Source organism: Photobacterium carnosum, from assembly GCF_002849605.1.
Taxonomy (GTDB): domain Bacteria; phylum Pseudomonadota; class Gammaproteobacteria; order Enterobacterales; family Vibrionaceae; genus Photobacterium; species Photobacterium carnosum.
Genome location: NZ_NPIB01000014.1, coordinates 1 through 115,343 on the forward strand (window position 1 = coordinate 1; position 115,343 = coordinate 115,343).

Genomic DNA, 115,343 nt, shown 5'->3' on the forward strand with positions numbered 1-115,343 from the left:
CTAAATTAGCAGCATCGTGTTTGAATGCGACTGAATAAGTTGTTCGAGCTTTTTTCATTATGTACACCATTTTGATATTAAGAGTATTTTATCCTATTTAGGTGTACAAGTTCATTAAGCCACAACATAATGAAGGATGTTAGATAATGACTAAGGTACTCTCTACAGTTGCTTTATGTACCATTGCGGCGTTAAGTTCATTTCATGTTTCAGCAGCTATTGAAGAAGGGCAACTGACAATTTGGGTGAATGGTGATAAAGGTTATAATGGTCTTGCTGAAGTTGGTAAGAAGTTTGAAGAAGATACCGGCGTTAAAGTAACGGTCGCATTTCCTGATAATCTTGCCGATAAATTCCCTCAAGTTGCTGCATCTGGTGATGGTCCTGATATTGTTATGTGGGCTCATGACCGTTTTGGTGGTTATGCTCAATCTGGTTTGTTACAAGAAATTAAGCCATCAGCTGAATTTAAACAGCAGTTTTCTGATTTTACGTGGGACGCTGTAAAGTCTAACGGTAAATATTATGGTTACCCAATTGCGGTTGAATCTCTTTCTTTAATTTATAATAAAAAGCTTGTGCCAAACCCACCTAAAAATTGGGAAGAAATGGCAGCTATAGATAAAAAATTAGCCAAAGAAGGTAAAAAAGCGATCATGTGGAATTTACGTGAACCGTATTTTACATGGCCTCTTTTATCTGCTGATGGCGGTTACGCTTTTAAGAAAACAGCTGATGGTTATGATGCAAAAGATGTTGGTATTAATAATGCTGGCGCGAAACGTAGTATGGCTTTTATTAAGTCATTAGTTGATCAAAAAGTAATATCACCAGATATGGATTACAGCATTTCAGAAGCTGAATTTAATAAGGGTAATGTTGCTATGACAATCAATGGCCCATGGTCATGGACGAATATTGATAAATCAGGTATTGATTATGGTGTAGCAATATTACCCATGTTTAATGGTCATCCTTCAAAATCTTTTGTTGGTGTATTAACCGCTGGTATTAGTACCGCGTCACCAAATAAAGATTTAGCGATTGAATTCCTTGAAAATTACCTATTAACCGATGAAGGTTTAGCCAAAGTTGATCATGATAAACCACTTGGTGCTGTTGCTCTAAAATCGTACCAAGCAAAAATTAGTAAAGATAGTCGTATTGCCGCTACCATGAAGAATGCAGAGCAAGGCGACATTATGCCTAATATTCCTCAAATGACTGCTTTCTGGTATGCAGAAGGTAATGCGATTCAAAATGTTGTTGATGGTCGTCAAAGTATTAAAGAAGCTTTAGACGCAGGCGAAAAACAGATACTTAAGTAATTTATTTTTTAGGGGAAGTGATTCCCCTTTATTTTATCTGAATGCAGGATATTGATATGGAATCGGTTCAAGATCTTGAGCTATTTGAATCAAAAAATAAAACATTTAAATATAAGAAAGAAATTAAGTGGTTTATTTTAGGTTTGATTGCCTTGGTAAATGGCTACGCAACAATTTTAATGTATGCGCAAGGTGAAATCGCTTTTGCATTATTAACCGTAGTACTTACCGGATTAGCGATTTATATTTTTGGTAGTAGTAAAACATATGCCCAGCGTTATATCTATCCAGGTATTGCAGGGATGATTGTATTTATTATCTTTCCATTGTTATATACCGTAAGTTTAGCGTTTACTAATTATAGTGCAACCAACCAATTAACATTGGAACGAACGCAGTCAATATTAGAGCAGCGTACATTTCAATCAGGGAAAAACTATAAGTTCAATTTATATAAAGCAGATAATGGTTATCAAATTATTATTAATGATGATGGTAAATTATTAGCTACAGGATTAATTGATTTCAATAACAAATCGGTAAAATTAAAACCAGTAGCTGAAGCTTTTGGTAATACAACCCCGATAAAAAATTATGATGAATCTTATCCTGTTGCTATTAAATTAGATGCAATTGCTCAAGCTTTTGGTAAAAAATTACCTATTAAAGATATTGTTAAAAATCGAAACCAAATATCAAAATTAAGGTTAGAGTTACCTAATGGTAAAGATATTCGAATGAGCGGGTTACGAAAATTCGCTTCTGATTATCCATTATTTACCAAGCAACCTGATAACGTTACATTACTGAATAATCAAACCGATCAGTTTTATAAACCAAATATGGAAACGGGTTTTTATCAACCAGTTGATAGTAAAGGAAACTTCATTGGTGAGTCCATTTCTCCAGGATTTGTCGTTGATGTTGGTATCGATAACTTTAAACGTGTAATCCAAGATGATGGTATTAAAGAACCATTCATTGGAATCTTTATTTGGACGATTGTATTTGCATTCTTAGCTGTTTCTTTAACGCTTATTTTAGGAATGGTCTTAGCATGTATCGTACAATGGGAACCATTAAAAGGAAGTGGTTTTTACCGTATATTATTGATATTACCTTATGCTGTGCCTTCGTTTATTTCTATATTAATATTTAAAGGTTTATTTAATCAAAGTTTTGGTGAGATAAATATGCTGTTAAGTTCTATTTTTGGAATTAAACCAGCATGGTTTTCTGACCCAGTATTAGCACGGATGATGATTGTTATTGTTAATACCTGGTTAGGTTTCCCTTATATGATGATTTTGTGTATGGGTTTATTAAAATCAATACCTGATGATTTATATGAAGCTTCAGCTATCGATGGGGCCGGTCCTATTCAGAACTTTATGAAGATCACTGTACCATCAATGATTAAGCCGTTAACACCATTATTAATTGCAGCATTTGCTTTTAACTTTAATAACTTTGTGATGATTCAGTTATTAACTGGTGGTGGTCCAAATATGATTAATACTTCAGAACCCGCAGGTTCTACTGATTTATTAGTAAGTTATACTTATCGTATTGCTTTTGAAGGTGGTGGTGGTCAAGACTTTGGTTTGGCTAGTGCAATTGCAACAATTATTTTCGTAATGGTAGCGGGTATGGCATTACTGAATTTGAAATTCACTAAGTTATCACAGGACTAAGGAGTCGGTCATGGCAATAGTTCAACCTAAATCATTAAAATATCGGTTATGGGCAACCCATGCAGTGTTATGGTTTTTTTTAGCAATTACTATTTTTCCGTTATTAATGATTATTGCAATCTCGTTTCGTGAAGGTAATTTTTCCGGGGGAGAATTAATTCCCAGTAATCCAACATTAGATCATTGGAAATTAGCATTAGGCTTTGCGGTTGAGAATGCTGATGGTTCGGTAACGCCACCTCCATTTCCAGTATTATTATGGTTATGGAACACGATTAAGGTTGCAACGATAACATCAGTGTTAATTGTTGCAATGTCGACAACCAGTGCTTATGCCTTTGCTCGATTACGCTTTAAAGGTAAAGAAAACATTTTAAAGGGAATGATGGTCTTCCAAATGTTCCCTGCAGTATTGGCATTGGTGGCGTTGTATGCATTGTTTGATCGATTAGGACAATACATTCCATTCCTTGGTTTAAATACACATGGTGGATTAATATTTGCTTATTTAGGCGGTATTGCTTTACATGTTTGGACGATTAAAGGTTACTTTGAAACTATCGATCGCTCATTGGAAGAAGCGGCAGCATTAGATGGTGCAACACCATGGCAAGCATTTAGATTAGTATTATTACCATTATCAGTACCAATTCTCGCGGTTGTCTTTATTCTTTCGTTTATTGGTGTTGTAACAGAAGTACCTGTCGCATCAACGTTATTATCGGATGTGAATAATTACACCTTGGCAGTTGGCATGCAGCAATACTTATATCCTCAAAACTACTTATGGGGTGATTTCGCGGCAGCTGCAGTACTTTCTGCATTACCTATTACGATTGTATTTTTACTTTCACAAAAGTTCCTTGTCGGTGGATTAACTTCTGGTGGTGTAAAAGGTTAATTCTAGAGTCATTAAACAAGAGTATTAGGATTAAGTTGTTTTAATTAGTCTATATCTAAAAATCCGAGAATATTTATATTCTCGGATTTTTTATAGGATATTTAAATGATAGTTGCGTTAATAGATTTAAAACATTTTGTTATCGTGTGAGCTTAAAAATCAGCATCGACTTCAAAGATCATTGGCTCGCCAGTAACGGGGTGGGTTAGGCCAAGATATTGCGCGTGTAGATGTAAGCGGTTTGCTTTTTGACCGTATAAATCATCACCGAAAATCGGCATATTCATGCCATTTTTATGAGCCGAATGAATACGTAACTGGTGAGTACGGCCTGTTTTAGGGTAATAATAAACCTTGGTTTTACCGTCTTTACGTTCGAGAACCTGCCATTTTGTGAGTGCGGGTTTACCGTATTCATAGCAGACTAATTGGCGTGGACGATCGTCTAAATCAACCCGCATCGGTAAGTTAATCTCACCGCAATCTTGTTCTACGATACCATCGAGCAGAGCCACATAACGCTTTTCTGCGGTACGGTTAATAAACTGTTGTTGTAGTGCTTTATGGGTGTCTTTAGTTAATGCAATTACAATTAGGCCTGATGTCGCCATATCTAAACGGTGGACAATTAAAGGGCTATTACTGTTAGGGAACATCGTTTGCATGCGGCTATAAACTGAATCGGTGATGGTTTTTCCAGGAACTGAAAGAAACTCTGCCGGTTTATTGATAACTACCATTGCATCGTCTTGATACACAATCTCTAGCTCTTTGCCTTCGGCTGGGTTTTGTAAGAGCGGATTAGCATCAATATCTAGTCCTGCCAGCATATGTTGAAGAATCGGTTCGCATTTGTTTTTGCAGGCTTCATAAAAGTATTTATGTTTGCGAATTTGTGCAGCCGGAGAGGCTCCCCACCAAAATTTAGCCATCGCTAACGGTGTTAAATGTTGCTTAAAAGCATACTGTAGCAATTTGACTGCTGCACAATCGCCAGCACCTTGTGGTGGCGTTTGATCTCTAAACAACGCATTGAGATCTTTTGTTTTACCATCTTGATTTAAGAATTGATATTGTGCGTAACGGTGTTGTTGTAATAATGCCGTTAAGGTTTCATATTCTGCTTTTAGAAGGGTAAGCGTAGCGGTATCAGCTTGTAATTTATCGCTAATCTCACTGAGTGTTTGTGTCCACTGCTGACGAATGGCTTTTTGTTGATGCTTATCAAACGCACTTTCACGGGCTAAACGATGGAATTCTTGGGTCATAAATTCGCTATCGTTACTTTTCTCAGCCGTTACTCGTTGTAATTTACGTTGTTTGCGCTGTTCGATCATCTGCAAGCGAAATGATTCAGAGGCTAATTCAGCGTGATCTTGAGCGACCTGATATTGTTGCTGCAACTGAATGTAACTTGGCTTGGATTCAATTGCGGTTATTTTAGTCGTCACTTCATCAATCAAAACTTGTTGAGCCTTGATCGCAGGATCGATGTTTCGATCATCAAATACCGGAGGAACAAAATGGGGTAGGTGTGTTTGATTGGCTATTTTTTCTGAAAATGCAGATAAATAACCTATTTCGCCTTGCTGGTTTTGAACTAATAAAACCCCAAACATATGACCAATCGCATCATCATTGCCTAACCCAAAATTATGTTGCCAGTGATGTTGAGTAGCGATATGTTGTTGTAATTCTTGAGCCGCTAACACACATAATGGATGGGGTGTGTAGCAAAATGGAAACGTAAAACGCTCAGGTAGCGGTAGCGTATCAATAGCGGCAATGAAGCGAGTAAAATGATGATCAGATGCGTGCATGATGGTATCTATTACGAACAAGGGCGGCGATTCTAGCATTTCTAACGTAAAAATTCGAGTTAGCGCTAGTAAACTATTTGATAACAATAAAAATAAAAAACATGATATAAGATCAATTATTGATCACTTGACGTGTCGTAACTAAACAAATATCAGGTAATTGATCAGTTAAAAAAGCCTGTTTGCCTTTAATACGTTTACTATTGAGAACATAAGTTCTGTCATTGAGTTTGCCTTGAAAATCCCATTTACTGAATGCTTCGTGGCGTGCGTCTGAGCAAGATGTTTGTAATACATAACTTTCAGTGACCGATGTATCACAACCTCCCGCTATATTTTTTACACCGTGAAAGGTGACATGGCTATCACGATCTCGATAGCTGGTTACTGCTAGCGCATTAAAGAGGTGAACATCAGTAGGCTTATCATTATAAGATAAAATGCGATGTGGATTTGTCTTTAATGTTACTTCTGCTAATTGTATTAATTCACTCGAACAAGGGCCTTGTAGATGTTTTACCACACTGTCCATTGATGTTTTGGCATTAACTGGCGCGATTAATACATTTGGTAATAAGTAGAGACTGGCAATTAAAACCTGTACACCTTTCATACACTACCCCCGCATTAATACTTTTTAATTGGCACGACTAAAAGCGGTACATCGAACTGTTTACCATTGCCTTGTTGCATGGTTACGGTGATCACTTGATTTGGTTTAAGATCTTGTTTGACACCCATAAACATCAGATGATAACCCTTACTAGCGAGTATGATGCTGCCATTAGCAGGGATCTCAAGTGCATCCACTTTACGCATTGCCATTGTATTATCTCGCATAAACATTCGATGAAATTCTGTGTGTTTAGCAATGGCAGTGCTTGCGCTAACGAGAGTGATTGCTGTATCTCCATTATTGATGATCTTCATGTAGCCAGCGCTAACACTCGCGCCTGGGATCGTGGCTTTTGCGGTTGCATTTTCAATCGTTAGTACGGCGTTTATTTTTTGAACCTCAGTGTAGTTTTGCTGAGATTGAACATGGTTGTCGGCATGAGTTACATCCGCTGCAAAAGCCGTAGCATGAAAACAACTCATTAATAATGCAAGGTACAAGGCACTTCTTTTCATTGTTATCTCCTATTTTTTAGCAATGGTTTTTTTATAAATACGTTCAATGCCCGCCGCTAATTCGACTGGGGTCGTGTTGTGGCTCATCGCTCCTACTAACTTGCCTGTGTCATCAATAATGTAGAAGCGTGAAGAGTGATCGACGGTATAGCTTAATTCAGATGATTCCATATCAACAATGTCAAAATAAACACCATATTGTTTCGTTAAAGCTTCTATTTGTTGGTTGGTACCGGTTAAGCCAATAACACGATCATCGAAGTATTTAGCGAATTTATTTAATGACACTAAATCATCGCGTTCAGGATCGACACTGACGAATAATCCTTGTACATGTTGATAGGTTGCAGGTGATAAGCGTGAAAAAGCGGCTGATAATGTTCCCATGGAAGAGGGGCAGACTTCAGCGCAGTTTAAAAAACCAAAATAGAGCACTACAATATTGCCTTTAAATTGATCAAGGCTGACATTGCCGTTAATACTGTTTAGTTCAAATGGACCGCCAAGATCTTTTAGCGGTTTTACATTCTCACCAACAGGGGTTGTGGTGTTATAAATATAGCTTCCCATTAAGGTAGCGAGAAACAGAGCGCCAAAAAGAAGCACTATTTTAGTTGGGTTTTTCGTCATGAATGAGGCTCCATTACTACGGTAGGTAATGCATTAACTTGATAGTCATCAGCAATGGTCTCAGATGAAAAATCAAGTGAAATTAACGTACAAAACACCATGATATTGAAAATGGAACATAACAGCATTTTTTTACCCCACTGAGCATTAGGGACTTTTTGATAACCCACTTTGGCAATATACAGCCAATGTAAGCTCACTAATCCCATTCCTAATGCATACCAGCTACCCGCATAACCAAGATAAGTCAGTGTTAATGCTGCCATCGCAAAGGCAATGATATAACCAATAATATGGTAACGCGCACGAGCAATACCGATTTCAACGGGTAAAACTGGAATTGAGGCTGATTTATAATCGTCGAAACGGTAAATCGCAATCGCGTATGAGTGCGGTATTTGCCATAAGCAGAATGTAATAAACAGTATTGCCGCGCCGCTATCAAATTGCCCTGTTACAGCGCAATAACCGATAACGGGAGGACAAGCTCCTGATAAGCCGCCAATTAAGGTGCCGTAAACTGATTTGCGTTTAAAATAGAGACTATATAAGCCAACGTAAACCACAAAACCAAGCACACCAAACTGAAAGGCGACGGTGGAAGTATAGTGATAAAGTGTAAAAAAACCGCCAACGCATAATACTGTTGCCCAAATTAATGCATAAGAGATGGGAACAATTTTTTTGACTAATTCACGCTCACAAGTACGTTTCATTAATTTGTCGATATCTATATCGATGACATTATTGAACACGCAGCCTGATGCAACAATCAAGGTGATACCAATACCGACAGCTAAGAGTAATACGCCATCAATATTGCCTTGAGATGCCAGTAATACACCACCGATGGCTGCAATGAGATTGCCACCGATGATGCCCGGTTTAGTCAGTTTCAGATAAGGTTTAATCATAGAACCTCCTTGATCAATGACCCATTAGCATGTTGTGGTTTAAGTGATCCATGATCCACAACGAACCTATAAGAATAATAGCCACAATAACGACCACGAATACAGCTGACGACGTATTCCACATTTGTTCCGACGAGGTGTTCATATGCAGGAAGAACACCAGTTGGACTAAGATTTGTGCAACAGCGAACACCATGATCACACCAATAATGAACTGGGTTGAACCGACGCCAGCCATGACCATAGTAAAAGGTACAATGGTTAAAATAATAGAGAACACTAGCCCTCGAACATATTCTTTTACGTTGCCGTGAGCTTGGCCACCTTGACCATGCGCCGTTGAATATTCGTTAGTCGAGTGTTGGTTAGTTGAATTGCCCATTACAATACTCCCATTAAGTAAACCACACTGAACACACAGATCCAGATAATATCAAGGAAGTGCCAGAACAAACTTAAACAGGCTAAACGTGTTTTATTCTCTGTAGAAAATCCGTCCCGTTTAAAATGGAACACCAATACAATCATCCACATTAAGCCTGCAAAAACGTGGAGTCCGTGAGTGGCGACTAAACCGTAAAATGCTGACCAGTAGGCACTACTATGAAACGTCGCGCCTTCACTACTAAAATGATAGAACTCATACAGTTCCATGATTAAAAAAGAAAAACCAAGCCCAAACGTAATGGCTAACCATTTGAACATACCTTTAATATCTTCATGGTTGGCTTTGAGCATTGCCATGCCGAATGTAAAACTACTAAACAGTAACAGTGCCGTTTCCGTTAATACAAAACCAAGATTGAACAGTTCCTTAGGTTCAATTAAGCCTGCGAAGCTATTTGAATAAACAGCGTAAACTGCAAATAAAGTACCGAATAATAAGCAGTCACTGAGGATGTAAATCCAAAAGCCAAAAATAGTATCGCCAGCATAGTCGTGATGGTCATGATCATCGAGATCATGATTGTCGGTAGACTGAGCAGGGACATTGAGATTGAAGGTGTCTTTTACTTCTGTAGTCATCATTGCTCTCGCCCCTTATGCCATGGAATCGGCTGGTTTTAGATCGGATGGATCGAAATTATCATCTTCACCATCTTTGTGTTCAGCGGTCTTCTCACCACGTGCTTTAGCAAGATGTTTACGTTCAATCGCTTCAATTTCAGAGACTTCAACATAATAATCTTTACTGCGTTGGAAGCTGTAACCAATCCAAGAAGCAATCATGCCAACAGCGCCTGCAATGACCATCCACCAGATATGCCAGATGAAAGCAAAACCAAACATTAATGAGAACATACTGATAACCACTCCTGCCCAGGTGTTCTTCGGCATGTGAATACGCTTATAAGGTTCAGGCTCTTGATAAGCTAAACCATGTTCTTTTGCGTAATGATGTTCGTCACGATCATGAATCTTAGGCAGTAATGCAAAGTTATAAAACGGTGGTGGGGATGATGTTGCCCATTCCAATGTACGGCCGTTCCATGGATCACCAGTAAGATCTAGATTCTGTTTACGATCACGAATACTGACGAATATTTGGTAGAACTGAACCGCAATACCCGCTGCAACAATACAGACACCAAAGGCTGCGACCCATAAGTAAGGTGCCCATTCTGGATTCTCCGCAACATTTAGACGTCGAGTCATACCGTTAAAACCAAGAACATACACTGGCATAAAGGCGACGAAGAAACCGACAGTCCAAAGCGCACATGAGAGCTTACCTAGACGTTCATCAAGGGTGAATCCTGTGGCTTTCGGGAACCAGTAAGTAAGTCCGGCAAAGTAACCAAAGAGCGCGCCACCGATAATCACGTTATGGAAGTGGGCAATAACGAATAAGCTGTTGTGTAGTACAAAGTTAGCCGCAGGGATTGCAAGCATTACTCCCGTCATACCACCAATGGTAAAGGTGATCAGAAAGGCAATTGTCCACCACATGCTGGCACTGAACTCGACTCGTCCTTTATACATGGTAAACAACCAGTTAAAGATTTTAACTCCGGTTGGAATTGAGATAATCATGGTTGCAATGCCAAAGAAGGCGTTAACACTTGCGCCTGCGCCCATGGTAAAGAAGTGATGCAGCCAAACGATAAATGACAACACCATAATTACCATTGTTGCCCACACTAATGATGTGTAACCAAATAGACGTTTACGTGAGAACGTGGCTGTAATTTCAGAGAAAATACCGAAAGCAGGCAGCACCAGAATATAAACTTCAGGGTGACCCCATGCCCAGATTAGGTTGACGTACATCATTTGGTTACCACCCATATCAGTAGTAAAGAAATGAGTACCAACATAACGATCGAGTGTTAGCAGAGTTAAGGTAACCGTTAAAATAGGGAAGGCAAGTACAATCAGTGCGTTGGCACACAGTGATGTCCATGTAAACACGGGCATTTGCATCATTTTCATGCCAGGTGCACGCATGCGAAGGATGGTAACAACAAAGTTAATCCCCGTTAGCAGTGTACCTATACCTGATATTTGCAGTGACCATAACCAATAATCAACCCCGACCCAAGGATTAGCATCCATACCTGAAAGTGGCGGGTAGGCTAACCAGCCTGTTGCTGCAAACTCACCAACAAAAAGGGACATGTTAATTAGAATAACGCCAACAACGAAGAGCCAAAAACTCAAGGAATTTAAAAAGGGAAAGGCAACATCGCGAGCACCTATCTGCAATGGCACGATAATATTCATTAGACCCACTACAAATGGCATCGCAACGAAGAAAATCATGATCACGCCATGAGCGGTAAAGACTTGGTCATAGTGTTCTGGTGGCAGATAACTGGCATCAATGGTAGAAGCTGCTTGTTGGGATCGCATTAATATCGCATCAGAAAAACCACGTACGAGCATCACCATTGATACGATGATATACATAATACCTATCTTTTTATGATCGACAGAGGTAAACCATTCACTCCATAAGTAGTGCCATTTTCTTTGATATGTAATTAAGCCTAATAGCCCTAATCCACCAAGCACTACGGCCATCATGACAGGAAAAACGACTGGATCGGTAAAGGGAATAACATCCCAATTTAATTTGCCGAAAACCGGATCCACTTCAGCGTATACATTCCCTTTATAAGCCATTTTGGACTCCTGCGTGTTTCTCAATAATGTCTTTAAATTTCAGCGGAGCAACAGAAGCAAAGTATGTCACTGGATGTGGCGCAGTAATTTGCTCGTTAGCATTGGCCGTGAGTTGATCGTAGCTATTATTATTTAAAATTTTCTCAGAGGTTTTGACTTTTTTTACCCATTGTTCAAAATCAACAGCTTTAACAGCATGGGCTTTAAATCGCATGTTAGAAAAGCCATAACCACTGTAATTGGCTGATATACCGCGATAACTGCCTTCTTCTTTAGCCATAAGATTTAAACGGTTTTCCATCCCCGCCATTGCGTAAACTTGGCTGCCGAGCTGTGGAATAAAAAAGGAGTTCATGGCGGTATCTGAAGTGACTAAAAATTTAACGGGGCGGTTAACGGGTAGTGCTATTTCATTGATTGTGGCAATTTGTTGTTCTGGATAAATAAACAGCCATTTCCAATTCATAGCAACTACTTGAATGGTTAATGGTTCTTGATCGGAAACAATCTCTTTTCTTGGGTCAAGTGAGTAAGAGGTTTGATAGGTGATCCACCCTAATGCTAAAACGATTAAGCAGGGGACAGTCCATACAACCACTTCTATTTTGGTTGAATGCTCCCATTCTGGTGTGTATTCAGCCTCTTTGTTGCTCTGACGGTATTTATAAGGAAAATAAATCGCCATAAATAAAACAGGCACGATAATGATTGCCATCAGAAGAACGGATGTAATGATTAATGATGATTGGGCTTCACCAATGCTGCCTTTTGAGTCAAAGAGCACCATGTTACTGCTGGCAAAGAGTACCACTAAAAATAATGTTGAGAGTAATGTAAGTAGGATGATCATCTTCTTACTTTGAATTATTTTCATTTTTCCTCCGTGAACTTGATTACTCATAACAAACAAAAGTAATAATCGTTACTGGATAACAATTATTTTGTTAGCTAATGTTTACTTATTTGTAATTATCCTATCATTCCAAATGATGAAAAATAACGCTCTGATATATAATATTTTATTGTATTTAAGTAACAAAAAAGTATCAAAAAGCTATTTTATTGTCATGTTTAGTATGTTAAATGAATAAATGTTGCTGCGTTGTAAATTTAATTACTCTATTCTTGATCAAATCAAGCAAGTAATAAAACGCTTATTTCATTAGAATGTATTAAAAATGTTAAAAGTTGAACATGAGTTATACTTTTTAGAATAAATTGTATGATTGTGAAGTAAGTTATTTTTTGTGTGGTCAAAAAAAAGCAAAAATTAAATCTAAAATGAACTGTTTAGTTTAAAAGTGTTGACAAATTATTACCTATAGATTAAATTAAACTGAAAGGTTTAGTTCAATTTGTGGGTTTATAGATTTGTCTGTTTTGTATTCGTAAATGCAGTAATAAACACGTTCTACTCGATTGTTTAATCGTTAATGAGATTAGGCGTTATATAAATATTATTAATATATAGTGTTATTTTATATTAGTGATGTTTTTTAATGTAATCCATCTTGAAAAAAGTTGTACGTTTAAATCGTAGGGTATGAATGAAATATATTATGATTATTAGTTGAATATGAGAAGAGATAATGATGTTTAATATTAGCTAACTAAGATTCATCTGTTTATTTTTTGAGAGTATCTTTTTATAATCAATTCTCAAAAGTATATTTATGAAATCTTAGCAATCACTTTAGTATTATTTTTATGCTTAATTTAATAGAGATTCAAATTGAATAAGTCACTATACTTATCAAGTTCTACGACAATTAAGCATAATAATGGAGGCTGTATGTCGAATAGTATTTTTAATGCAAGTAATGTAGTTAAAGCTTTAATTGGTGGTTTTCTTGGTACACTAGCTTTTACCTTAATGGGTAAGTTTGTTGCACCGCACCTTATCGGACATTCTATGGATGTGGCTGCTATTATTGCCCACATGCTAGGAACGTCTGATAGTGTCGGTCTAATGATGCACTTTATGGTTGGTACAATTGTATTTCCTATTGCTTACTTACTAATTGGGTATAAATATTTACCAGGTCCTGGTTGGTTACGTGGTATTGTATTTTTAATTCCAGTTTATCTTGTTGCGATGACCGTTGTTATGCCAATGGCTGGTAAAGGAATGTTTTTTAATAGCGTTCCTATGTCAATGGTTGCTTTAATGGGACATATGGTTTTCGGTCTTATTCTAGGACTAGTTGTTGGTACGCCTAAAAAATAAGTAATAAACAGTAATAGTTGTTATTAATACTATATCTATTATTAATAATAACTTGTCTGCTTATTCCTTTTTTACATAAATATTAAATCATTATCTTTGTTATTAGCGTTCATGTTTAATAATATCCATTTTCATTTGAATATATAAACATGCTTGTTACAAAGAAATGGCACATATATTAATGATCTCTAACGAGGATTCAATATGACGACTTCAATAAAACTTAATGCGGGTGATTTATTCCCAGAAATGCAAGTGACATTACTGGATGGTTCATCTGTTACTTTAGGTAAGCCACAAGGTAATGCAACATGGCAAGCGGTATTTGTTTATCGAGGTAAACATTGTCCGTTGTGTACAAAATATCTTAATGAATTAGAAAGCTATAAACAAAAGTTGTTAGATTCAGGCGTTGAAATTATTGCTGTTTCTGCTGACTCAAAACAACAGTTAGAAGAGCATATTGAAAAATTAACGATCAGTTTCCCTATTGCTTACGGTTTAACTGAGCAACAAATGCAAACATTGGGATTATATATTTCGATTCCACGCTCAGAGGAGGAAACCGATCATAATTTCTCTGAGCCTGCATTATTTGTTATTAATGAAAATGGTGGATTGCAGATTGTTGATCTATCGAATAATCCATTTGTTCGACCAGAATTAGAATCATTAGTAAATGGTATTGGATGGATCCGTAATCCAGACAATAACTATCCTATTCGTGGTACGTTTAAGTACTAAGAATAAAAAACACCAGCCCAACAAAGGCTGGTGTTTTTCTATTGGTAACAAAAAGAGGGGAATATATTGCTAAATCTTTACAATTTTACTGTTGTTATTGAATGGAACTCACCATAGTTTTATTACTTTTCAATAGATTAACGTTAGTGCTGTATTCTTTGTCAATATATTGGGTACTATAGTAATAATATTGATTATTGTAGTGAAAGTGTTATGGCGCAAAAAATGACGATGGCTGATATTTCAAAGCAGCTTGGAATATCTAAAATGACAGTGTCACGTTATTTTAATAGTGGTTATGTATCAGAAGAAAATCGCATTAAAATTGATGCGATCGTAAAAGAAAATCATTATACCCCGAATAAATTTGCACGCTCTATTCGTAGTCAATCTAATATTATTGGTTTTATTGCACCGCGTATTGAATCTTACACGACTAGCTTAGTGATTAAAGGGGCGTTAGCGGCGGCAAATGAATCTAATGCTCGAATGTTATTTCATGCGACAGGGTTTAGTCATGAATCTGAGCGCCAAGCTGTAAGCGAGTTCAATGGCCTTAATGCATTGGGGACGATTGTTATTGCTTCAAAGCACAGTATCGAAGAACCTTTTTATAAAGGGCTAGAAAATTTAATCTTTATTGGAAAGCAAATTTCTGATCATTGTTGCTTATATTATCCCGAACAAGCAGCGATAACGGCACTCGTTTCTCATACCATTCATCAGTTACAACAACAGCAAGCTCCCTTTACGGCCATCCATTATATTTATGATGCGCGTATGCTTTCATTACGTACCCAACTGATGCAAACCACGATTAATCATATTGCTCCAGCTTTACCTCTTTCTTTACAAGCATTAGCTGATTCTGAACAAAAAGAAGCTTATCAAACGGTTACACTACAACCTAATCAAGTTTATTTTTGCGCTACTGACAATATTGCTATTCGTTTGTATCGTCTTGCAAAAGAACAACACCTAAAAATAGGCCATGATATTTGGATTGTAGGCATTGGTGATTATGACTATAGCGACTTATTAGTGCCAAGTTTAACAACGGTAGCATTTAATTATTATCAAATGGGCTATCAGGCAGTGAAGAAGCTAATCAAGCGTGATTCAAGTTCTTGTGAAGGTCAATTTGAGTTAAAAATTAGAGAAAGCTCTCAATTCATTTAAAAACCTTTTGCATATCACTACATTCGATCTTACCGTATGTGTTATCGGTAACACATACAAATATGCAGTATATGTTTAGTAAGGTTAAATGGATGAATCACCTCAATAATACGTCAGCAACATCACTTGCGTGGTGGAAAGCAGCGACTGCTTATCAAATATACCCTCGTAGTTTTTTTGACAGCAACCAAGATGGTATTGGTGATATTGCTGGCATTATTACCAAACTGGATTACTTAGCTGAACTTGGTATTGATTTAGTATGGATTTGTCCATTTTATCAATCACCTAATGATGACAATGGTTACGATATTAGTGACTACCAAGCTATTCACCCAGATTTCGGTAGCCTTGCCGATGTTGATCGTTTAATCAGTGCTGCACATGAGCGCGGTATTCGTATCATCATGGATTTAGTGATTAACCATACCAGTGACGAGCATCCATGGTTTATTGAATCACGCCAAAGCAAAACTAATCCTAAGCGTGATTGGTATATTTGGCGCGATGGTAGTGCTCCAACCCCGACAAGTCCTACCAATGATCCTAATAATTGGGAAAGTATATTTCATGGCAGTGCGTGGCAATATGATGCTGCTACTGCGCAATATTACCTACATCTATTCTCTAAAAAACAGCCCGATCTTAATTGGCAAAATCCTGAAGTAAAACAAGCACTATTTAGCATGATCCATTGGTGGCTAGCGCGTGGTATTGATGGATTTCGAGTAGATGCCATTAGTCATATTCAAAAGCAACCTAATCTACCATCATTACCTAACCCTAATGGTGATGATTATGTGTCTTCGTTTGATTACCACATGAATGTTGATGGTATTGAGCAGCACTTATATGAACTGCGAGACCAAGCTTTTGCTCCCTTTGATATTGTCACTGTCGGTGAAGCTAATGGGGTAGCGGCACAAGATGCGTTAACGTGGGTTGCTGAACCCACTGAAAACGATAAAGGTGGCGTCTTTAATATGATTTTTCAATTTGAACACATGAAGTTGTGGTCGGAAGAGCAAAATGGTAAGCAGTTTGATGTGGTGGAATTTAAGCAAATTTTAACCCGCTGGCAAAATGCGTTAGAAGGTAAAGGCTGGAATGCTTTATATCTCGAAAATCACGATCAAGCCCGTAGTATTAATACGTTTGCTAATCCTAATTATTGGTATGGCAGTGCCACCGCATTAGCCGCCTGTTATTTTCTAATGAAAGGCACGCCATTTATTTACCAAGGCCAAGAAATTGGCATCGTTAATCATACGTTTACTGCGTTAGATGATTTTAATGATGTGTCGGCTAAAAATTTAATCATTAAATTACAACAGCAAGGAAAAACAGATCAACAAATATTAGATCTGCTAAATCAAGTCTCGCGTGATCATAGCCGTTTACCTATGCAGTGGAATAGTAGTGTTTTTGGTGGGTTTTCAGAGGTGACACCATGGCTGGTTGTTAACCCTAATTACACCGATATTAATGTTGAACAACAACAGCGCGACCCGCACTCGATTTTACAGTTTTATAAACAGTTAATCGCCCTTCGAAAAAATAACCCAAGTTTGATTACAGGTCGTTATCAATTATTACTAGAAAACGATATCAATATTTATGCTTATCAACGTATTGAATCAGATCGAACGTGGACGATTATTACGAATTTAAGTGATCACGATACCAACGTTGATCTTGATGTTACTCAGCTAGGGGAACTCATTCTCGATAATCAAACGCCAAATAATGACACCACCTGTAGTGACTTTATGACCACACAATTAGCACCAGCTTATGCCGCTTATGTGTTTGTGAAAAAACAATAGTTATATTTATGGCAGGTCAGTGATGACGTTAACCTGCCTTCTCAATCAAGGACATCGTTATGAGTAAATTGCTTTCGTTTGATTTTTGGCAACGATTTGGTAAATCACTGATCGTTGTGATCGCAGTAATGCCAGCCGCCGGTATTATGATTTCGCTGGGTAAAGTGGTTGCTATGTATGCTGGTGGCATTGGTGCTATCGAAACTATTGGCCATATCATGGAAAATATTGGCTGGGGCGTAATTGTTAACTTACACCTGTTATTTGCCGTTGCGATTGGTGGTTCATGGGCCAAAGAGCGGGCGGGTGGTGCATTTGCAGCCGTGATTGCTTTTATACTGATTAACCGCACCACGGGGGTTATTTTCGGTGTAAGTAGCGGCATGATGAATGATCCTCATGCTACTGTCATGAGTCTATTTGGTTCTGAGTTGCCTGTATCTCAATTTTTCACAACAATTTTAGGCGCGCCAACACTCAATATGGGCGTATTTATTGGCATTATATCAGGATATCTTGGGGCTAATTTATATAACCGTTACTATGATTACTCGCGTTTACCAGAAGCGTTAGCGTTCTTTAACGGCAAACGTTTTGTTCCTTTTATGGTGATTATTTATTCAGTGATTATCGCGTTTGTTCTCGCGGTTATCTGGCCATTAGTACAAGGTGCATTAAATGAATTTGGACAGTGGATCGCAAATTCAAAAGATAGCGCACCGATTGTTGCTCCGTTTGTTTATGGCACCTTAGAGCGTTTATTGCTGCCTTTTGGTTTACACCATACGTTAACAATTCCTATGAATTATACCGAACTGGGTGGAACATATCAGTTATTAACCGGACCAAGTGCGGGTTCAAGTGTTTATGGTCAAGATCCATTATGGCTTGCATGGGTGAGTGATTTAAATAACCTTAAATTAACCGATCCAGCGGCTTATCAACATCTATTGGCGACGGTTCATCCTGCGCGCTTTAAAGCGGGTCAAGTGATCATTGCAGCGTCTTCTTTAATTGGTATTGGTCTTGCGATGTACCATTGTGTTGATAGTGATAAGCGTCTGCAATATAAGCCAATGTTCTTCTCAGCGTGTTTAGCTGTATTGCTAACGGGTGTCACTGAGCCGATTGAATTTATGTTCATGTTTGTTGCACCGGTATTGTATGTAGCACATGCAATATTAACCGGATTGGCTTTTGCGCTGGTGGATTTGATTGATTTACGTGTGCATGCTTTTGGTCTGATTGAACTGATTACACGTGTTCCGATGATGATTTCTGCGGGCATTGGTGGCGACTTGATTAGCTTTGTGATGGTGTGTATTGCCTTCTTTTCGATCAACTATGCGTTATTCCGTTTGCTTATTATTAAATTTAATCTACCAACCCCTGGACGTGCTGGTAATTATATTGATGAAAAAGCAGAAGGGATGTCACAAGACGACAAGCTTGAAATCATTATTCAAAATTTAGGGGGTCGTGAAAATATCGCAGAGATTGATGCTTGTATGACACGTCTACGGATTACAGTTAAAGATCCAGCATTAGTGGCTGACTATACATTATGGAAGTCAACCGGTGCGTTAGGATTGGTCATTAAAGATCAAGGGGTTCAAGCTATTTATGGCCCAGGTGTTGATGTGATTAAATCTGCATTAATTGATAAGTTTGCGATGGCTTAACGAGTTGTTGTAACAAATGACATTATTGATAAGCGTAGTGGAAATGCTACGCTTTTTTATCTCAATACATCATTAGTAAGTGAATGATTTATGAAGTTATTGACATTAAATACTCACAGTTGGCAAGAACAATATCAATTACAAAAATTAGCCATCGTCGCTCAAGCTATTATTGATCAAGATTGTGATGTTATTGCATTACAAGAGGTTAACCAACACCATCTTAGCGCTGTTGTAAATGAACAGATATGCGGTAATCATCCCGTACACAGCGATAATTATGGCTATTTATTACAGCAAAAATTAGCCGAATTGGGGCATGATTATCAGCTAACATGGGATTTTGTTCATCAAAGTTATGACGTTTATCAAGAAGGATTGGCTTTTTTAACCCGCTTACCCATTATTGAGCATCAAGTGATCGATTTAAGTGATCATTATGATGTCAGTAATTGGAAACATCGTCGCGCTGTACGTATTAAAGTGGCTTACAAACAACAAGAGTTGGATTTTTATAATTGCCATTGCGGCTGGTGGAATGATGAACAAGGTTCGTTTGCTGATCATTTAAATCGAATTACAGCGACGTTATCATCGCGATTGAGCTTCTTATTAGGTGATTTTAATAACCCTAGTCATCTTCGCGATCAAGGTTATGATTATGCGTTACAACGTCACTTATTTGATTGTTATACCATGGCAAAAACGAAAGATACAGGTATAACCGTTGTTAAAAATATTGATGGCTGGCAGCAAAATAACCAATTATTACGGTTAGATTATATCTTTAGTAATCAACAAGTTTCAGTAAAGCAGCATCAAACGATCTTTAATGGTGATTTTTATGATGTGGTGTCAGATCACTTTGGCATTATTACTGAAATTAGCATTAGCAGTGAATAGATTGTCAGATATATCATAATTAGTGACTAAAAAGCTCAAATTTAAACCATGATTTGAGCTTTTTATTGTAATTTTATGGTTATCTCATATCAACATCAGTGATTTCAGCATCAATAAAGTAACGTTCAGCTTTAGGTACATCAAAGGTGATCGGTTTGCCTTGATGTTGTGTCTTCGGACGGAAATAGGTATCTGGCATACGGTTAATTGAGCGCCATACTATGAACTCGTCTGTGGCTATTGTTTGGCCGTCACTATTACTTAAACGCACTTTCATGGTGACATTAACCACTGATTTTGAACTTTGGTTTGTCATCATGGTTGGAATAATCAGTGTGCCATCTTCGTAATGTGCTGCCGTTAACAGTACATCCATACCACTGTCACTGAGTTGTTGAATGGCTTTTGTGGTTCCTAATTCAACGTCAACACCTTTGGGGGCGCTAATAATGGGAATCGCTACCGCTGATGTTGCGATAACGGGAATCGCTGTTGCTGTTGCTGTTGTTGTTTTGAGAGTAGGGTTGGTGGCTGAGTTATTAGTTTGTGCTTTATATTGCCAAGTAAAGTTATCATGCAGAATAACTTGGCGTCCATCTTTAAGCGTGATGGTTTGATCCGCAGCCCATACTGAACTGGAAGCGATTAAAGCAATAACAATACCGCACAGTTGCGTTTTTTTTAGCATTATTCTGTCCTTAACTTCTGATGCTATTAAGGGCGCAATTCTAACAGCTTATCGTTAAATAACGCTATTAAACCAGCACTATGGCTGGTTTAATAGCGAAATAACGTACTGTTATTATGAATAATGACGCCACAATTATTATTGTGCTTGATGGTCGATGGCATTAAGAAATAAGGCAATTTCTTTTGCTAGTAATGCGATTAACTGATTGTTATCAAGCCGATATATTTCATCTTCAATGTAAGTAAATGATTGATAAATAAGTTGTTCTTGTTTAGAAATATGTTTGAATAACTCAGTATGATTTAATGTTTGTTGTAATAGTTGTTGAAGTTGTATTAATGAATGTGTTGCACTTTTTATTTCAGATTCTATTTGATCGTTGAGTGTTATTTGTTCTTTATTTTCATTGATTTGCGTTAATATTCGTAAAATAATATTAGAACTACGGCTACAAAGAAGAATGTGTTCACTGGTTTGTGAATTACGTTGTGGTTCGCCTAAATATCCCATCCAGTGATCAAATAAGTTGGTATCGTAGACAACACAATCTTGGAAATGATGTTGTAATTTCTCGCTGTGCTGTGGATCTTTATTTGATAAGTAAAGATGAAAGCTAATCAAGTAATCAGTATAACCCTTGATAGTGGCTGAGAGTTGAGTCGGAAATGATTTCTTTTGCCAGCCAGGAGTGAGAATAAACACAAAGATGAGAGGAATAAATACCCCTAATACGGTGTTATCTAACCGTGGCAGCATGATGTTATCTCCCTGCCCATTAAGCGAGAAACCCGCAAATACAAACAAGGTAACGAAGAAGACCGCAAACCCATAATGACGCGCGGAAGTATGAAAAAATAGGACAGCGGCAATACAGAAGACAAAGGGTAAAATATCCATTGATACTTGAAAGTGCAGTAAACCGCCGACCATGATTAATCCACAAATGGTTCCGGTAAGACGCTGTAACAATCGCGTCCATGTCATGGATAAATTTGGACGTAATATTAATAAGCTGGTCATTAATGTCCAAAAGCCAAAATCAAGATTCAACGAACGAACAACAATAATACCAGTGGTAAGGCTCAATGTTCCACGCAGTGCGTGACGGAAGTAACTTGATTTCAGTGTCATTTGGCTGATGAGTTTTGAAACAATATCATTCCATTTCCACGTTAAAACAATGGGTTTAGAGATGATTTGATTTGTTATCGTTACTGATGTTGATTCGTTTTTAAGTTCTTGTAATAAAAGATAAATAATATCTAATTTATTAATAAATGAATGTGCTGTAATGGCTTCACTTTGTGCTTCTGCTGCTACCTGATATTGGCGTAATGTTTTAAAGTCAATTTCTGGCAGGTGTAAATGGTGTACATTATTGACAGTAACTTGCGCTAAATACTGACTAATTTGTTGATCTGCATGGTGAATACTGTCTAACCATTGTTGACTATGTTGTTTTAACAATGGTGTTGAAGTGAAATACATTAAACGTGTTTGTTCATTAATACGCTCTGCTATTTTTAAAAACCGGTAAATATCTTGTAGCTTGGCGCTGTCTTCACCACAACAAAATTGCTGATGAATACGGTATTCAAGAGTATGAGATAAAGTCGCTATTTGTGAGCGAAACTGGGCTGATTTAATAAATAACTGGTTTTTATCTGTAGCAAAGATGAATGCTTGATCGTGAAGCATCAGCTTTTTCGCTAACTTTTGATAAAGGTCCGATAAAATATCTTTTGATTCTTGATTTGGAAGAAAATAGATTGCTAATGCCTGCCAGAAAATATACCACACCGCACCTCCTGTTAGCCAAAGGGGTACTAGCCATACTGGACGTCCTTCTAAGTGTAATAACATCGCGTAAATAGCCAATAGAATCGCAGAGAACCCAATAGCCCCTAACCGAGGTGTTAATACTGCGAGCATAAACAGTGCAAAGCTGACTATTGCCAATGAAGTTACAAATAATAACGAATGTGGAAAGACAACTTCGATGCCTAAACTGATAAAGAAAAAGAGGGGCAAGGCGATCATAAAATCAAAAATGCGGTATTTTGTCACGCTAGAAGTATCAGCAAAGCCACAGCTAATACTACCAAGTGAGAAAGCAATCCCCATGGTGACATGGCCCATTAAAAATAATGGAATAGAGCAGCTTACAAAGCTAAGCGCTGCAATATTGGTTCTTAAATTGAAAAAAGTTCGTAATGATGGATAACGAAGTAAAACATTTGATTGAATCATTGTCTGCACGATAGTTAAGAAGAAACACGTATTGCTCTAATTTATCGTTTGTTGGTATGTTTTTCCAGTGTGATGAACGATTTTTTAGTTATGGTGCTTAATGTTGTTGAAAAGTAATAATCAAAATAGAAACAATACATAAAAAAATGTTCATTTTGCAATTCGAAAAAATAAAACAAGATCGGTTTGTTTTTTTTATTTTAAAATCAGTTAATTGGCATTTTCTCATTTTTGATTATTGTTGGTTTAATATATGCATGTTATCTCATCATTCTAAATTAGTCAGATGGTGAGATATGATCTTCAAAAGAGATAATGATTGTCGACAAATAACGTTTAGTATACTCACTATACTAATGACTTTTTGTATTATATTTTCTACAGCAATTCACGCGGCACACTGGCGTGGTGGTGGTATAACATGGTCACCAGTAGCTTTAGATGCCGATGGTATTAAAAATGATGTAATTATCACATTAAAAACCGCATGTCATGTTAATCGATCAGATTGTAATGGTAATCGTGTCTCTGTTTCGGGGGGGAGTAAAACGTATCTAGGTATAATTACAAATCAGATTATCAATGGCGAATATAAATTAGAAGTATCAGAAACCCAAATTAAAAATATTGATGTCAATACAACCTATTTTGCTAATTATGGTAGTTGTTGTCGCATCAATTTAAATAATAACTCTGGTGGTTATTGGAATATACAGTCAACAATATTAGTCCAAGGCGGTAATCGTGCACCGCTCATTGATTTTCCGATATTGTTTCAAGTTCCTCAACAAGAGACTGATGGTTCGGTTTTAACAAACTTTACGATTAAAATTCCAGCATTAGATCCTGATGGCGATAATATTAAATTCCGTGTCGGTAATACGAGTGAAATGGGTAATGGTGTCAACCCTCCAGGTTTAACAATTGATGAAAGTACGGGTGTTTTAACATGGAGTAATTCTGGTACATTAGCCCAAGGTTTATATAGTGCCGGCATTGTTGTCGAAGATGTTGATGATAATGGGGTTATCAAATCAAAAACACATTTCGATGTATTATTTAATTTAGTTGATAAACCTGTCGTTAGTTATATAGCGTTAACTGACAGTGAAGTCATTGTTAAAAAAGGAGATAGCTATACTTTTAATGTTACAGGGACGAATATTGATGTCATGAGTTTAGGTGATTTCTCTGGTGCTTTGGTTGAAACTGGGGTTGATGAATTTACATTTACACCAGGTGAAGTGGGTACAGGATTAGATCCTGGTATTTATCCAATGACATTTCAAGTTATAGATACGACCAATAATTATGTTCATGGGTATTTTACCGTAACCTATATTGTGCCTGATCCTCATGCACCTGAAATTTTAAACATTAATGGCGATAAATCTTTATATATTATGGGGCTTGTTGCTTCTTTAGATGTTAACGCTGATGCAGTAGCGACAGATATTGATAGTGTGACGTTAAATGGTGGTCAGCTTAAAATTAATGTGGCGTATAAAGATGCTGCAAATGAAATTACCTTTATTGAATCGGTTGGTGATGGTGCGGGTGAAATTCGAGTTGATGCTCAAAATAAAGTCTATTATGAAGGGGTTTTATTTGGTGAAATTGATATAATTAACAATGGTGTCGGAAAGCCATTACAGATTAATTTTATTGATGATGCGGCAACAACCACAACAGCTTCTGGATTAATGCAAGCTATTCGTTATCAGAATAACAGTGGCATTATTGGAAACCGTGATATCAGTGTTTATATTGAAGATGATACTGGGTTAAGTAATATTTATGCAATGTCGACGGATGTGCTACAAGGTGATAGGGGTGATGCATTATTAGCAAATAACGATGCTTTTCATGGCGAAGCGGATAGTGACGGTAATTATATTATGGATCTTCGTTTAGGTACGTTGTGGGATCCTAATATCAATGAACAAGATAAATTGGCGTTAGCTGATGATAACGATAATTTAGCTGATGATGATGGTGTGACATTTTCTTCATCTTTTATCAATATCAATAATAATCTTGATTTAACCATTGAAATTCAAGAAGAGATTGATAATGGACGTCAACTTCATGCTTGGGTTGATTTTAATCAAAATGGTGTATGGGAGGCTTCTGAAAAAGTAATTAATGATAATACTGCAATAGTTGGCAGTAAGTTATATTCAATTACAATGCCTAATAATGTTGTACTAGGTTATAGTTTTTTACGTGTTCGTCTTTGTAGTCTGAATACAACATGTGATACGCCAAATAGTATTTCTTATGATGGTGAAGTTGAAGATTATCGGTTATTTTTTACTGATTTAATTATTAATACAACCTGTGATGTAGTGCTTCAAACGGACGTGACTGCTGGTAATAACTATGCATTATCGCAATTAGATCCAACCTCAGATCCAATGGCATTTACAGCATTGTCGTCACCTATTTCTATTTCTGGTCATCCTACCGTTTCTGATATTAATAGCCTTGGCTTCAATCGAATACAAGGGCTCTTTTATGGTACTTTTTACAGTGCGGGTAATGCCTACTTATTTAGTACTGATCGCAGTGGTAATTCATTTATTGGTTTAGATTCAATAACCGCTAATGGCGCACAATCAATAACACATTCTAACCATGGTGTGATCACCTTTGCTGATGGTGATGCACTAGCGTTAACAGTTGGCGGCAATGCCATTGGTAGTGTGACGATGGGAGATATTTCAAGTGATGGATTATATCTTTATGTATCTTCAGCGACTCTAAAAGGGCTGATAAAAATATCATTAGTATCGGGTAAATTTGACGTTATTCCATTATCTCAATATATACATGATGGTGATATTGCCGTTAACACTGAAATCGATATGATTTATGCTACAAAGATGACTACAGGAAAGTTGTCGGTTATTACAACGCAAGGTATTGTTACTGAATATAATATGACTTATAACGGCGGTTTATTTCCACGAGATAGTAGTGGGGAAGCAATCTCGGGCGGTTTGATTGCGGATAAAAGTTATAATATTTATGCTTTTGTTAATAATGGTGATCATGATACCAATCAAGATGGTAGCTATGATTTAATTAATAAGTCGGCAGTATATAAAATAAATGTATTAACTAAAAAAATGACTTTTTTTGCCGCAGGACAAGATATTAATATTGTTGACCAAGATATAGCAGGTTGTTATTACTCACGTGATTATGGTGATGCTCTTCTATCTTATGGTATTGCAGGACATGATTATCTCGATATCACCCTTAATGGTAGTCAAGATCTTACTTTAGGTAGTTTATGGGATAGTGAATTAAGCACCAAAGGAAGTAGTGCCGCTGATACCGATCTTGAAGATGACGGCGTTAATGTTCCTGTATCGATTACCGTGGGTATTCCTGCTCAGATTACAGTGACAGTGCCCGCTACAACTGGTTTCTTAAATGTTTTTGTTGATCTTAATGGTGATGGTGATTTTAATGATAATGATGAACAAATTGAGAACGATAAAGTCATTAGTCAGCTGACAACAAATATTGAAATAACCATCGATCCTGCACAAACAGATGCCTATAACGGTGATAGCATTATGCGTTTCCGTCTTTGTAGTGCGGCTGGTGTTTGTAATACCGCGGCCAGTATTGCCCCTGATGGCGAAGTTGAAGATTACCAATTTAGGTTGATTAATCATATTGTTTTAAATGGTACCGTATTTGAAGATAATGCACTTGGAGCCGCTCTTGCTGCGCATGATGGCATAATGGATGGCAATGAAACAGGTCTTGCAGGCTTTACTGTCAGGGTGCTGTTTAATGAGCCTGTCGCTGCTGTTGGTTTTAATCCAGGTGATGTTATTACGACTGATATTAGTAGCGGTTCAGGGCAATATAGTTTAATTATTCCTGTTGTTCTTGCGGGTAAAAATCTTATGCTTGATGTGGTATCTCAGGCGGAATGGATTGATATTAGTGAAAATGACGGTGGCCATTCACAAGTTATAAGCGGTACAGTAACAGATAGCCAGATGATCGTGACTGTATCAGCTGGTGATAGTCTTAAAAACATCAACTTTGGTAAAGTGCAACAACCGGTTATGAATCCCGATAATTATTCTGAAGTTGAACCAGGTAAAACGATTGTTTTTCATCATAATTTTAGCGTTAATACAAGTGGTAGTGTTACATTTTCTATTGTAGATAAGGTCCTTACTCCAGTGAATAATGATTGGAGCACAGTACTGAAGCATAATATAGATTGTGATGATCAATTAAATAATAATCAGACTATTATTAATAGTATTAACGTTGATGCTGATACGAATAAAAATGTTTGTTTAGTTGTTCAAGTCTTTATTCCCGCTGATGCACCATTGAATAGCTTATTTAATTACACGATTAAAGCAGTAATGGTATTTGATGACACGACTTCCACCGGACATGGTGTTGTGAAAACGGTGGCTGATTCAGATACAGTACGTGCCGTTTTCTCGGGGGCAGGAACACTGAAACTAGAGAAAAAAGTTGCGAATATAACTAATGCTAATGGTAATGGCATTAGTAACAGTGGTAAACCTGGTGACATCGTAGAATATACTATTATTTTTTCCAATACAGGTAGTGGTGACATTACCGAAGTCATGATTTTTGATGCAGTGCCAGCATATACATCTCTTAATAGTGCGATTAATTGTAGTCGTGGCACTATTCCATCAGGGTTAACGTGTAGCTTTCTACCCATTGCGCCGTTGAATACTAGTGGTTATCAAGGTGGTGTGAAGTGGTTCTTAACAGGAGCATTAAAACCCGGTGAAAGTGGCAGTGTAGTGTATAGAGTCAATATTGATTAAGTAGTAAGCATTTTTAAAGTAGGAGGCGTATTTTGTCTCCTACTTTTTATTCGGTTTTTATTTAACTCATACTTTTATATATTGCAATAGCGGCACCAAAAAGCATAACTTGAACGTACCATCGCCGAATGGTGGCAATAATCTGATTTTAATGTCATTTGGATCTTGTTTGTATTATGGTAAAAAATATCCATAATATTTGGTTGTATAGACTATTTATTAAAACGCTGTTTATCTTTATTATTGCGGCATCAATGAGTTAATAGAGATATTATTATGCAACATCAAATTATTACCGATCTTAATAGCCGCTATACTGCAAAGCAATACGATAAAACTAAAAAAATTAGCGCTGAAAATATGGATGTCATTAAAGAAGCAATTCGTTTATCTGCTTCATCTATTAATTCTCAACCATGGAAGTTTATTGTTCTTGAAAGTGATGAGGCAAAACAGCGCTTTTATCAAACATTCGAAAATAAATTCCAATTTAATCAACACCATGCAACAGAAGCATCACATATTGTTTTGTTTGCATATAACCCTTCTTATACTAAAGATGACTACCGCCATGTGGTTGATGTTGAGGTGTCATCAGGACATTTACCAGCAGAAAAATATAATGATATGTTAGATGGCGCTTATGGTTTTGCTGAATTAAATACCGATGAAAATGGATTTAATGGTCATTGGACAAAAGCGCAAAGCTATATCGCATTAGGAAACGTATTGCATGTTCTTGCTCGATTGGGTATTGCGTCAACAACAATGGAAGGGGTTGATTCAGAATTGATTGGTTCAGCTTTTAAAGATGAACTTGGTGGTTATGTTTGTGATGTTGCTCTTGCTATGGGATATCCTTTAGAAGGACAAGATTATAACTTCGGTTTACCAAAAGCGCGTTTAGCTGAAGCTGATGTTATTACCGTTATTTAATATTGCTAACATAACGCGATGATAACGTTTGAATAGACTCTAAATTCAAACGTTATCATTTTTATAAGCCTACTTATTGAGGTAAATAAGCTTCCCATCTTGGTGGGGTGCCAATGTGTTCTTGAACTGCATGAATAAATTCTTTCACCAACATCGTCTGTTTTCTGTGAGGGTATACAGCATAAATTGCTGTGTTTGAACGTGATATTGTCATTTCTGGTAATAGCTGTACTAAGTCTAGGTTCTCAAGTGAATCTTCTAAGTTAGACAAATCTATTAACGCATATCCCAAGCTATCTTTGGCTGCATTTATCATCGTTTTTACATCACTGACTTTATATTTAGCTTGCATCTTGTAAGTAATAAAATCGGTATCTGTTATATTGTCTTTGATCTGTAATTGATCAAGCGTCACATCAATATTATTGTAAACAATAGCTGGTAATTGGGTTAGTTGTTGTGCTGATTGGGGAAAACCATAACGATGAACAAAAGCAGAAGAAGCAATTAAAATAAAATGGGTGTCTGCTATTTTTTTTGCAATTAAATTAGATTCAGTTAGTTTTCCAAGTCGAAATGCAATATCAAATTGTTCTGAAATAATATCTGCTTTTCTATCATCAAGTGAATGGATGATTTGGATATCAGGGTATTTGTTTATGAAACACGAAATGACAGGTTGTAAGTAGTTTTGTCCAAAGTAAATTGGAGATGTAATACGTAAAATACCTTTGGGCTGTGATTGGTATGACTTCGCAATAAGTTGGATATCATCTAAGATATCGTTAAGTTTAATCGTTTGTTCGAGAATATTCTCACCAGCAGACGTCAATGAAAATGATCGTGTAGATCTATTTAAAAGTTGAACGCCTAATTCTATTTCTAATTTTTTAATTTTTTTTGATAATGATGAATTATCCATGTTATGTAAAGCCGCTGCTTTTGAAAATGAACCTTGATGAACAACGTCAGCAAACAATAATAATTGAGTAGTTAATGACATTATTTATTCCTTCAATGTCCAATGAAAAAAGTGCGCTAATAGATTAACTATATTAAACTTTTGTATATTGCAATAAAACCACAAATTAAGCATAGCGTTAATGCACCGTAACGAATCGTTTGTTTAGGTAACGATTGGGTTGTTTTTAATGCTAACCAATATCCAGCCCATGCTGCGGGCAGTAAAGGTAATGTTAGCCATAATTTGTCGATATTTAAAAAACCAACGGGAATTAAGGTTATTAAAGAGATAATCGAACTAAATACAAAAAAAGCCGACAAATTCCCCCGTAATTGATTCGCTTCCTGGTGCTGTAACAGTATAGCCATCGGTGGGCCACCAATCGCTGAACTAGTGCCAAATAATCCTGAGAAAAATCCTGCAATAACCATTCTTTTTGGGGTTGGCTCAATTCTAAATGGCATTATACTAATAAAAACGGCAAGTAATACTAATAAACCTACCCATAATGATAAGCTTTGTGTTGAAACAAAAACGAGTAGCGTTGCACCTGCAATAGATCCTGGAATACGTCCTAAGATGGCCATTTTTAATCCGCCTAATTCAATACTATTGCGATGTTTTAAGCTATTAAGTAATGAGATAAAGAGGGCAACTAGACAAATAGGGGCGGGGACATACTGGGGTGCAATAATAATAAGAATCGGGGCTGAAACGATAGCAAGTCCAAAACCAATAGCTGTTTGTACAAAAGATCCTAAAAAGATCATTATCATTGCCAGTAATGCTGTTGGATCAATAGTCATAATTAGATTCTTACATTGAGAATTGTATACTGTTCGCTATTGTTATCTACCATGGCTTTTTATGCAATCAAGAAACGAATCTGTATGGCATAAACAGCATAATGTTAATTATACTAAGACACAGTTATTTTGATAATTTATCTAAAAAAGTAAACCTTGTTTTAGTCTATTAGCATGTTCTTTTTTGCTGGTACAATTATATTGTGGTACAAAGTTAGTGGTTTATGATCGGTGAAATCGTGAATAATGTTCACTTTTTTTTAAGGGGCATTTAATGTATTCAAACTATGATCTTGTAAATCACCGTAATAGACTATTGTAATTTACAAGATGCATTGATGATGAATATCACTTACAGTGAAAATCGACATTTACGTAAATTTTTTCATTTACACGAGCAATATCAAACTATTATTTATCAAGATGTCAGAGAGCGTTTACCACTATTAATTGCGAGTCAGTCTATAAAAATAAAGACAGCAAGACAATTTCGGTGTGGTGGTTTGAAAATATATGAATATAAGATTGTTGCCGCTAAAGATGCCGTATTTCGGTTAGCTTATACCTATCTTAATGACACAATCAATGTGATTTATATTAGCCAGACAATTATTAAACATCAGTTTTGTAAGTTATTAGAAAAAACAGAGCTTGTTGATTAATGAAATATATCATTTTTAATATAGAAATAAGCCGTTAAGAAATATTAACGGCTTTATCTATTTACGTTGTTATTAGATTTTGTAATATCAAGCTTTATTTTATTAGCTTATCTATTGGTTCAACCCATAAAACACCAACTTCTTTTTTTACTACTTTAACGGTTACACCTTTTTCTATTACGGTGTTTGATTTAAGTAACCATTGAATACCTGAGTAATTAAAGGTATAGCGTTCTGATGGTAATAAATCTTTTTCTAGTTCAAATGTTATAACAGCAAAATCACTCTTTATATCGGTTTTACTGGGTTTGTTTTGTAATTTTTTTAATGGCTTCCAAAGTACAATGGCTAATACTAAGGTTATAATGGCTAAGGTTAAAATCGTCGTTATCCAATTCGCCTCTAGCATACCCATGTAAATTAAGCCACTGGTGATCAACATGGCAATGCCGAAAAATAGCAGTACAAAGGTACTACAACCCAGAATTAACACTTCAATGATAAGAGTGAGTAATCCCAATATCACTAATGTTTGTGGGATATTGCTAAACATATCGCCCCTTAGCTCTAAGAATTATTTTTTTGAGCTTTATTAATCAAATTGATAATTGATAAACCTTGCGCAACCATTGAGCTTGCACTAGTTGAGTCTTCTGGCAATAAAACAACTGAAGATTCTTTAGCAATGGCTTTTTTTGCCTCAATGGCTTTCGTTGCTAATTCAAGTTGAATTGCTTTTTGACCTTGTTCAGTATCAGCCGCTTCACCTATTGTGCGTAATGCCTGTGCTTGTGCATCGGCAACCGCTAAAATTGCTGAAGCTTCACCTTCTGCTCTAAGAATTTGTTCTTGCTTATCTGCTTCTGCCGCTAATACTTGAGCTTGTTTTTTACCTTCCGCGATATTGATAGCAGATTGACGATCACCCTCAGATTCAAGAATTTGCGCTCTTTTTTCACGTTCTGCTTTCATTTGAGCTTCCATTGCTTCCATTACAGAGCTTGGTGGCACAATGTCTTTTATTTCATAGCGTAGTACTTGAACGCCCCAAGGGTCAGATGCGGTATTTATAGCTGCAACAATATTAGCATTTAAAAGATCACGTTCTTCAAATGTTTTATCTAATTCCATTTTACCTAATTCAGAACGCATGGTGGTTTGCGCCAGTTGAGTAACGGCAAATCTATAATCATCAACACCATATGTTGCTTTGTAAGGATCTAGAACTCGAAAATAAAGTACACCATCAACAACAAGGCTAATATTGTCTTTTGTGATAGCTGATTGTGACGGTACATCGACAGCCGTTTCTTTTAGGCTTCGTTTGGCGCCAATACTGTCAATAAAAGGAATAAGAAAATTCAAACCCGCTTCTTTGGTGGAGCGGTATTTTCCGAAACGTTCAACAAGCCATGCTTCATTTTGAGGTACAAAAATAATACTTAATTTAAGCGTAATAACAATAAATATTAGTAGGTATAATTGTGGGCTTGAGAGTAAATTAATAATGAAATCGAGTGGCATTATACATTCCTTATGTTTGATTAAGTGTCAATATTATACATGAACCAGCATATCACATATTTTTATTACATTTATAATAGGCAATTCAATTCGTGAGATGCAACTATAGAATATGTAATAATTATTTTAATAAAGACACTATGTTGTCGGAATAATAAATATAAAAATGGTAGTATAAATACGCTAATGATAATAATTTTTAGCGTATTTATATAGATAAATTCATTCAGTTTTAATTAGTTACTTAAGTAATGTAATAGTCTATTTTAACGTTGCTGTAAAGGATACGAGCGATAGCGCCATAAACCATACACTTGAAGCCCATCACGGTATTTGCCGACTAATTCTTTATTTTTTGGAATAACTAAAGTTGATAATGGTCTGTCTGCAACACTTACACTATCAAAAATGACACCACCAAGTCCTGTTTGCCAACTCGCAATATCAAACACTGCCTGATCTCGCCGAACATGGCTAGCTGAGCTGATAATTGTTGCATGATCTATTTAGTGTTGAGCACAATATTTTTAGTTGCTAACCTTTAGTTAAACAAAGGTAAATAATTGACCATAAATATGTATTATCTAATAAATATTAATTATAAAAAAAAGAAAGAGTGGATCACTCTTTCTTTTCATATTAATGATCGTAGTAATAATAATTACTTTTGAAAAATTTCAGTAAACTCGCGTTTCATTGGTGGATTGCGACGCGCTTTTTTTAATTGCTTACACATGTCTTTTACACAGTTAACTAAAACTTTATCAAGCATAGATGCTTTGTATTCAGCTTGTTCATCTGCACTCATGTCTTCTGGGAATTTGGTATCTTGCATTTCACCAAGGAAGTCAACGCCAGAGTAGCTTTGGCTTAGTGCAACTAAAGAGTGAAATTGCTCAAAATTATCCAAAACATTTTGGGCGCTTGCTGGTAATGCGTTCCATGCTTCACGTGAAGTCGGCTCTGATACCTTATAAACGTTTACAAGCATATCAATCAACTCTGCTGGTACTTCTTCAACTGTGGCTACTTGGCGAAGTTCTGGAGAACAGTCATCTAATGTAAATACTGTTTCTTCGATGATTTGTTCTTCGTTGTTATTAATTTCAGACATAGTTTTTCCTAACGCATTGTGTTTTGAGAGGAGGAATCCTATATTCCTACTGATAAATGTCAATATATGATTATAAAAGTAATAATAAAATTTATTTTAGTGAATAGTCATGGTGTAATCACGCTGTTAAGTTTTTTTTTCATAATATGAATATATGGCATGAGTGATGCAATATGTTTTATATTGTAAATTGGCTATTGTAAAGGATTTAATATGGGAGTGATGCGGATTTTAATTGCCGATGATGTTGCCAGTGAGCGATTATATGTAGCGGCATGTCTAACAAACCTTGGCCATCATGTTAAGTCAGTATCATCAGGTGCGGAGTTATTGAAGTGTTATTCGGAATTTCAGCCTGATTTGTTATTAATTGATATTGAAATGCCAGAACAAAATGGCATTGAATTAGTGTCTATGATTCGACATAAGTATCCAGAATGGGTACCGATTATCTTTTTAAGTGGTCTTGATGATCCTCATATTATAGCTAAAGCTATTGATATTGGCGGGGATGATTATTTAGTTAAACCAGTAAATCCAATTATTTTAGCGGCTAAAATGCAAGCAATGGGTCGTATTGCTGTGATGCGACAACGATTAGAACATACCACGGTACAGTTGCAAAAAGTAAACAAACTGTTATTAGAACAAGCAAATAAAGATCCATTGACTAAACTTGCCAATCGTCGTTATCTTGACCAAAAGTTAACAGAATTTATTGCATTACATGGGCGAAATAATTTACCACTGACAATTATTTTACTTGATGTTGATTTTTTTAAATTATTTAATGATTATCAAGGACATATAGAAGGTGATCATTGTCTTAAACTATTGTCATCTACATTGAAAAAAACATTTAATAGAGCGGGTGAAGTTTGTGGCCGTTATGGCGGTGAAGAATTTATTATCTTAATTTGTAATTGTAATCAAAAACAAGCAATTAAAGAGTGCCAACGTTTAAAGGATGCTATTCAACAGTTAGCGATACCACATGATAATTCATTAATAAGTGATCAATTAACGGTGAGTCAAGGTGCTATCTCATGGGTACCTACAGGGTTAGAATTAGTTGAGAATTTATATCAAGCGGTTGATACATTGTTATATCAAGCAAAAGATAATGGGCGTGATCAATTTGTAACAGCAGAGTATCCACATTCTTTAGTGAGTCATAATGAAAACTAATTTTTACTTGTCTATGACTAAAATTTACAGGATTTATAACCTAACTACTTGCTGGCAAAGATAAACGTGCTAGTCTTCCTAGAGTATTTTGACACTGTATTATCGTAATGGCTTTTTGAGTGACAAGTGTCGAGATCTTACGGTTACTAGAAAGCCATATTAAGTAAGATAAAGAGGATGATCATGGATATGCAGTTAACAGAACAACAGGCTCGAGTAATTGGTTGTTTACTTGAGAAAGAAATTACTACTCCAGATCAATATCCTTTAACGCTTAATCTATTGACGACAGCATGTAATCAAAAATCAAGTCGTGAGCCCGTAATGGCGCTTGATGAAGCAATGATACTTGATACCCTTGAAGAGCTTAAAGAAAAACGAATGGTGAGCGATGTATCCAGTTTTGGTAGTCGTGTTTCTAAGTTTCAGCATCGTTTCTGTAATACTGAGTTTGGTTCATTGCAATTTACTAAACAAGAACTCGGAGCAATGATTGTATTATTATTACGAGGGCCACAAAGTGCAGGTGAAATTCGTACTCGTACTAATCGTTTATGTGATTTTGTGGATACACAAGAAGCGGAAGCTGTACTCGAACAATTAGCATCAATTGATAATGGGCCTTATGTTATTAGGTTACCTAAAGAATCAGGTAAACGTGATTGTCGTTATATGCATCTACTTAGTGGTGATATTGATGTTGACAATTATACGCCCGCTAAAGCAATGACTGCGAATAGTACTATTAATGAAGAACGAATTATTGCATTAGAACAAGATGTTGAACAATTAAAACAGCAAGTTATTGAATTACAATTAATGTTAGAATCATTAACGGAATAGTTTCTATTATTCACGAATACTGGTAGATTGTTCTGCCAGTATTGCCGTCGCTTTCATCATTTTATATAGGCTCAACATCTTATGTTGGGCCTGTTTATTTTACGGCTTGTTATTATGTCAACCACGCCTTGGTTTGTTTATCTTATTCGTACTCATAAAGGAATGCTTTATTGTGGCGTTACTATTGATGTTGCTCGTCGTTTTGAAGAACATCAACACAGTAAAAAAGGGGCAAAATACCTTAAAGGTAAGGGGCCTTTAACATTAACATGGTCGCAACAAGTAAAATCTAAACGCGATGCAATGCAATTTGAGTATCGAATTAAAAAACGGTTAACAAAAGCACAAAAAGAAGATCTTATTCAGCAAAATATATCGTTATATACATTATTTTCTGATTAAGGTGACACCAATATTTTTTGTGTAGGTAAGTTGTCTATATGCCTACGCGGTTATTTAGTAATAAATTAAAGGGTTACCGATGGCGATTAGTGCCACTATATATAAAGTAAACATGAACGTAGCAGACATGGATCGCCATGTTTATCTTGATGGTCAGCATACTGTTGCTTGCCACCCATCAGAAACATTACAACGCTTTATGCTGCGAGTGCTTGCTTGGGGATTAAATGCAGACACTGATTTACAATTTACGAAGGGTGTAAGTTCTGCAGAAGAACCTGATTTATGGACTAAAAATCTGGTTGATGAAATTGAATTATGGGTTGAGTTGGGTCTGCCTGATGAAAAACGTATTCGTAAGGCATCGCATCGTGCTAAAAAAGTGATTGTATATGCTTATGGCGATCATGCTGCACCTGTATGGTGGCAAGCAAATAAAACTAAAATTAGTGCTTTAAAGAATGTCTCTGTGGTCTTTATTCGCGATGAAGAACTGAAATGCTTAGAAACATTGGTTGAGCGTTCAATGCAGTTACAGTTGACGATTGAGAGTGAGCAAGCGTGGTTAAGCGATCAACATGGTACTAGCATTGCGATTTTACCTGAATGGTGGCAGCGTTAATTGCTAGCGACAAATAGCGATAATTGAATGGGTGGAGTAAGTGTAAACTTGCTCCACTTTTTTTATTTTTAAAATGGCTTTTTGTTTTTTATGGTGTTCTGAAAAACTATCATTGTTGATATGTAATATATTGGTGTATGTTGTTTAAGGTATATTAAAATACGATTTATTATGAGATTAATATTTATCATATTAGCAATTTACAAATTATTGTTTTAATTTTTTGTTATTGAAAGACAGTATTTAACGTTATATTTTATAGGTCAGTTATTTTAATAGTATATGTTTTTTAAGTAATATGTTGATACAAAGGGATTGTTTATGTCGTCAGGAATTTATCGTTCAGCTAAAATTGTTTGGGATTATCATTTATTACATCAACCATTAGTAAAAAGTGATTGTTTGTTTGTACTGTGTAGTAATGATATTCGAGTCGCAGAATATGCCGCTCAGCTTTTTTTGCAAGGTTATGCTCCTTATATTGTATTTTCTGGCAATGTCGGTGAAATTACACAAGGATTATTCCCATGCTCTGAAGCGGAACATTTTGCCAATATTGCCTGTGAAATGGGTGTTCCGAGTGAATGTATTCATGTTGAACCTTTCGCCACAAATACTGGCGACAACATAATCAAAACCCGTGAATTACTCATGGAAAAAAATCTTGATCCTCAACGGTTTATCTTAGTGCAAAAGCCATTTATGGAACGTCGCACTCTTGCCACATTTGAAAAATTATGGCCAAGTAAAACGGCACAAGTAACATCTCCGCCATTAACCTTTGATGAGTTTGCGAATGATGTGATTAGCTACGGTGATATGGTCAATGTGATGGTGGGGGATTTGCAGCGCATTCGTTACTATCCAGCATTAGGTTTTTCAACTGAGCAAGTCGTTCCAACGGCGGTATGGCAAGCTTATGAGTACTTAGTTGCCGCAGGATTTGATGATCATTTAGTCGCAGATATTTCTCGATAATGAATTATAAGTAAATAAAAAGGCGTGTTTCTTTGATTAGGAAACACGCCTTTTTATTGAGTACCGATTTTATTGGGTAATAACCCTTATGCGGTATGGATCAACCTGTCGACACGTTATCTTCAGGATAACGCAGTAATGTTGGTTTTGGACGCGCTAACATATAAGCCAGTGTTAGTGGACCAAGACGGCCAATAATCATTACTACGATGATAATATACTTACCCGGCTCAGATAACGTTGCCGTTAAACCCGCAGTAACACCAACAGTTGCAAAGGCTGAAATGGTTTCAAACATCACCTCATAGAACGGTGCTTTCTCTGTTAGCATTAATGCAAACATTGCGATTAATAAAACAATGCCACTGACCACAATAATAGCTAATGATTTTGTTACCGTTTGATTTGAGATTGTACGCTTAAAAAGTACAACCCGATCACGTTGTTTTAAAAATGACCACGTAGCTAAAATAGCCACAACAAAGGTAGACACTTTAATACCACCACCTGTTGATGTTGGACCTGCACCAATGAGCATTAATAGCATCAGTACTAATAAACCAGGTTCTGTAAAAGCACCAATGTTGACACTATTAAATCCCGCAGTACGCACGGTTGCTGATTGGAAGAATGCCGCAAGCCATTGACCTGATGTATTTAAGCTGCCAAGCGTTTGCATATTATCGTGTTCAAGTAGCCAGATCATTATTGTGCCGGCGAATAATAATATAGGTGTGGCTATAATCATTATTTTTGAATGCAATGATAAAAAATGAAATCCACGATGTAAATTACGGTGTAAATCTGAAATAACTGTAAAACCTAAACCACCGAAGATAAACAGCATCGCGACAGTAATAATCACTAAGGGATCATCAACATACTGGGTCAAATTATCAGAAAATAATGAAAAACCGGCATTATTAAAGGCGGATATTGAGTGGAAAACGGCGGTAAAAAGCCCTTTATCCCATCCCATCATTGGCACCCAACGTAACGATAGGAAAAAGGTACCAATTAACTCACAGGTAATCACAAAGATAATTATGTGTTTGACGAGTAAACGAATATTAATGAATTTTTCTTGCCCGAGTTGCTCTTTTGTTAGCGATTGTTGGCGTAGGCTAACACGGAGGCCAAACATATATAACAAAACAGCAGATAAGGTCATCTGCCCAAGGCCACCGATCTGCATTAGGATCATTAATAACACTTTACCACTAGTGGAAAAGTGAGTACCCGTATCAACAACACCAAGTCCTGTTACACTGATTGCTGATGTCGCCGTAAAAAGTGCATCGACAAAATTTAACCCTGAAACAGAAAAAACGGGTAACGTTAATAAAATAGCGCCAGGGATCAATATAGCTAAAAAGCTAAAGATGATAATTTTTGGCTCAGACCACCGTTTATCGCGCTTATTTGTTTTTATTGGGACATACATTGTCCGATTAGGGATAAAACTCATAACTTTCTTAACGTTTCTGATAGTACATCTTCAGGACCTGTAATAATAAGGATATCACCAACTTGCATTTCCATATCCATATCAGGTGCCTTACGTACTTCAGGACCACGTTTAAGTGCTAATACTTGTGTTTGATCGCTATTTGCACACGGGTGTTTAGCGATAGGTTTACCCATATTACGAGCTGTAACAACAACTTCAGCTAATGAGATACCACTGCCTAGCTCTGAAAATTCAAATACACGTTTGTCTAGCATGTTACGTGCAATACGAATACCCATATCAAGCTCTGGTCTTATGATTTTATCTGCGCCAATTTTCGAAAGGATTTTACAATGTGGGTTATCTTTGGCTTTGACCCAGACAGTTTTTACACCGGCATCTTTTAATAATAGGGTTGTTAATATGTTGGCATTGATATCATCACCAATCGCGACCATGACTAAATCATAATCGTCAAGTTTAAGCTCTGCTATTGTCGCTTCATTTGAACAGTCAGCAACGACAGCTTGAGTGGCAATATCTGCGGCTTGACGGACACAGGTTTCATTTATATCAATAGCTAATACTTGTGCTCCACGCTCGCTTAACTCTGCACACAGAGACATACCAAAGCGACCGAGGCCAATAACAGCAAACTGTTTATCTTCAGGATTCATTTTTTTCCCCCACATTACTTTAGTGTAATGCTTTATTTGTTTTGTTGTTGATTGTAAAAACATTAAGTTAACAAATTAGCTATTACTATGCTATCTGAGTATCCGTCTCGTTATGTCATTTTGTATTATGACGATATACATAGAAACATCATATTCCAGTTAGATATAATTTTTGGATATTGCTCGTATTTTTTAAGTAATACAAGTTAATGAATCATAAGCATTACTTTTGACTTTTTTTTAAAAAGTATGTGGTACTATATAACTATTTGATTGAAAATGTTTTTTTTTGTAATTTTGTGAGTAATAATAAATTAGAGTGTTGAAAATAGTAATCTTATATTTAATTCTAATGCTATTCTTTACTTGAAAATGATGAATTATCAGCCTATATGATACTGTTTTTATTGTTTAAGATAGTTTAAAAACCATTATTGGAGCTATATAGTTATATATAGCCAACATAAGCGTAAATAACCATTATCATTGTTAATAAGTAGGCAGAGAATAATAAACGCTTTTATTCAGCATCAACAGTTAACTGGTTTTCTTGCAAATATACGCCATTATTCTAGCAAGAATAAAACCACTGATTAACCCTCCTGTATTGGCTGCAAGATCAAGCCATTCACCATAGCGATTAACATAAGGTTGAATTAATTCAATCGCACCACTCCAACAAAAGAAAAAGACAGCGATCCATTGCCATTGTTTCGGTTTAACAAAAGCAACGGCAAACATTAATGTGGCATAAGCAATAAAGTGGTGGGTTTTATCTGATCCTGACACGACAGGTAATTCAGTTTGAGGGGTTAAAGATAAGACAGTAATTAAGGCAAGGATCAAGACACTAATGAGCGTCCAATGGTCATAAAAAAATCGGCTAATGCGTGACATGGTTGATGAGTCTCGTGAGAAAATAAGTTGTAAATTATATCGTTGCTGATTAATGATAACAACTGTGATGATGGCGGATAATTACTTATATATAAATGGAATAATTATAATGTCAGTCTTATTTATATTTACGTTAACTGTAATTGAATGGAGTGTCGTAGTCATAACGTTCTATGATATGTCATTAAGATTATAAGTGAAGATAGGTTAGTGGTGGCTAAAGTTCATATATCTCAATTGTTTCAGACTTTTCAATGTGCGTTATCTACTCTGGGGGCTGGAGAAGCAATAGAGGCCAGAACCTTTAAAAAAGATCGCGGTATAGTGGTATTAAAACAAGATGCAGAATATTTTGTGTTTAAGCAATTTGGTTTTAATTCTCAAACATTGACCCTTAATAGAGCAAGCTTACTGAAACAACTTAAGAAGTCGATTGCAAAAGAGTTTCCACGTAGCAACATGGCATGGATTGTCCATTGTGAAGGGATTAGTTCTATTGATCTGTTGGTTTCAACACAAAATTTTCAGCCAAGTTTATTTTAAATAAAAAGACGCTTAACCCTAAAGATTAAGCGCCTGAGTGACTTTATTGCATAGAGAATGATAGATTTATAACGTTGCTTTTATCCATACCATACGGTGATCAGAAGAAACGTCTTTTCCTTTGCCTTTTTTACCAATTCGCTCGTCGTTTACCAGTAAGCGACCTAGCTCACCATTAGCTGGCCAATATACGCCAGAGTCAATGATACGTAGGTTATGAGACGGAATAGCATGATCGACTTGTAAACCAAAGTTACTGGTTAAACGATTTGGGTAGGGGTTATCTTGGCGACATTCTTTATCAGCATAGCAAGTTTCAGCCCCTAAACTGGTTGGCGTTAATGCGCCATCACTTGCCTGTTGGTTAACACGATGATGCATTAATAAGCTTTCAATGGTTTGACGATAGCCGTCACCAGCATATGGGTCTGCATTTAAATCGCCAACAATCACAAATTGCTCATCTTCCGCGAGACCGCCAGTTGTGCCTTTATCATCATAAATGAAGTCACCATTGGTGATGTAATTATTCCAAAATTGGATTTCATCACGGTTCTTCATTTTATTATTTTGAGACACAGTATCAAACACGGGCGGTGTTGGGTGTGACATCAGAATATGAATGGTTTGATCACCATTAGCGGTTGGAATAATGATAGGAGCATCTACGTGATTTTTTGATGATAAGCGCAGTTGTTCCCATTCATTAGCGGTGTACCATTTATCACCACATACCATACCGTCTGGAATTTGGTTCTTGGCATCATTACAATTTGTGATAACAGGATTTTCAGCTGACGGAAGATCTTTCCACTTAAATGTTTGGAATGTACGCGTTTTTGCAGTATCAATTTTATATTGAGACATCAATGAGAAGCCATATTGGCCATGATATATTCCAAAGCCCCATGCATCATTAGGACCTGAATTTACTTTGCCATCATTATTGAGGTCTAATCCACTCATTAAGCCAGTGTTAGTGGCATAACTTTCAAAGAAGGGGTACTTAATGGGTTCTAATGTATCGCCACCAGTAATGCTGTTAGGACTTTGTCCAATAGATAAATAATTATCTTGGAAGCCAGTAAGTGCTGCTGTATTTTCACCCGTTCCATCATTATTGAATTCAGCTAATAAAATAATATTAGGACGTTTTGTTTGAATGATGGCAGCGACATTACGAATTTGAATGATTTTAAGTGCTTTTTCTGTTTGAGCACTATTCAGTGTCTTGGTGTTAAAACCATCCACTAATGTTTGTTGCTCTGCTGGTGATGTTTGCATTTCATCAACCAGTTGTTCAAAACTGTTACGATCAAACGAAAGATTAAATGTTGCGATAGTGACGTCGTTGGCAATGGGTGTAATGTCATTAGAATTTTGACTATTACACCCACCTAATAATGCTGAAGTAATGGCAATCGCAGCAAGACGTTTAATTAATTTCATAAATAAGCTCAGTAATTTAGCAACAAACTGTTCATTGAATGGCCTGAAGTATACTGATAGATTCATTAATAATAGTGATCGCTATAGCACTTTCCTGCAATTAATACGTATGTAATATAAGATAATTAATAACTCTGGAACTAAGATCAAAATAAGATGAAGTGCTATTTATTATTGGTTAAGTTATTAACGACATTTATTAATGCGGTGTTGATGTCACTATTGGTTATTTTTCCAATACCAAGATCAAAATTATCATAAAAACTTGGAATAGAGAGTGATGCCTTTACATCGCCATTGAAATAAGGCGCTGAATTAACCGCCGTTGCTAAAACACTACTCGCACCACCAGGGCCTGGTGATGTGGCAAGTAATAGCATTGGTTTGTTTTGGTAAACTTTAGGTTCGATGCGTGACGCCCAATCAAACAGGTTTTTATATGCGGCGGTGTATGAGCCATTATGTTCTGCAAAAGAGATAATGACAGCATCGGCTTGAGCAATACGATTTAAGAAGTCTTGTGCTAGCGTGGGAATACCTGTTTCTGTTTCACGATCAATACTATAAAGCGGCATTTCAAAATCGTTAATATCTAAAACATCAATATCAGCCCCTGCTGCTAATGATGCAGCGTACGTAGCAATGTGTTTATTAATTGATTGACGGCTATTGCTTGCTGCAAAAGTAAGTAATTTCATTTGGGATCCTTTATAACGTACGCTACGTTTTTATGGGTAATTAAGAAAAAGTAATAAATGCCTTGATTGCGTGAATTAAGTGTATATTAATAACTAAATATAATTAATGCCTTAAAAGTGTTTTAACTATTTCCATATGACTAATAATAAACTATTTGATGGTATCGTCGTTTTTGTTCAAGTTATCAAAAGCGGTGGTTTTGGTGCCGCCGCTGAGGTTTTAGGACATTCGAATTCTTATATAAGCAAAGAGATTAATAAGCTTGAATCTCGACTTGGTGTACGGTTGTTGAATCGTACAACACGATCAGTTGCGCTAACCCCAGAAGGAGACGTGTATTACCAAGAGTGTTTGCAGTTGGTTATGGATGCAGAACAAGCGCTTGGATTGATGTCGCAAAATAGCTTGAATCCGAAAGGTTTACTTAAAATAAGTTGTCCGGTGTGGTTGGGTTCTCAATATTTACAACAGGTATTTAGTGAATATTTAACGCTATACCCAGACATGCAGTTAGATATTGATTTAAGTGATAAGACGGTCGATGTTGTTGCTGATGGATATGATCTTGTTATTCGTGCTTCAGCGACGTTAGCGGAATCAAGTTTAATTTGTAAGCGGTTATTTAGTTGTAATATTCATACCGTGGCATCGCCTGAATATTTACGACAACATGGTTTTCCAAAGCATCCTTCTGAATTACAACACCATTATTGTCTTTGCTACAGTAATTTAAAACATGCCGATCGTTGGCAATATACAGATGCAGAAAATAAAGTTTTTAATGTTGATGTTCAACAAAAGTTACGATGTAACAATACGCCGATGACGGTCGCGATGGCCGTTGATGGCATGGGGATCTGCCATGTACCAACGTTTTATATTGAATCACAGTTACAACGTGGTGAGTTAACGATATTGTTTCCTGAGTTTGATAAGACATTAGTGAATGTGTATGTGGTTTATCCTAGCCGTAAGCATTTATCAGCAAAGGTGAGACGATTCATTGACTTATTAGAACGTAGAATGAGCAAGTAGCTTTGTTTTCAATATTTTGACGTAAAATTTTACATTTTTCGTCTTTTATTTTTATGGTTTAGTGATATTTTCTAGTTATTAATAAGTTCAGCTGTATATTATTTTAGAATAGTAAATTTTAGGGAATGGATAACCATAATGAATAATGAAATTCGTCTTCGTGCTTTAGAACAAACTGATTTACGTTTTATTCATCAACTAAACAATAACCGCGCCATTATGTCATATTGGTTTGAAGAGCCGTATGAATCATTTTATGAGCTAGAAGAGTTGTACCGTAAGCATATTCACGACAGCACTGAGCGACGTTTTATTGCTGAAAATAATGATAAAGAGTCAATTGGTCTGGTTGAATTAGTTGAAATTAACAGTATTCACCGCAGTGCAGAATTTCAGATTATTATTGCGCCTGATTTTCAAGGTAATGGTTATGCGCGCGCACTAATTAATCGTGCGTTGAATTACGCCTTTACTATTTTGAATCTACATAAAGTCTATTTGCATGTAGCAACAGCAAATGAAAAAGCCATTTATTTATATGAAGAATGTGGTTTTATTGAAGAAGGTCATTTAGTTAAAGAGATCTTTATTGACGGACAATATACTGACGTTAAACGTATGTATATGCTTCAGGATGAATACCTTTCTAGTCGTAATAAGTAATTTTCATCCCCCAGAGAGCGCAATGTTGTCTGGGGGATTTATATTAATAGTTGCATGTGAGTAAGGTTATACTGTTTCGTAATAAGATGATGGCGTTGAAGCCCCTGATTGCCATAATGTTTTCTTTTTCATGACTTGTGAAAAGATAGGATCTTGGTAATGCTGCTCTAGCCAAGCTTTTAATTTAGGGTAGGGTGCGTGGCGAAACCACTGCCGTTCAACATGAGAAAATTGACGAATAAAGGGTAAAATAGCGTAGTCGGCTAAACTGGGATGATCACACATAAAAAAGCGGTGTTTATTTAATCTTAGTTCAAGATCATCAAGAAACGACTGACATAAATTACGGTAGATCATACTATCTGAATTATGATATCGAATATCGGCTTTGTAATGTTCTAATGCTGCAATGTATTTACAATCATTACGTGCAATAAGATTGATCATATCTGTGAACAAATGCGTACTATCGGCTAATAATAAATTGTGCGGATCATGCTGATTTAACGCCCACACCATAATAGATAAACTTTCATCAATATAATCACCATTACTTAATACTAATAGCGGAACGGTACCTTTAGGGGTAATGGCAAGCATCTCCGCGGGCTTGTCTGTGAGTGAAATGTCACGTATGTCTATCTCTTGTTCGGCTAGGCGTAGACCTAACCGCGCTCTAATGGCATAGGGGCATTGACGTAATGTGTAAAGTATTGGTAGCGTCATTTTATCCCTCCGAAAAATTCCGTCCTTAATGTGATTAAGTTTAGTGCAAATTCGACTAAATGATAAATTAAGTGTATTCAACTGTATTGTTATTAGAGATAGTGAGACTACTATTTGCACATGCTTATTTTTATTGTTCACTATTGTGGTATTTCATGTGGTTAACAGTATAGAGGAATATTATGAGTGATTTATTGATAGCAAGCGTACTTGAACAATATCGTCAGCGTCAATATGATGCTTTCATGCAGCAGCCGATGCCGATGGTTGAAGATCGTATCGCTGCCCTAAAAAAAGTAAAACAATTAATCATTCAGCATCAAGCTCAGATTTGCGAAGCGATTGCGGCTGATTTTGGTTGTCGCTCTGCAAGTGAAACCGCATTATTAGAAATATTTACGTCTTTAGAATCGATAAATGATGCGATTAAACATGTTAAGGCATGGATGAAGCCTCAACGTCGACATACTTCTTTATGGTTCAAACCCGCAAAAAATAGTGTTATTCCTCAGCCGTTAGGGGTTGTGGGCATTATTGTACCGTGGAACTATCCACTTTTTTTGACTATTGCTCCAATGGTAGCGGCACTTGCTGCTGGTAATCGAGTCATGGTTAAAATGTCAGAAAATTCTCAACATCTATGTCAGCTATTACAACAATTATTTGCGGCTGATTTTAGTAATGAGCAGATTTGTATTATTGCTGAAGAAGGACAAACAGGGATTGCTTTCTCACAATTAAAATTCGATCACCTTATTTTTACGGGTTCAACGACTACGGGTAAGGCTGTTATGGCTGCTGCTGCAACCCATTTAGTGCCTGTGATATTAGAACTTGGCGGTAAATCTCCGGTTATCTTGGCGGATGATTATGATATAAAGACGGCATTATCACGTATCTTAGGTGGTAAGGTTTATAACAGCGGTCAAACCTGTGTCGCTCCTGATTATTTGTTGATCCCACAAGCATTAGAAGATGAGGTTATTCGCCAAGCTCAAGCGATTATGGCAAAGCGATTTAGTGATATTCAGCATCCTGATTATACCTCGATTATTGATGATGCATCTTTTTCTCGTTTATGCGATACCGTCAAAGATGCCATCGAACAGGGTGCAAAGGTTATTAATTTGATCCCTCAGTCAAAGCTTGATCCGCAACAACGTAAATTCCCCTTACAACTTGTTTGTCAGCCTACCGATGCGATGATAGTGATGCAGCGGGAAATATTTGGACCATTACTGCCAATTGTCACCTATAAAACCTTACAGCAAGCATTAGATTATATTAATGCCAGAGAACGACCATTAGCGCTGTATTTATTCAGTAATAATAAAGCGGTGCAGCAGCAGGTATTAGACCAAACACGTTCAGGTGGGGTTGCAATCAATGATGTTATGTTACATGTCGCGCAGGATGATTTACCGTTTGGCGGTGTAGGGCATAGTGGAATGGGGCATTATCATGGTCGAGAGGGATTTGAGCGCTTATCTAAAATGCGTCCGGTAATGCATCAAGCAGCGTTAAGTTCAACTAAATATCTGTATGCACCTTATGGGAAAATAGGTAAACGATTAATTAATTTTATTATAAATAGGAAATTTTCTCGATATGAATAAAGAAATGATGCCTATATATGTGGGTTTTTGGCAGCGAGTGTTAGCCAGTTTAATTGATACTGCTATTGTAGCGTTGATTAGTGCACCATTAATGTATCTTGTTTATGGTGAAATGCATCCACAAACTGACGTGTTCATTATTGGACCGATGGATGTCATTATTAACTATTTATTGCCTTTTATCGGCGTGATTTTATTTTGGGTTTATAAATCAGCAACGCCAGGGAAAATGGTGATTAAAGCACAGATTGTTGATGCTAAAACGGGTAATAAACCCAGTGTTAAACAATTGGTAATACGTTATTTAGGCTATTTTGTTTCAACGATACCGTTCGGACTTGGTTTAATGTGGGTTGGTTGGGATAAAAGAAAGCAAGGTTGGCATGATAAATTAGCCAATACCGTTGTCGTTAAATATTTGAAATAAAAGAACACTAGGAAGACAAGAAAGCCCCTGCTGAGAATATCAACAGGGGCTTTCTTTATTCTCAAATACAGTAAGAATTACTTCTTAGTGAACGCTGAGATGATCACCATTTGCACACCGTCAGCACGACCTTGGATGTGAAGTGGGTTGTCAGATAAGCTGATGTTACGTACTGGTGTACCACGCTTGATAACCATGCTTGAACCTTTAACTGGTAGATCTTTAATGATAGTTACGCTATCACCAGCTTGAAGGATTGCACCATTTGCATCGCGAGTAGGGATTGAAGCTTGTTCTTCTTCAACAAGACCTTTTTCAGCCCACTCTTTAACGTTATCTTCTAAATACATCATGTCAACGAGATCCATTGCCCAATCAGTTTTAGTTGAAAGACGCTTAAGCTGGCGATATACCATAACTTGAACAGCAGGAACTTGACTCCACATGGTGTCGTTTAGGGCACGCCAATGGTTTTCGTCAGTTGTTTCTGGGTTTTCAAGCTGACCACGGCAAGTATCACAAAGAAGTACACAACAACCTGCACTCTTGTCTTCAGAAGCAGGAACAGCGTATACCGCTAGATTGTTTTCAGAAGAACATAGCTCACATTTTGATTCACTACGCGTTTTTAATGCTTGTTCGATAGTCATGGGAATTGTCCATTGATTTATTGTGCCAATATTATGCCGTTCTATTGTACAGAAGAAAAGCAAACATGTCCCTGATCACGAAATTTATAGTACAACAGACTGTTTAATATCCAGCTAGCTTTGTTTTATTAACCTAACCACACGGTTGTTGTTTCATATTTAACAATATAGATACAGTGTTCACTAATATAAGAGAGTGTCAGAGACTTATATAAAACATGAGGTAATGTTCTTTACAGTTACATGAAAAAATGAAGCTTATCGCAGTGTGCTTGTTTCGATCTGTGCCTACAACATGTTAAGAGTAAACTATCGCGATTACTATTAAGTTTAAGGGAAAAGGATGTTCCAGTATAAATACAGTGTTTTGATGTTAGCCATTATCGCCAGTATAAGTACGCCAGTATGTGCATCATCAGATACAATAGTTTCACCTTACGTCGTTGGTGGTAGTGATGTTGATACTAATACTCCAGTTAGTGAAAATTTTATGGCATCACTCCGCAATAATAAAGATGGAGAAACCCCTTTTTGTGGCGCGACGATTATCAATGATCAGTGGGTATTAACGGCAGCCCATTGCGTGGTAACAGGAAGTGATAAAAACGCAGAAGTATTAGCACCGTCTAATATTACGATTACTGCTGGGTTACTTAATAATAGCTATCCACAAAAAAAACATATATTTTCAGCTACGCATGTGGTGATACACCCCGCTTATAGTCCAGTAGCTGTGATAAAAGAGACAACAGTTAATGATCAAGTGATTACTGAGATTGTTAGTTCGGCATTGGATAACGATGTTGCTCTAATTCGGGTAAATCGTAAGTTTGTTGGTTTAGGTAAAGTTGCATTATCAACCTTATCGCAAACACAGTTGATTGAGGAACAGCTAAAACAAGAATGGGAACAAGCCAATAATCCTATTCCTACAGACCATCGTCCGGAAAATATTACCGTTTTAGGGTGGGGAGCAACGACAATTGAGGGAAGTAAACCATCAAAAACACTTAAACAGGCTAAGTTGAGTTTCTTCCCTATTAATCTTTGTTATGAGCGTATTGAGTCTAATGATAATCCGGGCTTAATTATTGATAGTCCAGCAAATATTACTAAATTATGTACATTGCCTCCTGTGGTTATTGCCGATCTTACTGGTGCAGATGCTTGTAATGGTGACAGCGGAGGTCCTATTTTTGTTATTGATAGTGAGGGCAATCAGTTACAAGTAGGTATTGTCAGTGGTGGTACGACAGGTAACCCTGTTTGCGGTTCAATGACTAGACCAGGTTTCTATGCTCGTGTAGGAAACTATACTGATTGGATTGTTGAAAATAGTAGTAAAGTGCCGACATATCCTATAACACCTCCTGATTTTCTTAATGATAAATACGGCGATCAAGATGGCGATGACACAGGTGGCGGTGACACAGGTGGCGGTGACACAGGTGGCGGTGACACAGGTGGCGGTGACACAGGTGGTGGTGACACTGGTGGCGGTGATACAGGTGGTGGTGATACCGGTGGTGGTGATACAGGTGGCGGTGACACAGGTGGTGGTGACACAGGTGATGATGGATGCAATGACAGCATTTCAGCGAACAATTGTAATATAGGTAAAGATCGCGATAGTGGCGGTAGTTTGGGCTTTATAGGCTTATTATTACTTTGTTCCGCTGCATTTTATAGACGTTTAAGGGACTAAATAAGAAAAAATCAGTGATTCAGCCATAAGTTAACGTTGTACTAATCATTGATGGTTACATTATTAATGTGGAAGTTAGTTTTTTAGCTAGTTTCCATTTTTTTTGCATATTAAACAATAGATTGATTTTTTAAAAATTAAATTATTACGATTAATGATTTATTTTTATTGTGAGATAAAAAGATATTTATATACCTATTGTTTCTTTGAACAGAAGACAGAAAATAAATGTATAACTTACATATATTTAACAATATATGTATTTTAAATGATAAATAAAATAAGAATAGGACTGGATTATTTAATATTAAAAGTCATTGATACTATTGTTATTTGTCTTTTATCTTTAATATCAAGTTATTACCTATTATTTATTTTGTATTTAATATATTTAAAACTAATAATTTAATGTTTTATTATTTTATCCCCTAAAATCTATTTATCCACAGAAGCTGTGCATAACTCTGTGGGAAATTCGCTAAAGCCAGATTCGGTGCAGCCTCTGGCAAAGTCAATATATAGTTAATTGAAATGTACTAATAACTTTAAATTTATTGATTTAGTTCAATGATTAAACAGAAAGCTTGTTTTATGTATTCATCATTCAAATAAAGTTTAATATTTAAAATATAAAGTTAACGCTAAAAATATATATTGAGATGAATGTTGAAAATTTGTTTCTAACATAAACGTTAAATCATGCATTAATAGGATTAAATATTATAACAATAGAATGGATATTCCATATGCGAATTTATGCGTAAAATAGTGTGATCTATATTTTAAAATGATGGATATTCTTTTATTTTAGAAGATGAAATAATTAGCTTGGACCGCTATCTATTATTGAGGTTGTTATTGATAATGGTTTTATTTCTTAATCATAGCGTGCGGTATGTTATTTTCAATTGTTCAACGTACCATTGATTGATATCGCAGAGGATATTAAAGCGCGTTTATGAGCTCACGTTAGGAGCCAATAGCATGTTGGCTGTGATTGAAACAACACCGCTTAGCAACCCAATTAGCCGTGCTAAATGAAAGATTAAACCAATAGGTCAATAGTGTGGGTAATGACGTGATTGTTGATACATGGTTGATATATACAAGTTAAGCATATTATTATGCCGATGGTTTTCTTTTGGATGATTTATTGTGTCAAAAATATTAGTTGTTGATGATGATGTACAGTTGTGTGAATTACTAACCGAAGTGCTTGAAGATGAAGGCCATGATGTCAGTTGTGTTCATTGTGGAGAGTCAGCGATTGAATATTTACAAAATAAAGGGGTCGATTTAGTCTTATTGGATGTGATGCTGCCTAACCTTGATGGTATGCAAGTTGCACGTCGTATTTGCCAGCGATTTGCAACCCCTATTTTAATGTTAACCGCATTGGGCGACGAAGCGACTATGCTTGATGGTTTGCAAGCGGGTGCAGACCATTTCATTACTAAACCGTTTAAAGTACCTGAATTATTGATACGTATTAGTGCTATTTTGCGCCGTGTTGGGCTTGAGCGTCAGCGTCATATGATTCGTTCTGGTGAAGAAAAGATGGCGGCAGAAATGTCACGTTTACCATTAACCAGTACTGAAGCGGAATTATTAGAATATTTAATCAAGAATGATGGCATTGTAGTATCGAAGGCTGAATTACAAAAACAAGTGCTTAAAAAAGAATTAAGTCCATTTGATCGTAATCTTGATATGCATATCAGTAATATACGTCGTAAAATTGTATTGGCTGGTATGTCTAAATTACACATTAAAACAGTACGAGGAAGAGGCTATAGCTATTCTGAATGCGTCAATCATTAATTAAAGGATCTGTTGTGGAAAGTCTTTCCCAGCGTAAAGTGTGGTACAAGCAGTATCAACAACATGGCTTGGTGGTACGACTTTTTTCGTATTTTACCGTGAGTTTGTTATTAATATTATTACTGCAAAATTTAGCTGAAATTGCATTAGTTAAAACGATGCTACATGTGCCAAAGAACGTTCAACACAAGATGCTCGTGATGGCAGAGCAAGCCCAACAGTTAATTGATTCAGGTAGTAAACAACAACTTGGCCAATGGGAGACGCAACAGCCTTATTATTTGTTTGTCCTAGATAAAAATCAACATGAAATGGGGGATCGAAAAATGCATCCTCATTTCGCTTTCAAACTGAGTTATGCTCGCGGAATTAATTCCATTTTAGATTCACGTGTTAACCAACCTATTTTTGTTATCCCTTTAAAAGATGGAAATCAATTGATGGTGCAATTACCATATCAATTACATCCTGCCAAATATTTCTCATTTTATTTTGGATTAATTCAAGTCGTGATTGCCGCATTAATTCTATTAATGTTTTCATTTCTTATTGCGCGTTATTTACAACGACCACTAAATACCTTACGAGAGGCCAGCCGTAGTCTTGCTAGTGGTGATTTTTCAGTAAGAGTGGCAAATACTGTAAGTGATAGTAGCCTTGAATTTAAATCGCTTGCGACTGACTTTGATGACATGGCAGAAAAAATTCAAATGTTATCTGAACGTCAACGACGCTTAATTCGTGATGTATCACATGAGCTGCGTACCCCATTAGCTCGGCATAATTTATCATTACATTTAATAAGAAAACGGGTTGCGTCTGAGCACCACCATCTTGTTGATCGATTAGAACGTGAAGCTGAAGAAATGAATCAATTGGTTAGTGAAATTTTAGAATTTAATCAGCTTCAAAATATAACTGATAACGCTAATTTAATTCCCATTGATGTTGAGAGTTTGTGCTTAACGACTATTCCTAATATTGAGGCATTATTGGGCACACAACAAACCTTTACTACCGATATTGATAATAATCTGCCATTCGTCATGGGGGATACTCGTTTAATTTTGCGAGCGGTGAATAACTTACTTACCAATGCGATTAAATATGCAGGAGAAAATGCACATATTCACTTGATTTCATCGCTGGTGGTTGTCGACGGGCAACAATTTGTACAATTAAGCGTAGAAGATGATGGTTTTGGTATTGCTGAACAACATTTAAAACGAATATTTGATCCCTTTACTCGTATTGAAGGTGCACGCGATAAACAATCTGGTGGTTATGGTCTTGGTTTAGCCATTGTTAAAGAAGCAATGACGGTGATGAATGGCGCTGTTAACGCTAAAAGTCGTCAACCGCATGGATTATGTATTCATTTATTGTTACCAGTAATGAAAAAATAAATGGACAGCCATAACCTTGCACATTAACCATGAGCTACTACACTTAATCTTCAAGTTGCTTATGGTGAAACGAATGACAATTTCAAGACGCAAATTGATAGAGCCTCAAATTACGCCTTTTTATCATGTAATTAATCGCTGTGTACGTCGTGCCTATTTGTGTGGCGATGATCCGCATAATGGTAAAAACTATCAGCATCGTCGCGGTTGGATAGTAAATAAAATCAAACAATTAGCCGCTGTGTTTTGTATTGATGTGTGTGCTTATGCGGTAATGAGTAACCATTATCATTTAGTGCTAAAAATAGATATCGAGCAGCAGAAAAAGCTAACCCCTGAAGCTGTGATATCACGTTGGTTACAGTTATTTAGTGGTCATCCTATCGCTGTCTATTTTTTAAAAGAGGGTCAAATAGCCGCAGATAAACAACAAGCACTATCAACATTAGTGGCTGAATGGCAGCAACGATTAGGCAGTATTAGCTGGTTTATGCGCTGTCTTAATGAAGAAATAGCACGAAAATCTAATAAAGAAGATCAATGTAAAGGGGCGTTTTGGGAAGGGCGGTTTAAGTCTCAAGCATTACTTGATGAGCAAGCGTTATTATCATGCATGATGTATGTTGATTTAAATCCGATTAGGGCGGGAGTTACACCATCACTAGAACAATCAGATTTTACCTCTATTCAGCAACGTATTCGTGAATATCAACAAGTAAAAACCTCATCTAAACAATCATCATCAAGTAACTCTTATTTTCAGTTATTACCTTTTGTCGGTGCTGAACATCAAGCTAAAAAAGCAGGTATAAACTTTGCTTTTGCCGATTATCTTGAACTAATTGACTGGACTGGTCGCTGTATTCGAAATGATAAAAAAGGTTTTATTGCACCTAATCAGCCCAAGATTTTACAGAAAATGGGAATAACACCAGATGCTTGGCTTGAGCACAGTGAACAATTTATGGAACATTATGCCAATGTAAGTGGTAGATGGTCCCGAATGTGTGCATTCAAACAACATATTGGTGGACATTGGTGCAAAGGAAAGTCGGCGAGTCACCAGTTACATCCTAATTAAACATAGTTTCTTATAATTAGATGAAAACACTGCAATAATCGTCAGGATTGTAGGTTTTGTTGATCCTGAAATATGAGAATAGAACTGATTTAACGAAGAATTATAAATAATGAGCTGTAAATTTTAGATTTGAGAGATTATTGCTGGTGGGATAGTTGTTTTTTGGGGATTCTATTTAAGAGTTAAAACATTTGGCTGTCCATGATTATATATAATATATGGTTGTCCATAATTAAGTGTTTTAGTGTTAGCGGTCTACGAAATACCATAGCCCGCTAATTGGTATTTATTTTTCAGATAGTCCAAGACCCCTAATTGCGATATTCAAAGTGTTGTTAAAATCTGCATTATTTTCAAGTATCCCTGAGCTTGCTGGGCCAAGGGCATTTGAGTATAAGCTTAGTTGCTTGTCTAATGGCAGATCTAACTGGTTATATAGGTTTTGGCAAATTTCTGAATGTTGTTCTGGTGCATTCTTCGATAGGTCTATTAGAGTGTCATAAATAAGACTGGCAACGTTATTCATAGTCGTTCCTTAATTATTGAATGGGTTGTGTATGGGTTATATCTACCAAAAGGGTAAACGTCTGAGATATTAATCACATAATGATAAGAATGAGTGTAAATAATTGCTTTTTGACTGTTATTTTCTCCCTTATTCTTCAGATAATATGTACTTTATTTTAGAATGACGATGCTTATTACTTTATTATATTAGTTCATTTTTTGAATGTAAGTAGTTAACGTCGCCAGGATTGATCACTAGGTTGATTACATGAGTTGGCATCAGATATTTACCTTGTAAGGTTTAATCGGTAATGTGTTCTTTAATGAAATTAAGGAGATGATGTGAATGATTAAATTCGATTGTTTTATTTTTGATGTAGATGCGACGTTGGTTGATACAGAAACCGTGATTGATAACATTTGGAAAACATGGGCGAAGAGTGTTGGTATCGATTTTTCTTTAGTACAACAGCATATTCATGGTCGAAAAATTGAAGAAACATTAAGATGTGTGAATAGTGTATTGGCTAGTGACGAGCAGATATTAGCTGTTAAATCGATTGCTGTTAATGAAATGAAGAAAGCGACTGCAATCCCTGGTGCACTGGAGTTCGTTTCTAAATTAGATCAAGGTTCATGGGCAATTGCAACTAGTGGCCCTAGAAATATAGCATCTACCAGTTTACATGCGGCTGGTTTTGAACTGCCCCGAGTGATGGTGTGTGCCGAGGAAGTGAGTAAAGGTAAACCCGAGCCTGAACCATTTTTGGTCGCGGCGAAGATGTTAAACGTGTCTCCTGAACAATGTGTCGCTTTTGAAGATTCTCCTGTAGGAATAAAATCCGCCAAGACGGCTGGTTGCTATACCATAGCTCTTCTTACCAGTCATGATGCAGTTGATTTAGCCGAGGCCGATTTGATTGTTGATGGCTTTGATAGTTTAATTCTATCTAAAGTAGAGGATAAATATTGCTTAGCTATTCGATCAAATATATAACCTATTAAATAGGCTGTTTTAATAATAATTAAAGGTATTTCCTTTTCAAAGAGATTGGTTATGTTGTGGTTTTTGATGATAACGTTGCCGCTAGTATTAGCCGGCATTCATAAATTATTTTTGGTCTTTGACCTATATCCACGTAATAACAGCATGTATATTATTCCGGCGATTATTATCAGTTACTGCTTATTTGCCGTTCATTCTGCATTTGATCGTGATGCGCTACCTGCGGTATTAATTGCTATTTATTATATTGGTCTAACTGCGATTACAGTGCGAGCAACCATACGTCGGTAATATTCCTCTTAAATAATATATCGACGCGTATTTTTCATTACTAATAAAGACTAATAATATGAAGAAACCGTATCCTGCAAAAACCATCCAAAATGTGATTAACAGTGCGATTTATCATTTAAATTTACGGGATCATACTGAGTATGAATTGCGAAAAAAATTAGAAGCTAAAACAGAGCAACAAGATTGGATAGAGACTGTATTGCAACAAATGAAAGATTTCGGTTATGTAAAAGAAGATCTTCAATTTGCACTGCACTTTAGTGAGATGGCTTTTTCTAATGAACATGGACAACAGTACATTAAACAGAAATTAAAAGGTAAAGGTATTCCTGCAACAATCATTGAAGAAGCATTAATTGATATTATGGAGAAAAAACAAGTGTCTGAACTTGATATGATCAAAAGTCGTTTAGATAGTTATGATGATTTTAGTCAAACCACCAAAGAGAAAATAACCAACGATCTCACTAAGCGAGGGTACAGCTTTCAAGATATTTCAAGAGCAATTTCTGAGCATGATGCCGCCGATACGCTATTGAGCAAAGCTAAAATTAAAGGCATGAATGCTGATCTTGAAACCGAAGTATTGAAATTGGTGAGAAAGCTCAAAGGCAAAACAGTCATCAAGCAAGAGCTTAAAATGAAGCATGTTGATATTACTAATCTTGAGCAAGTCTTCTATGATTTAGAGGAAGCGGGTGAGGTCGATTTTTATGAAAATTGCCAATTAGTATTAGCTAAAAAGCGGTTTGATTTGTCGAATTTTAAAGATAAAAGTAAAGCCTATGCCTATCTGTCATCAAAAGGTTATAGCTCTGATGAAATCAAAGAAGCGATGGCAGCAGTAAGTAATTAAAACTGCCTGTGCGGCAGTGAACGCGACGAACTTCATGTGTTTAACTTTGCCATCTTTCTAAGCTGCCTGTGCGGCAGTGAACGCCATACCGAGGCTCCTAGATGAGTTGAAAATTTTCTAAGCTGCCTGTGCGGCAGTGAACGTGCTTTGGAGGCAGGGCTTGCATTGGCGGGTTTTCTAAGCTGCCTGTGCGGCAGTGAACACACTGGGTCTTTTAGCTCAGTCCACTCATAATTTCTAAGCTGCCTGTGCGGCAGTGAACGATTGTTCCGGTATATGGAGCACGATGTTCTAGTTTCTAAGCTGCCTGTGCGGCAGTGAACGCTATAAAGAGGTATTAGTTAAGTGCCGTAGCTTTTCTAAGCTGCCTGTGCGGCAGTGAACAAGTTCAGCAATATTTTCCTCAACGTCCTGCGTTTCTAAGCTGCCTGTGCGGCAGTGAACGCGAAAAATAAACTAAAAACGTACTAGTCGTATTTCTAAGCTGCCTGTGCGGCAGTGAACTTCTGGTGGTATTCACCAGTTAGGTATAAAGATTTCTAAGCTGCCTGTGCGGCAGTGAACGTCTATGATTGATAGTGTTTGCGAGCTGCGTATTTCTAAGCTGCCTGTGCGGCAGTGAACACATTGCTTATGCTGATAATGCACAAGGGGGTTTTCTAAGCTGCCTGTGCGGCAGTGAACACCTATAAATATTTCGGTCGATGCAGTTATCTTTTCTAAGCTGCCTGTGCGGCAGTGAACACGTTATCGATGGGCAGTCTTATATTGGAGTTTTTCTAAGCTGCCTGTGCGGCAGTGAACTACATTCGGTGGACCAGTTGGGAATTTTTCCTTTTCTAAGCTGCCTGTGCGGCAGTGAACTTTTTAACAATAAACAAAACAGAACCAATACTTTTCTAAGCTGCCTGTGCGGCAGTGAACTTGGAGATACTTCGACTTCAACATAATCAACATTTCTAAGCTGCCTGTGCGGCAGTGAACTTACTTTTGATTTAGTGTTTAAAATTGTTGCTTTTCTAAGCTGCCTGTGCGGCAGTGAACATATCGCTTTTTTAATTTTAATTATTTCAATTTTTCTAAGCTGCCTGTGCGGCAGTGAACCACCAGTACCACCACCAGTATCACCACTACAATTTCTAAGCTGCCTGTGCGGCAGTGAACAGTATTTAAGAAAACTCGGAATGAATGATGAGTTTCTAAGCTGCCTGTGCGGCAGTGAACTCATGCAGATGTTACAGAACGAAACCAGACAGTTTCTAAGCTGCCTGTGCGGCAGTGAACAGCGTGAGTGATTTCTGGATTGCCCGACAGAATTTCTAAGCTGCCTGTGCGGCAGTGAACACGCATTATAGGAATGACCGCCACGCCTTTCATTTCTAAGCTGCCTGTGCGGCAGTGAACATATTATTCACGTAACTCATTGATTTATATAGTTTCTAAGCTGCCTGTGCGGCAGTGAACAAAAAGACACTTTAAACGCTCGGAATTTTTTATTTCTAAGCTGCCTGTGCGGCAGTGAACTGAAGCGTAATTAGTATAAGTGATTGCTTATAAAAGCTAAACAGTAAATTTCAATGAAAAACCCTTTTTTAAACTGATATTTTAAGTTGTTGTTTTATATGGTTTGAATAAGTGCCAAATAAAAAGGGTTTTTGTGATTACACTCTAAACGCATTATGCGTATCTATGTATATAATGCGTTTTTTACTGTTGGTGACCGTTATGTGCGCTAAGTCTTTCACACCGAGTGAGCTAAAAACCATTATTCATTCAAAACGTGCCAATCTTTATTATTTACAACATTGTCGCGTGTTAGTGAATGGTGGGCGGGTTGAATATGTCACTGACGAAGGTAAGCAATCATTATATTGGAATATCCCCATAGCAAACACGACAGCCATAATGCTCGGAACTGGCACATCGATCACTCAAGCTGCAATGCGCGAATTAGCTAAAGCTGGGGTGCTGGTGGGTTTTTGTGGTGGTGGCGGGACACCCTTATTTTCAGCTAATGAAGTAGAGCCTGATGTTAGTTGGTTAACACCACAATCAGAATATCGACCAACAGAATATCTTCAATGGTGGGTCAGTTTTTGGTTTGATGACGCTAAACGCTTAGAAGCCGCGATACTTTTTCAACGGGTACGATTACAGCAAATAAAGAAAGTGTGGTTATCAGCAACCATGCAGCGTGATAATCATTTCATTATTGAAGAAGACAAACTGAACCATATTTTATCGGCGTTTGAAAATAAACTCAGTCATTGCCAGAACAGCACTGATTTATTGTTATTAGAAGCTGTCATGACCAAAGCTTTATATAAACTTGCGGTTAATACTGTTAAATATGGTGAATTTACCCGTTCGTCACGGGGTAATAGTACCGATATTGCCAATCGCTTTTTAGATCATGGTAATTATTTAGCGTATGGCTTAGGGGCAACGGCGTGTTGGGTTATCGGATTACCACATGGATTAGCTGTTCTACACGGTAAAACCCGTCGTGGCGGATTGGTGTTTGATGTTGCCGATTTAATTAAAGATGCGATAGTGCTACCGAATGCTTTTATTGCTGCAATGGCAGGGGATGACGAACAAGAATTTCGTCAACGATGCTTGAATGGATTTAGAAAAGCCAATGCATTAGATGTGATGATCGATGCCATTAAAGACACAGCACAAGCGGTTGCAAAATTATAAATGAATATTCTTCTTATCTCTCAATGTAATAAAAAAGCCCTTGATGAAACCCGTAAAGTACTGGATCAATTTGCAGAACGTAAAGGTGATCGCACATGGCAAACGCCGATTACTTTAGAAGGTTTAAAAACATTACGTCAGTTATTAAAGCAAACCGCTAGACGGAATACTGCGGTCGCTTGCCATTGGATTAGAAGCGCGAATAATACCGAATTATTGTGGATTGTCGGTAATAAGCGCCGTTTCAATGAACAGGGTACAGTACCCACAAATACCACTGAGCGTAATATTCTGCGTTCGGAAGATGAAAATGGCTGGCAAAGTAACTATGCCGTTGCGTTGATGGCATCACTGGCGGGTTTATTTCATGATGTAGGTAAAGCTAACAGTTTATTTCAACAAAAACTAACGGGCAAAGGGCGTATTGCCGAGCCATTACGGCATGAATGGCTATCTTTATTGGTTTTTCAGGCGTTTGCTAAAAATAAAACCGATGATCAATGGTTAACAGAATTAGCCGATTTATCACCGGAAAAAATTAGCAAGATTGTTAATGATGTGCACTATACCCCAGCGTTGTCACCGTTTATTGGCTTAACCGAATTAGCCAAAACGATTGGATGGTTAATTGTTTCTCATCACCGTTTACCGACTTATCAATTGTCAGGATATGATCCGGCTATTGCTGAATCATCTTATTGGTTAGAACAAAAACTGTGCCCTGAGTGGAATGCAAAAAATCATAAAAACCCTGAGTTAATCGCAAAAATAGCGGATAACTTTATTTTCCCTCATGGAATTCCACTACAAAGTCAAACATGGCAAAACAAAGCCCAACAATTGGCGAAACGGGCATTGGCACATCCTAATCTGCGTAATTTTGGGCGGTGTGAGAACGCATTTCCACTGCACATGGCACGATTATGTTTAATGCTTGCTGATCACTGTTATTCCTCAAGTCAGCCTGTTATTGCTTGGCAAGATCCGCACTATAAAGCCTATGCAAATACCGACCGTAAAACGGGAAAATTAAAACAAAAACTGGATGAGCATAATATTGGGGTGGCGCAATTAGCCTATCGATTAAGTTTGGGCTTGCCTAAATTACGTTTGAGTCTACCTGCAATTACTCGCCATTCGTTATTTAAAAAACGTACTACAATCAATAAATTTCGCTGGCAAGATAAAGCCTATGATCTGGCGTGTTCTGTGCGTGATATTTCTGAGGTTCACGGCTTTTTTGGGGTCAATATGGCGTCAACAGGGTGTGGTAAAACCTTTGCCAATGCGCGAATTATGTATGGATTAGCCAATCAACAACAAGGCTGTCGATTTAGCATTGCTTTAGGACTGCGAACATTAACCCTACAAACAGGGGATGCACTCAAAGATCGTTTAAAACTGGATAGTGATGATTTAGCGGTGTTAGTCGGATCGCAAGCGGTTAAAGATCTGCATCAAAGTAAGCTCACAACTCAGCAAGAAGCAAAAGCACAACAAACAGGCAGTGAGTCAGAAACGTTATTTTCAGAGCATATGTATGTCAGCTATGACGGTAGCCTTGATGATGGTCACCTTAGCCAGTGGCTCAAGCAAAAACCCACTATCCATAAATTGGTCAGTGCGCCAATTACAGTAAGCACCATTGATTATTTAATGCCAGCCACAGAGGGTACGCGAGGCGGGCAGCAAATTGCACCAATGTTGCGATTATTTACAGGGGATCTGATTCTTGATGAGCCGGATGATTTTGGTTTAGAAGATTTACCCGCATTATGCCGTTTAGTGAATTGGGCGGGTATGTTAGGTTCACGCGTCTTATTGTCATCAGCGACGTTAGCACCGTCATTAATTACTGCGTTATTTAAAGCCTATTCTCATGGTCGTCAGCAATATAACCATAGCCACGGCATTACCGAAACAACAGTACAATGTGTCTGGTTTGACGAATTTGATCCAAAATTAGAATGTATTAATATTGCTAATTTTCAAACAGAGCATACGAAGTATATTACCCAACGAGCAAAAACCCTAAGCCGTAAATCATTACCCTTACGTCAAGCTGAGTTAATGTCTTTAGACGCGGAAAAATTAACAAAAACCGATGCGGTTAATTATCTATCAAGCCATATTCAACAGGCGATTTACACCTTAGATGAACGCCATCGTCAAGTTGCACCAAACGGTAAAACCATCTCGATTGGCTTAGTGAGAATGGCAAATATTGAACCCTTAATTGCGGTGGGTGAGTCGTTATTATCCATGCCGACACCAGATAATACCTGTATTCATTATTGTTTTTATCATAGCCAACATCCAATGGCAGTCAGAGCGCATATAGAGCAACAGTTAGATGCGGTATTAATGCGCGATCCTGCTGATCCACAAGTAATATTGGATTTACCTCAAATCAAAACTGCATTAGAGCAACAGCCCCAACAACATCATATTTTTGTGGTGGTCGCCACTGCGGTAGCAGAAGTTGGGCGTGATCATGATTATGATTGGGCTGTGGTTGAACCTAGTTCAATGCGATCAATTATTCAGCTGGCAGGGCGTATTCAGCGTCATCGCCAATGTGTTCCTAATTCACCTAATATGATTATTTTAAGCAAAAATATTAAAGCGTTATTAGGTGCAGATGTTGCTTATTGTAAGCCAGGATTTGAACAGCCAAAAAATGACATAAATAAAGGTCATTTGCAGTTAAATCAGCATGATCTGACTCAGCTATTAATGGCTGATGATTATCAAGTTATCTCTGCTTATCCACGATTTATTGAGCCAGATTTAAAGATGTTAACTTTCCCCTCATTGGAACATCGAGCCTTAATTTTTAGTCTATTTCAAGATTCAAACAAGAAAGTTGAATATTGGTGGTTACAACCTTATTTACACTTATTCGGCGAATATCAGAGCCAAACACGGTTTAGACAATCTCGACCGCAAACGGAATACCATTTCTTTATCGATAATGACGATCAAGCACTGAGCATTAAGGTACGTGATGAATATAGCGGTGATTTTGTAAATAAAACCGAGCTGTTTCACCTTGCGGCGATAGACAATATTGCGAGTGGAAATCAAGCGTGGTTTGATTGTCAATACAGCGCAGTGTATGACGAGTTAAGTGACATCTTTGATAAAGACAGTGAGCAGATCAGTGAATTATTTGGTGGTATTAATCTTAATGATTCGAATAAAACACCCCGATTTTATTACCATCCGTGGCTAGGTGTATTTGAGGGTAAATATAGGCATTTAAAAAATTGAATATGATGAACTAGATACTACTAGTTCATCATTGCTACCTGTACGGTAGTATAAATAAGTACAACATACTTCTAAGCTGCTTGTTCGGCAGTTTTTTCATTGTACTCATTGTATCAGTTAAAGACAAATACATGATTGAATTATTTAGTACTACATAGGTTGATTTTATTTTTTTGTTATGTATTATCATGCATAGTTTATTGTGTATATATAGGTGATATGAATGAGTGCAAGGCAAACAAGGTTTTTAGATTTTATGTTGAAAGTTTTGACTAAAGTCTGTAGTCAATTAGCTATCCAGTGTCTCCGTTGGATTATTGATATTTTATTTTAGATTTATAGAGTAGTGGCGATATCTTTTGCTAAAGGTGAAATAGGGAGTTTCTATGCCAATACACATCAGCACATTAATTCAAGCGTACATTGAACAACGGCGTCAAACGAAACTTGATGAAATAGAAAAGAAAAAGAATGTTAAAAATGGGGTGTCAGAAATTGAATTAGCGACCTTGAATGAACAGATTCAAACAGCTTATCAAGATTTTGATATACAAACATGGCTGACAAGTGCTGCAGTGAGAGCTAAACAAATCAGCTTGGCAACTCATGCGGTGAAGTTTACTCATGGTAGTGCGAAAGGCAGTAATATTCTGTCGTTAGCAACTAATACTGATGCGCCATATCTTGATTCTTCAGCAATAGTAACTCCCGCAGTCGATGCTGTGGGTAATGCTGCTGCGTTAGATGTGGCTAAATTGCTTCAACTTGATGATGGTAATGCCACACTTGCCGTTTATTTGTCACAAGGGGACGATTATGTTTTACGTCCTCTAGCGAGTAGTGATGAACAATGCCAATTGTGGGCTGATGGGTTGCGTCAAGCATTAGAAGTTAAAACACCCAGTAGTCATACTTTAGCCAAACAGATCTATTTTCCTATTGGTGGCGATAATCAATACCACCTTATTAGCCCGTTATATTCCTCTGCTTTAGCCCACGAATTATTTCATCAGGTACAACATTCCCGTTTTAGTGACGAGATGAAAGCCGCTAGAGAAGCGCGCAAGAAAAATCAACCAAGTGATATTGATGTGGTGCGTTACTCTAATTTAGCGGTAACCATTAGTGGAGGTTCAAAGCCTCAAAACATTTCTCAATTGAATTCTAAGCGTTATGGAAAAACCTATTTGTTTCCTTGCACTGCGCCTGATTGGAAAAGTCAATATCAGCCACCTATGTTTGGTTTAAATTGGTTTGATAGCCGCGAGGTGGGACGTAATACCTATTATCTAATTAAGTTACTGGCTGAGTTTTTAGTTAAAGTGAAACCATTAGATAGCAACATTCGTATTCGTCAACACCGTGATCGATTAGCTGATCAGATCCTTGATAGTATTTTAACCTTGGCAGCGCCTCATCAAGTGAATACTAAAGGCTGGAGTGAAACCAGTGAATTATCACCAGCACAACAATGCTGGTTAGATCCACAAGCAAGTCATCTTTATAACGGTGATTGGCAAACTGAGGTTAGTCGCGATTTTGGTTTATGGCTCAATAACCGTTTAGAAAAGGCCAGTCAGCAGCAATTAATGTTAGGCAGTGAAGCATTACAACATTGGCAAGCATTATGTCATGACGCTATTCGTGAGGCAGGACGATGAGTTTATTTATTCTTAAAAATATGCATATTGAAGGTGCAAATGCGATTGCAGGTTTTACTTATGGTTTTCCTGCTATTACTCAGTTTTTAGGGTTTGCGCATGCATTATCACGCAAAGTTGAGCCACAACATGGGATCAGCTTTGATGGTTGTGCAGTGATGTGTCATCAGCATCAAGTGCATGCTTATCGGGGCAGTGATTGGGATGATTATGGTTTTGCATTAACCCGTAATCCGTTAGCGAAAGACGGTAAAACAGCGCCTATTGTTGAAGAAGGGAAAATGAACCTTTGTGTATCGTTGCTGATTGAATGCAAAGGCTTCAGTAGCGGTAACAGCGAGCAAGAACAACTTATCAGTGACGCCATAAAAACGCTGGCATCAAGTCAACGTTGTGCTGGTGGACGTATTACCCATATTGAAGCGTGTCAATTTAAACCAATGCCGAATGAGGCAAGTGATTGTCGCAAACTTTTACGACCATTGTTACCTGGGTTTATTTTATGTGATCGTAGCGATTATCTACAGCAACATAATGAAAGTAATGATCAAAATATGATCATGAACTGGCTCGATTTTAGTGCCTTGCGTTACCGTTATGAAACACTTACTGAAAGTAACAGTCCAGATGTAGAACAAGGGCAGTGGCAACGTGTCAATAAGCCTCAAAGTGGCTATTTAGTGCCACTGATGATCGGTTATAAACAAATCAGCGAGGTATTTGCTGCCGGAGAGGTGGCGAATGTTCGTGATAACACAACCCCATTTGCATTTACTGAGGCGGTTTACAGTGTCGGTGAGTGGATAGGCAGTCCTAGTCGGGTTGAATCCATCAATCAAATATTATGGCGTTATCAATATAGTTCACCGTATTATTTATGCCGCGCCCAACAATCTATTCATTCTATTGAAAGTAATGAAGATTTCGACTTTTCTTATTAAATAGCCAAGGATGTATACAATGACAACGAAGTTAACCACACCATCAGTATTAGCTTTTGAAGGCAAATTGGCTTGCTCAGATGCCGTAATGGCCGCGGGTAATTGGAATGAAACAGCCACTAGCGCCAATTGGCAGCCTATCGCTGTTAATGAGAAATCAGTACGCGGTACGATCTCTAATCGTATGAAAGGGCCTAAAGCGAATGATCCGGCTAAATTAGATGCTGAAATTCAAAAGGCAAATTTACAAACGGTAGATAATGCTGCGTTACCGTTTGATTGCGATACGCTTAAATTAACCTTTACGCTACGTGTTCTCGGTGATTTAAATGTGCCTTCTACGTGTAATAGCCCTGATTACCAAGCGGCATTAAGTCAATTGATTAAAGGCTACGTTACTGAGCATGGGTTTAAAGAATTAGCAACACGTTATGCTACTAATCTCGTTAATGGTCGTTTTCTATGGCGTAACCGCGTTGGGGCTGAAAATGTCATGGTGACAGTACAGCATCATGATCAGGTGTGGACGTTTGACAGTTTAGATTACAGCCTCCGTCAATTTACTGCTGCAAAGGGTGATTTAGTAGCATTATCACAGGTGATTGAGCAAGGATTACTTGGCGAAAAAGCAACCTTATTAACCGTGACTGCCTTTGTACAATTAGGTCATGGTCAAACAGTATTCCCATCTCAAGAATTGGTTATGAATACGGGCTCTGGTGATAAGAGTAAGTATCTGTATCAACTAAATGGTCAAGCGGCAATGCACTCTCAAAAAATTGGTAATGCATTACGCACCATTGATACATGGCATCCTGAAACAGAAGAAGTTGGACCGATTGCCGTTGAACCTTATGGCTCGGTTACTAATCGCGGTAAAGCGTACCGTCAGCCTAAAGAAAAAACAGATTTCTATAACTTATTAGATAACTGGTTATTAAAAGACAAAGCGCCTGAATTAGAGCAACAACATTATGTGATGGCGATGTTGGTGCGCGGCGGTGTATTTGGAGAATAGCGATTATGTTGTATTACATTGATATTCAAGTGCTGCCTGATTTAGAAACCTCTGCGGCAGTATTAATGAATAACTTATTTGCGAAATTACATCGTCAATTAGCAGCGGTAGGTAATGGTGCTGTGGGGATCAGTTTTCCCAATGCGCACAAAACATTGGGCGATACTTTACGTTTACACGGTTCTCAAATAGCACTTGAACAAATGATGGCGAATACTTGGCTGAAAGGGCTAAGAGATTACACGCGTATTACGGCTATTATCGCTATTCCAAGTGAGATTAAGGGTTATCAAACTGTAAAGCGCGTACAAGCAAAAACTGCGAATAATAAGCGTAAGCGGTCGATAGCTAAAGGTTGGATCAGTGCGGATGAAGCGATTCATGCAATTCCGAACACAGCAGAGCGTAGATTAACCTTGCCTTATGTTCAAATTCAAAGTTTATCTAATCAGAATGTGATGCGAGTATTTATTGAGCACAGCCAAGTTGTGAGTGCTGCAACTGACGGTGTATTTAGTAGCTATGGATTAAGTGCTACCGCAACGATCCCTGTATTTTAAGTGCTGTTTTGATTGTAATAGCAATAATGGGTTAGATGAGTATTCATTTAACCCTTTTTTTTAGCCTTTATTAGTTGCATTTAAAATCAATGACTTATAATCAGAAGATAAAAAAGGGGTAAAAGAGGGTTTTTAGGGTTTTATTTAAATTAAACAATCGCTTATTATAGTTAAGCTTCAGTTCACTGCCGCACAGGCAGCTTAGAAAATTACTAACATTTTTTAATTGAGCGATAACTTGTTCACTGCCGCACAGGCAGCTTAGAAAAAACCGATCAACAGAATCAAATAAACGTTGAGGTTCACTGCCGCACAGGCAGCTTAGAAAAGAATCAGTAGCAGAAAAAATCATTTTAGTATGTTCACTGCCGCACAGGCAGCTTAGAAATGATCGTCTTTTTAGATTTTATCGTTCAATAAGTTCACTGCCGCACAGGCAGCTTAGAAATTATGCTGGCTGGTAGCTCCATTTTTCCATAAGTTCACTGCCGCACAGGCAGCTTAGAAACAAACGATCCAGTAAAAGCCCGCACTTTACGAGTTCACTGCCGCACAGGCAGCTTAGAAAAGATAAGATTATCGATATGCTCGTATTGCTTGGTTCACTGCCGCACAGGCAGCTTAGAAAAACAATGCTTAATTCTTTCAGATAATTATGAAAGTTCACTGCGGCACAGGCAGCTTAGAAAAAAGGGTCACATAATTATAACTTTACCATTACGTTCACTGCCGCACAGGCAGCTTAGAAAGCTATGAGTCATTCTATAAATACTCATATAAAGTTCACTGCCGCACAGGCAGCTTAGAAAAGTACCCGTAGAAGAATAAAGCAAATGAACTTGTTCACTGCCGCACAGGCAGCTTAGAAAAAGTAAAGCCCGCACACTCCGACCTGGTGACGGTTCACTGCCGCACAGGCAGCTTAGAAAATCCCAAATTGACCAACAAACAACAAAATCAAGTTCACTGCCGCACAGGCAGCTTAGAAAAATGGCACTTTCAAGCGAGGAATCTTTATCATGTTCACTGCCGCACAGGCAGCTTAGAAAACCTAACGCAACAAAACCAACATGCTCGCGTGGTTCACTGCCGCACAGGCAGCTTAGAAAAAACACCGCAATATTCTCCCCCGTCTTCAACAGTTCACTGCCGCACAGGCAGCTTAGAAAAGTAATAAAAGTAATCAGCAAAACACCGACAAGTTCACTGCCGCACAGGCAGCTTAGAAAACCAATAGTCCCCTTACCCACTTCCAACCCGTGTTCACTGCCGCACAGGCAGCTTAGAAACAGACCATGTCGTACTGTTCTTGCGAATATCCGTTCACTGCCGCACAGGCAGCTTAGAAAGATACGACGAGCCTGATGTATTAGTTCGGGATGTTCACTGCCGCACAGGCAGCTTAGCAACATTCAATGCGATTGGCTTTGAGCTTGTAAATGTTAACTACCGTACTGGTAGATTATTAAACAGGAAGGGCATAACGATAAATTGAATGGAGGGGTGAAGCGGTTAGATTTACATCAAAAGGTTAACCATAAAGTCCACCATTCGCTGGACTTTATGTTGTTAGTTACATGCTGTTTACTGATTATTCTCATGTTCAAATTCGATCCACGCTTTTTCTAATTCAATGAGACTGGCTGTGATTTTAGCTTTGTCTTGTTTTTGAATGATTAATTGTCGAACGTGCTCTTGCTGTATAAAAATATCCTGACGTTTATTGTCTACAAAGTAATTTCTTAATCCTTTTGCCTGATCCATATACTGATGTCCAATATAAAACGGTGTATATCAAAATAGTACATTTATTGTGGTTATTCTCAAGTGTTTGATAGGCTGAATGGATTTTTTGTGCACTTATTTGCTTATGGCGTATCAACTATGAAACAGGTTATGCCATTATATAAAGTAGAGGGGATATGATAAATTATGTTGAATTTATAGAGTGATAAAGGTTAAAAGAAATACCCGTTACTAAAAATTTAATAACGGGTACAGATAGAACTATCGAATAACGTTTTTGAAGTGCTTCTTACGTGTAAATAAGAAGTCTATATCAGGCGGGAAGTCTTTATTGTTTTTAGCATGAGTCATCATGTCAAAGACTTTAAATTCCGCTAAGATTGCAAAGGGATAAGGGCTAAATTCACCTTCGCCATTTGCCTGTAAAGTAGGATCGTAATACTTACCATCTTTAAAAATAATCGCTTGGTCAATGATTGTTGCTTCATTACAGCGATAACCTAAAACATAGCGCTCACCACGACAATAAATCACATTCATATAACTATTATAGAATGTTTCATTTTCAGTCGTAGTACAGGCTGCTAATACCTCAGGATCCATTGCCTCTACCGTTACAATACGGACTTTCTCGGCAATAAAATTGCGTTCTTCTAGTTGTTGATGAATAGCTTCAAGACTTAATTGAGTCACTTTTAATACCGCAGAAATCAATAAAAACGGCCGAATTATACGCTCGTTTGTTCTAAATGTCTTCGAAAAAACAGTATTGAGTACGGAATAATTAATAGTTATTAGAGGACGAATACTGCCTGATTTGAGAATAGATTGTATTTATTGATAGTGAATTGATTATCAATTGTATTTGTTGACAAAAAATTCACGAATGCAAAGAATGTAAATTTAAATGCAAATGGTAATGGTTATCACTTATATTCCTGTTCTGAGTTTGACGGCATCATTTGATGGTGGCAAACAATCAAGACGACTTGAACGGTGAGTTGATGCTGATATTGAGTATCTTTAAAGGCCTACAGAGGTTCGCTTTTAAAGATGCGGTATTAAGTTACAACACGATTCAATTGGTTTTATTCTCAAAGATACGGTAATTGGAGATAACGGAATATGTTTTCTAAAAGTCAGCTAACACTATTGATTGGTGCGCTATTATCAGCGCCGATGGCTCATGCAGAAATGACAGACACCGATGAGCATATGGTGGTCACTGGACGTGATTATGGCTATAAGGCTGACACGAATTCGACCGCAATGCGAATGGAGATGACCCAATTAGAAACTCCAGGACAAGTTGCCGTTATCGATGAGAAGCTAATTGATGAGCAACGTGCAAGTACGCTAGGTGAAGTGTTACAAAACGATGCCAGTATTTCAGCGGGTGGCACCAGTCGTAACCGTGAACGTTTTTCTTTACGTGGTTTTGAGTTAGGCAGTAGTAGTGGTTTCTTACGTGATGGCCACCAGCATTGGTCGCATTACCGCCAACCGGTTGAGTTATTAGAGCGTGTTGAAGTAATGAAAGGCCCTGCGGGTTTGCTTTATGGGCAATCAGCACCCGGTGGCTTAGTTAACATGGTGTCAAAGAAGCCAACCTATGAAACACAAATGAATTTCAGTCAAGATGTAGGTTCCAATAATCATACCCGCAGTGTGTTAGATGTCAGTGGTTCGCTAAATGCCGATCAAACATTACGTGGACGCGTGGTATTAGCGAAAGAAGATTACGATTCATGGCGTAAGTTTAGTGATGGTTCTACGCCATCAACGGATCGCTTTGTTGGTGGTATGTTCCTTGATTATGATGTTAACGATAACGTGACGGTGTCACTGCATTATGATCGTACTCAAGATAAGGGCAGTGTGGATTCCGGTGCGTATATTGTCGATGGCAAGCCGGTAATGGGTCGAGATCATGTATGGGATGCCCAATGGTCTAAAATTGATAACGATGTTCAAAATACAGGTTTTGATGTAAAAGCACAGTTAACTGATACATGGGCATTAAATACGGGCTTTAACTACCAAGATTTTGTGCGTAATGACAAAGAAAGCTACCCTGATTTTAGTAAGTTTGAAGAAAATGACACTATTAAACAAGGTGGTAGTGATCGCCATGATGAGTGGGCATTTAAAACAGCTTACACCGATTTTGTGGGTGAGTTTGATACGTTAGGCATGCAACATCAGTTATTAGTGGGTGCAAACTGGTTAGGTTATAGCTACGATCGTTTCCAGCGTTCATTTGATTCCGTGGATGTTAAGCCGGGTCAAACAACACCCGCACCTGTGTATTCAAATAAAGATCCGAAAGTATCAAATTCTTCATACGATGCTTGGGGTTTCTATGCGCAAGATATGATCACCTTGAATGATAACTGGCAAGTGCTGGCTGGCATACGTTTTGATCGTCAAGTGAAGAGTGGCATTGCTGAAGAAGCGGTATCACCTAAATTAGCCGCAATTTACCACCCCGCAGAGAATGGCTCTATTTACTTAGCATATTCTGAAAGTTTTGAGCCTCAAGGGGTGGTGTCATCTGATTACACTAATGCGGGAGATAACCTTGATCCTCTACGTGGTAAGCAATATGAGCTAGGCACGAAGTGGGAATTATTGAATAAGCGTTTATTTGCAACAGCCGCAGTATTTAATATTACGCAAGAAAATTCAAAGATTGCCGTTGGACCTGATAATAATCAAACACTAACCCAAGCGGGCGAACGGGTACATAATGGTGTGGAGTTTGCGTTACAAGGTAACATTACTGATAAACTAAGCATGAATGCTTCTGCAATGTACCTTGATGCGGAATACACTAAAGATCAGAATTATGAAGGTAATCGTCCTGTTGATGTGCCTGAGTTTGCAGCAAGTGTGTGGTCAACCTATAACGTGACACAGGCGACAGATGTCAACCTTGGGGTTATCTATGAAGGTTCACGTTTTGGTGATGCCGCTAATACCTTTAAGAAAGACGGTTATACCCGTGTTGATGTGGGTGTCGCTCATACTTATAAATATGACGGTAAATTGGATATCATTGGTCGTGTAAATGTAGAGAATTTATTTGATACTGATTACATGGCGGGTGGCGGTTCAACCAGCAAAGACTATGTGGGCGCAACAGGTGTAACGCTTGGTGAAGGGCGTAACTTTATGGCAACCATTGAATTTAAGTATTAATAAGTAGTTGAATATTTAAGGGGAAGTATTAACTTCCCCTTGTTGTGATCTGAATGTGGTGGCCTATAAACTGTTAATCATAATAGTTATTGTTTATAGTTCGCCAATCTTGGATACTTTTTATTTTTAACATTCTCTTTTTTGTTTTTTTTGGTTATTACAGATAACGATTGATTAAATATTATGAATTTTATTAAAACTAGCCTGGCTATTGTTATTCTCAGCGTCACTACGGGTGCTCACGCTTCTAATCTTGATAATGCGCGTTCGATTGAAAATAGTACCAATACCGCATCTGCTGTGAGTCAGAATAAGATCGATAAAAGTGCAGATTCTGCATTGGCAATGAAGGCCAGCATGGAACAACTGCAAGAAGAAGTGAAAAACTTAACGGTTTATCATGATCACTTAGCGCGGTTGGTTAAAAATCAGGCGCAAGAAGTGACGTCTATTGATCAACAAATCACCGACATTAAGCAGACTCGTCAAGGTGTGGTGCCATTGATGTACCAAATGATTGATGGCTTGAAGACCATTGTTGAGAACGATAAGCCAATTAAACGCCAAGCCCGTTTGGTACGAGTGGGTAAACTTGAAACCATGATGTCACAAGCTGATATTAGCGATGCTGAAAAATTCCGTCGTATTTTAGAAGCCTACCAAATTGAAATGGATTACGGCACCAAGCTTGCTGCTTACCAAGCGAAAATCACCCTTGCTGACAATAAAATGATTGAAGTGAATGTGTTGCATTTAGGTCGCATTGCCTTGGTGGCTCGAAGTTTAAATGGTAGCCATTACTGGAGTTGGAATACAGCCGCTAAACAATGGCAGCCTGTTGATGCAAGTGATGGTGCAAACATCGATAAAGCGTTTGCGATTGCTGATAACCAAGCAGCACCCAGCTTAATTATCTTACCTGTTTCAGGCGTATCAACTAACGTAGAGAGTAAATAACATGAAATTAAAAACGTTAGTTGCCGCATTATGTATCGCAAGTTTGCCATTGACTGTTAATGCCGAATCGGTAGTAAAACAAGCCCAGCAAGAGCATAGCCAGCAGGCTCAGCATAATGTGCAACGTGAAGCGGGTTTTAATAGCACTCATCATAATATTAAAGCGCAATACAATGCGTTACTTACTGAGCGTAATAAATTAAAGGCTGCCACAGAAGTATTAAGTACAACCTTTAGTGCGAATGAACAACGTTTAGCGACGTTAGAACAACAATTACGATTAGAAAGCGGCAGCTTAGGCGAGTTATTTGGTGTTGTACGTCAAACCGCCAAAGAAGTACAAGCTGAACAACAATATGCTGTAACCGCGATTGATAACAGCCAAGATAATGCCGTTGTGAATGAGATTGTCGCGGCGAAAGTCTTACCATCAATGGTGCAATTGCAAGGTTTATGGCAAGCAATGACTGATCAGATCGTTGCGAGCGGGCAAATTGCTAAAGTCACCGTGCCATATATTAACGGTGATGGTGAACAAAGTGATATTCAGGCATTGCGTTTAGGCAGTATTGGCTTAGTCGGCGACAATGGTTATTTACGTTGGGATGGCAGCCAACATGTAGCAATGGCGTATTTACAGCAACCTGAACATGCACCGACATTGGCTGATTATGATCAATTAATCTCTACGGGCAATGACATGCTGGTGGTCGATCCTTCACGTGGGGTGATGCTAGAGCAATTAGCCCAAGCACCGACATTAATGGATCGTCTGCAAGCAGGTGGCGCGGTTGGTAAAATCATTCTATTGCTATTAGCTATTGGTGCAGGTATTGCGATTTTTCGTGGTGTGAAATTAGCCATTATTCGTCAACAAATCAAAGCACAGCTAAAGCAACCTTCTAAGCCGGGTAATAATCCACTGGGTCATATTTTAGCTGTTTATAACAAAGAACAAAGCCGTAGCGTTGAAGCGTTAGAATTACGTTTATTAGAAACGATTGTTGATGAACAACAAGGGCTAGAAAAAGGCCTGTCAATGCTGAAACTGTTTGCTGCGTTAGCGCCGATGTTAGGTTTGCTAGGTACAGTAACAGGTATGATTGAAACCTTCCAAGTGATCACTCAGTTTGGTAATGGCGATCCAAAAGTGATGGCGGGGGGGATTTCAATGGCACTGGTGACCACGGTTCTAGGCTTAGTGGCGGCAATGCCATTGCTATTGGCGCATAACATTTTAAGTTCGCAAGCTGAAAATATTCGTATGATCCTTGAAAAACAAGGTATTAGCTTAGTGGCGGAACAAGCCGAGAAAAATGACCAAAGCGGTATTAAAAATTCTGGCATGACAACTGAACAGGCCGCCTAATGGATAGCAGCGTATTACAAACGTGGTGGTTATCACTGTCGCATTTTATGGCGCAAGGCGGTGTGATTTTATGGTGGTTAGCCGCTGTGGTTGCGGTGTTGTGGTTATTGGTGTTTGAACGGGTTATTTACCTTGTGTTTTACTTTCCACAACAACAGCAACAATGGATAGCATTATGGGCAGCACGTGCTGATCATCAATCTTGGTATGCTCATGCAATTCGAGATGGCTGGTTGAGTGATGCTAAAATAGCGTTAAACAAAAACCTTAATTTTATTAAAGTGTTAGTCGCTATTTGTCCCATGTTAGGTTTGCTTGGTACGGTTACGGGTATGATTTCAGTGTTTGATGTAATGGCAACCCAAGGCAGTAGCCAACCGCGATTGATGGCGTCAGGAATTTCACTGGCGACATTACCAACTATGGCGGGCATGGTGGCAGCACTAGCGGGAATGTTTATTCATGCTCGATTGGCAAAAGCGTGTCAAATGCGTGAATTGAAATTAGAAAAATCATTAAGGAGTCAACAATGAGACTCAGCCGTCGCTCGTCAGTGCGTGAAGATGCACAAATAGATTTAACCTCGATGTTAGATATCGTTTTCATCATGTTGATTTTCTTTATTGTTACTAGTTCTTTTGTGCGTGAATCAGGGGTTGAAGTGAATCGCCCGCAAGCAAACCATGTGGTTAGCCAAAAAGATGCGGGTATTTTTGTGGCGATCACTGCTGCAAATGATATTTATATTGATAAGCGAGTGGTTGATCCTGAACGCGTTCAAGCAACCTTAGAACACATGTTAACGGAACAACCTGATGCAGCATTAGTGATTCAAGCGGATGAACATGCTTATAACGGTACGGTCGTTAAGGTGATGGATGCTGCAAAAGGTGCTGGAGTCAAAAATATTGCCTTGGCTGCGGAGAAAAACTAATGATGCGCATATTGATGGCACTGCCATTGGCGCTCGCGGTGGCTTTAGGTCTGTTTACACTGATGGCATGGATGGTCGATAACGGTAATCATCAACCTCAAGATAATGCACCGCCGTTAGCGTTTAATATGGTAATGGTAGAACACGAACAAGCGCCACAGCGTCGTCAGCGTGTTGCACCACCACCGCCAGAAACGCCAACGCCGCCACCTGAAGCGCAACCGTCGCAGTCACAAGCGGCAACATCAACAGCGATGCCAATGGCGTCTATTCCTAGCTTAGGTTTAGATACGTCTATTCATGGTTTAGCGGTTAATGCGCCTAAATTTACTGATTTCAGTAGTGCAGCAGCGATAGGTAACGGATTAGGTAAATCGCAACAGGCGATGCCGCTTTATAGAGCAGAGCCGCGTTATCCTGCACGAGCTTTACGCCAAGGAAAAGAAGGGTATGTGGTGCTTAAATTTACCATTGATACCCAAGGTCGACCAATCGATATTACGATCATGGATGCCAAGCCCCATCGTTTATTTGATAAAGAAGCGATCCGCGCATTACGCAAGTGGAAGTACCAACCACAAGTTGTTAATGGCACCGCAATGGCACAACAAGGGCAGACAGTGCGCCTTGAATTTAGGTTAAATCAATAATGAAAAAATTAGCTTTTATTATCGCGTTAACCTTGTCGGCTTCACTGCCATTATCAAATGCTTATGCAAGTGGTGGTCAGTTATCACAAGCGACAGCCAACAAGGTACAACGCGCTAATGACTTACAATTAAATGATAAGCTTACTCAAGCCATTGCACTGTTAGCTGAAATGAACCCACGTTCTGCTTACGATAAAGCGTATGTGCAACGAATGCTGGGGGTGTTTTATTGGCAGCAAGGGAAACAGTCACAAGCTATTTCTTTGTTAACAAAAGCAGTAAACAGTGGTTTGTTGCATGACGATCAAGCATGGACGACTGAGCGTATGTTGGCGGATATTTTGTTGTCTGATGCTAAATATAGCCAAGCATTACCGCATTATTATAAGTTAACCAAAAATATTCCTGCCAAACAAAAAGGGGATGAGCTGTGGTTACGCATTGCTCAAGCGCATTATCAGCAATCGCAGTGGCAGCAAGTGTTAACCGCGATGAAGCATTATGATGGTTATCGTCTTAAAGACACGATGTCACCGTTATCGATTAAGCTTGGGGCACAGTTACAACTTAAACAGTGGCAAGGTGCATCAGCAACCCTGAATCGTTTAATTGCATTAGAACCAACGAAGCTCATTTGGTGGCAGCAATTAGCCAGTATTCAAATGCGAACTGGTAAAACCGCTAATGCTTTAGCAACGTTAAAGTTAGCTAAATACCAAGGGGTGGCACTGAGTCAGCAAGATCTTAAAGTATTAGCCCAATTGTATGCTCAACGTGGTATTCCAGAACGTGCAGCGGAACAAATAGCCGCATTGAAAGATGCCAATAGTGATAAGACGTTATTAATTGAACAAGCTAATTACTGGCAAATGGCACGGGAATGGAACAAAGCAATCAAACTATGGACAAAAGTTGCGGCGAAAGATAACCACTACCGTTGGCAGTTAGCGCAATTGTTAGTTCAAGAAGGTGATTATAAACAAGCTTTGGTTGAATTAGATCGCGTTAAACGTAAAGACAAACAGGCTGCGGTAGAATTAGCGAAAGTTAGGGTTTATTACAAAATGAATAATCTCGATCAAGCGATTATTCACGCCAAGCAAGCAAATAATATTCAACCATCTTCTGCGGCGAAAAGTTGGATTAAATATTTAGGCCAAATGCGAAAAATAGATGTAAGTGCTTAAATAGATATTGTAATGATTAAAGAGATTGTTATTTGTAGAAAAGCGAGCCATTGAGCTCGCTTTTCTTATTTATAAGACAGGCTGATACTTTTTTCTGTTTATAGTAAATAATATGTATTCTTTATCATTACCTGAAATTAGAACTCTTTAATAATAATAACGAATGCTGGTTATCAAAAGAGATGGTGCAGGTTATTGATCATGAAACTATATAGAGCTATTTACTGGTGTAGTTTATATACAGATAAATACTTCTTGCGCATAGCTATTTAATGCTATTATTCATATGAGCATATAAGTATACTTGTGCGCATAAAACGTGTCTTCTCTGACATTTGGCTATGCTATTATTTTAGGTTAAATAAATGAAGTGTTCTTCTTCTGTTTTCAATAAAGAAATGAATTATAATATTTTAGTTTTCTGTATCGCTATATATTTTGGGATTGTTTTAAATATTCCATTATGGCAAACATTTTATGAAATACTGTCAAAGTTAGAGATAGTGAGTGTGGGATTTATAATATCACTGCCTATATTTCTTATTGCGGCTCTTAATATTATATTCCAACTTTTAGCATGGCCTTATATTGGGCGTGTTTTGTTTAGTGTGCTTACTTTTGTTTCAGCTATTACTGCTTATGCGTCATATCATTATGGGATTATTTTTGATTATGGAATGATGGAGAACATTTTCGAGACCAATAGTGGTGAAGCAGCATCCTATTTTAGCTTATCTGGCCTTATCGCTATTATTATTATTGGTGTTGTTCCTTGTTTGTTTATTATTGGTGTAAAGATAAAAAAACAATCTTTTATTAAAACGTTTGTAATATATAAATTAATATCAATTGTCGTATCCATTCTTATCATCATTTTAATTGCGGCTTTGTTTTATAAAGATTATGCGTCAGTAGGGCGTAATAATAAATATCTTAATCGCGTGATTAATCCGTCTTACGTGTATACCGGCATTAAGTATATTGATAGAACCTATTTTACTAAACCTATCCCTTATCAAAAAATTGGGACAGATGCTAAGTTGGTAACGACGGCAACATCTAATGGTAAGCCTACTTTATTTGTGTTTGTTCTCGGTGAAACCGCACGTTCTCAAAATTATCAAGCCAACGGTTATGCTCGCCCCACCAATCAATATACTCAATCTGATAATATGATTTCGTTTAAGAATGTCACTTCATGTGGAACGGCAACCGCTGTGTCTGTGCCGTGTATGTTCTCTGCAATGAATCGTAGCAACTATAAAAAAGCCATTGCTTATAATCAAGATACCTTTATTGATATTCTGCATCGTGCGGGTATTTCAATACTGTGGAAAGAAAATGATGGTGGTGACAAAGGTGCTGGAGATCGTATTCAAAAGATAACCTTAAACCATAGTGCAACAGATCCTTTATGTGATGGCGAATCATGTCTTGATATGGCGTTATTGAATAACTTTCATCAAGAAGTAGCGAATATGAAGGGTAATAAGTTTATTACGTTACATATTATGGGAAGCCATGGGCCAACATATTACAAACGTTACCCTAAAGATCGCGCGTTTTTTAAACCAGATTGCCAGCGTTCGGATATTGAAAACTGCACCAAAGAACAAATAGTGAATAGCTATGATAATACTATTTTGTATACCGATTATATGATCAGTCAATTGATCCAACAGTTAAAAGGTTACAGTGATAAATACAACACGGCATTGTTCTATATTTCAGATCATGGAGAATCATTAGGCGAAGGTGGGCTGTATTTACATGGTACGCCTTATAGTTTAGCGCCTAAATACCAAACAACAGTGCCAATGATGATGTGGTTCTCAAAAAGTTTTACTCAAGATCGCGGTTTAAATCTCACTTGTCTTGAGAATATAGCGAACAATGCCAAGAGAGGGGATTATTCACAAGATAATGTGTTTAGTTCTATGTTAGGTATTATGAATGTAAATACGTCTGTTTATAAACCGAAGCAAGATCTTTTCCGTCAGTGTCGTACTCATTAGACGGGCTATATGGATTAACGTTAAATCTTACAAATTACCCCTAATGATTTTTTATTAGGGGTTTATTTTTTATCGCCTTTATTATCCTCGCACCTCGCACCTCGCACCTCGCACCTCGCACCTCGCACCTTGTTTCTTGTAACGCATTTCTAACCAACGTAAACAATGTAAATTGAATGCCAATAAGAACGATTATCAATTAAATTATCATTATCCAAGTTACTCTTATGCATGATGTTAGTGATGGTGTTAAAAAATAAAGCCGTGCAATTATGGGCGCGCCGATTACATATTTATATTTCAATGGCACTGATGCTGGTGGTGTTATTTTTTGCTATCACAGGCATCACATTAAATCGACCGCATCTGTTTGTGAGTCAATCACCGAATATCGTTGAACAACAGCTTTCACTTCCTGTTGAATTATTGGGTTCAGAGAAAGGGCCGTTTACGCCTAACCGTTCAGCATTAATTGCGTATTTAGCTAAGCATGGTGATGTTCGTGGAACGCCATCGGCAATTGATATTTTTACCGATGTCGATGGTGATGAGTTAGTCGAAGGTGAAATTTCACTGGATTATAAAGGCCCGGGTTATAACGCCACGGTGTTTATTGATATGACAACCGCGCAAGCAACCATTGAGAGTACCCATTATGGTGTGATTGCGGTGCTTAATGATCTCCATAAAGGGCGTAATAGTGGTGAAGTCTGGCGCTGGTTTATTGATATTACCGCCTTATTGATGGTGATGTTTGTTTTAACTGGTGTGTGCTTATTGATCCCTAAAAAGAAAACCTTTCGCACTTCATTGAAATGGATGGGGCTGGGTTCTGCGGTGAGTTTACTGATTTATATTGTTGCTGTGCCATAAGCCAGTATTTGATTGTCGATTTTATTAAAGGTTCATTATGACCGTGTTTCACATCATCAAAAAACCATTATTGGTCGCGTTATTGTTAACACCATTGGCCAGTGCAATAGCAAAACCCGTTCCAGAAACGGCGCAACTAGAGGTGAGTATTGCACTACCGACTATTGATACCACTATGTATGCCCGTCCTTATGTTGCGGTTTGGGTTGAAGATGCAGATCGAAAACCTGTACGTACCGTGCAGTTGTGGGTGGGTAAAGATGAATGGTTGAAAGATTTACGTAGCTGGTGGCGAAAAGCGGGACGTTATGATCGTGAGTTAGTTGATGCGGTAACTTCTGCAACCCGTCCTGCGGGTGAATATACCTTTGTATGGGATGGTTTGAATGATAAAGGCCAGCGAGTAGAACAAGGCAATTATACCTTCTACGTTGAAGTTGTGCGTGAACACGGTGGTCGTAATTATTTGCGTCAAAAAATCGAGCTAGGCGAAAACGCGTTTAGCCATGTTATTGCACCGACGGAAGAAACCGGTGCTATTCAACTTAATTATAAACTTTGAGTAATAGTAACATTATGAAAAATAACAAAATGAAAGCGTTTTCTCTAGCATGTGCGGTTATTGCAGGATTAGCGGTATCAGCCTCGGCGAATGCACATCCGCGCTGGATATTACCGTCACATTTTACCGTATCAAAAGAGGGTGGCGATTGGTTGTCTTTTGATGTTACCGCGTCACACGGCACCTTTATTTATGATAAGCCAGCAAGTACAGAAACTGCTGAAGTGATCATGCCTGATGGACGTATTGAGCGCCCTAATTTTACTATTCGGGGTAAACGCCGTGCTATTTTTGACTTCTATTTTGAAGAGCAAGGCACTCATAAAATTCAAGTGAATCAAACCCCTGTTTATTTTACGCAATATAAAGCAGGCCGTCGCGACACGGTGAAATGGATAGCAGCGAACAAAGTTGAACGTGATGCTGTATTACCACCTAAATCACGTGACGTTGTCACTCAGGTCGGTTATACCCGCGCTGAAACATATGTCACTGTTGGTAAGCCAAGTACCAAAGCAATGGACATTACGGGGAAATATTTAGAGTTATTGCCGATTACTCACCCTGCCGATATTGTTGAAGGTGAGCCTGTTAGCTTCCAATTTTATTTTAATGGTAAGCCTCAAGCGGGTGTCGTGGCTGAAGTAACCCGTGAAGGGACGTTATACCGTAACCACCAGCAGCAAATTGATGTGGTGAGTGATAAAGACGGTAAGGTGAGCTTTACGCCTGAAACGGCGGGTCGCTATATTATGAAAGCGAATTACCGTGGTGATATTGCCAATGATCCAATGGTTGATACCGCTAACGTTAACGTGCATATCACTTTTGAAGCATCGCTAAAATAATTACCCTCGGTGCTGTTTTTGTTATTAAAGCAGCACTTTTTATTACCGCTAATCATTATTTATTACTGCTACCCACAATATAGGCAGGTTTGAGGTTGTTATGAAAAATCATTTACCGATGATCACGTTATCGTTCTTAACGTTAGGATTATTTTCAAGTGCTGCTCAAGCGCATTTTCCATTAATGAGCTGTTGGTTTGAAAGTGACAAAGTGGCATGTGAAACCAGCTACAGTGATGGCAGTAAAGCGGTTGATTACAAAGTTAATATGTATGATTACGACGATAATCTTATTGCCAAAGTGAACACAGATAAACGATCTATTGCTGAATTTACTAAGCCGGAAGCTGATTTCTATTTGGTGTTTGATTCAGGGCATGAAAGCCCAGTAGAAGTTGATGTTGTTGAGATTAAAGAAAAATGATCCGTCAAACCGTTCCTTCAAATAATGGTGGAAAGGAAGGAAAGTGGGTTGGCGGTATTATCATTTCAATTCTGTTACTTGCCACGGTGTTGTTACCGTATCACCAAAATAAAACAAAAACACCGCCATTGGATACTCACCAAATAGCGATCACTGAGTTAAGTTCAGAAGAACTCGCAATGGTGGCTGAATTGCGTCTTGCCCATGAAGAAATCCGTAATTTACATCAAGATAGTCGTGATATTGATCATCAGAATCATTGGCCCAATATGGCTGAGTTATCTGAGCTGTGGTTAGCACCATTTATTGAAGATAAAAGTTGGGAACGTAAAGGCCGTCATCAGTGGCAACACCTTAGTGGCGCACTTTATCAAGGTATCCGCAATGAAGATCAAGGGGCATCGTCAGTGGTTCTGAACAGTAATAGTTCGGATCCTGATATTTGGTTAGCACTTTCTCAAGACACGACACCTCTGGTTATTAACGACAATGCTGTTTTTGAACCGCAACAATTGATTGATAGTGGTTGGACGCAAATTGTGTTTAATCACGACAGTAATAAACAAGCGTTGGCTCATTAATCTCTTTTGTTTTACTTATCGTGTATAGCTTGCGATGTATTCATTTCTTAACGTTGAAGTAAAAATATTATGAAAATAGTCATTCAAACGGTACTGACTGCTGTTGCTTTATTTGTCAGCTTCTCTAGTGCAGCGGCGGAAAAATTAACTATCGGCATAACATTGCAACCATATTACAGCTATGTAAAAGCCGTGGTTGGTGATAAAGCCGATATTTTACCGCTCGTTGATGCGGGGTTTAACCCCCATAACTATTTACCACAACCTAATGATTTACGTCGTTTAAAACAAATGGATGTGATTGTTGTGAATGGTATTGGTCATGATGACTTTGCACTAAAAGTGATTGCTGCGGCTAATCGTGATGATTTGGTGGTGATTAAAGCCAATAACGATGTGCCTTTATTACCTGCGATGGGGCAGTCTGTGGGTGATGGTGCGGTAAACCCTCATACCTTTGTTGGTTTATCAACTACGATTCAAAAAGTGTATACCATTGCGAATAAATTGGCAGAGCTTGATCCTGATAATGCAATTGAATACCGTAAAAATGCTCGAAATTATGCGAAAAAGTTTCGATTAATGAAACGTAAAGCAATGTTAACACTGGGTGATCTAGATACCTCGGGTATGAAGGTTGCGACAACGCACAATGCTTACGGGTATTTATTACAAGAATTTGGTGTTGATGTTGCGGCGGTAATTGAACCTGCCCACGGGGTTGAACCCAGTGCCAGTCAACTACAAGAAACGATTGAAAAAATAAAGCAATCAGGCATTGATGTGTTGTTTTATGAATTAAATATGCCTAACCGTTACGTCGACACCATAGAAAAAGCGACAGGGGTGAAGTTATACCGTTTTTCACATATGACGCACGGCCAATATCAAGCGGATAAAGTAGAAATCGAAATGCAGCAAAATTTAACTACGTTAGTTGACGCAATGCAATTTGCTGTTAGTAAGGATCAAGCATGAGTTTTGGCCCTCGGATTGAGATTGCCAACCTAGAGTTGCAATACGGTGAAAATCATATTTTATCTAACATTAACCATAGTTTTGCAGCAGGGCAATGCCATGTGGTGATGGGGCCAAATGGCGGAGGGAAAACATCATTATTACGCTCAATTTTGGGCTTAACACCGTTCAAAGGCAATGTTGATATTTTATGGGATGATGCTGCCAATAATGGTAAACCCGGCTCAGTTGGTTATGTGCCGCAAAAAGCGATGTTTGAACAAAGTTTACCGTTAACAGTGATGGATTTTATTTTATTAAATTTAACCCGTTCTCCTTTGTTTTGGCGTAAACGTCAACAAGATAAGTTGTTTGCATTAAGCCAATTGGAACGTGTCGGCATGGCCAATCGTGCTGATCGACGCATGGGGCAATTATCTGGTGGCGAACAACAACGGGTTTTGTTTGCTCAAGCGTTATTGGATGATCCTGATTTATTAGTGCTTGATGAGCCTACAACAGGCATGGATGAGCAAGGGGTTCGTTATTTAGAGTCCTTGATTCATGAATTTGTCGCGCAAGGAAAAACCGTATTAGCCGTTCATCATGATGTAACCGCCGTTCGACGCCTTGATGCGCAAGTACATGTGGTTAATCGTATTGTTGTTGATTCTGGTCATCACTCTGAAGTGTTGGTTCCTGAAAAAATTGAACGGTTATTTAATCATTATAGTCATGCGCCGATTGTGGCGAATCAACACGAGGTTGCGTAATGGAGTTATTACGTCATTGGGCACAATTAGGTGTTGATGCGGGTTTTCTAAGTGACAGTTTTTCATATGCATTCATGGTTAATGCGATCGTTGCTGCGCTGTTATTAGGACCGTTATTAGGGGGCTTAGGAACATTAGTGATCGCTAAACGGTTGGCTTTTTTCTCTGAAGCGGTCGGTCATGCAGCATTAACAGGCATTGCGCTTGGGGTGTTGTTGGGCGAGCCACCTGAAAATCCGTTTATTGGGTTATTCAGTTTTTGCATGATTTTTGCGTTATTACTCCACTTTGTCCGTAATCGAACCAATGTACCTTATGACACGCTGGTTGGCGTGTTTTTAGCATTGGCGTTAGCGGTTGGTGCGGCATTACTGATGTATGTGGCGCGAAAAATTAATATCCATATGTTAGAAAATGTATTGTTTGGTTCAATTCTAACCGTAACCGATCAAGATTTGTGGGTATTGGCAATAAGTTGTGGGTTGATTATATTGTTATTAATACCCACTTTTAATCGAATATTGTTAACTTGTATTAGCCCTGATATTGCCCGTGTTCGTGGTTATAAAACGAATTTCTATGACTATCTGTTTGTTATTATGATAACGCTTGTCACCATTGCATCCGTTAAAATTGTGGGCGCGGTATTAGTCGGTGCTTTATTGCTTATTCCTGGGGCAACGGCACGTTTACTAACTAAAAATATGGGCAGTTTTGTCTTATTGTCATCCTTATTAGCCACTATCAGTTGTGTGGTGGGTACTATCCTACCGATGGAGCTTAAATTACCGATTCCATCAGGAGCCGCAATTATTATTGTTGCTGCTACTTTCTTTTTAATCGCCACTTGTTATCGCATTATTCGTAAAGGGTAGTCGCTGTATTTTTAAGGAATCAACATGAATAAAGTTCAGCAATATCCAATGCGTTTGATCGCAAAATCCGTTTCTGTCGCGGCGATTATTATTGCAGGGGTCAGTTATACCAGCGCAGTTTATGCTGATGATATTTTAACAGCAACACCTGTTACTTATATGTTGGCATCAGAACTTACTCAGAATACGGGTATAACGACAACATTTTTACCGCCTAAACGTTATGGGGTGACACGATTACCTAATTGGTTTGCCTCTAAAGGTGACGTGGTAACGAAGCAAGCCAGTGAAAAAGCCCAAGTTGTAATAACATTAGGGGCAATTTGGCCACAAGACCCACTGTATGTTTATGCGCGTCAGGGCAATATTAAGATCGTTGAAATTGATGCATCACAAGCTATTTCGCCACGAGGTCAAGGTGTTGCCGCGTTGCGTTTAAGTGATGGCACAATGTCAATCTATTCATGGCTAAACCCAACTAATCTTAGCCGAATGGCCGCCATTGTCAGTGATGATTTACAGCGCTTATGGCCTGAAAAAGCACAACAAATTGAAAAGAATCAGCAGCAGCTAATGGGTGATGTTCGTAAATTGATTAATAGCCAGCAACAGGTCTTAATTGATGCCGGAATTGATTCTGTGATATTACTGTCAACGGAACTTGAAGATTTTGCTTCAGGAAATCAGCTATTTGTTGTTGATAGGCTAACGATACCAGAATTAGAATGGACAGAGAAAGATAAGCAAAAATTGAAGGCGTTATTAGCAGAAGATGACAGCTTATGGTTATTAAGTACAAAGAAATTAACGGCATCGCAACAAGCATTATTACCTAAAGGCGTGAATGTGATGGTGATTGATAGTGTTGATCGCTGGGGGCGTGTAGGCATTAATCATGATGAGCCGCTTAAACGTTGGCAAATTAGATTGTAATGGTTATTCGTTTCTAATTGATGATGCATATTGTTGCCCAGTATATTACTGGGCTTTCTAGTGGATTTACATACAGAATAAACGTAGCTTAAAACTTAAATAATAACGATAAAATACCTAGAATAATAAGTAAACTACCTGAAATTAAATCATTATATTTTCCAACGATATTACCAATAACACTATGGCCAATATGGTTACCTGCATAAGTTAGAAACATGCCGGTGATAAAAGTAAGTGTAACGACCAGTGTAATGTCTAAATGCGTAATACTGCCTAAAATACCAACCCCGATATTATTGATAGATAATAATAACCCTAACATTACTGCACCTTTGAAATTGAGCGCAGTACGTTGTTTTTGTTGTTGTTTTTTCTTTTTTAGAAGATCGCTTCCAATGAACCAAGATCCCATTAAAATAAAGATCGCTGAGCCTAATTCATTCGATACATAATTAGGAATAAGTTGAGTTACTAATTTTCCGCCTAACATTGAAATAAAGGTAATAAATGCAGTTATAAATGCAATAATTCCATTAGCAGTTAAAGGAATTCTTTCATTTTTGACGCCATAACTCAGACCAATGACAAAATTATCGAGATTCGATGAAAGAGAAAATATTAAAGCGAGTAAGAAAGACACGATATACCATTTCGTAAAAATGCTTTTATAAACTGAAACGAAGTTTAACGCGATCTGTTTGTGTGAATAGTAATTTTTCAGATATGAGTTAGTTTAAACATATTGCGCTATTTATTAGCTAATAGCGCAATATGTTTATTATGTTAGTCATCTTAAATGAAACCAAGGATGCGTGCTTTTAGAAAGGCGGCTAAGGTTTTATTATCTTGAATTTGATTGTCTGCAATTTTTTGTTCTATTTCACTAACGGATAATGTGACAACATTAATGATTTCGTCATCATCAAGTTCACCATCTGTTGCTGATAATCCTTGAGCAACATAAAGATATTGTATTTCATCACAAAAGCTAGGTACGGGTAATAATTGACCTAGAGGTTGCCATTGACTGGCCTCCAATTTAGTTTCTTCTGCTAATTCTCGTTGTGCACAACCAAAAATATCTTCTTTAGCTTCAAGCGTACCTGCTGGAAATTCAAATAACCATTGGCTCACGGCAGGGCGATATTGATGAACAAGTATTAGATCACCATTACTGTCAATAGGAATGATAATAACGGCACCTGGATGTTTTATGCTGGTAAAAGGTATTTCTCTACCATCGGGCAATAAGTGAGGCTGTTCTTCAATACTAAAACATTTCCATTGATAGTGTTTTATTCTGTTCATTATTGTTCTCTATTCATAGGTTGCTATTTGATTAGCTCCCCAGCTTTTTGCTCTCATCAATGCACTTTCTGCTTTGATGTAGTCATATCTAAAATCTTGATATTCAATATTAGTAATGCCAATACTAACGGTGATTTTTATTTGGTGTCCGGAGGTTAACTCTAATATCCATTGACTAATTTCATCACGAATTTTAAGTGCAAATTGCTCTGCGGCTTGAATATTAGCATCAGGAATAATGATACAAAATTCTTGACTACTTAAACGCGCAATATGGATATTTTCATCACAAATTTCACGGAGACATTTTGCAGCCATCATTAATGTTTTATCGCCAGCATCAAGGCCGAAGCGGTCGTTAACATCCCTGAATTTATCAATGTTTATTAATAGCATTGAAACATCACGGCGGTAACGCTTACATCGAGAAGACTCGCTTTGATAAAAAGGTAATAGGCCTTCACGATTTAATAGCCCAGTAAGGAAATCATTAGTCGTGGTTTTTTTAACTTGTAAAATAGCATCATATCGATGGCGAGATAACAAAAAAGCCATTACAAAGATAATAGAATAAGCACAAATATTTTGAAGAGCGGATGAAATTTGCATCTGTTTAGTGGTTATTTCAGATACGCTCAGTACAATATAGATCAAGCCAAAAATAGCACTATACCAAGTGGCGGGTCTAATTTGTAAAGCAAAAAAGCTTAATAGTGGAATAGTTAAGCCGATGGTATTACTTATATGACGTGCGCCAGTAAAATAAAAACCACTTGAGCATACGAGAGTAGTTGCAATTAAAAAAATCCAAAAAAGAATTGTTGCTGAAAATGGGGTCCGATTTAAAGCGGTTAAGATGTAACATAATGTCATGCCGAGTATACCGACAACGGTAAAATAATGACCTTGTTGTGATACAAAATAAGTAAAGGCAATAATGGCACAGATAGCACCAGCGAAAGGGAATAATAAAGAAAGTTGTTTTTTTAATGTTTTCTCACTAAGTTCAATATAGGCAAAGTTTGTTGCTTGTAGCTGAGTGCTTTTAATCAATGTAGCCATGATATGAAAAAAACCTTTATAACAACATTAAGACAAATACAAGAGATCGAGTATTTTTTTGTGAAGCATATCAGTATTGCGATTGATGTCTAATTATTTTTTTATTTTAATGTAAAATAATATATTTAAAAGAGGTGTTGTTATCTATGCTTTAAGAGAAAATGAACTTTATTAACTATAACTCAATGATATGTAAGAAGTGATTTTTAATGGCATCTGTTTTTGTATATATAATAAGACTTGTTTTTTAGCTTTAATGATTAAAAATGGGATCTATATCTATGAATAATTATTCGAGTTAAGTATAAATAAAGAGTGTTTGAAAATAAAGAGAGGTGACAATGTTTCCTGAATATAGAAGCTTAATAACATCACTAAAAGGTCATGATATACAGTTTGATCGTCTATTTAAAAAACACAATGAGTTAGATGATAAAATTAATGTGATGACATCAGCTAATGGTTTTGATGAGGTGCATATAGAGCAACTTAAAAAAGAAAAACTGTTATTAAAAGACGAAATCTTTGTTTATTTACAACAAAAAGCACAATAATTGAAAAAGAGAAGCTTTGGCTTCTCTTTTTATCATGATCATATGGCAATTATAGGGAGGATAAAAAATTATCAATTAAATCAGCCGTGACTTTGGGCTGTTCATTGGTAATACCGTGTGCTGTTTTTGGTAGTACAATAAGAGGGGATTGAATATATTGACTTAATTTTATACCACTATTGAGTGGGAATATTTGATCATTTTGTCCCCATATAATAAGGGATTGAGGTAGTTTTTTAGGGTCATATTGGTGAATACGATCTCTATCATTGGGTAATGTTTTAATTAATTGTGTTCGTTGTGATTTCCATTGTGAAAAATAATCAAGATAGATTTGGTTCGCGATGAAATCAGGGATAAATTTTTTCTCAATAAATACATTGTCATAAAGACGTTTAACATCATCACCATTATTAGGAACAAATAACTCTTCAGGGGATTGTGTGCCTGCACGTTTAACTAAATCAGTCAAATCTTGATCATTAAATAATGGACCAGGGCTAGCAATAATAACAGCCTTATTGATACGTTCAGGTGTTAGCATCATGTCATAGGTAATAAAACCACCATAAGAAATACCTGCAACATCGATTTTTTTTAATTTTAATTTATCGATTAACTGCCACATAGCATTTGTTTGAGTGGCTAATTGTGCAGCATTATTGCTATAAGACTCACCAAACCAGAGTAGATCAGGTGCGATAACACGGTATTTTTTACTTAGTTGGACCATTTCAGCCTTCCATGTAGCCACTGCCGTACCACCAAAACCATGTAAAAGAAGTAAAGGCTGACCTTGTCCTCCCTCCCAATAGGTTAACTGTCCCCCTTCATGGAGCGTTATTTGGTGTTTACTGAATCCTTCTTTTTTTAAAGACGATTGATCGTGTTCTGTTTTCCAATGGACAACTTCGCAACCAGTTGTCATGAAAAGTAGTGTCCATAATAAAAGAAAATAATGTAAAAACCGTCTCATAGCTTACTCAAATAATTAAATTACGCATTAATTATACGATGTTTTATTGTTAATGGTTAAGACTATTTTTTGAAAACGAAATATAAAATTGTGATATGAGTCTTTGTTTTTTTAGTTAATATTATGTCAAAATTAAATGTTATGTGAATCAACACATTGCTAAAGACAGCAATCGATAGCATAATATTTTAATAGAATAAATTTTTATACAATATCGTGTTATTACCATACGGATATGTATTAATATTTAGCTTCAAATTACGTATTAACGACTAGGAGACATCATGCGTGTATTAGTTACTGGTGGCATGGGCTACATTGGTAGTCATACTTGTGTACAAATGATTGAAGCGGGTATGACCCCAATTATTGTTGATAATTTGTATAACAGTAAAGAAACAGTATTAAAGCGCATTGAGAGCTTAACGGGTGTAATGCCTGCCTTTTATAAAGGTGATATTCGTGATCGTAAATTTTTGGACAGTGTTTTTGCTGAAAATGATATCGACGCTGTGATTCACTTTGCAGGACTGAAAGCGGTCGGTGAATCAGTAGAGAAGCCACTTGAATATTACGATAATAACGTAAGTGGTACGTTAGTGCTTGTTGAAGCAATGCGTACAGCGGGCGTGAATGCTATTATTTTTAGTTCATCAGCGACTGTTTATGGTGATCCTGCATCAGTGCCTATCACAGAAGATTTCCCAACCAGTGCAACTAACCCATATGGCCGTAGTAAGCTAATGGTAGAAGAGTGCTTGGGCGATATTCAACATGCTTATCCTGAAATGAGTGTGACATTATTGCGTTACTTTAACCCTGTAGGTTCACATAAATCAGGCACGATGGGTGAAGATCCACAAGGTATACCTAACAACCTAATGCCATTTATCTCTCAAGTTGCTGTTGGTCGTCGTGAGTTCTTATCTGTTTTTGGTAACGACTACCCAACAGTAGATGGTACTGGTGTTCGTGATTACATTCACGTGGTAGATCTTGCAGACGGTCACCTTGCAGCATTAACACATAAAGGTCGTGAAGCTGGCTTACACATTTACAATCTAGGTACTGGTAACGGTAACAGTGTATTGCAAATGGCAAAAGCATTTGAAATTGCTTCAGGTGTTGAGATCCCTTATAAAATTGCACCTCGTCGTGCGGGTGATATTGCTGAATGTTGGGCTGATCCTGCGAAAGCAAAAGCTGAATTGCATTGGGAAGCAAAACTAACACTTGATGATATGACGCAAGATACATGGCGTTGGCAGTCAACAAATCCAGATGGTTATCCTGACGCAGAGTAATTTCAGATTGGGTTAAATAAAAAAGGCGCTAATTAAGCGCCTTTTTTGTTGCTTGAAAATAACGTTAGTGTCTTTTATTGTTGATATTATACGGTGTAGCAACAAAGAAAATAACTAAGCTAAATATCGCACCAAGCGTATCAGCCAGCATATCTTTTTGTGCATCCCAAATATCACCTTGGGATCCTAAAAATTCAATACCCGCCTCACCACCAGCACTTGCTGCATACCACCATTCTACAATTTCATAAGCCGCTGCTGTTGCCATAATGGCAAATAACCCAAATAGCGCCGCTATAATTGGTTTGCAATGCCCTTTACGTACTAAAAATTCAGCAATGGGAAACGCATAAAAGCCAATTGAAAAGTGGGCGAAACGATCAAAATGGTTGCGATTTGAATCTAAAAGGTGATTAACCCAGTCAAAAGGGACATTTGCAAAGGTGTAATGGGCACCTATATTGTGTAATACCAACCATACAGCCATTAAGGTGTAGGCGAGATTACTAAATACAAAATAACGGTAACTAAACACTAGAAATAAGAACACAATAACGAGGGGGATCGCTTCTGCTATCCAGACTGCACGAAAAGCTGGATTGAGTCCAAGTGCAATAAAAAAGATGCTATAGCACAGCGCTAACCATTTAGGGTATTTGTTCTTAATCATTTCAATTCCTTATAATCTCTAATGAATTAAAGCGTAACGTGTTTGATGTCTATATAGCAATAACGATTATCAATATGTTAACGCTAGTAGGGTGACTTATTTTAGGTTTTTTAAAATTGGTTTGTGTTATAATTTCCAGCTAATGTTTTCACAATATTGTGATATTCATCATATTTGACAGGACACACTCATTAATTGAGTTGTTTTTACCGGAGCATCATTTTGCATTTTAAAGATCTTGGCTTAGACGCACGCCTATTAAACAAATTGAATCATTTGGCGTTTGATCGAGCAACCGAAATTCAACAAACGGCCGTCCCTGTTGCTATTGCAGGCAAAGATATTTTGGCGTCGTCGAAAACGGGTTCCGGTAAAACTCTAGCATTTCTATTACCTGCGATGCAGCGTATGTATCGTGGTAAGCCATTTACTCGTCGTGATCCTCGCGTATTAATTTTAACGCCGACGCGTGAGTTAGCGAAACAAATTTACGCACAACTACGTACGCTTAATGCTGGTACGCCTTACGATGCAACCTTGATTGTTGGTGGTGAAAACTTTAACGATCAAGTAAAAGCATTACGTAATGACCCAATGTTTGTGGTTGCGACGCCTGGTCGTTTTGTCGATCACCTTGAGCACCGTAGTACACACCTTGATGGTTTAGAGATGCTTATTCTTGATGAAGCAGACCGTATGCTTGATCTGGGTTTTGAACCACAACTTCGTCGTATTAACGAAGCGGCTAACCACCGTCGTCGTCAAACATTAATGTTCTCTGCAACCATGGATCACGTTGATGTGATGTCAATTGCATCTGAGATGTTGGATATGCCAAAGCGTATTTCAATTGGTCACTCAGCAGAAGAGCATACCGATATTACTCAACGCTTTATTTTGTGTGATCACTTAGATCACAAACAAGCATTGCTAGATAAAGTGTTAGAAGTAGAAGATTACAACCAAGTTATTATCTTTACTGCAACCCGCGCTGATACTGATCGTTTAACGGCTGAGCTGAACGAACGTAAACTAAAAGCGGTTGCACTAAGTGGTAATTTGAACCAAACGCAACGTAATAACATCATGAGTCAGTTTGAGCGTAATTGTCATAAAATTTTAGTGACAACAGATATCGCCTCACGTGGTCTTGATATCGATAGCGTATCGCTTGTTATTAACTTTGATATGCCAAAACACGCAGAAGAATATGTTCACCGTGTGGGTCGTACTGGCCGTGCGGGTAACAAAGGTGATGCAGTTTCATTAGTAGGTCCTAAAGACTGGAAGAGCTTTAAAGCGGTTGAGGCATTCTTGAAACAAAAGATTGAGTTCACAACCCTTGAAGGCTTAACGGGTAAGTTTAAAGGCCTTAAACCTGCACCGAAGAAGAAGATTGTTAAGAAAACGACAACCAATGCAACAGGTGCCGCTAAAAAAATGCAAGCACCTAGAGCAACGAAGAGAGTTGATAAGCGTTTTTACGAAAATCAAGCTGTGGGTAATGATGTCTTTATCCCTAAGAAAAAACGTAATACTGATGTGAGCAACGACGATCAATAATTGACGACTAATAATCGTTAATAGATTGCATGCCACATTATTAATACGTTTAATAAACAGCATAAAAAAAACCAGACCTAGTGTCTGGTTTTTTTGTTACTGCATTTCATCAGTAGATTAGCAGTTACACTTAATGCATCAATACGATTAACGTAATTGGTACACTTGACCTTCTTTATCTGCTTTAACAGCCGCAAAGCTTAATACAAATGGACCTTGCGCTTGAACTGTTGCTGGTAATGCTTGAATTGCTTGTTTTGCATCTGCACGAGTCGCGTAATTACCGTAAATAACCGCATACCAGTTACGGCCTACTGCATGTTTCCAGTTAACCCAAATTGGTTGATTGCCCGTGATAGGTTGAAGGTAACCACGTAGGTTACGCTCTTCACTTAGGGCTAAAATTTGAATAGTAAAGTGTGACGGGTTTATATCACCAAATGCTTGATCGTTCGTCATTGACTCTTCATCAGCAAGGTGGGCGTTGTTATTATCAATATAATCGCTATCAATAACGGGTTCGCTAGTGACTGTTGTTTCTGGCGCAACTGTTACTGGTTGTTGTTGTTGACATTGAAGATTTTCATTGTCAAGTTTTGATGGTAATAGGTAGCCTGAATCACAAGGGCTGTTAGATGACGCACAACCAGATAATGCAAATAGACCTAAGACAACTGCTGCCTTTAGCGTACGAGATGCCATTGTTTTCTCCGAAGAATATGTAATGATTTATCAATATGATATTAACCGACATGACTTTTCATGCTGCAAAAATCACTATTTATAAATGTCTTTATACTTAGGGTGTATTGTAGCGAAAAACGACAAGATATTGACATGATAATTACGCTTTAGTGGTTAAATGTGTTTTTTTTAAACAAGTTAACTTCGCTAAATGAGAATTCGTTATATTGGCTCTAATAATTGGCAAGATAATAGAGTGATAGACTTTTTTACTCTTTCATAGAGATAAATAGTATTTTTAAAATTCCAATGATTAGCTAACATATTAATAACAATCAAGGTTTGGCAAGGATCGTTATTATGAAAGCATATTTACTTAAAATTAATGATCGTAAACGACAAACAGTGGGCGTAACTATTAGCCTGTTATTAATTATTGTGTCATTGATTACAACCGAGTTGACGAGTGCGCTATGTAACTTAAGTTCATTTGCTATTTTATTGGGTCTTTTATGGTTAAAAGTAAGTGAGTCATTGTTAGAAAATAGACGTTAATGATTATTTTTCACGTAGAGTAGATACTTTTAAAACTAATTACATACAAATGATGTGCAATCAAGTTACATATGAACTCATAAAATAAAACATAAAAGTAATATTTGTTTATATTAATACTTTTATTGATATATATTTTAATGAAGTGTGATTGATAGCTAATTATTACTCCTATATAAACTTTATTATCAGCACGAATTTTTACTGAATATTGCTCAGTAATATAAACGCTGTTATTAGGGAGTATAAATGTGTTTATCGTAGAATTTTTGATTGTACTAGTCTGTATTTTAGTGGGTGCTCGAATCGGTGGTATTGGTTTGGGTGTTATGGGTGGTATCGGTCTTGCGATTTTAAGTTTTGTTTTTGGTTTGCAACCAACCAGTCCACCGATTGATGTAATGTTAATGATCATGGCTGTTGTTGCTGCGGCTGCGGCAATGCAAGCGGCGGGTGGTCTCGAATACTTAATTAAAATTGCGTCAAATATTCTTCGTAAAAATCCGCGTCATATTACCTTTATTGCGCCGTTAGTAACTTATATGTTTACCTTCTTAGCCGGTACGGGCCATGTGGCTTATTCGGTATTACCTGTTATTGCAGAAGTAAGTCGTCGTAGTGGTATTCGTCCTGAGCGTCCATTAGGTATGGCCGTTATTGCTTCTCAGTTCGCGATTGTTGCAAGTCCGATTGCCGCGGCGGTTGTTGCATTAGTGGCTTTCTTAGAACCTCAAGGCATTACATTAGCAGATGTGTTAATGGTGACAATTCCTGGTACTTTCTGTGGTTTAGCATTAGCGTGTGTTGTCGTTAATAAAATGGGTAAAGATCTAAAAGATGACCCTGAATATCAACGTCGTATGCAAGATCCTGATTTCCGTCAAGAAATGGAACAAGAAGTCAAAGTAGAAGAGATTGTTATTAAACCAGAAGCAAAGAAAGCGGTTGGTTTATTCTTATTTGGCGCGTTAGCTGTCGTTATTATGGGTGCATTCCCAGGGTTACGTCCTAACTTTAATGGATCCGCGATGGGCATGGCACACACGATCGAGATCGTGATGTTAGCAATTGCTGCTTTGATCATCTTGATCTGTAAGCCTGACGGTAATGCGATCTCTCAAGGATCCGTGTTCCATGCTGGTATGCGTGCGATTGTGGCTATCTTTGGTATTGCTTGGTTAGGTGATACGTTTATAGCCGGTCACAGTGAAATGGTGAAAGAAGCGGTGTCTGGCTTAGTAGAAGTTGCGCCATGGACATTCGCTTTTGCTTTATTCGGTTTATCTGTGATGGTTAACAGTCAAGGTGCAACAACAGCGGTGCTTGTGCCTGTTGCTATTACACTAGGTCTACCACCTGAAGTCATTATCGCAACGTTTGTAGCGGTTAATGGTTACTTCTTTATTCCTAACTACGGTCCTATCATTGCTTCAATTGATTTTGACCGCACAGGAACAACAAAGATTGGTAGTTACATCTTTAACCATAGCTTTATGATCCCCGGTCTATTAAGTATGGTATTCAGTATTATCTTTGGCTTTATTTTTGCAAGTTTTGTCTTGTAAAAAGTACGGTAGAAACCCTGTAAACAATAAAGTAAATTAAATAAAAAACCTCTATATCTTCATGTTTAATATTGAAGAATAGAGGTTTTTTTTATGAAAAGATAAAGAGTCAACAAGCGTTAAAGAAACAACTCAATATAGGTTAATGAGGCAGTACCAATCGCTAACCAGAGGATCACGCCTAATAATAAAGGCTTGTGTCCGGCATTACGTAATTTACTCACTGTGATACCTGAGCCAATTAAGAATAAGCACACCACTAATAAGCGTTTTGATGCGTCAAAGATAAGAATATAGGTTGAATGGAACTGCGGAACAAAATGGGCAATTAAAATAGCTAAGCAGTAAAAAAGAATAAAGTAAGGAATAGTGATTTTCTTACTGTCACCTTTAAACATTAATGCACTGCCAAACGCGACGGGAATGATCCATAACGCACGAGCAAGTTTCAAGGTTGTCGCTGTTTTTAATGCTTCATCACCATAAGAGCCAGCAGCACCAACAACTGACGATGTATCATGAATGGCAATCGCCGCCCAAGTACCAAAAGCATGTTGACTCATTTCTAATAAGTGCCCAACTGCTGGAAACAGAAATAAAGCCACTGCATTCAGTACAAACACGGTCGCTAAAGCCAATGAGGTTTGGTCATCACGCGCATTAATCGCAGGTGATACTGCGGCAATGGCACTCCCACCACAAATAGCCGTACCTGCTGCGATTAAATGACCGGTTTTTTTATCCAATTTTAAAAAGTGGGTTGCGATCCAGCCTAAAAATAACGTAAAGAAAATGGAAGAAATAATTAGTCCAAGTCCTTGGCGGCTAGCTTCAATGGCTTCATTTAAATTAATCCCAAACCCTAAACCAATAATGGAATATGACAAAAGTTTTTTGGTTAAAGCGGCAAGATTAAATTGAGTTGGGATCAAACCTAAACTGGCTAACGTAAAGCCTAGAATTAAGGCTATGGGGGAACTAATGAAAGGTGCTAAACACATAATTGCGGTAATTGTAAATATGAGATCTACTGGCTTTAAATTTCTAATCTTTTGATTTAATGTCATTTTGTGGTTGAAATCAGATTGTTGATAAGATCTCAAATTATACGCACGTCATTCTATTTCGTTTAGTTAAATATTTTGAAACGAGGGTTAAGAGTAATTTAATGTATGGATATTATTTTTTCTGTTTCCATGCACCACGACTGTTTTGATAAAAATGCCCTGATTGTGTTTTTTCGATGGCTTTATGATAAGCCCGTAATTTTATAATGTTAAGTGATAGTGAATGAGATTGGCTAATGGCTTGATATGTCTCTTTACGATGATTGTTGACGGAGATTATAAGATGATTAATCGTCGAATTATTATTGGGTTTAATCGCGGCAATTAAACCATTATTCGCCTCACCAACAAGCCCTTGCTGTTTAGCTTGTTGCAACGTAATCGCTAGCGCTGAAGATGAAAATAAAGAGAGTAGTAGCCAACAGCTAAGAAGTCTTTTTTTTAGAATTATAGCTTTCATATGACGATGACCTTAATGCCGAGTAACTATAATGATTAAAATACAGCTTTGTTATCAAATAATTGTTCTATGTCTTTATCAACTTTTATTTTAATTTCATGCTCAATCTTAATATTAAGATTAATTTCAATCGGCTTGTCTGATGTGGCAACTTGTATTGTAGGTGTACATCCACCGAGTGACAGTATAGCAATGAAAAATATAATACTATAGAAACGTAATGGTGCTTTTTGCAACCTATTCATATTAATAACCTTAAATGTTATTGATGGTTAAAATACTCACTAATTTTTTGTTCGACATTGGATGCATTGAGTATGTTTATTGTTTTAATGAGCTCAAGTACATTATCTTCAATGGTTACGTTTATATTTATTGGGCGGCCGTGCTGAAAATCAGGATTATACCCTTTGAAGTAAGATTGTGTATTTAACACGCCATCTTTAGCATAGTTAACTTTCATGGCTAAGGTACGATAATGGTAATTTTTAAGTATTTCACTCACCATTAATGGACTCTGATGGCCTGCGGCTTTGATATTTTCATCAATCATTGAGCCCGCGATATAACGTAATATGCCACCTGGATAGCGAGAATGAAGCACGCCGTCATGGATTTCAATTTTTCCATCAATAATAGCAATGGGAATAGTGCCATCAAGGATCCCTGTAAATTCAATTCCATCATGATCAATCTGGTCGATTATTTTATCGATTTTAATACCAAAAATGGTCATTGGAATGAATGCTGATTTAGGTAAATCCGTAAGGTTAATACTATGAGCACTTAAACTTCCCCCCAAGACGTAAGTGGCTATTCGATGTAATGTGTATTGATTGGTTTGGGTATTAGCATCAATAATCAAACTTGGTTTGGTAAATGTTATTCCTGCTTTAAGTTGTTGTGCAAATAAGGCAATAGGGCTGAGGGTTTGAATGCCATCAGGCGAGAATGCGAGGTGAATATTACTGTCTAGCTGATTAACATCAATGCCATGATAATTTCCAGAAAGATGATCCGTAGAAATAGTAGTGGTTCCAGTTAATTGATTATTACTGTCAATCATAAATGCGGCACTCATGGTAATACTACCGTCAGTAATATCAAACGGTAAAGGTAGCGTTGGAAAGTAATATTTTTTTAAGTGGCGAGTGTTTGTGAACGTTATTGTATTGCGGTGTAATTTCACTCTAGTTTCTTTGGTCATTAAATCGGTATTAACATTCAGTTTTACAAAAACGTCATTGTGAAGGTTGGCGAGTGTGGCTTCAGCTTGTAGTTTATTCGCGGCTAAATAGAAATGACCATAAAGATTGGCTGAGGGAAATAGTTGTTTATAGTTACGTTGAACGTTATCTATTGCGATATTGATGTTACTTGATAATGTTAATGGTGTAGCCGGTGATTGCAAAGACGTGTTATTGAATAATATCTCATGGCGTAATAATAACTTACTGACGGCAATGTTTAGTTCTGCGCTATAGTCGGCCATTAGGGTTGTTTTTTTGGCTTGATGACGAGTAGATAATTGAGCACTTAATTGTGCTTGGGTATTTTTAGGTTGATAAACCATGACACTCAAACGATCTTTTTTCTTTTCAAAAATACCTATTAATTGGTTTAAGCTGAAATCAATATTTTTGATCTTATTATTCTCTAAGGTTGGAATACGTTGGAATAACAACTTTTTTGCTTGAAAATGGGTCTGTTGTAATTGGGCAATTAAATAATTATTAGCCCATATTGCTTTTACTTTTGAGCTAAAAAGAACGTTATCAATTTTACTGTCGTTTGTTGGTTGTACTGTATTAATTTTGGCATTGATATTAGCGTTAATATGACATTGAACATTAGGATATAAGCAATTGAGTTCATCAATAAAAAAACTAAATTCAGAATTCGTATTGGCATTTTTAAAACTAATTGTTTCGTCTTTATCACCTAGCGCCACTTGGAATAATCTATTTTTATAACTGATATTGAAGTTTATTTTACCGTCACTGTTCATTTGAATTTTGGCAATATGTTTTAGATCATGATACTGATGAGTATTTTTATCTTTAGAATGAAAAAATGGGGCTTCAACGGTGTATTTATTAAGTTCAATAGTAAAAGATGGCGGTAATTCAATACCTATTCGATAATGTGCATCCACAATTTTATTATTAATCACCATCGGGTTAGTTGTTTTTGATAAGTTATTTACCACTTGTTTAGCATAAAAGCGTAATGGTCCTTTTATTTGAGCATCAGGCATATCGTCAAGACCTAATCGATCGGTGAATTCTTTAGTATTTTTAAAGTTGGCATTGCAATTTAGATATTGTGGTAATGGTTGATGAAAAATTATTTTCACATCGCAATTAAGGTTATTGCCGTCACTACGAGTCATAATGGTGTGAGCACGGGCATTTGTTTTTGAAAGGTGATAGATATTCACATCAAGTTGATATGGATTAGGGGCTAATGCTTTTCCTTTTACAATAAAATGCGCCTTAGTTTTATTGTCCGTTGCAATATTTAACGTTTTAGCCTGTTGTTCTATTTTTTTTCTCGCTTTTTCAGTCGCGGTTTTATGGTGTGGCGTTGGGTTGTGATTAAGATCTTCCGATTGTGCTGTTATCGTATTTAGTGGCGTTTTTAAAATCACTTTAGCATCAATTAATAAATCGCCATAAGTTAGTGCGTTTACTTTTAATTTCTTAATGGGTAAACGGGCAAGATTAGCAATAGCTTGTCCGAGGTGGATCCCTTTGCTATCGATGTCAGTACGATTAATAAATTCAGGTAAATATTTGGGTTGTTCTAGTTTTACAGTGTTAGCCATTAATTTCATGGTTGGTAAACTGCGGTTAAGATCAAACGTTAATGATAATTTGGTAATAACTTGTTCTGGTAAGGTGTTATTAAGGGTTTCCCATTGAGGATGAAGTGATGCAATCGTGACAGATACTGGCGTTTTATTGTCTTGCCAAGCAATAGAAAATTGACTATCAATAAACCGTATTGGGTAATGTGGCGAGGGTTGATCTTGTGGGAAAAAGAAGTTTAATTTACCTTTATTTGAATGACCAGAGATCACTAAATGGGGGGTGTTGGTAATGGTAACATCAACCTGTTCTATAATTTGTGTTGCCGCAGATTCTTTACCGTCACTGTGCGCTGCAGATGCTGTCACTTTTCGCGCTCGAGCATTAATGGTTAATGGTGATGTGAAATCAACAAACCTAAACGTTGCATCAAAAAAGTGAATGTAGCGTAAATAAATATTTTGTTTTTCTAACATCGCTGTTGTTGTTGAAGGCAGTTCTATTTCATATTTCTTCGCAAATAGGCGATAACTTCCGCTATCAAGAAGGTTTTTAGGATCAATTTGGTGTTGCAAAGAGAGCTGATGGAAAGTGACGTGGTAATTAAATAAACGTAATGAAATTTGTTTTGCTTGTATACCATTGTCATAACGTAGTCCCTTAACCTCAGTTACCGTTACACCATGAATGTTAAGCCATATTAAACCTATTATGGGTATTAGAAGTACGATCCCCAATAACGATAAACCCACTTTTTGTACTCTTACGCAACCACGACGTTTTAGCCTTTGCTGGTGGTGACGGTAACGACTCGACATTGTTCGGGGGTGATTTCACAACGATAGTTTACCTATTGATAACAGAATAAATTAATAGCAGTAATAAACCATTCATTTAAATGATAGACACTGGCCTCATCTTTAAACATATACCAGATTCTATTATTAGAGGATTGTAAGTATAAATAATTCCCTACAATCACATCTTAAAATGACTAAGTACGCATATCGTTGCAAAATTTACGGGGTTACATCTTTAAGATTGAATATATATGCATTTTAATTGTTTGCGTTAAATATCTAAATATCTAAATATCTAAATAATAGAGCCAGCCTTGATGTGTGGTTGAGTAAATATCATTACATTGGCGTTGTTGCTGTTGTACTAAAGGCAATGCGTCAAGCAAGGGTTGGTAGCGAGTGGGATCACTACCGTACACCAGACACAAAATATGCTGATAACGTTGTTGGCTAAGGCTATGCTGTTGAATAAAAAGATTATTACTTAAAGGGGTATCATTGATAGCATGAATACTAAATAGTTGATTACTGTTAATTGCAATCTCATCTCCTCGATCGATATCATTCAATAGCAATATAGTCACGAAGTTATCAACCATGGTTTCATTATTACCGAGTATGGGAATCGCACGATCAAGAATATAGGCATGTCCGATCTCGTGCAGTAACGTCAATAATAGCGCGTCGGTTGTTGCTTGATAACGTTGTTGTTGGGTAGTGTAAGGGGTTGTTTTAGCCACATGCTGTAATAGCTGAGTAATATATTGGTAAGGGATCTGGATTTCGTTTTGAGTTGAATCAAAATTAGGACCTTTAGTACTTCCAAAAACGATATCTAAGCTGGGGGCGAAAACATAGCGAGTTTGGCTTAGTTGCCTCACTGTGGTGAGAATAGATGAATGTTGAACAATGTCTTTTGCTTGTTGCTGCTGCGCATTAGCGGGCGTAAGAAAGACAAAATTTACGGTAGGGACGGGATCTAAGGCTAAACCATAACTTCCTCCTGTAGGTTGTTCTGTGCCCGCATAACTAAAACAAGAGATTGTGAGCCAAAGGATGCTATATATAAGTCTTCTTATCGATAATGATATACGTGAAGGGTTTGCATCAGTAGATCGATTGAAAGTGAGATAATATCTATGCACGTTGCCACCTCATTACTGCTATAGCTGTATCATAAATGATAATTATAGCGGATGAGACAATATCTAACGCTATAAAAGCATTAAAGTGCCTTATTTATGACCATTAATGGTTCACTGCATATTGTTTTATATTGTTTGGGGTTAGTTTAACAATAACTGCATATCTACTACACCATCAGCTAATTGTACATCAATCTCAAACCCCATTTTTTGCGCTAGAGTGATCATGCCACGGTTGGTTGGCATGGTCATTCCTGTTAGGGTATGAAGCCCGCGCTGTTTGGCGTAATCAATTAGCTTTACCATTAAAATTCGACCTAAACCTACCCCTTTAAAATCGGATCGAATGAGAATCGCAAATTCAGCGTCTTTATTGTTTGCATCTGATAATGCACGAGCAACACCGATAATCATCTCATCATAAACGGCAACAAAAGCCATTTCACGGTCGTAATCGATTTGGGTGAATTTGGCTAAGGCCTCATGATTTAACTCGCCAATTTCAGAGAAAAAACGTTTATAAAGATCCTCTTCTGATACTTGGCTAATAAAGGCTTTATGGGTTGGTTCATCTTCAGGAAGAATAGGACGAAGCAATATCTGTTTACCGTCTTTTAGCTGGCACTGTTGTTCATATTCTTTAGGGTAAGGACGAATCGCTAATCGTTGCTGAATATCACCGTTAAACGCAGCAATATCCATCGAAGCATCAATAACCGTTAATTCATCACCTGATATCAGTAAGGGGTGAATATCTAAGGCACTAATGTCTGGGCAATCAATGATCATTTGTGAAATAGTCACTAATAATCGGCATAACGCTGGAATAGATATTTGCTCTAAACTGCTGCGTTGTTTGATTTTGTTACGCTTTAACGCATTGATCACCATATAACGGGCAAGAGCCATGTTTAACGGTGGTAACGCAACGACGGCATCACGTTCAATATTCCAATCAATGGTTTCTTCGCCAAGCATGATCACTGGCCCAAAGACAGGATCGTTATGGACACCGATCCGTAATTCTTGTGCGCCAGATCGATTCGCCATACGTTGGATTAATAATCCGTCAATACGGGCACTGGGATAATGCAGTGCAACACGAGACAAAATAGCATCAGCGGCATTGGCTACTTCATTGGTATCGCGAAGGTATAACACCACGCCATGGATATCCGATTTATGACGAATATCTGGGGAGCGTAATTTAACCGCGACAGGATACCCAATTTGTTCTGCAATATAGACTGCTTCAGCGGCATCAGAGGCTATCCACGTTGGAAGAGTAGTAAAACCATAGCTTTCAAGTAACGGACGTATCTCATGAGTCTCAAGATGATAAATATTTTGTTGCAGTAAACGTTGTATTTCATGGCGCACATAGTGAGGATCTGCGGTAATTTCACCAATTGACACTGGCGTTTCCATTAATTGACGTTGGTTACGACGGTATTCGACTAAATGCATGAAAGCTGAGATCGCACTTTCTGGTGTACGATAAGTCGGTAAACGCGCTTGAGTAAAAAGAGTACGAGCGTTAACGGCGTCATTTTCACCCGACCAATTAGTTAATATATTAAAACGTTGACTGCGAGAATGCTGGTGGAGGGTATCAATAACTATCTTCGCGGTGTGAGTACTATTAGCAATAGCTGAAGGACTATGCATGATAAGTAGCGCATCAAAATCATCACTATCAAGTAGAATATTAATGACTTGTTGGTAACGCGTAGTGTTTGCATCACCCATAATATCTATTGGATTAGTGTGTGACCAATAGGCGGGTAAGACATGAGATAACTTTGCTACTGTTTCTGTACTTAATTGTGCTAATTTTCCACTACGATCAGATAGCGCATCGACTGCCATAACGGCAGGACCTGCACCATTAGTGACAATAGCCAATCGTTCACCACGTAATGGTACAGAATGAGCTAGTGTTTCAACCGCTGCAAATAAATCATGGGTTGTATGAACGCGTAACATACCAGAACGACGAATGGCTGCATCATAAACCTCGTCCACACTGATTTCATCATTAGAATGCAATAATGCCGCCGATTGTCCCATGTTTGTTCTACCACTTTTTAATACTAATATACGACAGTTACGCGCAGCGGCACGGGCTGCTGAAATAAACTGTCTAGCATCTTTGATATTGTCAATGTAGAGCAATATAGCGTCTGTTTTTGTATCTTGGCTTAAAATATCAAGCAGCTCGGCAAAATTAATGTCACAAGCATCACCCAAAGAAATAAACGTAGAGAAGCCTATTTCCTTATTCTGCGCCCAATCAAGAATTGTGGTACAGACTGCGGCTGATTGTGAAATAAACGCGATATTACCTTTATTGGCAGGGATAGGAGACACCGACGCATTAAGGTTAAGCCAAGGTAAAATAATGCCAAGGCTATTGGGGCCAATAATTCGTATATTATAACGTTGAGCATTGATAAGCATTTGTTGCTGGTGGTTAATAGTGTCTTTATGGTTAGCTGTAGGAGTCATACCGGCGGCGATAACAATGACAGCTTTAACACCTTTGTGCCCAAGTTGATTAATAATATCGGGAGTAAGATCTGCACGGGTGCAAATAATTGCTATATCAGGGATTATAGGCATCGTATCAATACTGCGGTAAGCCAGAATCCCTGCGACAGCGGTATACTTTGGTGTAACGGGAATAATAGGGCCGTTAAAGCATCCTGATAACAGATTACTGACAACTATATAGCCGATACGGTGTGGATTGTTCGATGCCCCAATCACTGCGATACTGGTTGGTTTTAAAAAAGCGGTAATATTACTCATAAGATAGTCATCTCTATATCGACAATCTTGATACTTTATCTCTAAATATGGCAGAGCTGCTTTTTTTATCGTTATAATGTGATCTGAAAAAAGAGGATGATTTATTTATTTTATGGTGTAGAACGGATATCTTAATGAATAGTGTTTGTTTTGTATTAGGCCTAATAATTCACAATAAATATAATCTATATTAGTATTGTTTTTTTGCGGTATTCAGTGCTTATTTATACTGATATAGGTAATGTAAAATACTTAAAAATTATATATTAAGCTTACTTAGAATAGGTTTGAATTAGTTGCAAATTCCACTATAGATTAATTATATTTTCGATTATTCTTTATAGAAATCATATAGAGAGTAAGATGATGCGATTAAATTTCCACTTTAACTTTCAGCCTCGTTATTATAATGGTGAGATATCGTCTTACGAAGTACTACTTAGAAAATATCAACCTAAAATTAAACACTATGTTGAAAGTGTTGAAGATCATGTTGCGTTTGATTTAGCTATCATTGAGTCGCTTATTAAGCAACGCGCATTATTGCCAAATGCGGGAAAAATACAACTATCGATTAATATCTCTATAGTAAGCCTATTAAATGAGAAATTTGTTGAAACATGTGAAAAAACATTTGAACATAACAAAAATATCATTTTAGAGCTTACTCGACATGATATGACCCGCGATTTTACACGTATTCAAACAGCGATTAACCGACTAAAAACACAGGGCATTAAATTTTCATTAGATGATTATGGTAAAGGTTATGCTAATAGTGAATTATTTCTGCACCTTGATGTCGATTATATAAAATTAGATCGAAAGATAATTAAGAATATTAGTCACAATTATGTTGCTTATTCATTAGTTAAAACAATCTATGAAAAAATCACCAAAGTATTTGGGAAGCATATCATTATTGATGGCGTAGAAACATTTGAGCAATTTAATTTACTTAAACAATTTGGTGATATGACTTATCAAGGATTTTACTTCTCTAAACTTCTTGGTATTGAAGATGTTAAACCGACGAAACCGAATGTGAATATTTATAAAAATGAGACTCAATCATTTTGTGATTTACTCGATCAAGCTATTTATGAGATGAATCGAGCTCAGAACTATCAAGATATTAAGCGTGCAATTCAGGAATTGATTAAAATAGATCGCTATAATATTCTTGGTATTAGTTATAATTTTTTAAATGTTTATAATGAACAACGTAGAATTAATGAAAATTATAATGAATTACTTGAGCGTAAGAGTAGTCAACATTTATTATTATTCTCTTCATTAATCAAGACTAGTAACGCCCTTGTTATTATTCGTAATCGTGAAGGGAAGGCTATTTATAATAATGAACCGCTTATTAATTATTTAGGTATTGACCTTGTTAATTATAGTGCTGCGCAAGCCTGTGAGCGATTTCCTGATTATCAAACATGTATTGATTTAGATAAAGAATTACTCAATAGTGATACGTGTTTTCTCGTATCGAATGAAACGGTAGGCACTGAAAAGGGAAGGCGATTTTTTCATACTTTCCGACAAAAGATAATACATTTTAATCAATCGTTTATTATTTGTAGTATCTATGACGCTAACGATAGCATTAATATTGATATCTTAACCGGGTGTTATCAAAAAAGTTATTTAGAATCGACGTATGCTAAAGCCTATCAAACATTAGTCTTTATTGATTTAGATGGTTTTAAATTAATTAACGATATCTATGGGCATAATAAAGGTGATGAGGTTTTACGTGATTTTGCACAAACCGTTAAAAGTATGCTGCGAGATCGTGATGCTATAATACGATTTGGTGGCGATGAGTTTGTATTATTACTGGAGGGCTCTCCATGTCGTGGCGTACAGCAACGGATAGAAGTTATTCGCTGTAATATTGAAGCATACTTTTTAGCAAAACAACTGCATGTTAGCTTTTCTTATGGAATTGTTGAGGTAGGCGGTAATATAGTGAGTGCTATTAATCAAGCAGATGCAGCAATGTATAAACAAAAACACTTACGAAAACAAAAACATTTAGCTAAACAATAAAAAAGAGATCATTTGATCTCTTTTTTTGCTGCTGGTGGCTAAAGAGCACAATAAGCAGATTACACTTGGTAGCGGCTTTTATCACCAATATCAAAATGTAGCGGCATCCGCCATTTACTAAAAGCAGCAAAGGCAAGTAATGCAGCACCGACCATTGCAAACCCAATCGCAACATGCATGACATTAAAGACGAAACAAAACCAAAATGCCGCCAAAATAAGGGGCGTTAATAGAAGTATTTTTACTCGAAAACAGAAATATTCTTTTATTGAAAGTGCGCTAAAAACAAATAAAGCGGCGCCTAATGCTAATGGTTGCCATAATCCGGAAATTAACCAGATCGCTGCAAACAAGCCAGCACCTTGAATAAGCCAGCGAAAACGTTTGTCATAAATATGAACTGTTGTTGAGGCGAGTAAAGCGACGATAACAAGGAAAGGTGTCGCAGTATGGGTTTCTGTACCAATTACCGCCATGATAATAGCGGCAAGAGTGAATGCTGAGCGATATAAGATAACGGTTAGTTTATCAAGAATATCAAGTTCGCATTTAATATGTGGATCAGCCATTGAGGCTCCTAGGCAGTAGCAGAAAAATAAGGTTCATATTATTGTTATAAAAACAATGTTTAACGTAACCATGGTAACATAATTACCTTTCGATGGATCTATCGTTATGAACTGTTTGCTTGTAATTAAACGCTGCGGCAAACTATTACTAACTATCTGTCATTCAATTGTTTTTATGATGAGCACACTAACTGTTCTACTGTGGAATAAGAGAGAATAAAATGAAAAAAATTATTACATTGAGCCTGTTATCGAGCTTGGTGGGTTGTGCTCAATTACTGCCACCTAAAACGCCATTACAGGTTCCAATTGAAACAATTAACACGACGAAGTCGACTGCAAAGTTTGTTGAGCCAACAGTTGTTGCGGAATTAGACGCATCAGTTAAAACAGACCCTTTGTATCAATCGATAGATTCGATAGCAGTGAGTGAACAGGTTATTGAAAATCAACCAGTTACTAAAATTGAACCAGTAGAAGACGTTACATCGATAGAGCCTTCAGTCATTGCAGCGGATAGTACTATTACTGACGTGATGACGGAACCAACTACAGTACAAGTGGCAAATGATACAACTATTGATGAACCTGTAATTGTTACAGATAAAGCCGCGGTAACAACTGTCGCTACCGATGTGACTCAACCCGCGACGGTTACTGAATCAGCTATAGTTACTGATTCAACAGCGGCTACAGAGCCAACAGTTGATGCTATAAAGACGGTTGAACCCGAAGTTATTGAGCCAGTTAATGATACGGTGGTAGAGGATCAAACACGCGTTGATGATCCGATTGTTGATGATAAATATCAAACAGTTGATATGCATGGTTATAGCGTTCAAATCACAGCATCAAGAGATGAACAATCATTAGTGACCTTATTATTGCTATTAGATAGCCAGCAACCAGCTTGGCTAAATAAGAAGATGATCAATGGTAGTCAAGTTTATACCTTATTACTTGGGCATTACTCCGATCATGAGCAAGCAAAAGCTGCATTGGCATTGTTACCTGAAGCTTTACAGCAAAGTGGGGCATTTGTGCGGAATTTTTATGATATTGAACATACTGGCTCGCCACAATTGAAGCAGTTACAATAATCGTTGATATAAACAGGCTATAAATGGTGGTTAATTCACCAGTTGCAGTATAAACCTGGCAGGATTTAAAAATAAATCACGATATGATGATATAGAGGGTACATTCATATTACTTTTTTGATTACTATATTCAGCCGTGAATGTCTTATTTTTTTTGACCTTGGTGGTTTATCAAGGTTTTTGTAATCTGCATTGTATTGTGATTGGTCTAATTAAGGAACGATAATGAGTTCTATCCATGTTTTATTATTATGCGGCGGCGGTAGCGCTGAGCATGAAGTTTCTCTTGTATCTGCAAACTTTATTGAACAACAATTAAAAGTGATTGATGGCGTTAGCTATACTCGTGTCGAAATGACAAAAAATGAAGGTTGGTTAAATGGAAATCAACATTCTTGCGAATTGAATTTAGATAAAACATTGTCCGCTGTCGGTGAGCAACCTGTCACGATTGATTACGTGATCCCTTGTGTGCATGGCTTTCCTGGTGAAACTGGCGATTTGCAATCATTATTTGATTTAGCAGGTTTACCTTATTTAGGCTGTGGCGCTGAAGCGAGTACAAACTGTTTTAATAAAATTACCACTAAGTTGTGGTTTGATGCGTTGAATATTCCTAATACGCCTTATGTTTTCTTGAGTGAGAATACGGAAGAAGCGCACCAACAAGCATCAGCGGCATTAAGCCAGTGGGGCAAGGTGTTTGTTAAGGCAGCATGTCAAGGTTCATCTGTCGGTTGTTATAGTGTTGAGAACGCAGAAGAATTACGTACAGCGGTTAACAATGCATTCGGTTATTCAAACCAAGTATTAATTGAAAAAACCATTAAGCCTCGTGAGTTAGAAGTTGCGGCTTATCAATATGGTGATCAACTTATTATTACTAAACCGGGTGAAGTATCGTGCCCTGATGATAAGTTCTATAGCTATGAAGAAAAATACAGTACTGATAGCTTATCAACCACTCAGGTTGAAGCGCGTAATTTAACTGCAGAACAAGTTGAAGCGATTCAGCATTATGCTCGTAAAGCGTTTGAGCAAATGAAGCTTAAAGATTTATCGCGTATTGATTTCTTCTTGAGTGAAGATAATGAAATTCTATTAAATGAAATCAATACCTTCCCAGGCATGACGCCAATTTCAATGTTCCCTAAAATGTTAGAGAACTATGGCCATAACTTTACTGATTTTATTGAAAAAGCGATTAAAAACGCCGTTAAATAAATATTTGATCAGTTATTATTAAGCCAACCTTGATGCTCTTTGTTGTTGAAGGTGTATCAAAGGTTGGCTTTTTTATGTCATTTTTATCGTGCTTGTGTGTTATTTGCCATTTTTGTTAGCAAATTTCTTTAAGGTGCTATCCCGTTTAGCGCGTTGACCAATATATTGAGCCGGCATAGCAGGGCTTCGCCATCGTCCTTGGTGTTGTATTTGATGAATAGACAGCCCCGCATCGGCTAAATCTTGGCTCGCGCCCACCCGTGGTGATTGCCCTGAAAATATTACGTCAGTAGGAAGATCTAGCTCTTGGCTTGCACGTCTAAATATACGGTAGATCGATGAGTGATCAAGAGGGTTATCACCAATATTATTATGTCTATCAATACGTCGGAAAACAAAACCGCTGTCTATCATCGATAATGTCAGCCAACGGTTGACAGCTTGCGAGGCGATATCACTTAATGCAATTAAAGTACCGTTTACCGAAAGAGTGATTAAACCATCAGGTGTAATGTCAATATCGTTAATGGTTAATGCGGTCACTTCTGAACGTTTTAGCATTGCTTCAAATGTCATCGCCCAAATAGCCATATCTCGTACATCTTTCGCTTTAGTTGCGTGCGAAAATGATTCAAGAAGCTCATGTAAATGGTTATCACGAAAACCATGAGCATTAGTATAATCATCATGTTTATCAAGGCGCTGTTTGTGCATAGCAAGTTTTATTTCATTGCTTAAGCAGGGGTTAGGTAATGCATGACAACGATGAACTAAACTGATAGTGACAATGTAACGTTTTAGACTGGCTAGCTTACGGGTGAGTGCCATTTTTTCTATATAACGATGAACAATTTCAGCTGATGCGGGTAACGCTGATGTGTTGTGTTGTGAACAGAAAAGTAAGAAACTATTCCAATCATTTTTAAATGCGATTAATGTGTTTTTAGCATATTGTTGATGTGTTAGTCGTTGCCAAACTGTAATCGATTCAGCAATGGTTGAAAAATCAGTAAGACTTGCGTTGCGTATTATTTCATCTTCAATAACGGTAATTTTCTTAGCCACTATAACACCTAATGCACTATAACTTTATATGATTAAATAATAGCAACGATCATCGAAAAACGGAAGAATAATTACAAAAAACTAGCTTAGGCATTTAAGTCTTATTATTATATGCGTAGTTAAAGTAATGATTATTAAAGAAACTACTTCTTTAATAAGGTATAGAGTATGACAATAAAAAAACGTCTTTTTCATCGTGGTTATATCGTTGAGAATAGTACAGGGCTCACCTCTGACTGGAAAACAACCATTAATGGGCAAATAGTCAAAGGAATGATAAACAACATTAAAAAGAGTGTAGATTGGTGGTGTGAGACAAAAGCCTTTATGCCGCCAGAAAGGTTTGATACTCATCGACAAACAATGAAATCATCATTAATTGCTCATTCAGAACAGTATAAAGGGATTGTTTTGAGAAATGATAATGGTAAAAATAATGAATGGTATGCCCTTGTGCGAGGACAGTTAGTTAAGGGGGATTTAGTTTCAATTAAAAAATATTTAGATAAGGCTATTACATTCTAAAAAAACAGTGCCTATTTATTACAGGCACTATTTTATTTACTTGAATTTTAGTTAAGGATTAATCATCGTTATCATTTTTTGATACATCAACTAAATAGCGGCCATCTAACCAATTACGACCAATCAGTAATTTATATTCTAATTTTTTACGATCACGTAAATTGACAGGAATGGCATGGCTTTTACCATTCCAAATTAAATCCATAACAACAGCATAGCGGCGTTCAACACCTTGAGCATTTCGTATCTTACTGATTTTGATTATTTTTCCAGTATGTGTTTCTTCTTGTCCTTGCGCGTTAGCTGTTTTGAAACTGATCATTTTCCCTAGATTTTTATGCCAACTTTTTTTGGTATCTGTAGGGTTATTATTTCCATCAATAACATGTAAGTCATAAGCATTAATCGATGTTGTATTTGCTCCAGTATCAATACGTGCTTTGAAATCCATATTAAGATCTTTAACATAAATAGTTTCAATTGGGCCTACGATGTATTTTCCATTACATTCGTTGGCGGCATAGCTCATGGTTGATACCGTTGCAGCTACAACGAACATGGCAGCCATAAAAACTTTTTTCACATAATCTCCTGATATTATTAGCGCTTCTTTATAGATAATAGACTGAGTCGCTATAACAATGTTCAATTTTATGTAAAATTTAGTAAATGATTTGAATTTAATGCAGTGATAGTTGTTTTTCGATTTGCTGAAAACATGTGGGTGTTTGATTAAATTGAATAGTATTAAAACCAAGCGTAGAGGCTATTTGAATATTTTCACTATTATCATCAATAAATAAGCTTTCTTGTGGTGTTAATTGGTAACGTTCACATAGCCGCATAAATATTTCTTGTTCTGGTTTCATTACCAATTCTTTTCCTGAAACTAATCCGCCATCAAAAAATGAAATAAAATGGTGTTTCTCATAAAGAGTATCAAAAAAAGCACTGCACATATTGGTAAGGTAATAGAGCGAGTAGGGTTGTCGTGTTAACTTATAAAACAATGTTTCAGTTTGCTGTATTTTTGTCAAACTAAGTTGAATATGTAGAATAAAATCTTCCATCCGTCGAGGGGATATTTGAGTACGAGCTGAAAATTTAGGGAGTACTTCTGCAATAAGCATGGTGCCACGATCGAGTGATAGCCAATCAGGATGTTGTAGTACATCACGCAGCAATATTTCACGTTCTGGTTGTGATGTAGTAAAACTATTCACAATTTGAAGTGGATTCCATTCAAACATCACTGCACCAAAATCAAAAATCACATTACGAATCATAAGATGTTCCGTTAGAGTACCATTTATTGATAGTATTGCTTCATGAGTATTTAGCAAGATTGATGTGTTAACTTTTAATGGTATTCACACAATCAAGCAACCAAGTGAGATAGATTGCACAATGAGTGATAATAACCGTTTAGTTTTCTCAACCGAGACTGGTCGAATCAAAGAAGAAAAAGAACAACCAGTACGTCCAAAAGGTGATGGTATTGTTCGTATTCAGCGTGAAACAAAAGGCCGTAAAGGTAAGGGTGTTTGTATTGTCTCTGGACTTGACGTTGAAGATCCTCAACTTAAACTGATTGCTGCTGAATTAAAAAAAGTTTGCGGCTGTGGTGGTGCAGTTAAAGATGGAAAAATTGAAATTCAAGGTGATAAGCGTGATGTAATAAAAGCGCATCTTGAGAAAAAAGGCCACACGGTTAAATTAGCAGGTGGTTGATCGTCAATGATTAATACGCTAAAGAATTAAAGCGATTATTCGTTTATATAAGGCAATAATTTAAACGATTATTGCCTTCATTTTATTCGTTTATACATAACCACCAGCATTGTAACGTTATCTGTTTTTAATCATGTTGTTATTTCTATTCTTAACCTTCCCGCCCAAATAAATAAACCTAATTCGATAGTATCTGGTCTTTGAATCAGCCTCACGACTCGAACTTGAAATATAACGACTACTATTAAAACAATTGCGACTGATTTAAGGAATACCGTATGTCAGAGGTAAATGTATTTAAACAACCTAAACCGTTTTATCTCATATTTTCAGTTGAGTTTTGGGAGCGGTTTGGATTCTACGGTATGCAGGCCATTCTTACTGTATACATGGTCAATATTCTTGGCATGTCAGAGGCTGAGTCATTTACCTTATTTGGTGCGTTTTCTGCGTTAATTTTTGGTTCGGTGGCAATTGGTGGCTGGGTTGGGGATAAGATCCTTGGTACAAAACGGACAATCACGCTCGGGGCTTTCATTCTAACCATTGGTTACTCTTTATTAGGATTATCAGCAGCAGGTGACGTTGGCGGCAAAGAACTCATCTATATAGCAATGGGCTTTATTACCATGGGTAATGGTTTATTTAAAGCCAACCCTTCAAGCTTACTTGCCAAATCGTATGAGGAAAATGATCCGCGTCTTGATGGCGCGTTTACCATGTATTATATGGCGATTAACTTAGGTTCATTTTTCTCTATGTTATTAAGCCCTTGGATTGCCGAAAAGATGGGCTATGGCATGGCATTTGGGGTAAGTGCAATCGGGTTATTAATCACTATGGTTAACTTTATGGTGATGGGGCGTATCGTTAAAAATATAGGTTCCAAGCCTGATATGTCGCCCGTTAATAAACGTTATTATTTTATGGTTGTGGTTGCAACGGTGGCGTTTAGCTTTTTGAGTGCCTTTTTATTGCAACACTTGTTTTATGCGCATGCTATTTTGGTTGTTATCGGAATAACCATTGTTGTTATATATTTTAAAGAAGCCTTCAAAACCCAGGGGCTTGAAAGGGCAAAGATGTTTGTCGCTTTTGTTTTAATGCTACAAGGGATCGTATTTTTTGCACTCTATTTTCAAATGCCCACCTCGCTTAACTTTTTCGCTATTCATAATGTCAGCCATGATTTATTTGGCTTTAAGGTAGAACCTGAACAATTCCAAGCATTGAATCCATTTTGGATCATGATT

At 37.4% G+C, this 115,343-nt stretch carries 104 protein-coding genes, 2 pseudogenes and 2 CRISPR repeat arrays (1 of these 108 running past the window's edge); of the genes and pseudogenes, 63 read left to right on the plus strand and 43 right to left on the minus strand.

Translation table 11 applies throughout. The features are described 5' to 3' along the window. Positions 1-146 precede the first annotated feature (146 nt). From malE to malG, 3 genes are read left to right on the plus strand one after another with little or no spacing between them, the layout of a single operon-like run. Positions 147-1,328 (plus strand): maltose/maltodextrin ABC transporter substrate-binding protein MalE, encoded by a 1,182-nt coding sequence (malE, locus tag CIK00_RS11975; RefSeq protein ID WP_101769089.1) that lies wholly within the window; start codon positions 147-149, stop codon positions 1,326-1,328. Positions 1,329-1,384: 56 nt separating this feature from the next. Next, positions 1,385-3,022: a maltose ABC transporter permease MalF gene (gene malF / locus CIK00_RS11980; protein ID WP_101769090.1), complete on the plus strand. Its 1,638-nt coding sequence runs from the start codon at positions 1,385-1,387 to the stop codon at positions 3,020-3,022. Positions 3,023-3,032: 10 nt separating this feature from the next. Beyond that, complete coding sequence (gene malG / locus CIK00_RS11985) at positions 3,033-3,923, plus strand: maltose ABC transporter permease MalG (protein ID WP_101769091.1); 891 nt, start codon at positions 3,033-3,035, stop codon at positions 3,921-3,923. Between the two features lie 152 nt (positions 3,924-4,075). On the opposite strand, the gene CIK00_RS11990 is transcribed toward malG, so the two are convergent. From CIK00_RS11990 to cyoA, 9 genes are all read right to left on the minus strand, one after another. Next, positions 4,076-5,743, minus strand: a complete 1,668-nt coding sequence (locus CIK00_RS11990) for an RluA family pseudouridine synthase (RefSeq protein WP_101769092.1) — start codon at positions 5,741-5,743, stop codon at positions 4,076-4,078. 112 nt (positions 5,744-5,855) lie between these two features. Then, positions 5,856-6,356: a hypothetical protein gene (locus CIK00_RS11995; protein WP_101769093.1), complete on the minus strand. Its 501-nt coding sequence runs from the start codon at positions 6,354-6,356 to the stop codon at positions 5,856-5,858. 14 nt (positions 6,357-6,370) lie between these two features. Then, positions 6,371-6,874: a copper chaperone PCu(A)C gene (locus tag CIK00_RS12000; RefSeq protein ID WP_101769094.1), complete on the minus strand. Its 504-nt coding sequence runs from the start codon at positions 6,872-6,874 to the stop codon at positions 6,371-6,373. A 9-nt stretch (positions 6,875-6,883) separates the two neighbouring features. Next, positions 6,884-7,504, minus strand: a complete 621-nt coding sequence (locus tag CIK00_RS12005) for an SCO family protein (RefSeq protein ID WP_101769095.1) — start codon at positions 7,502-7,504, stop codon at positions 6,884-6,886. After that, the gene (gene cyoE / locus CIK00_RS12010) at positions 7,501-8,418 is read right to left on the minus strand and encodes a heme o synthase (protein ID WP_101769096.1); all 918 of its coding nucleotides are present in this window, start codon (positions 8,416-8,418) and stop codon (positions 7,501-7,503) included. The genes CIK00_RS12005 and cyoE overlap by 4 nt, the downstream gene beginning before the upstream one ends. A gap of 13 nt (positions 8,419-8,431) precedes the next feature. Beyond that, positions 8,432-8,800 carry a cytochrome o ubiquinol oxidase subunit IV gene (gene cyoD, locus CIK00_RS12015; protein ID WP_101769097.1) on the minus strand — a complete coding sequence of 123 codons (369 nt, stop codon included), beginning with the start codon at positions 8,798-8,800 and terminating at the stop codon, positions 8,432-8,434. Then, positions 8,800-9,444: a cytochrome o ubiquinol oxidase subunit III gene (gene cyoC / locus CIK00_RS12020; RefSeq protein WP_101769179.1), complete on the minus strand. Its 645-nt coding sequence runs from the start codon at positions 9,442-9,444 to the stop codon at positions 8,800-8,802. The genes cyoD and cyoC overlap by 1 nt, the downstream gene beginning before the upstream one ends. A 15-nt stretch (positions 9,445-9,459) precedes the next feature. After that, positions 9,460-11,544: a cytochrome o ubiquinol oxidase subunit I gene (gene cyoB, locus CIK00_RS12025; protein WP_101769098.1), complete on the minus strand. Its 2,085-nt coding sequence runs from the start codon at positions 11,542-11,544 to the stop codon at positions 9,460-9,462. After that, on the minus strand, positions 11,534-12,418 hold the full coding sequence (gene cyoA, locus CIK00_RS12030; RefSeq protein WP_101769099.1) for a ubiquinol oxidase subunit II: 885 nt from the start codon (positions 12,416-12,418) through the stop codon (positions 11,534-11,536). The genes cyoB and cyoA overlap by 11 nt, the downstream gene beginning before the upstream one ends. A 918-nt stretch (positions 12,419-13,336) precedes the next feature. Between cyoA and CIK00_RS12035 the strand changes: the two genes are divergently transcribed. The 6 genes from CIK00_RS12035 (at position 13,337) to CIK00_RS12060 (ending at position 20,105) form a co-directional block, all read left to right on the plus strand. Beyond that, positions 13,337-13,771 carry a DUF6789 family protein gene (locus CIK00_RS12035; protein WP_101769100.1) on the plus strand — a complete coding sequence of 145 codons (435 nt, stop codon included), beginning with the start codon at positions 13,337-13,339 and terminating at the stop codon, positions 13,769-13,771. Positions 13,772-13,975: 204 nt separating this feature from the next. After that, positions 13,976-14,515, plus strand: a complete 540-nt coding sequence (locus CIK00_RS12040; protein WP_101769101.1) for a redoxin domain-containing protein — start codon at positions 13,976-13,978, stop codon at positions 14,513-14,515. 213 nt (positions 14,516-14,728) lie between these two features. Continuing rightward, positions 14,729-15,694, plus strand: coding sequence for a LacI family DNA-binding transcriptional regulator (locus CIK00_RS12045; protein WP_101769102.1), 966 nt, complete (start codon positions 14,729-14,731; stop codon positions 15,692-15,694). 92 nt (positions 15,695-15,786) lie between these two features. Next, the gene (locus CIK00_RS12050; RefSeq protein WP_101769103.1) at positions 15,787-17,520 is read left to right on the plus strand and encodes an alpha-glucosidase; all 1,734 of its coding nucleotides are present in this window, start codon (positions 15,787-15,789) and stop codon (positions 17,518-17,520) included. Positions 17,521-17,579: 59 nt separating this feature from the next. After that, positions 17,580-19,202, plus strand: coding sequence for a PTS transporter subunit IIBC (locus tag CIK00_RS12055; protein WP_101769104.1), 1,623 nt, complete (start codon positions 17,580-17,582; stop codon positions 19,200-19,202). A 90-nt stretch (positions 19,203-19,292) separates the two neighbouring features. Then, positions 19,293-20,105 (plus strand): endonuclease/exonuclease/phosphatase family protein, encoded by an 813-nt coding sequence (locus tag CIK00_RS12060; protein WP_101769105.1) that lies wholly within the window; start codon positions 19,293-19,295, stop codon positions 20,103-20,105. Between the two features lie 79 nt (positions 20,106-20,184). On the opposite strand, the gene CIK00_RS12065 is transcribed toward CIK00_RS12060, so the two are convergent. Then, positions 20,185-20,793 carry a DUF3157 family protein gene (locus CIK00_RS12065; RefSeq protein WP_101769106.1) on the minus strand — a complete coding sequence of 203 codons (609 nt, stop codon included), beginning with the start codon at positions 20,791-20,793 and terminating at the stop codon, positions 20,185-20,187. A gap of 138 nt (positions 20,794-20,931) precedes the next feature. After that, the gene (locus tag CIK00_RS12070) at positions 20,932-23,046 is read right to left on the minus strand and encodes an FUSC family membrane protein (RefSeq protein WP_233426561.1); all 2,115 of its coding nucleotides are present in this window, start codon (positions 23,044-23,046) and stop codon (positions 20,932-20,934) included. 296 nt (positions 23,047-23,342) lie between these two features. Between CIK00_RS12070 and CIK00_RS12075 the strand changes: the two genes are divergently transcribed. Together CIK00_RS12075 and CIK00_RS12080 are read left to right on the plus strand one after the other, a co-directional pair. Continuing rightward, on the plus strand, positions 23,343-27,890 hold the full coding sequence (locus tag CIK00_RS12075) for a GEVED domain-containing protein (RefSeq protein ID WP_101769107.1): 4,548 nt from the start codon (positions 23,343-23,345) through the stop codon (positions 27,888-27,890). A gap of 276 nt (positions 27,891-28,166) precedes the next feature. Next, positions 28,167-28,826 carry a nitroreductase family protein gene (locus tag CIK00_RS12080; RefSeq protein WP_101769108.1) on the plus strand — a complete coding sequence of 220 codons (660 nt, stop codon included), beginning with the start codon at positions 28,167-28,169 and terminating at the stop codon, positions 28,824-28,826. A gap of 73 nt (positions 28,827-28,899) precedes the next feature. Here the strand turns inward: CIK00_RS12080 and CIK00_RS12085 are convergent, their stop codons facing one another. Then, complete coding sequence (locus tag CIK00_RS12085) at positions 28,900-29,829, minus strand: LysR family transcriptional regulator (RefSeq protein ID WP_101769109.1); 930 nt, start codon at positions 29,827-29,829, stop codon at positions 28,900-28,902. A 47-nt stretch (positions 29,830-29,876) separates the two neighbouring features. Beyond that, positions 29,877-30,596 carry a sulfite exporter TauE/SafE family protein gene (locus CIK00_RS12090; protein ID WP_101769110.1) on the minus strand — a complete coding sequence of 240 codons (720 nt, stop codon included), beginning with the start codon at positions 30,594-30,596 and terminating at the stop codon, positions 29,877-29,879. Positions 30,597-30,934: 338 nt separating this feature from the next. Here CIK00_RS12090 and CIK00_RS12095 point away from each other — a divergent pair, with 338 nt between their 5' ends. Then, the gene (locus CIK00_RS12095; RefSeq protein ID WP_101769111.1) at positions 30,935-31,258 is read left to right on the plus strand and encodes a hypothetical protein; all 324 of its coding nucleotides are present in this window, start codon (positions 30,935-30,937) and stop codon (positions 31,256-31,258) included. A gap of 94 nt (positions 31,259-31,352) precedes the next feature. Here the strand turns inward: CIK00_RS12095 and CIK00_RS12100 are convergent, their stop codons facing one another. The 4 genes and pseudogenes from CIK00_RS12100 to CIK00_RS12115 form a co-directional block, all read right to left on the minus strand. After that, complete coding sequence (locus CIK00_RS12100; protein WP_101769112.1) at positions 31,353-31,811, minus strand: NfeD family protein; 459 nt, start codon at positions 31,809-31,811, stop codon at positions 31,353-31,355. A gap of 14 nt (positions 31,812-31,825) precedes the next feature. Beyond that, complete coding sequence (locus CIK00_RS12105) at positions 31,826-32,782, minus strand: SPFH domain-containing protein (RefSeq protein WP_202820812.1); 957 nt, start codon at positions 32,780-32,782, stop codon at positions 31,826-31,828. 266 nt (positions 32,783-33,048) lie between these two features. Continuing rightward, positions 33,049-33,288 (minus strand): annotated as a pseudogene (locus tag CIK00_RS12110) (transporter); the annotation flags it as partial. A 155-nt stretch (positions 33,289-33,443) separates the two neighbouring features. Beyond that, the gene (locus CIK00_RS12115; RefSeq protein ID WP_101769115.1) at positions 33,444-33,896 is read right to left on the minus strand and encodes a DUF3069 domain-containing protein; all 453 of its coding nucleotides are present in this window, start codon (positions 33,894-33,896) and stop codon (positions 33,444-33,446) included. A 213-nt stretch (positions 33,897-34,109) separates the two neighbouring features. Here CIK00_RS12115 and CIK00_RS12120 point away from each other — a divergent pair, with 213 nt between their 5' ends. From CIK00_RS12120 to CIK00_RS12140, 5 genes are all read left to right on the plus strand, one after another. Continuing rightward, positions 34,110-35,084, plus strand: a complete 975-nt coding sequence (locus tag CIK00_RS12120; protein ID WP_101769116.1) for a GGDEF domain-containing response regulator — start codon at positions 34,110-34,112, stop codon at positions 35,082-35,084. A gap of 183 nt (positions 35,085-35,267) precedes the next feature. Beyond that, positions 35,268-35,927: a YceH family protein gene (locus CIK00_RS12125; RefSeq protein ID WP_167388549.1), complete on the plus strand. Its 660-nt coding sequence runs from the start codon at positions 35,268-35,270 to the stop codon at positions 35,925-35,927. 114 nt (positions 35,928-36,041) lie between these two features. After that, positions 36,042-36,329, plus strand: a complete 288-nt coding sequence (locus tag CIK00_RS12130) for a GIY-YIG nuclease family protein (RefSeq protein WP_101769181.1) — start codon at positions 36,042-36,044, stop codon at positions 36,327-36,329. 79 nt (positions 36,330-36,408) lie between these two features. Beyond that, on the plus strand, positions 36,409-36,951 hold the full coding sequence (locus CIK00_RS12135) for a YaeQ family protein (protein WP_045038076.1): 543 nt from the start codon (positions 36,409-36,411) through the stop codon (positions 36,949-36,951). Between the two features lie 321 nt (positions 36,952-37,272). Then, positions 37,273-37,929 carry a YdcF family protein gene (locus CIK00_RS12140; RefSeq protein ID WP_101769118.1) on the plus strand — a complete coding sequence of 219 codons (657 nt, stop codon included), beginning with the start codon at positions 37,273-37,275 and terminating at the stop codon, positions 37,927-37,929. Positions 37,930-38,029: 100 nt separating this feature from the next. On the opposite strand, the gene CIK00_RS12145 is transcribed toward CIK00_RS12140, so the two are convergent. From CIK00_RS12145 to CIK00_RS12155, 3 genes are all read right to left on the minus strand, one after another. Continuing rightward, the gene (locus CIK00_RS12145; RefSeq protein WP_101769119.1) at positions 38,030-39,397 is read right to left on the minus strand and encodes a TrkH family potassium uptake protein; all 1,368 of its coding nucleotides are present in this window, start codon (positions 39,395-39,397) and stop codon (positions 38,030-38,032) included. Next, entirely contained in the window at positions 39,394-40,056 is a 663-nt protein-coding gene (locus CIK00_RS12150) for a potassium channel family protein (RefSeq protein ID WP_167388550.1), read from the minus strand. The genes CIK00_RS12145 and CIK00_RS12150 overlap by 4 nt, the downstream gene beginning before the upstream one ends. Positions 40,057-40,593: 537 nt before the next feature. Next, positions 40,594-40,953 carry a VanZ family protein gene (locus tag CIK00_RS12155; RefSeq protein WP_101769121.1) on the minus strand — a complete coding sequence of 120 codons (360 nt, stop codon included), beginning with the start codon at positions 40,951-40,953 and terminating at the stop codon, positions 40,594-40,596. A 213-nt stretch (positions 40,954-41,166) separates the two neighbouring features. On the opposite strand from CIK00_RS12155, the gene CIK00_RS12160 reads away from it, so the two are divergent. Further along, on the plus strand, positions 41,167-41,496 hold the full coding sequence (locus CIK00_RS12160) for a hypothetical protein (protein ID WP_144043161.1): 330 nt from the start codon (positions 41,167-41,169) through the stop codon (positions 41,494-41,496). Positions 41,497-41,562: 66 nt separating this feature from the next. Here CIK00_RS12160 and CIK00_RS12165 read toward each other — a convergent pair whose 3' ends face one another. Both CIK00_RS12165 and CIK00_RS12170 read right to left on the minus strand, forming a co-directional pair. After that, entirely contained in the window at positions 41,563-42,945 is a 1,383-nt protein-coding gene (locus tag CIK00_RS12165; RefSeq protein ID WP_101769182.1) for an endonuclease/exonuclease/phosphatase family protein, read from the minus strand. Positions 42,946-43,109: 164 nt separating this feature from the next. Further along, positions 43,110-43,643: an NADPH-dependent FMN reductase gene (locus tag CIK00_RS12170; RefSeq protein WP_101769123.1), complete on the minus strand. Its 534-nt coding sequence runs from the start codon at positions 43,641-43,643 to the stop codon at positions 43,110-43,112. Positions 43,644-43,779: 136 nt separating this feature from the next. On the opposite strand from CIK00_RS12170, the gene CIK00_RS12175 reads away from it, so the two are divergent. Both CIK00_RS12175 and speG read left to right on the plus strand, forming a co-directional pair. Beyond that, positions 43,780-44,679 (plus strand): LysR family transcriptional regulator, encoded by a 900-nt coding sequence (locus tag CIK00_RS12175; protein ID WP_101769124.1) that lies wholly within the window; start codon positions 43,780-43,782, stop codon positions 44,677-44,679. 138 nt (positions 44,680-44,817) lie between these two features. Beyond that, complete coding sequence (gene speG / locus CIK00_RS12180) at positions 44,818-45,342, plus strand: spermidine N1-acetyltransferase (protein ID WP_045038084.1); 525 nt, start codon at positions 44,818-44,820, stop codon at positions 45,340-45,342. Positions 45,343-45,408: 66 nt separating this feature from the next. Here speG and CIK00_RS12185 read toward each other — a convergent pair whose 3' ends face one another. Continuing rightward, positions 45,409-46,068, minus strand: a complete 660-nt coding sequence (locus tag CIK00_RS12185; RefSeq protein ID WP_101769125.1) for a glutathione S-transferase — start codon at positions 46,066-46,068, stop codon at positions 45,409-45,411. Between the two features lie 182 nt (positions 46,069-46,250). Between CIK00_RS12185 and CIK00_RS12190 the strand changes: the two genes are divergently transcribed. Both CIK00_RS12190 and CIK00_RS12195 read left to right on the plus strand, forming a co-directional pair. Further along, on the plus strand, positions 46,251-47,684 hold the full coding sequence (locus CIK00_RS12190; protein WP_101769126.1) for a coniferyl aldehyde dehydrogenase: 1,434 nt from the start codon (positions 46,251-46,253) through the stop codon (positions 47,682-47,684). Continuing rightward, a complete protein-coding gene (locus CIK00_RS12195) occupies positions 47,677-48,111 on the plus strand; it encodes an RDD family protein (RefSeq protein ID WP_101769127.1) in 435 nt (144 codons plus the stop codon). The genes CIK00_RS12190 and CIK00_RS12195 overlap by 8 nt, the downstream gene beginning before the upstream one ends. A gap of 77 nt (positions 48,112-48,188) precedes the next feature. On the opposite strand, the gene CIK00_RS12200 is transcribed toward CIK00_RS12195, so the two are convergent. Further along, on the minus strand, positions 48,189-48,761 hold the full coding sequence (locus CIK00_RS12200; protein WP_101769128.1) for a PhnA domain-containing protein: 573 nt from the start codon (positions 48,759-48,761) through the stop codon (positions 48,189-48,191). Between the two features lie 343 nt (positions 48,762-49,104). Here CIK00_RS12200 and CIK00_RS12205 point away from each other — a divergent pair, with 343 nt between their 5' ends. The 4 genes from CIK00_RS12205 (at position 49,105) to CIK00_RS12220 (ending at position 54,774) form a co-directional block, all read left to right on the plus strand. Beyond that, positions 49,105-50,466: a trypsin-like serine protease gene (locus tag CIK00_RS12205; RefSeq protein ID WP_101769129.1), complete on the plus strand. Its 1,362-nt coding sequence runs from the start codon at positions 49,105-49,107 to the stop codon at positions 50,464-50,466. Between the two features lie 1,155 nt (positions 50,467-51,621). Next, positions 51,622-52,287, plus strand: coding sequence for a response regulator transcription factor (locus CIK00_RS12210; RefSeq protein ID WP_101769130.1), 666 nt, complete (start codon positions 51,622-51,624; stop codon positions 52,285-52,287). Between the two features lie 14 nt (positions 52,288-52,301). Beyond that, on the plus strand, positions 52,302-53,693 hold the full coding sequence (locus CIK00_RS12215) for a sensor histidine kinase (protein WP_233426562.1): 1,392 nt from the start codon (positions 52,302-52,304) through the stop codon (positions 53,691-53,693). 73 nt (positions 53,694-53,766) lie between these two features. Further along, complete coding sequence (locus tag CIK00_RS12220) at positions 53,767-54,774, plus strand: transposase (RefSeq protein WP_101769132.1); 1,008 nt, start codon at positions 53,767-53,769, stop codon at positions 54,772-54,774. A 286-nt stretch (positions 54,775-55,060) separates the two neighbouring features. On the opposite strand, the gene CIK00_RS12225 is transcribed toward CIK00_RS12220, so the two are convergent. Further along, complete coding sequence (locus CIK00_RS12225) at positions 55,061-55,300, minus strand: PAS factor family protein (RefSeq protein ID WP_101769133.1); 240 nt, start codon at positions 55,298-55,300, stop codon at positions 55,061-55,063. Between the two features lie 327 nt (positions 55,301-55,627). Between CIK00_RS12225 and CIK00_RS12230 the strand changes: the two genes are divergently transcribed. The 9 genes and pseudogenes from CIK00_RS12230 to cas6f all read left to right on the plus strand — a co-directional run bounded on the left by CIK00_RS12230 (position 55,628) and on the right by cas6f (position 67,593). Continuing rightward, complete coding sequence (locus tag CIK00_RS12230) at positions 55,628-56,278, plus strand: HAD-IA family hydrolase (RefSeq protein WP_101769134.1); 651 nt, start codon at positions 55,628-55,630, stop codon at positions 56,276-56,278. Positions 56,279-56,338: 60 nt separating this feature from the next. Continuing rightward, a complete protein-coding gene (locus CIK00_RS12235; RefSeq protein ID WP_045040989.1) occupies positions 56,339-56,578 on the plus strand; it encodes a hypothetical protein in 240 nt (79 codons plus the stop codon). Between the two features lie 211 nt (positions 56,579-56,789). Then, positions 56,790-57,407: pseudogene (locus CIK00_RS12240) on the plus strand (RecX family transcriptional regulator); the annotation flags it as partial. Positions 57,408-57,431: 24 nt separating this feature from the next. After that, positions 57,432-58,961: a CRISPR direct-repeat array (repeat unit 28 nt; unit sequence TTTCTAAGCTGCCTGTGCGGCAGTGAAC). A gap of 201 nt (positions 58,962-59,162) precedes the next feature. Beyond that, a complete protein-coding gene (gene cas1f, locus CIK00_RS12245; RefSeq protein WP_101769135.1) occupies positions 59,163-60,140 on the plus strand; it encodes a type I-F CRISPR-associated endonuclease Cas1f in 978 nt (325 codons plus the stop codon). Further along, the gene (gene cas3f / locus CIK00_RS12250; protein ID WP_101769136.1) at positions 60,141-63,413 is read left to right on the plus strand and encodes a type I-F CRISPR-associated helicase Cas3f; all 3,273 of its coding nucleotides are present in this window, start codon (positions 60,141-60,143) and stop codon (positions 63,411-63,413) included. Positions 63,414-63,799: 386 nt separating this feature from the next. After that, positions 63,800-65,074, plus strand: coding sequence for a type I-F CRISPR-associated protein Csy1 (gene csy1 / locus CIK00_RS12255; protein ID WP_101769137.1), 1,275 nt, complete (start codon positions 63,800-63,802; stop codon positions 65,072-65,074). Beyond that, positions 65,071-66,015, plus strand: a complete 945-nt coding sequence (csy2, locus tag CIK00_RS12260) for a type I-F CRISPR-associated protein Csy2 (RefSeq protein ID WP_101769138.1) — start codon at positions 65,071-65,073, stop codon at positions 66,013-66,015. Before csy1 ends, csy2 begins: the two co-directional genes overlap by 4 nt. A 19-nt stretch (positions 66,016-66,034) precedes the next feature. Further along, a complete protein-coding gene (gene csy3 / locus CIK00_RS12265) occupies positions 66,035-67,033 on the plus strand; it encodes a type I-F CRISPR-associated protein Csy3 (protein WP_101769139.1) in 999 nt (332 codons plus the stop codon). 5 nt (positions 67,034-67,038) lie between these two features. After that, on the plus strand, positions 67,039-67,593 hold the full coding sequence (gene cas6f, locus CIK00_RS12270; RefSeq protein ID WP_101769140.1) for a type I-F CRISPR-associated endoribonuclease Cas6/Csy4: 555 nt from the start codon (positions 67,039-67,041) through the stop codon (positions 67,591-67,593). Positions 67,594-67,773: 180 nt separating this feature from the next. Beyond that, positions 67,774-69,002: direct repeats of the CRISPR family, unit length 28 nt; unit sequence GTTCACTGCCGCACAGGCAGCTTAGAAA. Positions 69,003-69,177: 175 nt separating this feature from the next. On the opposite strand, the gene CIK00_RS12275 is transcribed toward cas6f, so the two are convergent. Both CIK00_RS12275 and CIK00_RS12280 read right to left on the minus strand, forming a co-directional pair. Next, positions 69,178-69,357, minus strand: a complete 180-nt coding sequence (locus CIK00_RS12275; RefSeq protein WP_045037740.1) for a hypothetical protein — start codon at positions 69,355-69,357, stop codon at positions 69,178-69,180. A 243-nt stretch (positions 69,358-69,600) separates the two neighbouring features. After that, a complete protein-coding gene (locus CIK00_RS12280) occupies positions 69,601-70,032 on the minus strand; it encodes a hypothetical protein (protein WP_101769183.1) in 432 nt (143 codons plus the stop codon). A 432-nt stretch (positions 70,033-70,464) separates the two neighbouring features. On the opposite strand from CIK00_RS12280, the gene CIK00_RS12285 reads away from it, so the two are divergent. The 17 genes from CIK00_RS12285 to CIK00_RS12365 all read left to right on the plus strand — a co-directional run bounded on the left by CIK00_RS12285 (position 70,465) and on the right by CIK00_RS12365 (position 86,478). After that, positions 70,465-72,540 (plus strand): TonB-dependent siderophore receptor, encoded by a 2,076-nt coding sequence (locus CIK00_RS12285; protein ID WP_101769141.1) that lies wholly within the window; start codon positions 70,465-70,467, stop codon positions 72,538-72,540. A gap of 183 nt (positions 72,541-72,723) precedes the next feature. Further along, positions 72,724-73,497, plus strand: a complete 774-nt coding sequence (locus CIK00_RS12290) for a DUF3450 domain-containing protein (protein ID WP_101769142.1) — start codon at positions 72,724-72,726, stop codon at positions 73,495-73,497. Position 73,498: 1 nt separating this feature from the next. Continuing rightward, positions 73,499-74,866, plus strand: coding sequence for a MotA/TolQ/ExbB proton channel family protein (locus tag CIK00_RS12295; RefSeq protein WP_101769143.1), 1,368 nt, complete (start codon positions 73,499-73,501; stop codon positions 74,864-74,866). Then, complete coding sequence (locus CIK00_RS12300; protein WP_045037744.1) at positions 74,866-75,399, plus strand: MotA/TolQ/ExbB proton channel family protein; 534 nt, start codon at positions 74,866-74,868, stop codon at positions 75,397-75,399. The genes CIK00_RS12295 and CIK00_RS12300 overlap by 1 nt, the downstream gene beginning before the upstream one ends. Next, on the plus strand, positions 75,396-75,800 hold the full coding sequence (locus CIK00_RS12305; RefSeq protein WP_101769144.1) for an ExbD/TolR family protein: 405 nt from the start codon (positions 75,396-75,398) through the stop codon (positions 75,798-75,800). Before CIK00_RS12300 ends, CIK00_RS12305 begins: the two co-directional genes overlap by 4 nt. After that, complete coding sequence (locus tag CIK00_RS12310) at positions 75,800-76,450, plus strand: energy transducer TonB (RefSeq protein ID WP_101769145.1); 651 nt, start codon at positions 75,800-75,802, stop codon at positions 76,448-76,450. The genes CIK00_RS12305 and CIK00_RS12310 overlap by 1 nt, the downstream gene beginning before the upstream one ends. Further along, positions 76,450-77,637 (plus strand): tetratricopeptide repeat protein, encoded by a 1,188-nt coding sequence (locus CIK00_RS12315; RefSeq protein WP_101769146.1) that lies wholly within the window; start codon positions 76,450-76,452, stop codon positions 77,635-77,637. The genes CIK00_RS12310 and CIK00_RS12315 overlap by 1 nt, the downstream gene beginning before the upstream one ends. Positions 77,638-78,002: 365 nt before the next feature. Then, positions 78,003-79,652 (plus strand): phosphoethanolamine transferase, encoded by a 1,650-nt coding sequence (locus CIK00_RS12320; protein WP_101769147.1) that lies wholly within the window; start codon positions 78,003-78,005, stop codon positions 79,650-79,652. A 243-nt stretch (positions 79,653-79,895) separates the two neighbouring features. Then, positions 79,896-80,525 (plus strand): PepSY-associated TM helix domain-containing protein, encoded by a 630-nt coding sequence (locus CIK00_RS12325; protein ID WP_101769184.1) that lies wholly within the window; start codon positions 79,896-79,898, stop codon positions 80,523-80,525. 37 nt (positions 80,526-80,562) lie between these two features. After that, positions 80,563-81,087 carry a DUF2271 domain-containing protein gene (locus CIK00_RS12330; protein WP_101769148.1) on the plus strand — a complete coding sequence of 175 codons (525 nt, stop codon included), beginning with the start codon at positions 80,563-80,565 and terminating at the stop codon, positions 81,085-81,087. An 11-nt stretch (positions 81,088-81,098) separates the two neighbouring features. After that, the gene (locus CIK00_RS12335) at positions 81,099-81,935 is read left to right on the plus strand and encodes a DUF4198 domain-containing protein (RefSeq protein WP_197076368.1); all 837 of its coding nucleotides are present in this window, start codon (positions 81,099-81,101) and stop codon (positions 81,933-81,935) included. Positions 81,936-82,035: 100 nt separating this feature from the next. Continuing rightward, a complete protein-coding gene (locus tag CIK00_RS12340) occupies positions 82,036-82,359 on the plus strand; it encodes a hypothetical protein (RefSeq protein ID WP_167388551.1) in 324 nt (107 codons plus the stop codon). After that, entirely contained in the window at positions 82,356-82,940 is a 585-nt protein-coding gene (locus CIK00_RS12345) for a DUF6162 family protein (protein ID WP_101769149.1), read from the plus strand. The genes CIK00_RS12340 and CIK00_RS12345 overlap by 4 nt, the downstream gene beginning before the upstream one ends. Before the next feature lie 69 nt (positions 82,941-83,009). Next, a complete protein-coding gene (locus CIK00_RS12350; protein ID WP_101769150.1) occupies positions 83,010-83,918 on the plus strand; it encodes a metal ABC transporter solute-binding protein, Zn/Mn family in 909 nt (302 codons plus the stop codon). Then, positions 83,915-84,670, plus strand: coding sequence for a metal ABC transporter ATP-binding protein (locus CIK00_RS12355; RefSeq protein WP_101769151.1), 756 nt, complete (start codon positions 83,915-83,917; stop codon positions 84,668-84,670). The genes CIK00_RS12350 and CIK00_RS12355 overlap by 4 nt, the downstream gene beginning before the upstream one ends. Next, complete coding sequence (locus CIK00_RS12360; protein ID WP_101769152.1) at positions 84,670-85,545, plus strand: metal ABC transporter permease; 876 nt, start codon at positions 84,670-84,672, stop codon at positions 85,543-85,545. Before CIK00_RS12355 ends, CIK00_RS12360 begins: the two co-directional genes overlap by 1 nt. A 24-nt stretch (positions 85,546-85,569) precedes the next feature. Continuing rightward, positions 85,570-86,478 (plus strand): metal ABC transporter substrate-binding protein, encoded by a 909-nt coding sequence (locus tag CIK00_RS12365; RefSeq protein ID WP_101769153.1) that lies wholly within the window; start codon positions 85,570-85,572, stop codon positions 86,476-86,478. An 88-nt stretch (positions 86,479-86,566) separates the two neighbouring features. Here the strand turns inward: CIK00_RS12365 and CIK00_RS12370 are convergent, their stop codons facing one another. From CIK00_RS12370 to CIK00_RS12380, 3 genes are all read right to left on the minus strand, one after another. Next, entirely contained in the window at positions 86,567-87,121 is a 555-nt protein-coding gene (locus tag CIK00_RS12370) for a manganese efflux pump MntP (RefSeq protein ID WP_101769154.1), read from the minus strand. Positions 87,122-87,273: 152 nt separating this feature from the next. Then, positions 87,274-87,789, minus strand: a complete 516-nt coding sequence (locus tag CIK00_RS12375) for an NUDIX hydrolase (RefSeq protein ID WP_101769155.1) — start codon at positions 87,787-87,789, stop codon at positions 87,274-87,276. A gap of 9 nt (positions 87,790-87,798) precedes the next feature. Then, positions 87,799-88,851, minus strand: coding sequence for a GGDEF domain-containing protein (locus tag CIK00_RS12380; protein ID WP_101769156.1), 1,053 nt, complete (start codon positions 88,849-88,851; stop codon positions 87,799-87,801). A 341-nt stretch (positions 88,852-89,192) separates the two neighbouring features. Here CIK00_RS12380 and CIK00_RS12385 point away from each other — a divergent pair, with 341 nt between their 5' ends. Continuing rightward, a complete protein-coding gene (locus tag CIK00_RS12385) occupies positions 89,193-89,405 on the plus strand; it encodes a YdcH family protein (protein WP_101769157.1) in 213 nt (70 codons plus the stop codon). A gap of 49 nt (positions 89,406-89,454) precedes the next feature. Here CIK00_RS12385 and CIK00_RS12390 read toward each other — a convergent pair whose 3' ends face one another. Further along, complete coding sequence (locus tag CIK00_RS12390) at positions 89,455-90,333, minus strand: alpha/beta fold hydrolase (RefSeq protein ID WP_227990408.1); 879 nt, start codon at positions 90,331-90,333, stop codon at positions 89,455-89,457. Positions 90,334-90,665: 332 nt separating this feature from the next. Between CIK00_RS12390 and galE the strand changes: the two genes are divergently transcribed. Further along, complete coding sequence (galE, locus tag CIK00_RS12395; RefSeq protein WP_101769159.1) at positions 90,666-91,685, plus strand: UDP-glucose 4-epimerase GalE; 1,020 nt, start codon at positions 90,666-90,668, stop codon at positions 91,683-91,685. 64 nt (positions 91,686-91,749) lie between these two features. Here the strand turns inward: galE and CIK00_RS12400 are convergent, their stop codons facing one another. Next, entirely contained in the window at positions 91,750-92,355 is a 606-nt protein-coding gene (locus CIK00_RS12400) for a DUF2238 domain-containing protein (protein WP_101769160.1), read from the minus strand. A 222-nt stretch (positions 92,356-92,577) separates the two neighbouring features. On the opposite strand from CIK00_RS12400, the gene CIK00_RS12405 reads away from it, so the two are divergent. Further along, complete coding sequence (locus tag CIK00_RS12405) at positions 92,578-93,918, plus strand: DEAD/DEAH box helicase (protein ID WP_101769161.1); 1,341 nt, start codon at positions 92,578-92,580, stop codon at positions 93,916-93,918. 147 nt (positions 93,919-94,065) lie between these two features. Here CIK00_RS12405 and CIK00_RS12410 read toward each other — a convergent pair whose 3' ends face one another. Continuing rightward, a complete protein-coding gene (locus CIK00_RS12410; protein WP_101769162.1) occupies positions 94,066-94,620 on the minus strand; it encodes an SPOR domain-containing protein in 555 nt (184 codons plus the stop codon). Between the two features lie 342 nt (positions 94,621-94,962). Here CIK00_RS12410 and CIK00_RS12415 point away from each other — a divergent pair, with 342 nt between their 5' ends. Continuing rightward, the gene (locus CIK00_RS12415; RefSeq protein WP_101769163.1) at positions 94,963-95,157 is read left to right on the plus strand and encodes a hypothetical protein; all 195 of its coding nucleotides are present in this window, start codon (positions 94,963-94,965) and stop codon (positions 95,155-95,157) included. A gap of 251 nt (positions 95,158-95,408) precedes the next feature. Beyond that, positions 95,409-96,722 (plus strand): anaerobic C4-dicarboxylate transporter family protein, encoded by a 1,314-nt coding sequence (locus CIK00_RS12420; RefSeq protein WP_101769164.1) that lies wholly within the window; start codon positions 95,409-95,411, stop codon positions 96,720-96,722. 119 nt (positions 96,723-96,841) lie between these two features. Here the strand turns inward: CIK00_RS12420 and CIK00_RS12425 are convergent, their stop codons facing one another. The 6 genes from CIK00_RS12425 to CIK00_RS12450 all read right to left on the minus strand — a co-directional run bounded on the left by CIK00_RS12425 (position 96,842) and on the right by CIK00_RS12450 (position 105,815). Beyond that, on the minus strand, positions 96,842-97,789 hold the full coding sequence (locus tag CIK00_RS12425) for a YeiH family protein (RefSeq protein ID WP_101769165.1): 948 nt from the start codon (positions 97,787-97,789) through the stop codon (positions 96,842-96,844). 112 nt (positions 97,790-97,901) lie between these two features. Continuing rightward, entirely contained in the window at positions 97,902-98,249 is a 348-nt protein-coding gene (locus tag CIK00_RS12430; protein WP_101769166.1) for a YdbL family probable chaperone protein, read from the minus strand. Positions 98,250-98,284: 35 nt separating this feature from the next. Continuing rightward, complete coding sequence (locus tag CIK00_RS12435) at positions 98,285-98,494, minus strand: YnbE family lipoprotein (RefSeq protein WP_101769167.1); 210 nt, start codon at positions 98,492-98,494, stop codon at positions 98,285-98,287. Between the two features lie 17 nt (positions 98,495-98,511). Next, on the minus strand, positions 98,512-101,877 hold the full coding sequence (locus tag CIK00_RS12440; RefSeq protein WP_101769168.1) for an intermembrane phospholipid transport protein YdbH family protein: 3,366 nt from the start codon (positions 101,875-101,877) through the stop codon (positions 98,512-98,514). A gap of 269 nt (positions 101,878-102,146) precedes the next feature. Continuing rightward, a complete protein-coding gene (locus CIK00_RS12445) occupies positions 102,147-103,004 on the minus strand; it encodes a DUF4344 domain-containing metallopeptidase (RefSeq protein WP_233426563.1) in 858 nt (285 codons plus the stop codon). 141 nt (positions 103,005-103,145) lie between these two features. Continuing rightward, a complete protein-coding gene (locus CIK00_RS12450; protein WP_101769169.1) occupies positions 103,146-105,815 on the minus strand; it encodes a bifunctional acetate--CoA ligase family protein/GNAT family N-acetyltransferase in 2,670 nt (889 codons plus the stop codon). 363 nt (positions 105,816-106,178) lie between these two features. Between CIK00_RS12450 and CIK00_RS12455 the strand changes: the two genes are divergently transcribed. Continuing rightward, positions 106,179-107,876 (plus strand): bifunctional diguanylate cyclase/phosphodiesterase, encoded by a 1,698-nt coding sequence (locus CIK00_RS12455; RefSeq protein WP_233426564.1) that lies wholly within the window; start codon positions 106,179-106,181, stop codon positions 107,874-107,876. A 59-nt stretch (positions 107,877-107,935) separates the two neighbouring features. On the opposite strand, the gene CIK00_RS12460 is transcribed toward CIK00_RS12455, so the two are convergent. After that, on the minus strand, positions 107,936-108,445 hold the full coding sequence (locus CIK00_RS12460) for a hypothetical protein (RefSeq protein WP_101769170.1): 510 nt from the start codon (positions 108,443-108,445) through the stop codon (positions 107,936-107,938). A gap of 221 nt (positions 108,446-108,666) precedes the next feature. On the opposite strand from CIK00_RS12460, the gene CIK00_RS12465 reads away from it, so the two are divergent. Next, positions 108,667-109,545 (plus strand): SPOR domain-containing protein, encoded by an 879-nt coding sequence (locus CIK00_RS12465; protein WP_101769171.1) that lies wholly within the window; start codon positions 108,667-108,669, stop codon positions 109,543-109,545. A 225-nt stretch (positions 109,546-109,770) separates the two neighbouring features. Next, a complete protein-coding gene (locus CIK00_RS12470) occupies positions 109,771-110,769 on the plus strand; it encodes a D-alanine--D-alanine ligase (RefSeq protein ID WP_101769172.1) in 999 nt (332 codons plus the stop codon). A gap of 99 nt (positions 110,770-110,868) precedes the next feature. Here CIK00_RS12470 and CIK00_RS12475 read toward each other — a convergent pair whose 3' ends face one another. After that, positions 110,869-111,834 (minus strand): tyrosine-type recombinase/integrase, encoded by a 966-nt coding sequence (locus tag CIK00_RS12475; protein WP_101769173.1) that lies wholly within the window; start codon positions 111,832-111,834, stop codon positions 110,869-110,871. 168 nt (positions 111,835-112,002) lie between these two features. On the opposite strand from CIK00_RS12475, the gene CIK00_RS12480 reads away from it, so the two are divergent. Then, positions 112,003-112,359, plus strand: coding sequence for a DUF3319 domain-containing protein (locus CIK00_RS12480; protein WP_232579125.1), 357 nt, complete (start codon positions 112,003-112,005; stop codon positions 112,357-112,359). A 58-nt stretch (positions 112,360-112,417) separates the two neighbouring features. On the opposite strand, the gene CIK00_RS12485 is transcribed toward CIK00_RS12480, so the two are convergent. Further along, a complete protein-coding gene (locus tag CIK00_RS12485) occupies positions 112,418-112,918 on the minus strand; it encodes an ATP-dependent zinc protease family protein (RefSeq protein WP_373322867.1) in 501 nt (166 codons plus the stop codon). 121 nt (positions 112,919-113,039) lie between these two features. Further along, positions 113,040-113,645, minus strand: coding sequence for an HAD family hydrolase (locus CIK00_RS12490; RefSeq protein WP_101769175.1), 606 nt, complete (start codon positions 113,643-113,645; stop codon positions 113,040-113,042). A 121-nt stretch (positions 113,646-113,766) separates the two neighbouring features. Here CIK00_RS12490 and yciH point away from each other — a divergent pair, with 121 nt between their 5' ends. Both yciH and dtpA read left to right on the plus strand, forming a co-directional pair. Further along, positions 113,767-114,090: a stress response translation initiation inhibitor YciH gene (yciH, locus tag CIK00_RS12495; RefSeq protein WP_101769176.1), complete on the plus strand. Its 324-nt coding sequence runs from the start codon at positions 113,767-113,769 to the stop codon at positions 114,088-114,090. Between the two features lie 278 nt (positions 114,091-114,368). After that, positions 114,369-115,343, plus strand: the 5' portion of a protein-coding gene (gene dtpA / locus CIK00_RS12500; protein WP_101769177.1) for a dipeptide/tripeptide permease DtpA. The gene runs 480 nt beyond the window's last position; only the first 975 of its 1,455 coding nucleotides appear in the window; the start codon lies at positions 114,369-114,371; its stop codon lies off the right edge, out of view.

What these genes read in the sequence shown, in the direction of transcription:
- CIK00_RS12120 (WP_101769116.1), top strand. Translation starts at nt 34,110, where the DNA reads ATGGGAGTGATGCGGATTTTAATTGCCGATGATGTTGCCAGTGAGCGA.
- CIK00_RS12115 (WP_101769115.1), bottom strand. Translation starts at nt 33,896, where the DNA reads ATGTCTGAAATTAATAACAACGAAGAACAAATCATCGAAGAAACAGTA.
- CIK00_RS12425 (WP_101769165.1), bottom strand. Translation starts at nt 97,789, where the DNA reads ATGACATTAAATCAAAAGATTAGAAATTTAAAGCCAGTAGATCTCATA.
- CIK00_RS12070 (WP_233426561.1), bottom strand. Translation starts at nt 23,046, where the DNA reads ATGATTCAATCAAATGTTTTACTTCGTTATCCATCATTACGAACTTTT.
- CIK00_RS12075 (WP_101769107.1), top strand. Translation starts at nt 23,343, where the DNA reads ATGATCTTCAAAAGAGATAATGATTGTCGACAAATAACGTTTAGTATA.
- cyoB (WP_101769098.1), bottom strand. Translation starts at nt 11,544, where the DNA reads ATGGCTTATAAAGGGAATGTATACGCTGAAGTGGATCCGGTTTTCGGC.
- CIK00_RS12130 (WP_101769181.1), top strand. Translation starts at nt 36,042, where the DNA reads ATGTCAACCACGCCTTGGTTTGTTTATCTTATTCGTACTCATAAAGGA.
- CIK00_RS12470 (WP_101769172.1), top strand. Translation starts at nt 109,771, where the DNA reads ATGAGTTCTATCCATGTTTTATTATTATGCGGCGGCGGTAGCGCTGAG.
- CIK00_RS12315 (WP_101769146.1), top strand. Translation starts at nt 76,450, where the DNA reads ATGAAAAAATTAGCTTTTATTATCGCGTTAACCTTGTCGGCTTCACTG.
- CIK00_RS12225 (WP_101769133.1), bottom strand. Translation starts at nt 55,300, where the DNA reads ATGAATAACGTTGCCAGTCTTATTTATGACACTCTAATAGACCTATCG.
- CIK00_RS12185 (WP_101769125.1), bottom strand. Translation starts at nt 46,068, where the DNA reads ATGACGCTACCAATACTTTACACATTACGTCAATGCCCCTATGCCATT.
- CIK00_RS12365 (WP_101769153.1), top strand. Translation starts at nt 85,570, where the DNA reads ATGAATAAAGTTCAGCAATATCCAATGCGTTTGATCGCAAAATCCGTT.
- CIK00_RS11990 (WP_101769092.1), bottom strand. Translation starts at nt 5,743, where the DNA reads ATGCACGCATCTGATCATCATTTTACTCGCTTCATTGCCGCTATTGAT.
- CIK00_RS12040 (WP_101769101.1), top strand. Translation starts at nt 13,976, where the DNA reads ATGACGACTTCAATAAAACTTAATGCGGGTGATTTATTCCCAGAAATG.
- malF (WP_101769090.1), top strand. Translation starts at nt 1,385, where the DNA reads ATGGAATCGGTTCAAGATCTTGAGCTATTTGAATCAAAAAATAAAACA.
- CIK00_RS12435 (WP_101769167.1), bottom strand. Translation starts at nt 98,494, where the DNA reads ATGAATAGGTTGCAAAAAGCACCATTACGTTTCTATAGTATTATATTT.
- CIK00_RS12065 (WP_101769106.1), bottom strand. Translation starts at nt 20,793, where the DNA reads ATGCTAAAAAAAACGCAACTGTGCGGTATTGTTATTGCTTTAATCGCT.
- galE (WP_101769159.1), top strand. Translation starts at nt 90,666, where the DNA reads ATGCGTGTATTAGTTACTGGTGGCATGGGCTACATTGGTAGTCATACT.
- CIK00_RS12440 (WP_101769168.1), bottom strand. Translation starts at nt 101,877, where the DNA reads ATGTCGAGTCGTTACCGTCACCACCAGCAAAGGCTAAAACGTCGTGGT.
- CIK00_RS11995 (WP_101769093.1), bottom strand. Translation starts at nt 6,356, where the DNA reads ATGAAAGGTGTACAGGTTTTAATTGCCAGTCTCTACTTATTACCAAAT.
- malE (WP_101769089.1), top strand. Translation starts at nt 147, where the DNA reads ATGACTAAGGTACTCTCTACAGTTGCTTTATGTACCATTGCGGCGTTA.
- CIK00_RS12345 (WP_101769149.1), top strand. Translation starts at nt 82,356, where the DNA reads ATGATCCGTCAAACCGTTCCTTCAAATAATGGTGGAAAGGAAGGAAAG.
- CIK00_RS12355 (WP_101769151.1), top strand. Translation starts at nt 83,915, where the DNA reads ATGAGTTTTGGCCCTCGGATTGAGATTGCCAACCTAGAGTTGCAATAC.
- CIK00_RS12295 (WP_101769143.1), top strand. Translation starts at nt 73,499, where the DNA reads ATGAAATTAAAAACGTTAGTTGCCGCATTATGTATCGCAAGTTTGCCA.
- CIK00_RS12090 (WP_101769110.1), bottom strand. Translation starts at nt 30,596, where the DNA reads ATGACTATTGATCCAACAGCATTACTGGCAATGATAATGATCTTTTTA.
- CIK00_RS12000 (WP_101769094.1), bottom strand. Translation starts at nt 6,874, where the DNA reads ATGAAAAGAAGTGCCTTGTACCTTGCATTATTAATGAGTTGTTTTCAT.
- CIK00_RS12415 (WP_101769163.1), top strand. Translation starts at nt 94,963, where the DNA reads ATGAAAGCATATTTACTTAAAATTAATGATCGTAAACGACAAACAGTG.
- CIK00_RS12430 (WP_101769166.1), bottom strand. Translation starts at nt 98,249, where the DNA reads ATGAAAGCTATAATTCTAAAAAAAAGACTTCTTAGCTGTTGGCTACTA.
- CIK00_RS12150 (WP_167388550.1), bottom strand. Translation starts at nt 40,056, where the DNA reads ATGAATCCTGAAGATAAACAGTTTGCTGTTATTGGCCTCGGTCGCTTT.
- CIK00_RS12400 (WP_101769160.1), bottom strand. Translation starts at nt 92,355, where the DNA reads ATGATTAAGAACAAATACCCTAAATGGTTAGCGCTGTGCTATAGCATC.
- speG (WP_045038084.1), top strand. Translation starts at nt 44,818, where the DNA reads ATGAATAATGAAATTCGTCTTCGTGCTTTAGAACAAACTGATTTACGT.
- CIK00_RS12230 (WP_101769134.1), top strand. Translation starts at nt 55,628, where the DNA reads ATGATTAAATTCGATTGTTTTATTTTTGATGTAGATGCGACGTTGGTT.
- CIK00_RS12175 (WP_101769124.1), top strand. Translation starts at nt 43,780, where the DNA reads ATGACTAATAATAAACTATTTGATGGTATCGTCGTTTTTGTTCAAGTT.
- CIK00_RS12055 (WP_101769104.1), top strand. Translation starts at nt 17,580, where the DNA reads ATGAGTAAATTGCTTTCGTTTGATTTTTGGCAACGATTTGGTAAATCA.
- CIK00_RS12235 (WP_045040989.1), top strand. Translation starts at nt 56,339, where the DNA reads ATGTTGTGGTTTTTGATGATAACGTTGCCGCTAGTATTAGCCGGCATT.
- cyoE (WP_101769096.1), bottom strand. Translation starts at nt 8,418, where the DNA reads ATGATTAAACCTTATCTGAAACTGACTAAACCGGGCATCATCGGTGGC.
- CIK00_RS12300 (WP_045037744.1), top strand. Translation starts at nt 74,866, where the DNA reads ATGGATAGCAGCGTATTACAAACGTGGTGGTTATCACTGTCGCATTTT.
- CIK00_RS12005 (WP_101769095.1), bottom strand. Translation starts at nt 7,504, where the DNA reads ATGACGAAAAACCCAACTAAAATAGTGCTTCTTTTTGGCGCTCTGTTT.
- cyoC (WP_101769179.1), bottom strand. Translation starts at nt 9,444, where the DNA reads ATGACTACAGAAGTAAAAGACACCTTCAATCTCAATGTCCCTGCTCAG.
- CIK00_RS12135 (WP_045038076.1), top strand. Translation starts at nt 36,409, where the DNA reads ATGGCGATTAGTGCCACTATATATAAAGTAAACATGAACGTAGCAGAC.
- CIK00_RS12490 (WP_101769175.1), bottom strand. Translation starts at nt 113,645, where the DNA reads ATGATTCGTAATGTGATTTTTGATTTTGGTGCAGTGATGTTTGAATGG.
- CIK00_RS12390 (WP_227990408.1), bottom strand. Translation starts at nt 90,333, where the DNA reads ATGACAACTGGTTGCGAAGTTGTCCATTGGAAAACAGAACACGATCAA.
- CIK00_RS12220 (WP_101769132.1), top strand. Translation starts at nt 53,767, where the DNA reads ATGACAATTTCAAGACGCAAATTGATAGAGCCTCAAATTACGCCTTTT.
- CIK00_RS12165 (WP_101769182.1), bottom strand. Translation starts at nt 42,945, where the DNA reads ATGAAATTAATTAAACGTCTTGCTGCGATTGCCATTACTTCAGCATTA.
- CIK00_RS12105 (WP_202820812.1), bottom strand. Translation starts at nt 32,782, where the DNA reads ATGCCACTCGATTTCATTATTAATTTACTCTCAAGCCCACAATTATAC.
- CIK00_RS12060 (WP_101769105.1), top strand. Translation starts at nt 19,293, where the DNA reads ATGAAGTTATTGACATTAAATACTCACAGTTGGCAAGAACAATATCAA.
- CIK00_RS12410 (WP_101769162.1), bottom strand. Translation starts at nt 94,620, where the DNA reads ATGGCATCTCGTACGCTAAAGGCAGCAGTTGTCTTAGGTCTATTTGCA.
- CIK00_RS12385 (WP_101769157.1), top strand. Translation starts at nt 89,193, where the DNA reads ATGTTTCCTGAATATAGAAGCTTAATAACATCACTAAAAGGTCATGAT.
- CIK00_RS12305 (WP_101769144.1), top strand. Translation starts at nt 75,396, where the DNA reads ATGAGACTCAGCCGTCGCTCGTCAGTGCGTGAAGATGCACAAATAGAT.
- CIK00_RS12145 (WP_101769119.1), bottom strand. Translation starts at nt 39,397, where the DNA reads ATGAGTTTTATCCCTAATCGGACAATGTATGTCCCAATAAAAACAAAT.
- CIK00_RS12170 (WP_101769123.1), bottom strand. Translation starts at nt 43,643, where the DNA reads ATGAAATTACTTACTTTTGCAGCAAGCAATAGCCGTCAATCAATTAAT.
- CIK00_RS12465 (WP_101769171.1), top strand. Translation starts at nt 108,667, where the DNA reads ATGAAAAAAATTATTACATTGAGCCTGTTATCGAGCTTGGTGGGTTGT.
- CIK00_RS12340 (WP_167388551.1), top strand. Translation starts at nt 82,036, where the DNA reads ATGAAAAATCATTTACCGATGATCACGTTATCGTTCTTAACGTTAGGA.
- CIK00_RS12310 (WP_101769145.1), top strand. Translation starts at nt 75,800, where the DNA reads ATGATGCGCATATTGATGGCACTGCCATTGGCGCTCGCGGTGGCTTTA.
- cyoA (WP_101769099.1), bottom strand. Translation starts at nt 12,418, where the DNA reads ATGAAAATAATTCAAAGTAAGAAGATGATCATCCTACTTACATTACTC.
- CIK00_RS12275 (WP_045037740.1), bottom strand. Translation starts at nt 69,357, where the DNA reads ATGGATCAGGCAAAAGGATTAAGAAATTACTTTGTAGACAATAAACGT.
- CIK00_RS12200 (WP_101769128.1), bottom strand. Translation starts at nt 48,761, where the DNA reads ATGACTATCGAACAAGCATTAAAAACGCGTAGTGAATCAAAATGTGAG.
- cas1f (WP_101769135.1), top strand. Translation starts at nt 59,163, where the DNA reads ATGTGCGCTAAGTCTTTCACACCGAGTGAGCTAAAAACCATTATTCAT.
- CIK00_RS12205 (WP_101769129.1), top strand. Translation starts at nt 49,105, where the DNA reads ATGTTCCAGTATAAATACAGTGTTTTGATGTTAGCCATTATCGCCAGT.
- CIK00_RS12085 (WP_101769109.1), bottom strand. Translation starts at nt 29,829, where the DNA reads ATGTCATTAACTACTCAATTATTATTGTTTGCTGACGTTGTTCATCAA.
- cas6f (WP_101769140.1), top strand. Translation starts at nt 67,039, where the DNA reads ATGTTGTATTACATTGATATTCAAGTGCTGCCTGATTTAGAAACCTCT.
- CIK00_RS12450 (WP_101769169.1), bottom strand. Translation starts at nt 105,815, where the DNA reads ATGAGTAATATTACCGCTTTTTTAAAACCAACCAGTATCGCAGTGATT.
- CIK00_RS12375 (WP_101769155.1), bottom strand. Translation starts at nt 87,789, where the DNA reads ATGAACAGAATAAAACACTATCAATGGAAATGTTTTAGTATTGAAGAA.
- CIK00_RS12190 (WP_101769126.1), top strand. Translation starts at nt 46,251, where the DNA reads ATGAGTGATTTATTGATAGCAAGCGTACTTGAACAATATCGTCAGCGT.
- CIK00_RS12325 (WP_101769184.1), top strand. Translation starts at nt 79,896, where the DNA reads ATGGTGTTAAAAAATAAAGCCGTGCAATTATGGGCGCGCCGATTACAT.
- CIK00_RS12485 (WP_373322867.1), bottom strand. Translation starts at nt 112,918, where the DNA reads ATGTTCGTTGTAGCTGCAACGGTATCAACCATGAGCTATGCCGCCAAC.
- CIK00_RS12455 (WP_233426564.1), top strand. Translation starts at nt 106,179, where the DNA reads ATGATGCGATTAAATTTCCACTTTAACTTTCAGCCTCGTTATTATAAT.
- CIK00_RS12045 (WP_101769102.1), top strand. Translation starts at nt 14,729, where the DNA reads ATGGCGCAAAAAATGACGATGGCTGATATTTCAAAGCAGCTTGGAATA.
- CIK00_RS12155 (WP_101769121.1), bottom strand. Translation starts at nt 40,953, where the DNA reads ATGTCACGCATTAGCCGATTTTTTTATGACCATTGGACGCTCATTAGT.
- CIK00_RS12330 (WP_101769148.1), top strand. Translation starts at nt 80,563, where the DNA reads ATGACCGTGTTTCACATCATCAAAAAACCATTATTGGTCGCGTTATTG.
- CIK00_RS12140 (WP_101769118.1), top strand. Translation starts at nt 37,273, where the DNA reads ATGTCGTCAGGAATTTATCGTTCAGCTAAAATTGTTTGGGATTATCAT.
- cas3f (WP_101769136.1), top strand. Translation starts at nt 60,141, where the DNA reads ATGAATATTCTTCTTATCTCTCAATGTAATAAAAAAGCCCTTGATGAA.
- cyoD (WP_101769097.1), bottom strand. Translation starts at nt 8,800, where the DNA reads ATGGGCAATTCAACTAACCAACACTCGACTAACGAATATTCAACGGCG.
- CIK00_RS12320 (WP_101769147.1), top strand. Translation starts at nt 78,003, where the DNA reads ATGAAGTGTTCTTCTTCTGTTTTCAATAAAGAAATGAATTATAATATT.
- CIK00_RS12095 (WP_101769111.1), top strand. Translation starts at nt 30,935, where the DNA reads ATGATGAATATCACTTACAGTGAAAATCGACATTTACGTAAATTTTTT.
- CIK00_RS12460 (WP_101769170.1), bottom strand. Translation starts at nt 108,445, where the DNA reads ATGGCTGATCCACATATTAAATGCGAACTTGATATTCTTGATAAACTA.
- CIK00_RS12100 (WP_101769112.1), bottom strand. Translation starts at nt 31,811, where the DNA reads ATGTTTAGCAATATCCCACAAACATTAGTGATATTGGGATTACTCACT.
- CIK00_RS12480 (WP_232579125.1), top strand. Translation starts at nt 112,003, where the DNA reads ATGACAATAAAAAAACGTCTTTTTCATCGTGGTTATATCGTTGAGAAT.
- csy2 (WP_101769138.1), top strand. Translation starts at nt 65,071, where the DNA reads ATGAGTTTATTTATTCTTAAAAATATGCATATTGAAGGTGCAAATGCG.
- csy3 (WP_101769139.1), top strand. Translation starts at nt 66,035, where the DNA reads ATGACAACGAAGTTAACCACACCATCAGTATTAGCTTTTGAAGGCAAA.
- CIK00_RS12360 (WP_101769152.1), top strand. Translation starts at nt 84,670, where the DNA reads ATGGAGTTATTACGTCATTGGGCACAATTAGGTGTTGATGCGGGTTTT.
- yciH (WP_101769176.1), top strand. Translation starts at nt 113,767, where the DNA reads ATGAGTGATAATAACCGTTTAGTTTTCTCAACCGAGACTGGTCGAATC.
- CIK00_RS12195 (WP_101769127.1), top strand. Translation starts at nt 47,677, where the DNA reads ATGAATAAAGAAATGATGCCTATATATGTGGGTTTTTGGCAGCGAGTG.
- CIK00_RS12080 (WP_101769108.1), top strand. Translation starts at nt 28,167, where the DNA reads ATGCAACATCAAATTATTACCGATCTTAATAGCCGCTATACTGCAAAG.
- CIK00_RS12050 (WP_101769103.1), top strand. Translation starts at nt 15,787, where the DNA reads ATGAATCACCTCAATAATACGTCAGCAACATCACTTGCGTGGTGGAAA.
- CIK00_RS12290 (WP_101769142.1), top strand. Translation starts at nt 72,724, where the DNA reads ATGAATTTTATTAAAACTAGCCTGGCTATTGTTATTCTCAGCGTCACT.
- CIK00_RS12125 (WP_167388549.1), top strand. Translation starts at nt 35,268, where the DNA reads ATGGATATGCAGTTAACAGAACAACAGGCTCGAGTAATTGGTTGTTTA.
- CIK00_RS12350 (WP_101769150.1), top strand. Translation starts at nt 83,010, where the DNA reads ATGAAAATAGTCATTCAAACGGTACTGACTGCTGTTGCTTTATTTGTC.
- CIK00_RS12035 (WP_101769100.1), top strand. Translation starts at nt 13,337, where the DNA reads ATGTCGAATAGTATTTTTAATGCAAGTAATGTAGTTAAAGCTTTAATT.
- malG (WP_101769091.1), top strand. Translation starts at nt 3,033, where the DNA reads ATGGCAATAGTTCAACCTAAATCATTAAAATATCGGTTATGGGCAACC.
- CIK00_RS12380 (WP_101769156.1), bottom strand. Translation starts at nt 88,851, where the DNA reads ATGGCTACATTGATTAAAAGCACTCAGCTACAAGCAACAAACTTTGCC.
- csy1 (WP_101769137.1), top strand. Translation starts at nt 63,800, where the DNA reads ATGCCAATACACATCAGCACATTAATTCAAGCGTACATTGAACAACGG.
- CIK00_RS12285 (WP_101769141.1), top strand. Translation starts at nt 70,465, where the DNA reads ATGTTTTCTAAAAGTCAGCTAACACTATTGATTGGTGCGCTATTATCA.